The sequence below is a fragment of the Pseudomonas citronellolis genome, from assembly GCF_900112375.1.
In the GTDB taxonomy this organism is placed as follows: Bacteria; Pseudomonadota; Gammaproteobacteria; order Pseudomonadales; family Pseudomonadaceae; genus Pseudomonas; species Pseudomonas citronellolis.
Genome location: NZ_FOLS01000008.1, coordinates 1 through 115,343, shown reverse-complemented (window position 1 = coordinate 115,343; position 115,343 = coordinate 1). Strand labels below are relative to the sequence as shown.

Genomic DNA, 115,343 nt, shown 5'->3' with positions numbered 1-115,343 from the left:
TTCTTTGCTGGACGCGCCGCAGCACGCTGTCGGAAACCCCGATCTGCGGCAGGCTTTTCAGCAGCCGCAGCTGCTCGCCGGAGAGTTCGAAGGCCGCCAGCCGCGCGAAGCGCACGGTATCGACGTTCGCCGCGAAGAACCGGGTGCCCTCGGGCGCGTGCAGGAGGAACTCTTCGCCATCGCGCAGCAGCACCACGCTATGGGCGCCGACTTCATGCCCCTGCGAGACCGGGGCCCGTCCGTTGCCGAGCGACATCGCAATGCAGAAGCGTCCCCTGGGCGCCCGGCCGTGCTGCACCACCCGCTTGTCCAGGACCTCCTGGAATATCTGGAAGCGCTCGGCCGAGATCTGCCGCAACTCGCTGGAAAGGCAGCCACGGCCCAGCTGGTCGTAGGTCTGGCACCATCCGGGAATCGAGCCGGCATGCAACTGGGGGTCGGTGAAGGAACGAACTTCGGCGAGCATGATCAGCGCTCCTCTGAGCCATGGTTCTGATTGTCAGCCCACAAGGCGGTTACGTCATCCCTGACGGACATCGTCCCTCAAGCGTTGGCCGGCGACACCGCGTCGAATCCCAGGACCAGCTCCGCGCCCAGCATGTGCAGCCGGTACTCGCCCAGGCGGATGTCCAGGGGCGGCAGCAGGGCACCGGAAAGGACCACCTGGCCAGCGCGCAGTGGCTGGCCATCGGCGAGCAGGCGGCGTAACAGCCAGCACAGATTGACCAGCGGCGCATCGGCCCGCCCGGCGGTGCTGCCGGCACCACAGGGCACTCCATCGTGTTCCAGGCGATACTCCACGTCGGCGTGGCGCCCGGGATCGAAGGCCTGGCCCTGGCCCAGGCAGTACATCGCCGCGGCGGCATTGTCGGCCAGGAAGGCGCCGGCCTCGAAACTCCAGTCCCGCCACCGGCTATCGGCGATCTCGAATGCCGGGGCGACCTCGCCGATGGCGGCGATCAACTGCTCGTCGCTGTAGCTTCCGGGTGGAATGTCCCGCCCCAGCAGGAAGGCCACCTCGACCTCCAGTTTCGGCTGGACCAACTGCACCAATGCAACCCGGCTGTCCGGCGCCACCTGCATGCCACTGGTCAGCGCGCCATAGACCGGCTCGCTCAATCCAAAGCGGGCCTGCGCCAGTGCGCCGGCGAAAGCGACCTTCCAGCCGCTCAGCGTCTCACCCTCTTCCAGGCGCTCGCGCAATACCTGGCGCTGCAGGTCATAGCCCTGCTCCACCGTCAACGCCTCCGGCTCGGACAGCGGGGGCAAGGCCATGGCGATCAACCTGGCCCGCCGCAGCGCGGTCGGAAGTTGGCCGATGGCGCTCATGACAGCTGCCCGGCCAGCTTAGCCAGCACGCCCTCCAGGCGCTCTGGCGTGGTGATGGCGGCCACGAAGCGGTCCGGGCGCACCACCACGATGCTGTCGCGCGCCTTGCCGAACCAGTCCGCCAGGCGGTTGTCGACGTCCTCTACGCTGATGGCGCCAGGGGCGCTCAGCGGCTGGCCACGGCTGCCGCTACGCGAACGGTTGACTTGGACGAAGCGCGTTTCCAGGCGGTCCCAGAACGCTCGCATCTCGGCGCTCAGCCCTTCCGCCGGATTGACGCGGAAGCCGATCACCGAATACCAGGGCCCGAGAACCTCATCCAGGCGCAGGCGCTCTCCCGCGGCGTTCTCGACACAGGGCTGGATGAACAGCTGGCCGACCAGGTCGCCTTCCTGCACGTCCGGCCGTTCGTGGTGCACCAGCCCCTTGCCGATGGTCGCCTTGGGCTTGAACTTGAACTCGACCAGGTGCGAGCGCAGGTTGTCGACGGTGCCGACCGCCTGGAACAGCCAGTCGCGCACCCCGGCCATCAGCGGATTGGTCAGGCCGAGCACCGCGCCCATGTTGTCGGCCAGGGCGATCAGGTCGGTGGCATGGCCACGGCGCTCCTGGTCGTAGGTCTCGATGATCGAGGCCTTGGCGCGGCCCTTGAGCACCGCGGCCAGCTTCCAGCAGAGGTTGGCCACGTCGCGCAGGCCCGAGTTCAGCCCCTGCCCGGCCCAGGGCGGGGTAATGTGCGCGGCGTCGCCGATCAGCGCCACCCGCCCGGAGACGAAGCGCTCCGCCACCCGCGAGTTGTGGGTGTAGGCGCGGATGCGCACGATCTCCAGCTGATCGACCGCATCGCCGATGTGGCCACGGATCAGCCGGCGGATGTTGCCCTCCTCGCACATCTTCGCCTCATCCTCGCCCTCCAGCAGCATGAACTCCCAGCGGCGCTGGCGGTACGGCAGGTAGATGCACACGAAAGGCCGCTGCGGGTCGGCATGCAATGCGGTGTAGGGCGCATCCAGCGTGTCGTTGGCGGCATCGACCACCACCCACTTGCGCGGGTGGGTCAGGCCGACCAGCTCGATGCCGAGCTGCTTGCGCACGCAGGAGCGGCCACCGTCGGCGCCGATCACGTACTGGGCACGCAGCTCGTAGGGCTCGCCGGCGGCATCCTTGACCTTGAGCGTGACGCCTTCGGCGTCCTGGCTCAGTTCGAGCATCTCGTGGCCCTGGCGCAGGTCCACGCTTTCACGCTTGCCCAGTTCCTCGCGCAGGGTGCCTTCGAGCAGCTGTTGCATGAAGATGTTGCGCATCGGCCAGCCATACTCGGCGGCACTCGGCTTGACCTCGGCGAAGCAGACGCCACGGGCGTTGTAGTAGCGCAGCGGCACATTGCCGATCATGTCGCGGTGCGCCAGCTGCGCCACGCCCACGGTCTGCAGGACGCGCAGCGCCTCGTCGTCCATGCCCACCGCCCTCGGGTAAGGCAGGATGCCTTCCGAGAGTTCCAGTACCACGCAGTCGATGCCGTAAAGGCCCATGTAATGGGCAGCAGCGATGCCGTTCGGCCCGCCGCCGACAATCACTACCTGAGTGTTCTCCCGTTTCATGCTCTGTTCTCACCGATGTCTTATTGTTGTCGTTCAGTCAGACCTGCCAGGTAGCCAGTCACGACGGCGTTGAACCTTTCGCTCTGGTCATCGTGCACGTAATGGCTGGCGTCGGCGATCTCTACCGTACGGATATGGGGATTGGCCTCGCTCATCGCGGCCACGGTCGCCGGGGGCAGAAAGTCCGAACGTCCTCCGCGGATGAACAGGCTCGGACAATCCAGCGCCCTGACCGCCGGCCAGAGGTCGATGGGAGCGATGCTCAGGCGCGCCTGGGCAATGCCCCGCTGGTCATGCCGCCAGGTGACCCCGTCCGAGGTCTCCCGCATGCTATGGGCCAGGCGGGAGGCCAGCCCCTGCTCCGACAGCCCCGGGCGGGACCTGCGCCAGAACGCCCTTGCCTCGTCCCAGTCGGCGAACAGCAAGGGCGTCTCGCGCATCTCCCGGCGAATCCGCTCGGCGCCCTCCCCCGCGCTCGACGAGCCGGGGCCGATGTCCTCGATGACCAGCGCCAGCAAGCGTCCCGGGTGCTGCCGCGCATACTCCAGCGCGTTCGCCCCGCCCAGCGAATGGCCGACCAGGACGAAGCGCTGCAGCCCGAGATGGGCGACCAGGTCTTCCAGGTCCTGGACGTAGGACTCGGTACGGTAGCTCGAAGGCTCGGCCCAATCGCTCAGGCCACGGCCCCGCTGGTCGAGCGCGTGGCAATGGAACCCCTCGCCCAGGGCGCCGGCCAGCGCCTCCCAGGTCTGCGCATAGGCGCGCAGGCCATGGAGCAGCACCACCGGAACGCCCTCCTGGCGACCCCAGCTCAGGTAGTGCAGCCGCAAGCCGGAGCGATTGGTAAAGAACTGGCTTTGCTCGGACATGGCTATTCTCCCGCAGCTGGTCATCAGGTCAGGCCGTTGTCGCCCTGGATGTCCTCTGCGCGCAGTCCGCCCAGGCGGGCGCGCAGCCGGCCACGGGTGGCGAAGGCCCAGATGATGATGACTTCGTCGGCGGCCGGGCCGTCGCCGAAGGAGACCGACACGGTGTCGTAGTGGGAGCGCACGTAGAGCGCGTCCTTGTGCGCCAGCGGCACGTCGATGGTCGCCCCGGGCCCGCTGCGCTTGCCGGTGGACGGCACCCAGGACTTGCCGCCGCCGAGCGCCAGGCGCACCGGGTCGGCAGCCGGGTTGGTCAGGAACGCGTTGCCATGCTCGTATTCGCCGTTGCTGCCCACCAGGCAGGCCTTGCCGTAGCTGACGATGGCGCGATCACCGGCCAGCTCGCGGATACGGCGGCCGAACTCGTGGCCCAGCTCCGGCGAACTCTCGACCAGCTCGGCCAGGCTCTCGCTGAAGCGCCCGGCATAGGGGTTGTGGATGGCGGCGGCGACGACGTACTTGACCAGCGGCTCACCGTCGGCCAACTGGCCACTTTCGTTGGCCAGGGTTTCCTCGACGAAGCTGTACCATTTGCGGATGTGGTAGCTGGAAAAATTGCTCGGTTTCATTGGCGAACGCTCTCAGAGTGGGTCGAGATTGATGTTGCGGCTGGGCGCACCGGCCGCCTTGAAGCGAGCCTTCGCCCGTTCGTCGTCGTGGTCGGTTTCGAGGAAGAACTCCAGGCGGTTGCCGTCGGGGTCGTTGAAATACACGCCGTTGCCGATTTCGTGATCGGTGATCTTCACCACCTCGACGCCTTTGTTCAGCAGCATGCCGTAGAGCTGGCGCAGAGTGTCCATGTCGCCGGCGATCTCCAGCCCGTAATGCTGCAGGCCCAGGCCGCCCTGGTGGGCGCCGGGCGCGGCCTTGATCAGGGCGATGTCGTGGTGCTTGCTGCCGAACGCCATCATGATCCAGCTCTCGCCACGGGCCGACTCATGCATGCCGAGCACGTCGGCGTACCAGCGCGCCGAGACGTCCGGGTCGCTGACGAACAGCGACAGATGGGTACGAACGACTTCGAATTTCATCGCGTGCACCTCACTTCTTGTCGATGACGGACTGGTGTCCCGACTTGATCTGCGCCACGGCGGGCGTCCAGAGCACGTCGGCAATCTCGCTGAATTCGCGCCACTGCTTCTGCCAGCTGTCGCCGCCGTTCTGCGAGGTGAACAGATGACCGTACTTGGTGCCGGCCACGATCTGCCGCGGATTGGCCGGGTTGAAGGCGATCGCCCAGACACAGGAGTTCGGCTGCTGTGGCAATGGCAGGACTTCCCAGCTCTCGGCGGCATCGCGGGAGACCAGGATCTTGCTGGTGGTGCCCGGCGTGCCGTCGGAGATGCTCAGGTAAAGGGTGTCCTCGGTGCCGAGCGGGGCGTTCAGCACACGGGCGTAGTAGAGGTCGAATGCCTCCTTGGCGATGATCCCGGTCCAGTTGGCGCCTTCGTCGAAGCTGCGGTAGATGGCGTTGACGCAGACCACCACGACCACCTTCTTGCCATGGTTGGGCAACACCACGATGTTGTGGATGTCGGAGTTGTAGTCCCACAGCAGCCGGTCGTCGATGCGCGTGAAGCTGTCGCCACCGTCGCGGCTGTGGAACAGGCCGCCCTCCTCCAGGCCGAACCAGACCTGGTCGCGGTCGGTCGGGTCGTAAGCGAAGGCCAGCAGCCGCGGACGGCTGACCCCGGCGCAGAACTCGGGGATCTCCACCGGAACGCGATACCAGCTCGCACCGCCGTCCAGCGTGCGCCAGAGCACGGCCCGCGAGGGTGCGCCGGTGCCGACGAAGATACGCTGCGGATCCCGGGGATCGACTGCGACCTTCCATACCGTCTGCCCATTGAAAGGCGAGTCCACCAGTTCCCAGGTGCCGCCGACATCGCGGCTGACGATCAGGCCGATGTCCGCGCCGGCATAGATGACTTCGGGCGCCGCCGGGCTGACGCTCAGCGAACGGGTGATCGCATCGAACTCCAGCGGCTGGCCGAGCCCGAGGCGATGCCAGCTGCGGCCATCGTCGGCACTGCGGATGACCGCTTGGCCGACGGTCGCGACCAGAAAGGTTCCTTCACTCATTGCTGCAACCTCCTCAGATGAAGATGCCGCGGGTCAGCCCGCCGTCGATGCCGATGGATTCGCCGGTGACCGCGCCCGCCTTCGGCGAAGCGAGGAAACCGATCAGCCAGCCCATCTCGATCGGCTGCAGGGTGCGGCGGATCGGCGTGGCGTCGATGTAGCCCTGCTCGACCTGCGCGGGCGTCTTGCCTTGTTTCAGGCCCTCGCGCTCGTACAGCTCCTGGATGTGCGGGGTGTCGACCACGCCGGGGTGGATCAGGTTGACGGTGATGCCGAACGGGCCCAGTTGGTCGGAGAGCGTCTTGGTCATGTGGGCGATGGCCAGGTTGCGCATGCCGGACAGCACCTTGCTGCCCCGCCCGGTCAGGCCGCCGATGTTGATGATGCGACCGAAGCCGCCCTCCTTCATGTGCGGGGTCACCGCCTTGGCGCAGCGGAAGTAGCCGATGACCTTGGTGTTCAGGTCGGACAGCAGCTCGTCGTCGCCGGCGTGCTCGATGTCGTTGCGCACCACCCCGGAAGGCGCGGCGGCGCCGTTGACGAGGATGTCGATGCGGCCGAAATGACGCACGGTTTCGCTGACCATGTCGGCCACCGCCGACATGTCGTTGGTGTCGCAGTACAACGGCAGCACCTCGTTGCCGGTCTGCGCGCTGATTTCCTCGGCGGCCGGCTTGAGGTACTCCATGCGCCGGGCGCAGATCACCACCTTGCAGCCTTCCTGGGAAAGGAAACGCGCCACTTCCTTGCCGATTCCCATCCCGCCACCGGTGACGATGGCCACACGGCCCTGCAGTTCCAGATCCATGTTCGCTCCTCTTGTCGTTGGTTCGTCAGGCGAGATCGACGAAGACGCTTTTCGTCTCGGTGTAGGCGTCGATCACGTTCTTGCTCATTTCCCGGCCCCAGCCGGATTGCTTGTAGCCACCGAAAGGCGAGGCCGGGTCGACCACGTTCCAGCAGTTGATCCATACCGAGCCGGCCTTGAGCGCGGCGGCAACCCGGTGCGCCGAGCGCAGGTCGCGGGTCCACAGGCCGGCGGCCAGGCCGTAGGGGGTGTCGTTGGCGCGCTGGACCAGCTCGTCGATGTCCGACCAGCTCATCACCGTCAGCACCGGGCCGAAGATTTCCTCGCGGGCGACGCAGGCCCGCTCGGCCCGGTCCAGGAACACCGTCGGCTCGATGAAATGGCCTTTCTCCAGGTGCGCCGGACGCTGGCCGCCGCAGATCAGCTCGGCGCCCTCCTCGCGGCCGCGCTGCAGGTAGCCGTTGACCGTCCCCAACTGCCGTTCCGAGACCAGCGGCCCCATGCTGCTGCGCGGGTCCAGGCCGGGGCCGAGCACATGGGCGCGGGCATGCCGGCGCAGCTCGGCCAGCACCTGGTCGAGCACACTCTCATGCACATACAGGCGGGAACCGGCGGTGCAGACCTGGCCCTGGTTGTAGAAGATGCCGTCGGCGGCGCCCTTCGCCGCGCGGGCGATGTCGGCGTCCGGCAGGATGATGTTCGGCGATTTGCCGCCCAGCTCCAGGGAGACCTTCTTCATGTTGCCGGTGGCGGCCTGGGCGATCAGCCGGCCGACCTGGGTCGAGCCGGTGAAGGCGATCTTGTCCACGTCGGCATGCTGCGCCAGCGGGGCGCCGGTGCGCACACCGAAGCCGGTGAGCAGGTTGACCACGCCCGGCGGGAAACCCGCCGCCTCGATCAGTTGCACCAGGCGCACGGCCACCAGCGGCGTCTGCTCGGCGGGCTTGAGCACCGCGGTGCAGCCGGTGGCCAGGGCCGGGCCGAGCTTCCACACACACATGGTCAGGGGGAAGTTCCAGGGCACGATCAGCGCGCAGACGCCCACCGGCTCGCGCAGCGTGTAGTTGAGCATCGGCGTGCCGCTGGCCGGCGACACCGGCAGCGTGCTGCCCTCGATCTTGGTCGGCCAGCCGGCGAAATAGCGCACGATATTGGCCGCGCTGGCCGCCTCGCCGCGGGCATTGGCGATCGGCTTGCCGTTCTCCAGGGTGATCAGCTGCGCCAGCTCCTCGGCATGCGCGTCGATCAGCTCCGCCAGACGGAACAGCAACAGCCCCCGGCGCGCCGGAGACTCGCGCCGCCAGGGCCCCTCGAAGGCCGCGCGGGCGGCAGCCACCGCGGCGTCCACGTCCCGCTCGTCGCCCTCGGCGACTTCGCACAACGGCGCCTCGCTGGCCGGGTTCTCCACGGCGAAGCAGCGACCGGCCGTGGCGGCCTGCCAACTGCCGCCGATATACAGGCCCTGGGGCTTGGCCAGGAACTCGCGTACCGCGGGTAAAAGTTCGATCTCGCTCATCACGCGCTCCTCAAAGCTCCATCTCGATCAGGCAGGGCCCTGCCGAGGCGGCGGCCTCGGCCAGCGCGCGCTGCAGCTCGGCATTGCTGCGCACGCTGCTGGCCGGTACGCCGTAGCCCTTGGCCAGGGCCTTCCAGTCCACCCGCGGGCGGTCCAGCTCGGTGAGCGCCAGGGCCTGGGGGCCGAGTTCGCTCAGGCCGAAGCGGCGCAACTCGTTCTGCAGGATCGCGTAGCGGTGGTTGGCGGCGATCAGGATCACCACCGGCAACTGCTCCCGGGCGATGCTCCACAAAGTCTGGATGGTGTACTGGGCACTGCCGTCGGACTGCAGGCAGAACACCCGGTTGCCGCGCTCGGCCAACGCCGCGCCGAAGCCCACGGGGATGCCCTGGCCGATGGCGCCGCCGGTGTTGGTCAACACCCGATGGCGCGCCGCGTTGGCCGAAGCGGTGAAGAACGGGTAGCCACAGGTGCCGCCCTCCACCGAGACGATGCAATCCTCCGGCAAGGCCGCGGCAAGCACCCGGCCGACCGACTGCGGTGTCAACCGCTCCTGCGCGGCGGGCAACTCGACGCCCACCGGCGCAGGCACGAAGGCCGGCGCATCGAGCATCCCGGCCAGGGCGGCCAGCGCGCTGCTGACGTCGTCGCCGACCTCGGCCAGGCAGAGCAAGCGGTCGCGTTCGGCCAGCCGGGAGGGAATGCCCTCATAGCCGAAATAGCTGATCGGCTCGGGTATCCCGGCGCAGACCACGACGTCGTACTGGTTGAGGATTTCGATGGCCACCTCGGGGAAGTACGGCAGCCGGTCCAGGTCCGGCAGGCCACCGCCGCGGTAGCTCAGGCGCGGGAAGGTCTCGGCGAACAGGCGCACGCCGGGCAGGCCGGCAAGGCGCCCCGCCGCTTGCAGCCCGGCGACGGACAGCCCTTCATCGCCGACGATGAACACCAGGCGCTTGCCAGCGCGCACCTGGCGCGCAACGGCCTCGACCTTGTCGCTGGCGAAGCGTCGAACCGGCGGCGTCGGCTTGGGGAAAGCGTCGTCGAACACGATGTCGCGCGCCTGCAGGTCCATGGGCAGCACCAGGCTGGCGACCTGGCCGCGCGGCTGCCAGGCGGCCTGCACGGCACAGAGGAAATCCTCGCCGATGCTGGCGGCACGGCGCGAAGTACGCACCCAGCCGGACACGGTCCGCGCCAGGGCCTCGATATCGCTGGCCAGCGGCGGGTCGTAGTTGACGTGCCAGGACGCGTGGTCACCGATGACATTGACGATCGGAGTGTTCGCACGGCGGGCGTTGTGCAGGTTGGCGATGCCGTTGGCAAAGCCGGGACCGAGATGGGTCAGGGTCATCGCCGGCTTGCCTGCAATGCGCCCGTAGCCATCGGCGGCGCCGGTGCATACGCCTTCGAACAGCGAAAGCACCGGTTTCAGCGCAGGCTCCGCGGCCATGGCGGCGACCAGCGGAATCTCCGTGGTTCCAGGATTGGCGAAGCAGTATTCGATCCCGCTGGCCGCGGCGGCCCTGACCAGCAATTCGGCACCATTCATGTTTCTAGCTCTCGACTGGGTTGGTTGCGAGTGATGAGATTTATTGCACAGCAAAAATCAACCAACAATATTTTTTGAGCAAAACTCTCAAAATAAGAGACAAATGAGATTTTTGAGCGCTAATATCAACCAGGAGAACGCAGCCTTTCCCAAGCCACCGATTCCGCAGCGGCAGGGAAAGGAGGCATTCAGGCACGGGCAGTGCTCTTGAAAGCCCATGGCTGCTGCCCAATAGTGCTGCCAGCGAACCCGGCGCCGTCGTCCGCCCGCCATGGACGACGGCCCAGCAGCCCCGGAAGCCCGGGTACCGAGAAAGGAGCGCCATGAGTAGCTTGAGCAAGATGCTGAACGTGCTGGACCTGTTCAGCCCGCAGAACCTGCAACTGGATACGGACACCATCGGCGAGCGCATGGGTTTGTCCCGCGCCACCGTCTACCGCTACGTGAAGGACCTATGCGAGGCGGGCCTGCTCACCCGCGTGAACGCCGGCAGCTATGGCCTGGGCCCGCGGATCATCGAGCTGGACTGGATGATGCGGCAGTACGACCCCATCCTGGTGGCCGGCCGCGAACTGATGCACGGGCTATCGGCGCAGACCGGCCTGGCGGTGTTCGCCAGCGTCTTCTACGACGGGCACATCATCAATACCTACATCACCGAGCCCGACGAGAACTACCGCTTCGCCTTCGGCCGCGGCCACCCGCTGCCGCTGTTCCGCGGCGCGCAGTCCAAGGTGCTGGTAGCCTTCCAGCGCGGGCGCAAGCTGCAGCGGCTGTTCGAGGAGAAAATCTCCAGGGACCCGGGCAATACCTACAGCTGGTCAGAATTCGCCCGCGCCGCCAAGCGCATCCGCAAGGACGGCTACTGCATCACCCACGACGAGCTGAACCGCGGCCTGACAGGCATCGCCGCGCCCATCCTCGGCGCCGACGGCAAGGAGGTGCTGGGCAGCATCTCGGCGGTGGGGACCACCGAAAACTTCAGGCTGCTGCGCCAGGAGACGGTGACCGACATGGTCATCGACACCGCCCGCCGCATCGCCCGCAACATGCTCGAGGCCGACGGCCAAGGTGGCTGAGTGCGGAGTTGCACTTACTTGACCGAGCATTTGCATCGGGCCTGGCCATCACACTGCGTGGCCATGATTGGCAGAGAACGACCCAAGGCAGCCTCGTATGGCAGGCAGCTATCGGCCCAGGCCGTGTAAAAACGCAGCAGGTGATGGATAGCTGGCTTTGGGATTGTTTTAGCGGCGCCCAGAGGCCCTATGGGCTTCTGGCGTGTCGACCCGAGTCATTCAACTGATTTGCCTCCGCGATGCTGTACGATGAGTTCATTGAGCCGCGAAGAGGGTTTCAGGCCCTCATCGCTGCCATCAGCGCACTGCTGCCCAGCAGGCTCAGCATCCGTTTGAAGTTGTAGGCGAGCACATGCAGGCTCATTTCCGTGCTTACCCGGTCGAGCGTTCGGGTGAGGAAATGGGTGGCGCCCATCCAGGCCTTCAGCGTGCCAAATGGATGCTCCACCGTCTGCCGACGGATGCGCATCATCTCCGGTGCCTGATCCAAGCGGGACTGCATATCCTCGAGCACCGCCTCATGTTCCCAGCGACTCACCCGGCGCTCTGAGCTTTGGAGTGCAGCACTCTTTCAATGCGCAGCCTTGGCAATGCGAACTCCAGTAACGGTGCAGCTTCAGACCTTTCTCGACGCTGGAGTAGCGTCAGATCAGGCTTTGCCCTGCCGGGCAGCGGTACTCGTTCTTGGCTGCGTCATAGATGAAATCACCTTTGCCAAAGCGGCCCGCTGCTGTCGCCCCCGAAGTCAGTGTCTTGGGTACGAAAACAGTGATTCCAACCTCCTGGCACGCCAGGATTTCTTCACCTTTGAAATACCCTCTGTCGGCGACCGCTGAGAGTACCTCGACACCCATGGCTGCTCGCGCTTGCTTGGCCATCGAGCTCAATTGGTCTCGATCGACGCCGTCGTTTGTGACCTCGTGGGTCACGATCAGGTGGTGCTTCGCGTCGACCGCTGCCTGCACGTTGTAGCCAACCATTCCGCTGCCACGGGTCTTCATTGAGCGGACATCGGGATCAGTCAGGGAGAGCTGTTTATCCGGTGCTTCGTTGAGCTGAACCTCGATTTCCTTGAGCTCCTGCATCTTGGCTTTCAAGGTCTCGATCTTGTCGCGGAGGCGTTCGGCTTTAACCTGGGCAACGGCAAGCTCCTGACGATCTGCAGTGTCCAGCGCAGTGAGGTAGCGGCTGAGGCTGGACTCGATCTCTTCCATCCGACGTTTCAGCTTGGCACTGGTGAAGTTGCGGTCACGATTGTTGACCGCCTTGAATCGGTGTACGCCAGCTACACCAGCATCTTCCAGCCGCAGAGCTATCGCGACCGCAACGGTTCGCCACTCGATCCGCGCGAAGGCGACAACTATGAGATCGGCCTGAAGAGCGAACTCTTCGATGGCCGCCTGAACACCGCTATCGCCCTGTACATGATCAAGCAGGACAACCTGGCCGAATCCGATCCGGGGCAGACCGTCCCCGGCACCGACGGCGAGACGGCCTATCGCGCCGTCTCCGGCGCCAAGACCAAGGGCTTCGACCTGGAAGCCAGCGGTGAGCTGCTGCCGGGCTGGAATCTGACCGCCAGCTATAGCCACAGCGTCACCAAGGACTCCGATGGCGAGCGTCTGAATACCGTGGCGCCGGCTGAGATGTTCAAGCTGTGGACCACCTATCGTCTGCCCGGCGAGTGGGAAACGCTCACCGTGGGCGGCGGCGCCAATTGGCAGAGCGGCATTCACTTCACCGCCACACCCTGGCAGCTGGGGCAGACGGTGAAGGCCAAGCAGGAGCAGTACACCGTGGTCGATCTGATGGCACGCTACCGCTTCACCGAGCAGGTTTCAGCGACGCTCAACGTCAACAACCTGTTCGACAAGAAGTACCTCAGCGCGCTGGATACCACCTTCTACGGTGGCTACTACGGCGACCCGCGCAACGTGATGCTGACCACCCAGTATCGCTTCTGAGGCAGTGCCGCTCCCCGCAGACGGGCGCTTGCCCGATCTGCGGGGAACAGGCTGAGCCGGGCTGGCAGGTCTCCCCGGCATCGATGGTGCGCGCAAGGCCCGCCAGCGTGGCCAGGTCTTCCAGCGGCAACTGCTCAGAAGTGGTAGTTCAGCGTCGTCATGAGGTTGCGCGGCGCGCCATAGACACTCCAGCTATCGGCGTAGCTGTAGTAGGTGCGGTCGAACAGGTTGTTGACGTTGACTGCGACGTCCAACTGGTTGGTGACCGCGAAGCGAGCCATCACATTGACCAGGGCATAGCTACCTTGCTCGAAGGTATGCAGGTCCTGGCCAATCTTGCTCTGCCAATTCACCCCGCCACCGAGGGTCAGGCGATTCCAGGCGCCAGGCAGGCGGTAGCTGGTGAAGGTCTTCAGGCTGTGCCGCGGGATGTTGGTGACGATGCGCTCATCATCCTGATCACGGCTGACGCTGTAGGCATACCCTGCGGAGGCGTTCCAGCCATCGGCCAGCTCACCGTTCATTTCCAGTTCCAGGCCTTCGGTGGTGGTGCCCTTTTCCGGGTAATAGGTATCGAACTGACCTGCGTATACCGCGAGGTTGTCCTGCTCGATGCGGAACAGCGCGAGGCTGGCGTTCAGGCGTCCATCCAGTGGCGCAGCCTTGATGCCCACTTCGTAGCCTGTACCTTCCTGCGGGTCCAGCGGTTTGCCGTCCAGCCCCTTGATGCCATAGGCCTGCGGGTTAAAGATTTTCGTGTAGCTGGCGTACGCCGACCAGGTGTCGTTCAGGTCATACACCAGCCCGGCATAGGGCAGGAATACGCCATGGCGATTCTCTTCGTTACTGGTGGGCGTGCCCTCGTAAGGAGTGTTGTCGCTGCTGCGTTTCCAGTCGGTGACGCGGCCGCCCAGCAGCAACTTGAGGTCATCGCGCAGGTTCCAGCGGCTGGTGGCGTAGGCGGCGTATTGGTTTTCCTCGATCAGGTTCTTGCCGATCGGGCTGGTGTCCGGTCGCGGTGCCGCGCCGGACCACTGGTGGATGTTGCCGATGCTGCCGTCGTAGCCGGTCCATGGGCCATACCAGCCGCCACGGTCCGGTGTGCTTTCGCGGTAACGCGACAGGGTGATGCCGGCGATCAGCTCGTGCTCGCGGCCGAGCAGGCTGAAGGGGCCGGTGAGGTAGGCGTCCAGGTTGTTTTCCCGCGGTGTTCCGGACCAGCGGTTGGGGTACAGGTAGGCGCCGGCGCCGGTCGCTTGATCGATTTCCCCATTCATGTAGTTGATCAGTTCGTCGAACTCGTACTCGGTGTGGCCAAGTTCCGCCTTGGCGCTCCAGCCATTGTCGAACTGGTGTTCGAGCGAGACGAAGACATTGCTCTTGTTCACGTCGAAGTACGACCAGTCTGGCGAGCTGCTGGCAGAGCGGGAGAAGTCGGTCTTCTGGCCATTGGAGTAGAACGTCTGCAGACCGGTACGCAGAGGCGAGTCGGCCTGGTTCTTCTGCACGCTGAAGCCCGCCGTGAGCAGCGTGGCATCGTCCAGGTCGAACTCGGTGATGGCATAGACGAGCTGGTTGTCCTGCTTGTAGCGATCGACCCAGGAGTTCTGCGTCTTGTAGTCCAGGACCAGGCGCCCGCGCACGTTGCCGGTTTCGGTAAGCGGCCCGGAAACATCCATGCCCAGCCCGTAGCGGTCCCAGCTTCCGGCTTCGGCACTCAGGTTGGTCTGAGCTTCGGCCGTCGGACGCTTGCGAATCATGTTGATAGTGGCCGATGGCGTGCCCAGGCCACTGATCAGGCCGGTGGCGCCGCGCACAATCTCGATGCGGTCATACATCGCCGTGCTTTGCGAAAAATTGCCCAGCCGTGAGGAGCTGGGGACGCCGTCGACTTCGAAGTTGTTGATCTGGAAACCGCGCGACCAGTAAGTGTCGTTCTCGGCGCCGACGCCAACGCGGGATACGGAGATGCCCGTAGTCGCCTCCATGACTTCGGTGAGGTCATTCAGGTTCTGATCCTTGATGCGCTGGTCGGTCATCACCGTGATCGACTGCGGCGTATCGCGCAGCGCCAGGTTGAGGCGTGTGGAGCTACTCGACGAGGCGGTCGTGTATTCGCCGCTGCCTTCGGTGACGGAGCCCGGTGCCTTGCCGGAGATGGTGACCGAGCCCATTTCCAGCGCACCTTCGGCAGCGGGGGCGGAGAAGATGACCCAATGGCCACTGGCGTTTCTTTCGGCGGCCAGACCGCTGCCGCCCAGCAGGTAGTCCAGGCCGTCCTGAATGCCGAATTCGCCTTGCAGGGCAGGTGCTTGCTTGCCCTGCGTCAGGGCGGGGTCGAAGGGCAGGGTGATGCCGGCGACCTGTGCGAATCCGTTGAGGGAGTCTTCCAGCGAGCCGGCGGGCAGGTCGTAGCGGCGCAGATCGGCTTGCTCGGCTTGCACGCCGAAGCTGGGCAACGACGTGGCGGCGGCGCTACCCAGCAGGATGGCGCGCAGGGTGAGTGCGAAGGTGGTGCGACGCGGCACTCGTGGCGGCGAGAAACGAGAGGGCATGGATAACGAGCTCCTTGGCAATGGCAGTATGTTTTCCTGTTTGCCGAAGGACTCGGATAAAGCCGTAATCAGTATTGAGAATTTTTTGCCTCTCTCTCAGCGAGCGGTCACTCGTGTCCACAGCGGGGTAAAGCGCTGAATGCGCAAAAGCATTGAATCGCCGAGAGCATCCAGGGCTTGGTCGATGTGGTCGAGCTGAAACACGCCAGAGACTTCCAGCCCGGCAATCGCTGGATCGCAGCTGAGCCAGCCGTGCCGGTAGCGCGCCAGTTCTGCGAGCAGCTCGGCCAGACGCATGCGTTTGGCGACGAGCTGGCCTTGAATCCAAGCGCTGCTGTTCATGGCAGGGCTCACGACGTTGTGGCTGCCATCGGCGCTGATCAGGTATTCCTCACCCGCCAGCACCCGAATGGGTTGCGATCCGGCGCGATGGATGGCGACGATGCCTCCCTCGACCCGCAGGCGTGTCCCCCGGGCCTCCTCGCGTACTCCGAAGGCAGTGCCGATGGCCTGTAGCTGTGCGTGCCTGCTGTCGACCCAGAGGCTGCGATATCCCTCCGGCGCAGCGATATCCTTGCCGGTGTCGATGAAAATCTCGCCGCGCAGCAACTGGACCGTTCGGCGCTGCTTGGAGAAACGCACATTCACCGCGCTGGAGGTATTGAGCTGCAGGCGAGTGCCATCGCTCAGCAGGAACTGCCGGCGTTCGCCTACGCCGGTGCTGTAATCCGAGGCCCAGTCTGCCGGCGAGTGCTCGCGCAGCCCCCAACCGCCCAGGCCGGTGATCGCCACGCCAAAGCCGAGCATCTTGAGAGCCTGGCGGCGGCCATGGCGTTTGCCCTGCAGGCGCTGCAGGGTGTCTTGCGCGACGCTGCCGGGAGCCTCGGCCAGTCGCCGGAACGCGGATTCGCTGGTCTGTAGCGCCTGCCAGGCGGTTTCATGCAGCGGATGGGCGTGTCGCCACTGTAGGCATGCCGCTTGCGTGTATTCATCGGCGTAGCCCGACTGCAGACGAACCAGCCAGCCAATAGCTTGGTCGAGTACCGCATCGGGCAGATCGTCGGGGGAATTGGCGTTCATCGTTGGGCGAGGAAACAGTGGCGGATGGCGGTCGCCATGTACTTCTCGACTGAGCTGAGGCTGACGCCCAGGCGGATAGCGATCTCTTTGTAACCGAGGCCTTCCAGGCGAGACAGCAGGAAGGCCGTGCGCACCTTGGGCGCCAACCCATCGAGCAGGGCGTCAATATGCGCCAGGGTTTCCAGGAGGATCAGTTGATGCTCCGGGGAGGGCACTTGCGCTTCGGGCAAGTGAGCGATGGCCTCCAGGTACGCCTGCTCGACCCGTTGCCGGCGCAACCGGTCGATCAGCAGGCCCCGGGCGACGACACTCAGCCAGGCGCGGGGCTGTCGGATGTCCTGCAAGGGTGCCGGCTTGCCGAGGATGTGGAGGAAGGTGTCTTGCGCCAGGTCCGCCGCGCCCTCGCTGTGGCGCAGCCGCTTGCGCAGCCAACCCAGCAGCCAGGCATGGTGATCGAGATACAGGACTTGGATATCGACGTGGCGGGTGGCGGAGGCGGGCGGAAATGGCAACGCGAATCCTTGCGTGATAACGACTTGCAGGTGAGAAGTTATCTCATCTTAAAAGAGTTGGTCGGACTACCGCAAGAAAAGTGGCGTTTCGCCAGAATGCTCAGGCGCACCGAGCCGCTTGCCCCTTCAAGCGAAGTCTTCTGGCCAACTGTTGTCGACGGCTTGCACCAAGAGCGGGTGCCAACGAGGGGCTGGTGGATCAGTCGACAACGCGCCCATTGCGCAGCTGGACTAGCTGGTCGGCGTGGTGGAAGAACCGATCATCATGGGACACCACGATAAGGGTCTTTCCCTGGCGCTTCAGGTCCGGCAGTAGTTCCTCGTAGAACACCCGGCGGAAGGTCGGATCCTGGTCCGCCGCCCATTCGTCGAAGAGCATCAGCGGCCGCTGTTCGAGGAAGGCATGTACCAGCGCCAGCCGTTTGCGCTGGCCCGCCGACAGGTCGAGTGTGCTGAACGCGCCGTCGACGATGTCGACCTTGCCCTCCAGCTCCAGCAGCCTGAGGTAATGCCGGGCTCGTTCGAGGAGCGGCGCAGTCTCCGCCAGTAGATCGTCGAACAGGTGGTAGTCGCTGAACACCGCCGAGCACTGCTGCCGATAGTCATCCAGCTGCTCACCGGTGACGGCGTGGCCATTGAGCATCAGCTGCCCGCTGCTGGGTGGATAGAGGCCCAGCAGCAGCTTGACCAGGGTGGTCTTGCCGCTGCCATTCTCGCCGACGATGAACAGCGTCTGGCCCGCCTCCAGGTGCAAGTCCAGCGGGCCGAGGTGGAAGGTCGGCTGGCCAGCGGAGTCGAGGTGCGTATAGCTGACATCGCGCAGTTGTGGTTGGCGATGGCATCAACGACTCACTGGCGCTCAAGGCGGGCGTGGTCGGTGTGGCCATGGGGCAGGGGGCGCCGACATCGCTTTGGCGGCGGCGGATATCGTGTTGATCAATGGCGATCTGCGGCGCCTGGGGACTTGTATTCGCCTGAGTCGCCTGTGTCGGCGCACGCTGCAGATCAACGTCATCATCGGCCTGGGCTGGACACTGGCGATTGTGCTGGCTGCCGCCTTCGGCCTGCTGGGTGCGGCGGGCGCCATGGTGGCGGCACTGCTGCATAACCTCAGCACTTTACTCGTGCTGGCCAATGCCGGGCGGCTGTTGCGTTATGACGAAACGCTTTCCAACCCCAATGAATCGGCCGCGCGAGTTTGATGCAATGTCCAGTGGAGCCCGCTCACTGTGGCCTCCAACTTGCGGCACTCGCGTGTTGCGAGTCTGGCATTACTCACTGGCATCGACCCTCGCCCCTGGTGGTATGACCTCTGTGTACGTCTCCTTCTGGCCGTTCTCTGCCCATCATGGTTACAAGCGCGCTGGTCAACCCGATGCAATCGATAGTCAGAACGCATGAATATAACCGGTCAGGTCGAATGCAAACGGATGTGCAATTCCACACCTGAGGCCCCCCGCCAAAGGTTTCCCCTAGCCGCCTGGGGGAAATTCCCGCCCGGCATGGGAATCGCTCCGATTCATCCCCCATGCCACCTCCCCTAGGCTTCCGGCAACGGAAATCCTCCCGCTAACCTCCTCACCCAATAAATCACAAAAATCTCATAATTTGATTATTTTACTTACTTATATTGAAACAACCGAAGATTCCATGACAAAAATCTCCCACGGCCGTTGACCGGAGGCACCCGCTGCCCTCCGCGACGCCCGGTTACCCGACAAGAACAACGAGCTCGATGTGCTTGGCCATCTGCCTTCACCCCTATCAGGAGCCAGTAACCGTGTCCCCTCTCACCCAGCCCCGGAAAACCCGCTACACCTACGAGTGGTACGTCGTATCGGTGTGCATGGTCGCCTATATCTTCTCTTTCGTGGACCGTCAGATCCTCTCGCTGATGATCGAACCGATCAAAGCCGACCTGCAGATCAGCGACACCCAGTTCAGCCTGCTCAGCGGCATGGCGTTTTCCCTGTTCTACGCCTTCATGGGCATCCCCATCGCCTGCCTGGCCGACCGTTCCTCGCGCGTGCGCATCATCGCCGCCGGCATCGCCTTCTGGAGCCTGGCCACCGCGGCTTGTGGCCTGTCGAAAAACTTCCTGCAGATGTTCCTTGCCCGCATGGGGGTCGGCGTCGGCGAGGCCGCGCTGACGCCCGCGACCTATTCGATGCTCAGCGACATGTTCCCCCGGGAGAAGCTCGGCCGCGCCCTCGGCCTGTATTCCATGGGCGCCTTCCTGGGCGGTGGCCTGGCGTTCCTGGTCGGCGGCTACGTGATCGACCTGCTGCGCGGCGTGCCGAGTATCGAACTCGGGCCGTTGGGCACGGTGCGCTCCTGGCAGCTGACCTTCTTCATCGTCGGCCTGCCCGGGCTGCTGGTCGCCCTGCTGATAGCCCTCAGCGTCCGCGACCCCAGGCGGCCGGCCCAGCCGCTGGCCCAGGGCAAGGCCGCGCTCGGCGACGGCCTGCGCTTCATCGGGCTGCACCGGCGCACCTTCGCCTGCCACTTCATCGGCTTCTCCTTCTTCGCCATGTGCCAGTACGCCCTGCTCAGCTGGACCCCGGCGATGTACATGCGCAAGTTCGGTCTCTCGCCCGTCGAGGCCGGCTACATCCTGGGCACCATACTGCTGGTGCTGAACACCGCGGGCGTGTTCTGCGCGGGCTGGCTGATCGATGTGCTGCAGAAGCGCGGCCACCATGACGGCGCCCTGCTCAGCGCCATGCTCGGCGCCGCCTGCATGCTGCCGCCGGCGCTGGCCGCCGTGCTGGTGGACGACCTGCGCTGGTCCATCGCCCTGCTGGCCCCGGCCATGTTCTTCTGCGCCTTCCCCATCTCGACCTCCGCCGCCGCCATGCAGGTACTCACCCCCAGCCATCTGCGCGCGCAGGTTTCCGCGCTGTTCCTGCTGGTGTCCAACCTGGTCGGGCTTGGCGTGGGCACCACCCTGGTGGCCCTGCTCACCGACCAGTTCTTCAAGGACCCGAAGGCCGTGGGCTCTTCCGTAGCCATCATCGTCACCTTCGCCGCCGTGCTCTGCGTGGGCCTGCTCGGCCGCGGCCGCCGGCACTTCCGCAACAGCCTCCTGCGCCAGTCCGGCGCCGCTGAGCAGGCGCAGGAAAGCCACGGGCAGGCGCTGCCGGCGAACCCCGCCCTGCGCTGACGCCCCCGCACGACCATCACCCATCGATCCGCCGTCCCGCCCGGGGCGGTGGCCGGCGACCTGCGCCCTGCAGCGGCCAGCGCGCCCTCCCCACTTGCCAATGGGCCCGGCCTCGCCGGGCCCGAGGAGAACCGCACATGCAGTTTCGTCATGCCCTTCGCCCCTGCCTCACCCTGTGTGCCGCCAGCGTCCTGGCCCCACTCTGCGCACGGGCCGATTTGCTGGTCGACGGCAACCTGGAAACCACCCTGCGCAACTTTTACATGCTCCGCGACTATCGTCAGGACGACGCGCCGCAGTCCCAGGCCGGCAGTTGGTCGCAGGCGGTCCTGGCCCGCCTGCGCTCCGGCTATACCGAAGGCACCGTCGGCATCGGCCTGGACCTGACCGGTCTTTACGCGCTCAAGCTGGACGGCGGCAGCGGCACCAGCAACGACGGCAGCCTGCCCTACGATCCACGCACGGGCGAGCCTGCCGATGACTTCGGCCGTGCCGGCGCAACGCTGAAGCTGCGCTACTCCCAAAGCACCTTGAAGGTCGGGCTACTGGAGCCGAGGCTGCCGGTGATCTTCCAGGATGACGTCCGCGTGCTGCCCCAGACCTTCCAGGGCGTGCTGCTGGAATCCCAGGAGCTGCAGGGGTTCAAGTTCACCGCCGGGCAACTGTGGAATACCAGTAGCCGGGCCTCCAGCAACCGCGAGTCGTTCTACCTGGCCGGGCACCCGGCGAGCGAAGACAGCAACAAGCTGAACTTCGCCGGGGTGGACGCCAAATGGGGCCCGCGGCTCGCCGCCAGCTACTACTTCGCCAACCTCGAAGACATCTACGACCAGCACTACCTGGGCGGCACCCTCAACCAGCCGCTGGGCCAGGACACGAGCCTGATCGGCACCCTCAGCTATTTCCACAACGGCGAGTCCGGCCGCGCGCTTTCCGGGCGCATAGACAACAGCGCCTACGGCCTGCGCCTGGGCATCCGCCACGCGGGCCACACCCTCTCGGCGAGCTACCAGCGCATGCTCGGCGAAGACATGTTCCCCATGCTGCTGGGCTCCACGCCGCAGCCCTACCTGGTCAACTGGGTCACCAACGGCGGTTTCTTCTGGGCCGGCGAACGCTCCTGGCAACTGCGCTACGACTATGACTTCGCCAGCCTCGGCATGCCGGGCCTGACGCTGATGACCCGCTATACCCGGGGCAGCGACATCCAGCGTGTCGCCGCAGCCGACGGCCATGAATACGAGCGTGACAGCGACATCGGCTACAGCATCCAGAACGGTCCCCTGAAAAACCTCTCCTTCCTGCTGCGCACCTCTACCGTCCGCAGCAGCTACGCCAGCGACTACGACGAAGTCCGCTTCATCACCAGCTACCCGCTGAGTTTCTGAACACCCCGAAAAAAGCGGCCGCCCAGCGAACCGGCGGCCGTTTCACCAAAGGCGGCCCCACGGGCCGGGTTCGCGATGCTAGAACGGCACCGCCACGATCAGCTGGCTATAGACGTTGGTGCCGTTGCCGCCGACCTGGTTGCCGCCGTTGCTCTCGTCCTTGTCCGGACGATAGAGCCCGACCAGCGGCGTGACGATCAGGTGCGGGTTGACTGCCCATTCGACGTACAGGTCCAACTCCCGGGCATCGAGGTTCAGCGCATCGCGCTTGTGCAAGGTGTCGAAGTCGAAGTACAGCACCCCAACGCTCAGGTTCTCCAGCGGCGTGGCCTTCAGGCCCAGGTGCTGGATGGCCGTGTTGCTGTTGAACGGGCCCGCGTAGTTGGAGGCCACTTCCCCCTGGAACCAGGTGCCGTAGCCGGTGCTGAAGCCGTTGAACATCGGGTCCCAGCCCTCGGAATAGCGGCTGTAACGGTAAGTCAGCTTGGGTGACCAGGCGACGTCGGCGAAGGTATAGCCCGCCTCGGCGTACCAGGCCTGCTCGTTGCCGGCGTCCTTGTCCTGCCAGGCGTATTCGAAGGCGAAACTGGCGTTCTCCACGCCGGCGTCGCCCTCGCCGCGCAGGCTGTAGATGTTCATCCCCTCGCGCTGCTTCTGGAAATCGCTGGCCCACTGGTCCACGACATCGATGCCGTGGACCCAGGTCAGGCCCAGGGTGCCCGGCTTGGCGGTGTAGTCCAGGGTGCCCGCGGCCAGTTCGGTCTCGGCCTGGGCGCGGTTGTCGGACTTGAGCCACTGGAGGCTGCCATGCAGGCCATCCTGGCCGCCGATGCGGACCACCGCGGTCCGGTCGAAGGCATGGCGCGCGGCGATGTAGTAGGCGCCGCCCCGGTTCAGCTTGCCGTCGGCCGGCCCGCGCCCCAGGTTGGGACCATCGTCGTTGATGATGAAGCCGCTGCCGAGCTTGACCACTTGCCGGCCGAAGGAAACGTCCAGCCCGTCCTGGCCGAGCGCCGGGAACATCCCGGCGGAGCGCCAGCCCAGGTAGGCGTCCTCGATCTTGGTGGTGCGTTCGGAACCGTCGGTATTGCCTGCGGCATCGCCATCGCCCCAGGTGCCGGAACTGACCAGGCTGAAGGCGCCATAGGCGGTACCGGCGCTCCCCAGCCCCTGGTACGCGCTCAGGCCGTACTTGATGAAGCCTTCCCGCCAGGTGCTGCCGCCGCTCGTACCGTCGTAGTTCTTGCGGCTGTTCAGCCAGCCGTAGACCGCCAGGACGTCGGCATTCAGGTGGGTATCGTCGTCGGCGTACAGCTCCAGGGCGTTGGCCTGGCTGGTGAGACTCAGGGCGAGCGCAAGCCCTCCACCGAGGGTTCGGTAGATGTTTCGATGATGCATGATGCTCCTTCTTCGCCTTGGGAAGGCTGTTGTTGTTTTTCGGTTGGAGCGCGCGCCGGCCCTGCGCAGGCCGGCGCACGAGACTCAGCGACAGGTCTGGAGGGCGGTTTCCAGGGCCGCGGCGATCATTCCCGCCTCGTCGGAGGAGAGCGTCAGCGGCGGCGAAAGGATGATCTTGTTACCCACCGGGCGGACCAGCACCCCTTCCGCCCGGGCGGCGTCGGCGATGCGGGCCGCGTGCCCCGCGGCCGGGTCGAGCGGTTGCCGGGTGCGCTTGTCCGCTACCAGGTCGAGGGCGATCATCAGGCCCTTGCCGCGCACCTCGCCGACCACGTCGAAACGCTCGCTCAGCGGCTGCAGCTTGCCGATCAGCTCAGCCCCCACCTTCGCCGCGTTCCCCGGCAGGTCCTCGGCTTCGACTATGTCCAGCACCGCCAGGGCGGCGGCGCAGGCGGTCGGATGCCCGCTGTAGGTGTAGCCATGCATGATCACGTTGGCGAAGCCGGGGGCGTTCTCGATCGCCTCGGCGATACGCTCGTTGAACACCGTGGCGCCCAGCGGGATGTAGCCGGCGGAAATGCCCTTGGCCAGGCACAGGATGTCCGGCGCCACGCCCCAGCCACGGCTGCCGAGCAGGCAACCGGTGCGGCCGAAGCCGGTGACCACCTCGTCGGCGATCAGCAGGATGCCGTAGCGGTCGCAGACTTCCCGCAGGCGCTTCCAGTAGTTGTCCGGCGGCACTATCACCCCGCCCGCGCCCTGCACCGGCTCGGCGATGAACGCGGCGATGGTGTCCGGGCCCAGGAAGGCGACCTGCTCCTCGAGCTGGCGGATGCAGTGCTCCGTCAGTTGCTCGGGGTCGCGGCAATCCCAGGGGTTGCGGTACAGCCAGGGGGTGTCGAGCAGTTGGCAGCCGGCCAACAGCTGGCCATGGTTGTAGTGGTAGACGCCATTGCCGCCCACGGAAGTGCCGCCGACATGCACGCCGTGGTAGCCGTTGCGCAACGAGAGAAAACGCACGCGGCCGGGTTGGCCGGAGGCGATCCAGTATTGCCGGGCCATCTTCAGGGCCGTTTCCACCGCATCGGAGCCGCCGGAGTTGAACAGCACGCGGGCCATGCGCTCGCGGGCGAACAGCGTGGTAAGACGCTCGGCCAGGTCGAACACCCGGGGATGGGCGATGCCGTCGAAGGTCTGGTAGTAGGCCAGCTCGTCGAGCTGTGCGGCGATGGCGGCCTTCACTTGCGCACGGTTGTGCCCGACGTTGACGTTCCACAGGCCGCCCACGCCATCCAGCAGGCGGTTGCCGTCGATGTCGGTGATGTAGTTGCCGTCGCCGCGGGCGATGACCAGCGTCTTGGCCCGGTTCGCCGGCGCGGACGAGCTCATGGGGTGCCAGAACTTCTTCTCTGCGGTCTTGTATTTTTCGTACATGGCTTCGATTCTCACGGGTTTTTGCGTACGTACAGGAGCTGCTGGGCGGTGTACTCCAGCAGGCCCTCCAGGCCGAACTCGACGCCGAAGCCGGACAGCTTGCAGCCGCCGAAGGGCGTATTCGGTTGAATCTGCGCGTGGCAGTTGACCCAGGCCACGCCGCTTTCCAGGCGCGAGGCGAGCGCCTGCGCCTGTGCCGCGTCCCCCCATACCGAGCCGCCGAGCCCCACGTCGCTGGCATTGGCGCGGCGCAGGACATCCTCGACATCGGTGTAGGCGATCAGCGGCAGCACCGGGCCGAACTGCTCCTCGTCGACCAGGCGCTGGCCATCGGTGACGTCGGCGACTATGGTCGGGGCGAAGAAGAAGCCGGGGCGCTCCAGGCGCTCGCCGCCACACAGCACGCGCGCGCCCTGGGCCCGGGCATCCTCGACCAGCCCGGCGACCAGCTCGAGCTGCTCGAGGTTCTGCACCGGCCCGAAGGTCACGCCGGGTTCGAGCCCGTCGCCGACCACCTGGCGCCCGGCAATCGCCACCAGCGCCTCGGCGAACGCCTGGTACTGGGACTCGTGCACGTAGAGCCGCTTCAGCGCCGCGCAGGTCTGGCCCATGTTGAGGAACGCGGCCTGGAAGATGTCCGCGGCGATCGGCTCGACCGGCGTGCCCGGCAGCACGATGGCGGCATCGTTGCCCCCCAGCTCGAGGGTCAGGCGCTTGAGATTGCCGGCGGCCTCGCGCATGACGCTCTGGCCGGTGGCGGTGGAGCCGGTGAAGACGATCTTGTCGATGCCCGGATGGCGGGCAATCGCACTGCCGAAACCGCGCTCGCCGGTGACGATGTTGATGACGCCCCTGGGCACGTGGCGAGCGATGATCCCGACCAGGCGCAGGGTGCTCAAGGGCGTCAGGCTGGAAGGCTTGCTGACGACGCTGTTGCCCGCCCGCAGGGCCGGCATGATGTGCCACACGGCGATCATGAACGGCCAGTTCCAGGGGGTGATCGAGGCCACCACGCCCAGGGGCTTGCGGTGCAGCTCGACGCGCTGCGCCGGCGTCTCCTCCACCAGCTCCACGGGAATCTCCTGCTCGGCGCTGTAGCGCGTCCAGGCGACGCCGCCCATGACCTCGGAGATGGCCAGCTCCAGCGGCTTGCCCTGCTCCAGGACGATGAGCCTGGCCAGTTCCCCGGCCTCCCGTTCGATGTCGTCGGCAATCCGTCGCAGGCATTCGCGCCGCTCTTCATGGGTGCTCTGCCGCCACTGCCCGAAGGCGCGGCGGGCGGCTTGCACCGCCTGGTCCAGCTGGCCGAGGGAGCCGGCCGGGCATTGGGCGAATGGCGCGCCCGTGGCAGGGTTGGTCACGTCGAAGTGACCGTTCTCGCCCGTTACCCAGGCACCGTCGATGAGCATGCGATAGTCGTACATATGAACCTTCCCTTCGCCCACCGGCGGATCGCTCCGCCCGGTGGCTACTGGTCTTTCGTGGTGGGAGATATCGACGCGGGTCGCGCCTAGAGCTTGTGGCTGCCCAGCGCCTGGAAACGCTCGGGCGAAATCCTGCGCAGGCGCGCCGCCAGCAGCACACCGGCGATCAGCGCCACCGGGATGACGGCGCACAGCGCATAGGACAGGGCCTTGCTGGAACCGGTGAGCACATCGAAATGGATCACCGCGATGGCCAGCACGAACAGCAGCGCCAGGCAGGAGAAAGCCGGCAGGATGCGGCCGCGCAGCAGCCCCAGCGGAATCTCCGGATGGCGCCAGAAGTAGGCGAACACCGCTGCCGAGGTCAGCGCCATGAGCAGGATCAGGCACAGCGTCGCCAGGCTGGAGAACCAGGCGAAGAGCTGCAGGATCGGGTCCGCATCCATGGCGGCGAAGATCAGCACCACCACCGCGGCGATCAGGCTCTGCAGGGCCGAGCCCATGTGCGGGCTCTGGTGGATGCGGTGGGTGGTGCCGAGCATGCGGTGCAGCAGGCCATCGCGGCCGATGGCGTAGAAATAGCGCGCAGCCGAGTTGTGGAACGCCAGCAGCCCGGCGTAGATGCTGACCATGAACAGCACGCGGATCACCTTGGTCAGCTCGGGGCCGACGAAGTGGTCGGACATGCCGTAGATGAAGGTGGTCGGGTCCCCCAGCGCCTGCAGGGTCGCCACGATCTTGTCGGCGCCCACGCCGACCACCATCGACCAGATCGACAGCGTGTAGAAACAACCGATCAGCAATACCGAGGCATAGGTGGCCACCGGAATGCTGCGCTGCGGATCCCGCGCCTCTTCGCCATAGATGGTCGTGGCCTCGAAGCCGATGAAGGCCGCGAAACAGAACAGCAGGCCGATGGAAGGCGTGCCGCTGAAGACATGCTCGGACTTGAAGGAATCCAGGTTCACGCCGGCATCGCCGCCCGACTTCAGAATGGCGAAGTCCAGGGTGAGGATGGCCAGGTATTCCGCGACCACGATGATCGAAAGCACCCGCGCGGAGAGATCGATCTGGCGATAGCCGAGGACCGCGATGCTGGTCATCGCCAGCAGCGAGTAGCACCACCACGGCAGTTCCACGCCGAAGACGCTGGCCATGGTGCCGGCCACCACCCCGCCGAACATGCCGTACAGGCCGACCTGCAGGATGTTGTAGGCGAACATCGCCAGGACGCCCGCGGCGCCACCGGCGAGGCCACCCAGCCCGCGCGAGGAAAACGCATAGAAGCCGCCGGCATTGGTCACATGTCGCGCCATGGAGGTGTAGCCCACCGAGAACGCCAGCAACACCAGCAGCGTCAGCACCAGCAACGCCGGCGTTCCGGCGCCGTTGCCAAGCATGATGCCGATGGGGAAGCCGCCGGCGATGACACTCAGCGGGCTGGCGGCGGAAACCACGAAGAAGATGATGAAACCGACGCCTAGGGCGCCGCGCCTCAGCTCTGTCGAGCTGCTGATCTGGGACATGGGTACGCTCATTTTCTTGACCTTGTTATATGAGGCAGTCGTTAGGAAAACACGGAGAGACTGCAGCGCTCTCACCAACCAACGAACTTCTTGTTCTAGGCCTGCCGACGACCGACGGGTCACTCAGGGCTCACTGGCAAGACTGATGCTAGGCCGACCCTGCACGGGGTGTTATCCCAAATCGGCAGCATCGAATGCCACGCCCCAATGTGGATCACGCCGATAGCTCCTCAGTCCCGGCCTGCCGATTCGGGATAACCCGGTAACAGCCTGCGCCCCTACCATCTCCCCGCGCCGATCTCCCGGACGGGAGCCTCTGTCGCACACCAACAAGAACAACGAATCGACCAATGCGATAAGCGATGATCCAGGCGGACATGGCAGCCCCTCCTCCGCTCCCCGCATCATCGCCCCGCCCAGGAGACCAAGCCATGCCGGTTTTGCGCCTCAGCGCCCAGTGGCGGATCAGCGTGCTCAGCGGATGCTGTTTGCTTGCCGTGGTTGCCAGCCTGCTCGGCGCCACGCTGTACCAGGCCCAGCGCAATGCCAGCCTGCTCGAACGGGAAAGCACCCGCCTGCTCGAAGAGTCCGCACACGCGCATCTGCAGGCGAGCGCCACGCTCCAGGGCCTGCGCGTGGAGCGTTTTCTCGATGAGACCAGGCTCTACGCCGAAGGCTTCGCCAAGCAGCTGCTGCAACTACGGGAACAGGCGCTCGTCGGCCAGCTCCCCAGCGAGGCCCTGCGCCGCCAGATCGTCTCCAGGACCCATGAGGCGCTGCGGGAAAAGCCGCAGCTGCTGGGCATGTACGTGGTCCTGCAAGCCAATGCCCTGGACGACCAGGACTCGCGCTTCGTCGATCAACCCGCTGCGGCAGGCAACGAAACCGGCCGCTTCGCCCTCTACTGGTCGCAGAGCAAACCCGGCCAGCTCGTGCAGGCGGTGCTGAACGAAACCAACATCACCGCCAACCATGCCCCTCCCGGCAGCGAGGCGGAAAACGCCTGGTTCACCTGCCCGTTGCAGAGCGGGCAGGCCTGCGTGGTCGAGCCCTATGCGGTCGAAGTGGAAGGCCGCAAGACGCTGATGAGCAGCATCGCCCTGCCGCTGGTCCAGGACGGCAAGACGCTCGGGGTGGTAGGCATCGACATCAGCCTGTCGACGCTGCAGAAGATGAGCGAAACCCTCAGCGCAAGCCTTTACCAGGGCCAGGGCGAGGTCAGCATCCTCTCCGCGGGCGGCCTTCTGGTCGGGCACAGCAGCGACCCGGAGGGGCTGGGCAAGGCCCTCGCCGCGGATGCCGACAGCACCGAAGCGATCGATATACGACAGCCGCTGCAAGTCCCCGCGGCCCGCCCCTGGACCCTGCAGATACGCGTGCCCCAGGCAGTGCTGCAGGCCCCCGCGCTGCAACTACAGGCACAGCTGAACCGGCAGAACCTGCAGGCGACGTGGATGAGCCTGGGACTGGGCGTCCTCGCCAGCGGCGCGGGCCTGTTGCTGATCTGGTTCGCGGCCCGTGGCGTCACCCGCCCCCTGCTGCAGGTGGCCGACATGCTGGATGCCATCGTCGACGGCGATGGCGACCTCACCCAGCGCCTGCCGAACAGCCGCAGCGATGAAATCGGAAGGCTCGCCAGCGGCTTCAACCGCTTCCTCGACAAACTGCAGCCCATCATCGGCGAGATCCAGAAAGCCGCCTTGCACACCCGCGAAACGGCCGACCGCTCCGCGCTGATAGCCGCACAAGTCAACGACGGCATGCAACGCCAGCATCAGGAAGTGGAGCAAGCGGCCACGGCACTCCACCAGATGAGCGTCAGTTCCCAGGACGTGGCGCACAGTTCGTCCCGCACGGCCCAGGCCGCGACGGCGGCCGAGGAAGCCAGCAGAAAAGGGCTGGTGGTGTTCGGCAAGTCGGCCGACAGCATCGCGGCGCTGGACCGGGGGCTGGAAAGGACCCTGGCGGACGTGCGGGCGCTCGCCCACAGCAGCAGCCAGATCGGGCAGGTCCTCGACGTGATCTGCAGCATCGCCGAGCAGACCAACCTGCTGGCGCTCAACGCCGCCATCGAAGCCGCGCGCGCCGGCGAGCAGGGCCGCGGCTTCGCGGTGGTCGCCGACGAAGTGCGGCAGCTGGCCAGCCACACGCAGAATTCCGTGGGCGAAATCCGCGAGGTCGTGGAAACCCTGCAGCAGCTCAGCGAGCAGGTCACCGGCAGCATGCGGCTCAGCCGGGAGCAGGCGAACCAGAGCGTCGCGCTGGTCGATGAAAGCCACACGGCCCTGCGCACCATTGGCGACGCCGTCGAGGTGATCGACTCGATGTCCCAGCAGATCGCCAGCGCAGCGGTGCAGCAGAGCTCGGCAAGCGAGGAGATCAGCCGTCGCGTGAGCGGCATCAGGGATATCAGCGAAACGCTCATCGCCCAGGTCGAAGAGTCGTCACGCATCGGCCGCTCGCTGCATGACATGGCGAACCAGCAACAGCGCCTGGTGGAGCACTTCAAGACCTAGCTCCCGCTTCGCCGTCTGGACGTGCGCTGCCTGGCCCAGGACGGGGAGCGGAAGACCTGTCCGAGGGTCGATGTGGCGAGTTGAAGTGGCGCACGCCGGTTCATCCTGGCAATCACAAACAACGACTTGTCTGCCAGCGGCAATTCTTCCACGGCAAAAACCGCTTGAATCCGGATCCGGGAACTGGCTGCGGACCAGCCAGGCACCGAGCGACGGAACCTGTCCCCACATCAACGGATGTCATCGCCATGAAGCACCTGGTTTGCCTGCTTGCCCTGCTCGTCTGCACCGCCGCACATGCCGAACAGGTTCTGCGCGTCTACAACTGGAAAGACTATTTCGACCCTGCCGTGCTGGAGGACTTCCACGAGCAGACCGGTATCCGCGTGGACTACCACGCCTTCACCACTACCGACGAGTTGCTGCAGACCATGGCCGGCGGCGACGCCTATGACGTCGTCGTGCCGTCGCACTTCATGCTCAAGCAATTGCTGGCGCAGCACCGGCTGGCGGAAATCGACAGCCAACGGCTCGCGCATTACCAGGAGCTCGACCCCTGGGTGGTCTCCACGCTGGCCGGAATCCCCGGGGCCAACCAGCATACGGTCCCCTACCTGTGGGGCTCCATCGGCTTGCTGGTCAATACGCAGGCCGCGCAGGCCACCTACGGCGCGCCGCTGCCCAACAGCTGGAGCCTGCTGTTCGATGAGCAACAGGCGAGCCGGCTGGCCCGTTGCGGCATCGGCCTGCTGGATGCCGCCGAGGAAACCGCCTCGCTCCTGCTCAACTACCGCGGCCGGAGCCTGTCGAGCAGCAGTGGCCGTCAAATAGAACGCAGCCTGCAGAGCCTGCAGCCGATCGCCAGGCAGTTGCACTCACTGAACAACTGGAGCTACATCGACGATATCGCCGCCGGCAAGCTCTGCCTGACCATGAGCTGGAGCGGGCACGCCATCCGCGCCATGGAAAAGAACCCACAACTGGCCTACCTGATTCCAGACGAAGGCGCCGCGATCTACATCGACACCCTGGCCATACCGGCCAATGCCCCGAACCCGGCGCTGGCCTACCGCTTCATCGACTTCCTGATCGCGCCGCAGAACGCCATCCGCAACGCCCGGGCGACTCGCTTCTACGCCCCTCTTCCCAGCACCTCCCCAGCCATGCAGGCACTGCTGAAGAACGCTCCCGGCCAGGTTCTGAACACCGAACAACGACGCCGCAGCTACCTGCTGGAAACCCTGGCAACGGATCAACGGCAATCGCTGGATGCGGCCTGGCAGCAGATCAAGGCCAGGCGGAACTGACATAAACGCTGCGTGTATTCACACCGCCGTAATGGCCTGGGCACTGCGATAGCGGCCGGGGCTCATGCCGGTCCACTGGCGGAAGGCGCGGTGGAACGCACTGGGCTCCTGGAACCCACAGCGGATCGCTATCTCCGTGATGCTCAGGCTGACATCGTTGAGGTAGTCGAACGCCAGCGCCTTGCGTACCTCATGCTTGAGCACCTGATAGGAAAACCCTTCGCGCTCCAGCTGCCGGCGGAATGCCGATTCGCTCAATGCGAAGCGCATGGCCATCTGTGCCTGCGAAGGCCAGTGCAGCTCGGTGCTGTCCTTGAGATGACGGTAGACCTTTGCGGACAGTCCGGAACGGTTGCGAAAGCGCACCACCACGCCCTCCGGGGCCTGGCGCAGGAACTGCTTGAGCCCGGCGAAGTTGCGCACCACCGGCAGGGCAAGCTGGGCGGCGGCGAACTCCACTTCGGTGCGCGCACAATCGAACTGGATCCAGGGGCCCCAGAGCAAGGGATCGGCGCCATGGGGCGGCCGCGGGTGGCCGAACCGGGTCCGCTCCAGGGTGATGCGCCGCCCCACCAGCCAGCAGGCCACGCCGATGACCATGCTCAGGTAGATTTCCTCGGCGACGCCACGCAGGGTTGCATCTTCGATGCGCACCTGCAGCACGATGGCGGCGCGGTTGCCGCGCAGCTCCAGGTGGGCCCGGATATCCCGCAGGAACAGGTTGAACCCCGCCAGGCATTGGCGCAGCGCCCGCCCCAGGTCGGGTTCGAGCAGCACGCTGCGGCAGATGATGGCGAAGGCCCCGCGTGGCATGCCGCCCGAATCGAAGGCGAAGAATTCATCCCCCAGCTCCTCGGTGAGCGATAGCCACAATCTCGTGACCGCATCGGCCGATATCCGCTGCTGCGGGTTATCCAGCGAGCCCGGATCGATACCGGCCGCGGCCAGCAATTCGCGCACTCGCTGCGGGCGGTCGGCCAATCGGTGCAACGCAGCCTTCACGAAGTACGCCGCCACCGAGTCGCTCTTGCGCAGCCCGCCGGCCCCGGCCTCATCTTTGCTCATCATCGGCTATATCCAAATTCGTCAATGTGCGTTGCGCAATTCCGGCATAGGAGCCCGGCCGCCCTCCCCCCTAGACTTGCGGCCAGCAAGCCAGGAGCCCTTCCCATGCACGTACCCGAGGTCTTCGCCATCAGCGTGGCTCGCGGCCCCTTGCGGCGCGCGGCGGGTACCGCACAGGGTGTTCAGCCGCGCATTCCTAGCATATCCAGGGCTGCCCGCATAAGCCGCAGGGCGGCTTCTCGCACAGCACGGATGGCTGTCCGCCGGCTCTGGCGCAACGCTGCGCGAGCCTCGAACGCTTGCCGATCGTCCCTCACGAACTCCATTTCCGAGAACCGGCCATGAACCACTACCGAGCCCCCCTGCGCGATATCCAGTTCCTGCTCAACGACGTCTTCGACGCCAACGCCCAATGGGCCGCACTCCCCGGGCTGGGCAACAGCCTGGACACCGACACCGCCAGCGCCATCCTGGAGGAGGCCGGCAAGCTGGCCAGCGAAACCCTCGCGCCGCTCAACCGCAGCGGCGACGAGGAAGGCGCCCAGTGGCGCGACGGGGTGGTGAGCACGCCGGCAGGCTTCAAGGCCGCCTACGCCACCTATGCCGAGGGCGGCTGGGTCGGCCTCTCCGGCAACCCGGACTTCGGCGGCATGGGCATGCCGAAGATGCTCGCCGTGCACGTCGAGGAAATGCTCTACGCGGCCAACACCAGCTTCGCCCTGTATTCGGTGCTCAGCAGCGGCGCCTGCCTGGCCATCGACAGCCATGCCAGCACGCAGTTGAAGCGTCTGTACCTGCCACCGATGTACGAAGGCCGCTGGGCCGGCTCCATGTGCCTGACCGAAGCCCACGCCGGCACCGACCTCGGGCTGCTCCGTACCCGCGCCGAGCCCAATGCCGACGGCAGCTACGCCATCAGCGGCAGCAAGATATTCATCACCGGCGGCGAGCAGGACCTGACCGAGAACATCATCCACCTGGTGCTGGCCAAGCTGCCCGACGCGCCGGCAGGGCCAAAGGGCATCTCGCTGTTCCTGGTGCCCAAGGTGCTGGTCGGCGAAGACGGCTCGCTCGGCGCGCGCAATGCCGTCAGTTGCGGCTCCATCGAGCACAAGATGGGCATCAAGGCCTCGGCTACCTGCGTGATGAACTTCGATGGCGCCACCGGCTGGATGGTCGGCGAGCCGAACAAGGGACTGGCGGCGATGTTCACCATGATGAACTACGAGCGCCTGTCCATCGGCATCCAGGGCATCGGCTGCGCCGAGGCGTCCTACCAGGCCGCCGTGGCCTACGCCCGCGACCGCCTGCAGAGCCGCGCCCCCACTGGCCCGGTGGCCAGGGACAAGGCCGCCGACCCGATCATCCACCACCCCGACGTGCGCCGCATGTTGCTGACCATCAAGGCGCACACCGAAGGCGCGCGCGCCCTGGCCACCTACCTCGGCGCCCAGCTGGACACCGCCAAGCATGGCGCCGACGCCGGGGTGCGCACCTCGGCGCAGGCCCGGGTCGCGTTGCTGACGCCGGTCGCCAAGGCCTTCTTCACCGATACCGGGCTGGAAAGCTGCGTGCTCGGCCAGCAAGTCTTCGGTGGCCACGGCTACATCCGTGAGTGGGGCCAGGAGCAACTGGTGCGCGACGTGCGCATCGCGCAGATCTACGAGGGCACCAATGGCATCCAGGCCCTGGACCTGCTCGGGCGCAAGGTGCTCGCCGATGACGGCCAGGCGCTCGGCTCCTTCCTCGCCGAAATCCACGACTACGCCGCCGGGGTAGCCGTGGTCCACCGCGACAGGCTGTTGGACGCCGTGCGGCTCCTGGAGGAGACCAGCGACTGGCTGCGCGACCGGGCCGCCGGGGACCCGCGCCAGGTGGGCGCCGCCTCGGTGGAATACCTCCACCTGTTCGGCTATGTCACCTATGCCTACCTGTGGTCGAGGATGGCCAGCGCGGCGCAGGCCAGGCTGGCCGACGAGCCGGACTTCCATTCGGCGAAACTGGCCACCGCCCACTTCTTCTTCGAGCGCCTGCTGCCGCGCATCGAGGGCCTGAGCGTGTGCCTGAGCGGCGGCGCCGAGAGCCTCTACGAACTGGCCGCGGAGCAGTTCTAGCCAAGGCCTCCCCCCATCGGCCACCCGCCCATGGGGGGATGTGCCTGGCGCGCTTTTGCGTACCTTGGCCTGGCACCGCGGTGCATTCGCTGCCAATCCAAGGAATTTCCCATGACAAGAAAAACAGTAACGGTATTCTCGGCCACCGGCGTGGCGGGCACTGCCTGTGTCGAAGAACTGCTCGCCCAGGACCTGTTCAACGTCCGCGTCCTGCTGCGCCAGGGCGACACCCCGGAAAAGTCCTCGCTGGGCCTTTCGCAGCCCAGCGCCGAGAAGCAAAGGAAATGGTCGGACTGGCAGGCCCGCGGCGTCGAGCTGCGCGCGGCGGACACCGGCAGCGTGGAGTCGCTGATCCCCGCCCTGCTCGGCACCGACTACCTGGTGTCCTGCGTCCCGCTGTCCGCCACCGAGTCCCAGTACCCGCTGATCCATGCCGCGCGCGAGGCTGGCGTGGAGCGCTTCGTGCCGTCCGAATTCGGCTTCATCTACGAGTGGGAGTCGCGCCAGACCAAGCTCACCGTGCACAGCCGGATCGCCCGGCAGAAGGTGTTCATCCAGCGCATGATCGAGCTGGCGGGCCTGGACTACACCATCATCCCGGCCGGCCTGTGGCCCGAGTACTACATGCTGGAACCGGTGGGCATCATGGGCGACGGCACGCAGAAGTTCTCCTGGTCCAGCGGCAGGGACCTCGGGCGGATCATTCCCCACGTGCTGGCCCACCCGGCCTCGCGCAACGCAATCTGCCCGGTGGCGGCCACCGCCTACTGCAGCTGGAACGAACTGCTGGAGGGGCGCGAGCGCGTGCTGGGGCGCAAGGTCCAGCGTCGCTACATGGACAGCGCACAGTGGCAGGCCGCCTACGACGAGGCGCCCGACGGCCCGCTGAAGACCATCCTCGGCATCGGCGTCGCGGCCACCGGGCAGCCCGAGGGCATGCCGCTGTGGGCCAACTGGAACGGCCTGTACCTGCCGCAGTTCAAGGGCACGCCCCTGGATGAACTGTTCACCGGCTACATCGAACCGTTCACCGCGGCCCTGAAAGAGACGGTCGGCTGAGCCGCCGGGCACTCACCCTCAAGGCCCCTTCCCCCTCTCGTCAGGAACATCCCCATGCTCACCCATGCTCGCTGGCTCATGGGTACCGCCGCCCTGTTCAACTGGTCGGTGGTATTCGGCTTCCTCTTTCTCAACGGCCTGCTGACCCGGCTGCTCAATCTCGCCCCGTCCACGGGCACCAACCTGGCCATGCGCGACCTCGCCCTGGTGCTCATCGCCACCTTCGGCGCCGCCTATCTCTACGCGGCATTCGACCCGCTGCGGGGCCGCCCCTACATCGCGCTCGGCATCCTGGGCAAGGCGCTGGTGGCGCTGGCCATGTTCGCCCACTGGGCGCTGGGGAACATCGGCTGGCAACTGCCGGCCCTGGTGATGGGCGACGTGATCTACAGCCTGCTGTTCATCCACTTCCTGCGCCGTCACTGAACCTCGCCCAAGGGCGGGCCCTAGGCCCGTCCCAACGCTTGCGTTAAAGTGCCAGGCGCGCCCACCGCGCCTGGCACAACAAAAATAAGCAGGCCCAAGCCGTGTTGATTACCAAACTTCTGCCACCGCGCTACCACCACGCCCCGCTGTTGCGCCAACGCCTGCTGGAGCGCCTGAACAATGTCGCCTACCAGCCGCTGATCCCGCTGCGCGCCCCCGGCGGCTTCGGCAAGACCACGCTGCTGACGCAATGGCGCAAGACCCTGATCGAGCAGGGCCACAAGGTCGGCTGGATCAACCTGGACGAAACCGACAACGAGGAAAACCAGTTCCTCGGCTACTGGGTCGCCGCCCTCAAGCAGGCCGACTGCCCGGTGCCGCAGCAACTGGTGGACACCTACGAGCGCGGCCGCCCGGAAACCCTGGACAACTTCCTCACCGTGCTGGTCAACGTGCTGGCCGAGTTCGAGGCCGAGCTGTACCTGATCCTCGACGACTACCACTGCATCGACAATCCTCGCCTGCACGAACTGCTCGGGCGGATGGTGAAATACGCCCCGGCCAACTTCCACCTGGTCATCAGCTCGCGCACCGAGCTGCCGGCCTGCCTGGAGGACGTGCGGCAGAAAAGCCGCGGCAACGAGCTCAACGTGCGCAGCCTGCGCTTCTCCGAGAGCGAGACCCAGGCCTTTCTCAGCGAACGGATGAAGGAGCCGGTCAGCGCCGATTCCTGCCGCGCCCTGTTCGAAGCCACCGAGGGCTGGATCGCCGGCATCCAGATGCTGGTGCTGTCCAACGAGCGCAAGGACCCGGACTTCGCCGACTGGGCCAAGGGGCTCTACCCCCTGGCCGAGACCATCCTGGAAAACACCCTGAGCGACCTGCCACGCGAGACCCAGGACCTGCTGCTGCAGCTCTCCGTGCTGGATCGCTTCAACGTCGAATTGTGCGAGGAAGTGCTCGGCGTGCGTAACGCGCAGCACATCCTCGAAGGGCTGGCGGCCGACGGCCTGCTGCTGGTGCCGCTGGACCACGACGAGAAGTGGTACCGCTTCCATGCGCTGTTCGGCGAACACCTGCGCCAGCGCCTGGCCCGGCGCGTGGTGAGCAGCCTCGGCGACCTGTACCAGCGCGCCAGGCACTGGCTGGACAGTGACGGCCCGCAGCAGCGCTCCAACCTCTCCGCCTTCCTGCGCGAGTGCCGCAGCGAACTCAACGCCATCGACCTGCCCTCCTTCCACTACCGCGCCAGCCTGTGGTTCGAGCGGCACGGGCACCTGGTCGAGGCGGTGCACCACGCCCTCGCCTCGGAGGGCGAAGAACGCGCCTACGACCTGATCGACCGTTGCGTGATGACCGTCCTCGCCACCGGCGACTTCAACACCATCCTGGCCTGGACCGACAAGGTGCCGGCGGCGGAGCTGGCCCGCCGCTGGCACCTGCGCGTCGCCCGCTTCTGGGCCCTGGTGCTGGGCGGCCTGCACCTGCAGAACGCGCGCCAGGAACTGCGCGAGCTGCAACAGGCGGTCGGCATCGAGGGCGGCATCAGCGCTTTCGAGTACCAGGTCTGCCTGCGCACCTTCGACGCCCTCAGCGGCAACAGCCTGTCCGCCCTGGAACTGCTCAACCACTGGCCGCCCAGCGGCGACGTCTACCACAACGGGGTGGCCTGCAACGCCCTGATCTACGCCCTGGCCAGTGCCTCGCGCTACGACGACCTGCCCAATATCCTGGCCCACCACCCGGAGCCGCCGCCCAGCGCCACCCGCGGGCTCACCTATGCCTACCGGCAGTCCTTCATCGGCTGGATCCAGTTCCTCAAGGGCAACCTCGCCCGCGCCACCGCCAGCCTGAACGAAGCGCTGTTCCGCCTGGACGAACGCTTCGGCCGGCGCTCGGCGCCCTCCTGCGTGGTATCCGGCTACCTTGCCGAGACGCTGTACGAGAGCAACAACCTCGACGCCCTGAAGAGCCTGCTCAGCGGCCGCATCGAGGTGATGAACGAGCGGGTGTTCTTCGAAAGCTACCTGCGTGCGTTGCTGGCGGGGGCGCGCCTGCTCTATCTGCAAGGCAACGGCGACGACGCCTACGAACTGCTGGAGCGCCTCCACCTGTTCGGCCGCAGCACCGGTCTGCAGCGGCCGATCGCCGCGGCCCTGGCCGAGCGCATCCGCCTGCTGCTGCTCGACGGCGACCTCCAGACCGGCAAGCGCCTGCAGGCCGAGCTGGACGCCCTGGCGGGCCGATACGGCGCAGCCCTGACGCCCGCGGCGATGGGCAGCACCTTCGATATCCCGGTCCTCACCATCCTCTCGCGGGCGCGCATCGCCCTGGCCGAGGGCCAGGCCCCGGCGGCGCTGGACGAACTGGAGCGGCTGCAGGGCCTGACACCCGACGTGCGCCTGGACTACCATGTCAAGGTACAGCTGTTGCGCTGCCTGGCGCTGTACCAGCTGGAAGACCCCGCCTGGGCCGACGCGCTGCTGGCGCTGCTGGAAGTCAGCGCCCGCTGCCAGATGCTGCGCAGCCTGTGCGACGAGCTGCCGGAATCGAAGCGGATGCTGGAGGAAATGAGCGGAAGGCTGCCCTCCTCCGCCCTGGAGGAACACCTGGCGCAGGTCCTCGGCGGCTTCCGGCAGGCCAGGCCGGAGCAGCCGGCCCGCCAGCAGTCCGAGTACAACCTCAGCGGCCGCGAGCAGGACATCCTCGACCTGCTGGTGCAGGGCATGCCGAACAAGCGCATCGCCCTGGCGCTGAACATCTCGGCGGAAACGGTGAAGTGGTACCTGAAGAAGCTGTTCGCCAAGCTCAACGTCAGCGACCGCGTGCACGCCATCGACAAGGCGCGCCGCGAGAAGCTGGTCAGCGACAAGAGCCTGGGCTGAGCGCCCCGCAGGCAAAGAGGAAAAGCCCCGGGCGCAGCGCGCCCGGGGAGCATCGCCCGGCCCGCTATTGCGCGAGGTACCCCCCGTCCACGACCAGGTCCGCGCCGGTCATGTAGCTGGAGTCGTCGCTGGCCAGGAACAGCATGGCCTTGGCGATTTCCTCGGCGCGGGCCATGCGCCCCATGGGGATGCGCTGCCGCAGGTACGCCAGCATGTCCTGCGCCTGCTCGTCCGGCGCCGCCGCCAGCGCGCCTTGCACCATGGGCGTCTCGACATATCCCGGGCAGAGCGCGTTGATGCGGATGGCGTAGCCCCGGCGCGCGCAATGCGCCGCCACCGAGCGGGTGAACAGGCGCACGCCGCCCTTGCTGGCGTTGTAGGCCGGCACCAGCGGTTCGCCGATCAGGCCTTCGATGGACGCCACGTTGATGATCGAGCCCCCACGGGCCCGCATCCGCCCGATGGCCAGCTGCGTGCCAAGGAACACACTGTCCAGGTTGCAGGCGAGGGTGTGCCGCCACTGCTCCAGAGTCATCCGCTCGACGTCGCAGAAAGCCCCCACGCCGGCGTTGTTGACCAGTACGTCGAGGCCGCCGAACAGTCGCTCGCAGAAGTCGAACGTCTTGCGCCATTGCGCCTCGTCGGTGACATCCTGCTGCAGGAAGCCGACCGACAGCCCTTGCCCGCCCAGGGCGTTGGCCGCCGCGAGGCCGGCCGCCTGGTCGAGATCGGTCAGCAGCACGCGGGCGCCTTCCCGGGCGAACAGTTCGGCCGTCGCCAGCCCGATGCCCCTGGCCGCGCCGGTGACCAGGCAGACCTTGTCTTGCAAACGTCCCATCGCATTCACTCCCTGGTCATCGCGCGCCCGGCCCGCCATCGCGGGCGGGTTCGGCGCCGTTGATCCACCCGGCGACGCCGGATGCCGGGTACGGCACGGCAGCGGTCGCCAGGGCCGCCTCGTCGTGCAGGCCGAAGGTCTTCAGCAGTTCGTTCATTCCGCATCCCCTGTAAAAAAAGCGGCGCAGGCCAAAGGCCCCGCGCCGCAAAGCGTCGATTCGACTGGCGGATCAGTTGCGCACTATCACCTTGAGCAGGCCGTCACGCTCCAGCGCGGCCAGCAGATAGCGCGCCCCGAACGCCGCCGCCGGGCTGACGAAGCCGGCGGCGCTGACTTCGCCGGCGAGGATGCGCTCGATCCCGGCCACCGCCACCGAGCCGGCCTGCTCGTAGCCGCAGTTGCCCTGCAGGATCACCGTGGACTGGCTGGCCGGGCCGCTGCCGTGGCAGGAGATCACCGCGCGGCAGTGCTCCGGGTTCTCGCGCGGCGGCTCGACCGGCGTCCACTCGTGGCCCCAGCCGTTGGTGACCTGCTCCTGCTCTTCCGGCGACTTGAACCTGTGCACTTCGTTGAACTCGCGGGCCAGCTTCAGCACGCTGCTCATCACCGCGGGGTTGCCGAAGTTCACCAGCATGCTGCAGTTGCGCACGCGCGGGTCGTCGAGGTACCACACCGGCTCGCCGCCGCCGCTCCAGGGCAGGCAGTCGAGCACCTGGTGGAAGGTCGGCGCAACGGTCTGGTAGGCGGTGGCCGGCTCCCAGGCCACCAGTTCCTTTTGCGCCAGGTAGTACTGCGGCTGGCAGCACATGCGCAGGAACGACAGCGTGGAGCTGACCGAAGGGGTGGTGCCGCGGGTCACGTAGACCAGGTCCAGGGTGTCGACGCCGGGGGTTTCCAGGCAGACCTCGGCGGCCAGGTGGCCGGCGGCCCACATGAAGGCAAGCGCCGGGATCAGCAGGACGCCGCGATCGGCGTAGGCGGCGGCGTATTTCTCGCGCAGGAACAGCATCCAGTCCTGTTCGCCGGTGCTGTCCAGGTAATGGCAGCCGGCGGCCAGCGCCGCGCGCACCATCGGCTCGGCCAGTTGCATGAACGGGCCGACGGTGTTGTAGACCACGCTCTTGCCGGCGAGGAACGCGGTCAGCGGCGCTTCCTCGTTGGCCACTTCGACGACCTCGTAGCGGGCGTTCTTCAGTTCCGGCTGGGTAGCGAACTGTTCGTGGATCTTCCCCGCGCTGCGCCCGGCGGCGATGAAGGGAATGCCCCGCGCGGCCAGGTGGCGGGAAACCAGTTTGCCGGTGTAGCCACTGGCGCCATATACCACGACCTTGATGTCAGACATTTGTTGTTCTCCGGTTCATGCGGTTTGTTGTTGTGATCTGCAGGCGCTCAGCTCGCCTTCGAGGCGTTCGCGCAGTACCCGTTCGAGGGGTTTTTCCGAGGCGGTCTTGGGGATTTCATCGAGCACCTGCACGTGGCTGGGCAGCAGGTTGCGCGGCAGGTGGCGGGCGCAGTGCGCCAGCAGCTCGCGGCAGTCCAGGCGCTGGCCGGGCAGCGGCACCACGGCCGCGACCACCTCCTTCTCCCCGGGCGCGCAGGCCGGCGTGGGCAGGCCGTAGACGAACACGTCGGCGACCTGCTCGGCCTCGGCGATCACCTTCTCGATCTGCGCCGGGTCGATGAACTCGCCGTTGCGGCGGATACCGCTGCCGTCGCGGTAGTCGAAGTAGACCCAGCCCTGCTCGTCCCTGTGCCCGATGTCGCCGGAGTGGAACCAGCCCCCCTGGGTCTTGGCCGCGGACGCCTGCGGGTTGTTCAGGTAGGCCACCGGCGGATGGTCGTCGCCGCCGGCGGCGCGGAAGCAGATCTCGCCGCGCTGGCCCGCCGGCACTTCGTTGCCCTCCTCGTCGAGGATCGCGCAACGCAGGTGCGAAGGCGGCTTGCCGATGGAGCCGACGGGGCCGGCGCCTGGCGGGTTGAGGGCCAGGCCGCCTTCGGCGGTGCCGTAGAACTCGAAGATTTCGACGTTGAAACGCCGGGCGAAGTCCTGCCAGATGCTGGCCGGCATGCCGGCGCTGAACACGTAGCGCACCGGATTGTCGCCATCGTCCGGGCGCGGCGGCTCGGAGTACACGGCGGTGGTCATGCCGCCCAGCAGGTTGAACACGGTGCATTGGTAGCGACGCAGGATTTCCCACAGCCGCGACTTGGTGAACTGCCGGCTGATGACCACCCGCAGGCCCATGAACAGCGCATTGCCCAGGGTGATGCACTGGGCGTTGGCGTGGGTCAGGCTCAAGCCCGTGTAGGGCCGGTCGCCCGGCTGCAGGCCCACCTCGGCGCCGAGGCCGGCGATGGCGGCGAAGCGCGCGTAGGGCGCGACTATGGCCTTGGGGTTGCCGGTGGTGCCGGAGGTGAACAGCAGTTGCATGGGCTGCTGCAGGTCGGTGGCGCGCACGGCGATATCCGGCACGCGGTCGTCCAGGACATCGTCCAGGGCGCGGATGCGGATCCGCCGGTGGGTCGGCGGCTCGCCCGCGCCGGCGCCGGTGTCCAGCACCCAGAGCCATTCCAGCTTCGGCAGGCGCCCGGCCAGTTCGAGCACCGCCGCCAGGGCATGGTCGGCGACGATGGCGCCACGGCAGGCGGAGAAGCCCAGCAGGTATTGCAGCTTGTCGCCGCAGGCGCGGGCATCGATGGGCACGAACACCGTGTTGGCGATGGACGAGCCGACCATGGCCTCGACGAATTCCGGATGGTTGAACATGATCAGGGCGAAGGCGTCGCCCTGGGCCATGCCTTCGTCGTCCAGGCCGGAGGCGATGCGCTGGCCGTTCTCCCACAGCTGGCGATAGCTGCGGGTGCAGTCGCGCAGTTGCTGGTCGGCATCGACGTGGACGAAGGTCAGCACGTCCAGGTCCGGGGTCTGCTCGGCCTTGCGCCGGATGACGTTGGCCAGGATCAGTGAATCGTTGTGCATGGGGTGCCTCCTAGCGGGTCAGTACGGTCATGCTCATCACGGCGGCATCGGCGCCGATGAAGCCACCGCCGTTCTCCGCCAGGCCGACGCTGGCGCCCTGTACCTGGCGTGCGCCGCAGTTGCCGCGCAGTTGCTCGACCAGCTCGAACACCTGGCCCAGGCCGGTGGCGCCGATGGGGTGGCCCTTGCGGTTCAGCCCGCCGGACACGCTCACCGGGATGCGCCCGCCCAGTTCGGTGGCGCCGGACTCCAGCAGCACCACGCCCTCGCCCCGGCCACACAGGCCGAGGCTCTCGTAGTACATGAGCTCGGAGGCCGACGAGGCGTCGTGCAGCTCCACCAGGCTGAGGTCGCGGGGACCGACGCCGGCGGCCTGGTAGACCAGTTCGGATGCCCAGCGCGCCACTTCCGGGGTGTGCTCGTCGGCGTAGTCGTAGCCGCTGACGATCATCGACGCGGCGACGCGGATCGGCTGGCGCGCACCCAGGCGCTTCAGCGCACGCTCGGAGACGATCACCGCTGCCGCCGCGCCGTCGCCGATCGGCGAGCACATCGGCAGGGTCAGCGGGTCGGCGATCTTGCGCGCGGCGAGGATCTGCTCGACGCTCAGCACGTCCTGGAATTGCGCGCGCGGGTTGAGCGCGCCGTGGCGCGAGTTCTTCGCCGTGACCATTGCCAGGTGGCGGGGCTCGCCGCCGGCCATGGCCAGGTAGTCGCGCGCCCAGGTGGCGTAGATGTCCATGAACAGCGAGCGGTCCTTGCCGGCCTGGCTCAGGTCGACCTGGGCCCCGGAACGGCGCAGGCCAGCCTGCAGGAAGCCCAGCACCGCATCCTGCTCGTCCACGTCGACGCAGCCGTCGAACACCGAGAAGGTGCGCGCCTTGTCCTCGTGGTAGAGCTTCTCGTAGCCAGCGGCGATGACTACGTCGTGCAGGCCGTGGGTGACCATGGTGCAGGCCTGCTGGAAAGCGGTGGAAGCGGTGGCGCAGGCGTTCTCCACGTTGACCACCGGGATGCGCCCGACGCCCAGGCCGCGCAGCACCGCCTGCCCGGCTATGCACACCTGGCCGGTGATCACCGGGGCGGCGCCGGTGCCCATCCAGGCCGCTTCGAGCTGGCGCGCCTCGATGCCGGCGTCGTCCAGCGCCTGCCTGATCGCCTCGCGCGCCAGGCTGTTGAGGCTGCGCCCCAGGTGCTTGCCGAAGCGGGTCATGCCGACGCCGATGACGTAGGCGTTCTGCCGGGCGTTGCGGATCAGTTGCTGGTCCAGTTCGCTGGCGCTCATCACAGCCACTCCGGGTTGATCAGGTTGTAGCCGCCCTTGATCGCCAGGATCTGGTTGCAGCCGTCCTCGATCATCGAGGCGCGGGCGTCGCGGAAGATCTTCTCCACCGGATACTCGCGGGTCAGGCCATTGCCGCCGAACATCTGGATGGCGTCACTGGCCACCTCGAAGGCGTGCTCGGTGGCACTGACCTTGGCCAGCATCGCCGCCTGCAGCGCCGGCACCGGCGCCAGGGCGTTGAAGCGGGCCACGCGGCGGGTCAGTGCCTGGGCCGCCTCGACCTTGCGCAGCATGTGGAACAGCCGGCGCGCCACGTCCTGGTGACGGATGATCGGCAGGCCGCCCTGCTTGCGTTCGTGGGCGTAGGCCAGGGCATGGTCATAGGCCGAGCGCGCCACGCCGGTGAAGGTGGCGGCCATCAGCAGGTTGGCATCGGTATGGATGGCGTAGACGGCGCGCTTGTAGTCCTCCGGCCCGGCCAGCACGTGGTCGAGGCTGACCTTGACGTTGTCGAAGTACAGCTCGCCCTGGGGCAACGGACGCTGGCCGAGCTTCTCCAGCGGCTTGCCGAGGGACACACCCGGCAGGTCGGTCGGCACCACCACGCAGTAACCGCGCTGGGTATCCGGGCCGTTGGGCGTGTCGGCGGCGCAATAGAGCACGCAGAGGTTGCCTGGTGAGCAGCCGTTGGAGACCCAGGCGGATTTCTGCCCGTTGATCACCAGTTGCCCGTCGCTGACCCGCGCCACGCAGTTGGGCCGGCCATAGCTGCCCTGGGGGTGGAAGATCTGCCGGCTGGCGTCCAGCGAGTCGCTGCCATGGTCCGGTTCGGTGATGCCCCAGCAGCCGATCAACTGCTCGGAATATTCATCGAGCACGAACCGGTTGCCCAGCTTGGCCGCCATGTACAGCGGCAGCATGCGCACCCCGGCGGAAATCGCCAGGCCGGCGTCGCCCCAGCCGAGTTCCTCGAACAGCAGCGGGAACATCACCGCACGCTGCTCGTCGCTCAGGCTGGCCAGCAGTTCCTGGCTGATGCCGAGCTTGTCGTACTCGGCGAAGAATTCGTACAGGCGCGAGCCCTTGGCCGCCACCTGCTCGGCGCTCAGGCGGTCCAGCTCCTGGCCGATGGGGCGCATGACCTTGCCGGCGAACTGGCGCAGGCTCTGGCGGAACGCTTCGGATTCCTCGTCCAGCGGCGGCTCGCAGGCCCAGGGACCGAACTGTACCTTGGGCTCGGCAGGCCATTGCTGCGGGGGCAGGTTGGAAGGGTTCATGAGATTGACTCCTGTTGTGCTGAGGCCGCCGGCCAGCCGGCGGCAGTGAAATCACTTGCCGGTCGTGGCCAGGGCCAGGCATGGAGCCGGCGCCGGATGACGGAATGGACGGGGCAGTCGTGTCAGCGACGGGCCGAGGGCGCCGAACAGGCGGTCGAGCCATTGCATGGAAAAGGACGGGTGGTCGGCGCCATGGCCGGCGGACCGGGGGGCGCCGAAGGCATCCGCTGGACGAACAGCGGGTGCGGCTCGTAGGCGTGGCATGGGTGCTACCTGCTAATTGTTCTTGTATGTGGGAACGATCATGCCCACTCACCCGAACGCCTACGTCCCCCCGGCAGTGGTGGCCGATGGGGGGAGTTCCCCCCTATCGGCGGCCTTACAGGGCGCCGCTGTTCATCATCGCCTTGGCCTGCTGGGTCGCCTCGGTGGTACGGATCGCCAGGGTGCGCACCTCGTCCGCGACTACCGCGAAGCCACGCCCCAGATCACCGGCACGGGCTGCCTCGATGGCGGCATTGAGGGCCAGCAGGTTGGTCTGGGTGGCAATCCCCTGGATGGTGCCGACGATCATCCCGAGCTTCTGCAGGTTGTCCTGCAGCACTTCATGCTGCCGCGCCTGCAGGCGGCGCAGCTCGTTCTCCTCGTGCTCGCCCTGGGCATCGACCAGCGAGCCCATCACCCGCAGGGGCACGCCATGCTCGTCGCGATGCGCCATGCCGCGGGCGCGGAACCAGCTGTAGTCGCCGCTCTTGAGCCGCAGCCGGTACATGAGCTCCAACGGGCCGGAGGCCTCGCGGCGGGTCATGTACTCGGCGAAGGCCTGCAGGGCCTGCCGGCTGTCTTCCGGATGCAGGCGCGAAGCCCAGCTGTCCAGTTCCGCGGGAAAGGCTTCGGCCTCGTCGAAGCCGAGCAGCCGGATGTACTGCGGCGACCACCAGAGCCTATTGTGCGGGTTCACCGGGTCGCCCTCGACCACTTCCATCTCCCACAGCGCCTCGCGGATGGTTTCGCCCATCAGCCGGAAACGCTGCTCGCAGGTCTCCAGCGCCTCGGCCTGGCGCCGTTCATCCTGGATGTCGCGCAGCGTGCACACCAGGCGGGTGCTCTTGCCCTCTTCCCCCCGCAGGCTGGCGCAGTGGGTCCGGAACCAGCGGTAGCCACCCTCCGCCCCCCGTAGACGGCACTCCAGCGGGTGGTGCGCGATTTCCGTCTTCAGGCTGTCGAGAACGGCCCGCTGCAGGCCTGCCCTGTCCTCGGGATGCGCGCTGGCGAAGAAGTCGCCCAGCCGGGCCGACGGACCGAGCCCGAGCAGCGCCTGCAGGTTTGCCGACGACGCCAGCCCAGCCTCCATCGGCAGCGACTCCCCCGCCGCAACCAGCACTTCCCAGCAACCCTCGGCGCAGGCCGCCAGGAGTTCGCAGCGGCTCCGCTCATGGGAGAGGCTGGCTGCCAGGCGCGCATTCGCCTCATAGGCAGCTCGCCGCTCGGCCACCGCCTGCTCGACCTGCGAATCGAGTTCGGCCAGGCGCTGTTGGAGGCGTTGCACGGCGCTTTCCGCCTGCAAGGCCAACTGACGGTCGGAACCCGTGACCGTGGCGTCGTTCCCCATCAGGGCAACAAGCCGGCGCAGCAGGTTGCGAACCAGAACTGCAGAAGAAAACAGATACATGATCAGCTCCCAGGTGAAGGGTGATTACGGCCTCCCTCGATCGATGCGGCAGGCCGCCAGGAATGTCGGGTAACTAAAAAAACAGGTGGCACCGGGGCGGTGCCACCCGGGTATCGAGCGGGACACGACAGGGAGAGCAGTGCCGCGACGGCCACTGCCATGAGGGATCGGCGTCAGTGCGCAGCATGCCGTGCCGGCACGCGCTACCGGAAGGGCTTCAGCAGCGATGAACTCATGCCAGCGCCATCGCGTCGTCCGTTACAGCCACTCCGGATCGAGCAGGCTGTAGCCACCCTTGATCGCCAGGACCTGGTTGCAGCCGTCCTCGATCATCGAGGCGCGGGCGTCGCGGAAGATCTTCTCCACCGGGTACTCGCGGGTCAGGCCGTTGCCGCCGAACATCTGGATGGCGTCACTGGCCACCTCGAAGGCGTGCTCGGTGGCAGTGACCTTGGCCAGCATCGCCGCCTGCAGCGCCGGCACCGGCGCCAGGGCGTTGAAGCGGGCCACGCGGCGGGTCAGCGCCTGGGCCGCCTCGACCTTGCGCAGCATGTGGAACAGCCGGCGCGCCACGTCCTGGTGACGGATGATCGGCAGGCCGCCCTGCTTGCGTTCGTGGGCGTAGGCCAGGGCATGGTCATAGGCCGAGCGCGCCACGCCGGTGAAGGTGGCGGCCATCAGCAGGTTGGCGTCGGTGTGGATGGCGTAGACGGCGCGCTTGTAGTCGTCCGGCCCGGCCAGCACGTGGTCGAGGCTGACCTTGACGTTGTCGAAGTACAGCTCGCCCTGGGGCAGCGGACGCTGGCCGAGCTTCTCCAGAGGCTTGCCGAGGGACACACCCGGCAGGTCGGTCGGCACTACCACGCAGTAACCGCGCTGGGTATCCGGGCCGTTGGGCGTGTCGGCGGCGCAATAGAGCACGCAGAGGTCGGCGATACAGCCGTTGGAGACCCAGGCGGATTTCTGCCCGTTGATCACCAGTTGCCCGTTGCTGACCCGCGCCACGCAGTTGGGCCGGCCATAGCTGCCCTGGGGGTGGAAGACCTGCCGGCTGGCATCCAGCGAGTCGCTGCCATGATCCGGCTCGGTGATGCCCCAGCAGCCGATCAGTTGCTCGGAATATTCATCGAGCACGAACCGGTTGCCCAGCTTGGCCGCCATGTACAGCGGCAACATGCGCGCAGCCGCCGCGATAGCCAGGCCGGCATCGCCCCAGCCGAGTTCCTCGTACAGGCGCGGGCTCTTGGCCGCCACCTGCTCGGCGCCCAGGCGGTCCAGTTCCTGGCCGATGGGGCGCATGGTCTTGCTGGCGAACTGGCGCAGGCTCTGGCGGAACGCTTCGGACTCCTCGTCCAGCGGCGGCTCGCAGGCCCAGGGGCTGAGCTGTACCTTGGGTTCGGCAGGCCACTGTTGGGGGGGAAGGTTACAGAGGGTCATCGCCTTGGCTCCTATTGTTGTCATGGAGTCGCCGGCCCGGGGGCCGGCGACCCTGCCGTCACTTGCCGGCCGCTTCCAGTTTGCCCAGGGAGAAATCGGACTCCTTGGCGCCCTTGCGGTTGACCACGTAGGTCGAGACGAAGTTGGTCGCGTGCTGGCGCTTGAAGTCGATCTGCTCGCCCTGCACGGGAAGGATCGCCTTGTAGCTGTCCTCGCCGGTGATGGACTGCTGCTGCATGTGGTGGAAGCGCCAGAACTCGCCGTTCTTGTCGTAGATCTCGGACATCAGCGGGCGATTGGCCTGGACGTCGACGTAGAGAATCTTCTTGCCGTACGGGTGGGCATCCGGCGGCGTGCCCTCCAGCACCCAGACCTCGCGGGGCTGCCAGCCCAGCTTGGGGTTCGGGTTCCAGTAGGGCGCGGTGGAGACGTCCAGCCAGGGGAACTGCGCCGCGGGGCCCTGCCCTTCGCTGCCCACGGTATTGGGCGTATCGGTCACGGCGAGGATCCAGCGCTTGCCGACCAGCTTGATGCTCTTGTACCAATTCGGCGGCGAGTCCCAGACGTCGATGTCATCGCCCAGGATGTCCAGCCCCCCTACCGGGTCCATCCAGGCATTGCCGGAGATCCGCCGTACGCGCCGCACCGATTTCACATAGGCCCAGACATCGTCGATCTTGAAGCCATCGGCATAGCGCTTGGTGTAGGTACCGATCCCCTTGATGTCCTGCGGCGCCTCGGCGAACAGCAGGGTGTTCTGCAGCATGAAGTCGTCGCCGATGCTCGCCGGCCCGTTGAGCCGGCCACGGGTATAGAAGCGGTCCAGGCGGTAGCGCTGCACGCGTTCGACGCCGGTCTTCGCATCGATCAGGATGTAGTGGAAGTTCTTCAGTTCCTGGGAGTCGCCCATGGGGCGGCCGTAGATGAAGTTCCAGACGATCTTGTCCCCGGCGTCCGGGTCCTTCTCATCGATCTGCGGGAAAGGCACGCCCTTTTCCCAACCCTTCACCGTGCGGGTGGCCTTGTCGAAAGTCACCTTGCCGGCGTTGTCGGCGCTGGCCTTGAGGTAGGCCGGGTCCAGCGCCACGGGTTTGGAAGCCGCCAGGGTGAGCCCCAGGTTGTAGTTCCTGATCTGCCACTGGACCTTCTCGGTCAGCAGTTCCTTCAGCGGCTTGCCTTCGAAGGTATCGCCCAGCACCTTGTCGAGATTGCTCTTGTCGATGCGGGTGCCAGCCGCCAGTTCCGTGGCCGCGGCCGAGGTGGCCAGGCCGAAGGCCAATGCGAAGGCGGCATACTTGAAAAGTACGTTCATCGTTTTTCACCAGAACTAGAATTGACGGGTCAGACGCAGCACCAGCTGGTCGTGGGTGTCGAAGTAGCCGAACAGCCGGGTGGCGCCGTTGTCTTCCTGGGCGGAGTCGTTGCTGTTGCCCGCGGCGAAGAACAGGTCGGCTTCGGCGCGCAGCCGCCACTTGTCGCCCATGGCGAACTCCACCGCCGGTATCAGGAAGCCACCGTCCCCCGACAGGTCGACGCCGCCGGCCAGCGACGGGTTGATGGTGTCGTTGCGGTAGTTGGCCTGCAGCACGGTGGTGAAGATCGTGGTGTCACGCTTCTTCTTGGCGGTGTAGGCGGCCAGCGCAACCAGGTCGTCGTCCTCGGAAAAACCGAGCACCCGGGTGTTGAACAGCTGGGCCGAAAGGAAGGACGGCCGGCTGGTGCCCAGGAAGCGGGACAGGTCCACCGTCTTGTCCATGCGCAGCATGGTGGTGAAGGTGTCCTTGCGCATGAGGCCGCTGAAGCCCGGTGGCAGGCCCGGCGCCAGCGGCTCGCTGCCGTAGTTGAACGCGGCGTCCTGGGTATAGACCAGCTCGGTGGAAAACACGGCATCCGCTGCCGGCACGTAGGTGCTGGCGGTTGCCCCCCAGACGGTGATCTCGGGGTAGATCAGGTCCCCCAGCACGCCCTTGGGCGTGTCGTGGTAGGGGTTGAAGCGCGAGTTGACGACCGGGTCGCCCTGATAGGACTTGAGCCAGGCCAGCGAGTAGTTGACGTCGCCGATGATCCCCGCCCAGCGCAGCCCGCCGGTCACCTTCCGGTTGTCGCCTGCCGAATGCTCGTAGTCGGTGTCGAGCAGCGAGTAGAAATCGGTCCCCCGGTACGGCTGCGGCGCCCAGCGCCCGCCATAGAAGTCCACGCTGTTGCCTATGGCGTTATGCGCATCCAGCCCCGGGCGCAGCAGCACCTGCAGGGAGCCGTCGGCTTCGGGCACCTGGATCGTGGTGTTGACCATGATCAGCGGCTTGCGCAGCTCCTCGTTCTCCGGCTCGAGGAAGGAGCGCCAGCGATAGTCGAAGCCCTGCACGACGTCCATGGCGCGGAAGAAGTCGGTCTCCCCCCAGACCACCTGCTGCTTGCCGACACGGACCTTCACCCGGTCCTTCTCGTAGTCGAAATAGAATTCGCGCAGCTCGGCCCGGTCGTACTGGTCCATGAGGTCGCTGCCGCGGCCGCGGAAGCCGGTGTTGACCATGGAGCGGTTGAGGTCCTGCAGGTCCCGCTGGTAGTCGGTCATCACCTCCTTGTCGACACGGGTGATGGCCTTCCAGCTCAAGGGCCCGGTGACCGCATCGGCATCCAGCAACAGCGACGTCCGCAGCATGGACAGCTTGCCCTTGTCGTCGCCGTGGGTTTCCGGCGCGTCCTTGAGGTTGAAGGAAGTCCAGCCCCTGATGTAGCCCCCCAGGCTGAAGCCGAAATCGTCATTTCCGTAGTCCATCGCCTGCGCCCCGCAGGGCAACATGCTCAAAGGCAGCAGGGCCAGGGCCCAGGACGGTCTCGCAATCGGTCTTCTGGATTGCATTCGATACACCTCTCATTGTTGTTATTGACGGCAGGTAGCAACGAACGTCAGTCGCTCAGCCGCTGGTCTGGATACCCGGGGCGCACCGCTCCTCCTCAAGCGGCGCGGCGAAGATGAACCTGGGCTTGAACACCAGCGCGAGGGCGGGCATGACGAACAGCGATGTGAAGGCGGAAACCATGAGCCAGAGGCCGATCAGCAGCCCCATCTCGGCCTGGAAGCGCAACGAGGAAAGCGTCCACAGCAGAACCCCCGCCGCGAGCGTGAAGGCTGTCAGCAGCACGCCTCTACCGGCCGAGCCGATGGACTGCAGCACGGCCTCCAGCGGCGTCGCATCGGGGCGCTTCTCCAGGAACTCCTTGATCGAGTCGACGATGTAGAAGGCGTAATCGACGCCCAGCCCGATGCCCAGCGCGACCACCGGCAGCGTGCTGATGCTCATGCCGATGCCCTGCCAGGACATGAAGGCGAAGGTGACGACGTTGGAGACCAGCACCGGGATGATGAAGAAGATGCCGCTGACGGAAGAGCGGTAGACCACCAGGCAGCAGACCACGACCACCAGGAAGGCCAGGGCGATGGCCTCGATCTGGTCCCTGAGCAGCACCTCGTTGACCGCGGCGATCACCCCCAGGCTGCCGCCGGCCAGCTTGACGTCGGCCTGCTTCAGCGGATTCCCGGCGATGAATGCCTGGGCATAGTGGATGGCATTGCGCAGGGTTTCGCCCTTGTGGTCACGGAAGAACAGCGTGATGGCGCCATTGCGGAACTGGCGGTCCGCGTACTGCGCCATGTCCTCCGGCGCGGCACCCTGCAGGTAGAAGTTGATCAGCTCGCCGTTCTCGGTCTGCGAAGCGCCCAGCTCGCGGTAACGCGGGTTGCCCTCGTAGAGATTGCGGCGGATGTCCACCACCAGGTCGGCCAGCGAGACGCTTCCGCCTATTTCGGGCTGGCGCTCCATGTAGCGGGAGAAGCGCTGCGCCCAGTCCAGCACCTCGGGCGCCTTCAGGGCGTCCGGCCCATGTCCCTCGATGACCACGAACATCTGCTCGGAGCCCGGGTAGAGGCGATTGACCAGGGCGCTGTCGCGATTGAACGGCGCGTCCTGCCAGAGGATCGGCGAGCCGTCGCTGGCATCGCCGACCTGGATGCGCGAGGCCTCGAACAGCAGCCCGCAGAGCAGCAGCAGGCACACCGGCGCCACCCAGTAGCGGGCCCTGGTCGAAACCAGCAGCGAGGCAGCCCGCAGCACGGCGCGCAGGATGAAATCGAGGTTCAGCGGGTGCACGAAGCCTTGCGGGCGCCGGATCCAGGACAACAGGATCGGCGTCATCACCACCGCCGACACGGCGATGCTCATGACCCACACGGCGCCGATGATCGCCACCTTGTGCAGCAGGGGGATCGGCGTCAGCATCACGCAGAGGATGGCGCCGGCATCGGCGTAGAGCCCGAGCATGCTGGGGCGGAACAGCTCGGCCATGGCCTGCTCGGCGGCGCGCCGCGGGGTCACCTGGCCATCGACGGCGAGGTCGTCGAAACGGGTGATCAGCTGCACCGAATGGGAGAAGGCCCGGGCCGTGATGATGAAGGCCACCACGACCACCAGCGGGTCCCAGTTGTAGCCCAGCAAAGCGCTGATGCCCAGGGCCCAGGTACCCGAGATGGTCCCCGCGATCAGCGGCAGCAGCGTCCCCCGCCAGGTACGGCTGAAGACGAACAGCAGCACCAGCATCGCCCCGAGCGAGAGGAGCGACAGGCCGAGGGTTTCCGGGAGGTAATGGGCGACCCAGCCATAGAGGATCGGCTCCCCCACCAGGTGCAGGCTGACCTGGTCCTTGATCGGCGAGGCATCGAGGATCGCCTGGATCTGCGGGAAGATCGCCTTGTAGTTCACCAGGTGGTCATAGAAGTCCACCTGGATCAGCGTCGAGCCGAAGTCGCGATCGACGAACAGGCCGTAGACCATCGAATTGTTGAGGATCGCCTGGCGCAGGGTGCGCAGCTCGGCCTCGCTGCGCGGGACCTGCTCGCCCATCAGCGGCTGCGTCTCGATGCCCTCGCTGGAGGCCTCCACCCGCTTCAGCTTGCGCGAGGCGATGGAGACGATCTGCTGGGGATTGACGCCCTCGACCTTGCGCAGCGCCAGGGTGATGCGCTGGACCTCGGCGAGGATGTCGCCGCGCAGGATGTCCCCCTGGCGGGCCTCAACCAGGATGGTCACGCGGTTGCCCGCGGCGAAGCTGTCCTTGTAGGCCTGGTGCACCCGCACGTAGGGATGGTCATGGGGCACCATGTCGGCGAAACGCGTCTGGATGTCCAGGCGCGTCAGGCACAGGGCGAAGAACAGGGTGATCAGCGCGACTATCAGGCTCACCGGCCGGCGATGTGCGATCGACCACTCCGCCAGGCGAGATGCAAAGTTCTTCAGCTGGCTCATGGCTGCTCCCCCGACGGCACCGCGGCCAGGCGCCCGGCATCGACCATGGCGAGCTGCCGACCGACCAGCAGGTTGCCGCCGGCGACCGGCAGCACGCGGGTGAAATAGCCCTTGCCCAGGCCCGCCGGCGCGGCGTCCTGCCAGAGCGCGGCGGGATTGCGGCTCTGGAAGAACAACCCATGCTCGCCCACCACGCTCCAGAGTCCGTCCGTCACCGCCACGTCATGCAGATGCTCATGGGTGAAAGGTTCGATGGCGTTCCAGCTATCACCGCCATCGGGGCTGACGTAGACATGCCCGGTGTTGCCCACGGCCACTCCGGTGCGGCCGTTGAAGGCCACGGAGCGAAGGCTCTCGCTGCCGAGTTCGACGGTGCTCCAGGTCATCCCGCCATCGCGGCTGCGCAGCAGGCGGCCAAACTCGGCGGCGATCCAGAGGTCGCCTTCCGCGCCAGGCCGGATGGCGTTGAAGGCCACGTCCTGCTCCTGCCCAAGGCGCTCCCAGGAAGAACCCTCCGGGCTGGAGCGAAACAGCGCGCCCATCTCCCCCACCACCCAGAAACGGCCGGCGATGAACTGCACGTCGAGCAGCTTGTTCCCCACCTCCGCCACCGGCAGGCTCACCTTGCGCCAGTCGCCCCCCGGGGCTTTCACCCAGAGCTCCCCGCCATTGCCCGCGGCCACCACCACCCCATCGGGCGAAACCGCCACCGCCTGCAGGTTGGTCCGCGCGGGGAAGGCTTCGCGGCTCCAGCGGTTGGCTCCCGCCTGCCCATGCAGCACGGCCCCGGCCTGGCCGACCACCCAGAGCGAAGCGGAATCCCCCGCGGCGCCGAAGAACATGTCGCGCCGCTCGACGACCGGCTGGGACAACGCAGCGCCAGTGACATGGGGTTTGACGAACACGGCCGCATAACCGATGCCGGCGATCAGCAGCCACGGGGACAGGCGGGCCAGCCAGGGCAGCAACCCCGTCTGGGCGGAGCCTTGCGCCGAGACATGGGCTGCCGACCTGGGGACGCTCCTGGGACATGGAGCGGCATGATGGATACCTGCGCGGGCGGGCGTAGAGGCAACGGCCGATGCACAGGCATCGGGAGCGGTCTGTGGGCTTCGCATTGGAGCACCTGTCGTTGTTCTTGTGTGAACCGAGCATGGCGCTCCGACGAAACCTGAACGTCCCCCCAGCGCAGGTAGTCGGCGGGGGGGCCGACCCGCAAACCGGCGGGGCATGGCATTCAAGACGCTCTGGAGGTCCCGCCACGACAGGTCTCGAGAAGACCGGCGCAACGGCAAAAAGGGGCTTCACCCGTTAGCCCGACGGCAGGATGAAGACTCAGGAAGGAGGTGCAGGGAAGGTTTTTACGGCGGAACGAAAAAAGGGCCTTTCGGCCCTTTTTTCAGTGACTTGCAAATGCCAGTGGACATCTGCAGGTCGATATTTGGAGCGGGAAACGAGACTCGAACTCGCGACCCCGACCTTGGCAAGGTCGTGCTCTACCAACTGAGCTATTCCCGCGTCGTGTTGACGGGCGCCATTCTATCTTTTTCTGGAGCCTCGTCAACCCTTTGATTCAAAAAAAGTTATTTCTCTTTCGGGGTGGTGCTCAGGTGCGGCCAGGCGGCCAGCAGGTAGTGCAGCATGGACCACAGCGTCAGGGCCGCGGCGACGATCAGCAGCCCGTAGCCCAGCAGCACCCAGAAGGTGAACAGCGGGGCGTTGGCCAGCAGGATCACCAGCGCGGCCATCTGCGCGGCGGTCTTCCACTTGCCCAGGTTGGATACGGCGACGTGGGCGCGGGCGCCCAGTTCGGCCATCCATTCGCGCAGCGCCGAGACCACGATCTCGCGGCCGATGATGATCACCGCCGGCAGCGTCAGCCAGAGATTGGCGTGCTCTTCCACCAGCAGCACCAGCGCCACCGCCACCATCAGCTTGTCCGCCACCGGGTCGAGGAAGGCGCCGAAGGGCGTACTCTGCCCCAGCTTGCGCGCCAGATACCCATCCAGCCAGTCGGTCGCCGCGGCCAGGGCGAATACCGCGCTGGAGGCCAGGTGGCTGCCCGGGAACGGCATGTAGAACAGCAGGATGAAGATCGGGATGAGCAGGACGCGGAGCAGAGTGAGCAGATTCGGAATATTCATCGGGACCACTGGCCGGTGAGTTGAGCCCGGCATTCTACTCGCTGTGCAGGGCAGCATAAATCTGCTCGGCCAGCTTTTTGCTGATGCCCGGGGCTTTGGCGATCTCATCGATACTGGCGCGGCCCAGTTCCTGCAACCCACCGAAATGCTTGAGCAGCTCGCGGCGGCGCTTGGGCCCGACCCCCGGCACCTCTTCCAGGCTCGAGGTGCGCCGGGCCTTGCCGCGGCGGGCGCGGTGGCCGGTGATGGCGAAGCGGTGCGATTCGTCGCGGATCTGCTGGATCAGGTGCAGCGCCGGGGAATTCGCCGGCAGGGTGAATTCGTGCTCGGCATCGTTGAGGTAGAGGGTCTCCAGGCCCGGCTTGCGCGTCACGCCCTTGGCCACGCCGAGCAGAATCAGCCCGCTCACCGCCAGCTCCTGGAGCACTTCCCGGGCCATGGCCAACTGGCCCTTGCCGCCGTCCACCAGGAGGATGTCGGGCATCTTGCCCTCCCCCTCCTTCAGGCGGCTGAAGCGCCGCGTCAGGGCCTGGTGCATGGCGGCGTAGTCGTCGCCGCCGGTGATGCCCTCGATGTTGAAGCGCCGGTAGTCGGACTTCAGCGGGCCCTCGGGGCCGAACACCACGCAGGAGGCCACCGTGGCCTCGCCGCTGGAATGGCTGATGTCGAAGCACTCCAGGCGCTGCGGCGGCTCGTCCAGGTCCAGCGCCTCGGCCAGGGCCTCGAAGCGCGCGGCCACGTGCTGGCGGTTGGCCAGGCGCGCGGCCAGGGCCTGCTCGGCGTTGGTGATCGCCAGTTGCTGCCAGCGCGCGCGGGTGCCGCGCACCCGGTGGCTGATCTCCAGTTCGCGGCCACGGGCGCTGGCGATGGCCTCGATCAGCACCGGGAAGTCCTCGTGCACAGCGTTGACGATCAGCTCCGCCGGCAGCTCGCGCTCGTGGTGGCTCAGGTAGTACTGGCCGAGGAAGGCCAGCAGCACCTCGTCGACCTCCTCTTCTATGCCCACCTGGGGGAAGAAGTTCTTGCTGCCCAGCACGCGCCCGCCGCGCACGCTGATCAGGTGCACGCAGGCGCCGCCGGGGTTGACCATAGCGGCGATGACGTCGACGTCGCCGTTGCCGCCCTCCATGCTCTGCTGGTCCTGCACGCGGCGCAGGATGGCAACCTGGTCGCGCAGCTCGGCGGCGCGCTCGAACTCCAGGCGCATGGCCGCCTGCTCCATGTCGGCGCTCAGCTCCTCGGCCAGCTGGTTGCTGCGGCCTTCGAGGAACATCACCGAATGGCGCACGTCCTGGGCGTATTCCTCGGGGCCGACCAGGCCGACACAGGGCCCCTTGCAGCGCTTGATCTGGTACTGCAGGCAGGGCCGGGTGCGGTTGCGGAAGTAGCTGTCCTCGCATTGCCGCACCAGGAAGGCCTTCTGCAGCAGGGCCAGGCTCTCGCGGATGGCGCCGGCGCTCGGGTAGGGCCCGAAGTAGCGGCCCTTGGCCTTCTTGGCGCCGCGGTGCAGGGCCAGGCGCGGGTATTCGTCCTCGCTCGACAGGTAGACGTAGGGGTAGGACTTGTCGTCGCGCAGGAGGATGTTGTACGGCGGCCGCCATTCCTTGATCAGCGTCTGCTCCAGCAGCAGCGCCTCGGTCTCGTTGGCGGTGATGGTGGTCTCGACCTGGGCGATGCGCGCCACCAGGGCGGCGGTCTTGGGCGCCAGGCCGGTCTTGCGGAAGTAGCTGGCCAGGCGCTTCTTGAGGTTCTTCGCCTTGCCGACGTAGAGCAGCTTGGCGTCCGCATCGAACATGCGGTAGACGCCGGGACGGCCGCTGCAGGTGGCGAGGTAGGCTGCCGAATCGAACACCGCGCTCATCTAGTTGCTGGCATCCACCATGCCGTGGCGCACCGCCAGCAACGCCAGCTCGACGTCGCTGGTGATGGAGAGCTTCTCGTAGATGCGGTAGCGGTAGGTGTTCACCGTCTTGGGCGACAGGCAGAGCTTGTCGGAGATGCTCTGCACCTTGTGGCAGTTGGCGATCATCAGGGCGATCTGGATTTCGCGCTCGGACAGCGAGTCGAACGGCGAACCGCCCTTCTCCGGCTCGAAGGACTTCAGCGCCAGGCTCTGGGCGATCTGCGGGCTGATGTAGCGCTGCCCGGCGAAGACCTGGCGGATGGCCTGGACCATTTCCTCCAGCGCCGCGCCCTTGGTCAGGTAACCGGAGGCGCCGGCCTGCATGAGGCGGGTGGGGAACGGGTCTTCCTCGCAGACGGTCACGGCCAGCACGCGCACGTCCGGCTGGCTGCGCATCAGCTTGCGGGTGGCTTCCAGGCCGCCGATGCCGGGCATCTTCACGTCCATCAGGACGACGTCGGGCTTGAGTTCCCGGGCCAGCCGCAGGGCGTCCTCGCCGGATTCGGCCTGGCCCACCACCTGCAGGCCCTCGATGTCGGCCAGCATGCGGGTAATTCCGGTGCGCACCAGATCGTGGTCATCGACCACCAGCACCTTGATCACACAGCACCTCATGCATAACTAGAGTGGAATCCGGCGCTGTGCGCGCCATCGAATCCGCGAACCTTAACAGAAAGCGATGCCCTGACCTAGCTTGGAACACAGCTGTCAAATTGCAAGCGCCAACGAACCAGCAAGCACCCCCGAAGCGCCCGCGCCAAGCTCACCAGGCGCCGAGCGAAGCGTCAAGGATGGGCATCACGACCATTCTTTCGGCTGAGACCGGTTGTCGCGGGGCGAAGCGGAGCTGACAGTGCCAACCCAGGCATCGACGCACGCCGCCGCGGCCACGGCACATCCCCCGGCGCCGCCCTGACGAACGTCCGCCCGCGTTACAAAAGTGCCCGCCGTGCATCAACATGACGCACGACGAGCGCCGGACGTTACCGTTCGATGCCCATCCAGCACCCCGCTACCCTCCTCCATCCCAACCAAATCGCCAGCGAATCAACGGCTTGTGTCTCGATCAGCGATCCTGGCACGGCATCTGCTTAATTGCATTCATGGATAATTGGATACAGAAATCCAAAAGGAGCGTCCCATGCGCCTGGTACCCAACTACGACCGCCAACCCGTGACCGCCGAGGAAGAGGCCTACAGCTACCTGCTGGACGCCATCTGCAAGGGCCAGTACCGCACCGGCGACCGCCTGATCGCCGAAGACATCGCCAACGACATCGGCATGAGCCGCATGCCGGTGCGCGAAGCCTTCCGCCGCCTGGCCGCCGAGGGCCTGGTGACGCTGCGGCCGAACCGCGGGGCCATCGTCAGCGGGCTGAACATCGAGGAGATGCGCGAAGTCTTCGAGATGCGCAGCGCCCTGGAAGGCCTGGCCATCCGCCTCGCCGTGCCGAAGCTGGGCGAACGCCAGCTGGCGCGCCTGGAACGCCTGCTCGACGAGATGGACGACTACCGCGACGACAGCGCCGAGTGGGTCAGCCGCCACCGCGTCTTCCACGAATACCTCTGCAGCCTCGCCGAGCGCCCGCGCCTGCTGCGCCAGATCAACGCCCTGTACTCGATGATCGAGCCGCACATGCGCCTGTGGCTGCAGCACGTCGACAAGCCCATGAGCGCCCGCGAGGAGCACGCGGTGATCCTCGACGCGCTGCGCAGCGGCGACGCCCGCGAAGCCGAGCGGGTGCTCTGCGAGCACATCGAGGGCACGGTGCCCTCGCTGCTGAAGTTCCTCGAAGCAAAGGGCGCCTGAGACCCACGCTTCGCCTGTCCCGTTGAACTGCCCCGGCAACCTCGCCCACTGGAGCTGAACATGTTCGTACGCAGGATCCCGCAGTGCCTTCTCGCCCTCTGCCTGGCCGCCCCGCTGGCGCACGCCGACGCGGTGAAAATCCCCGACCGCCTGAAAACCGCCGACAAGGTGGTCTTCTGCGGCGGCATGGACTCCCCGCCCATGGGCTTCTACGACGCCTCGCAGAAGCTCACCGGGGTCACCGTCGACCTCGGCGAGGCCATCGCCAAGCGCCTGGGCGACAAGAAGATCGAATGGCGGGTGACGCCCTTCTCCGGGCTGATCCCGGCGCTGCTGGCCCGGCAGTGCGACATGCTGGTGGACCAGCTGTTCGACAAGCCCGAGCGGCGCGAAGTGATCGACATGGTCAACTACATGTATTCCAGCCAGGCCGTGGTGGTGGCCAAGGGCAACCCCAAGGGCATCCACACCCTCGACGACCTGTCCGGGAAGAAGGTCGCGGTGCTCAACGGCTCGACCATCCGCACCCTGCTCGACGCCCACAACGAGAAGCTGAAGCAGGCCGGCAAGGCGCCGATGAAAGTCATCGTCTACAACACCGACACCGACGCCTTCCAGGCCCTGCGCATCCAGCAGGCCGACGCCTACGGCACCACCGTGGAAACCGCCGGCTACTACCAGGGCATGGCCCCGGACCTGTTCGAGATCGGCGTGCCGGCCTTCGCCCGCATCCTCACCGGCCTGGGCATCCGCAAGGAAGACAAGCAGCTCAGCGCGGCGGTGCAGCAGATCATCCAGGACATGCAGGCCGACGGCAGCTACCAGGCGCTGCTCGCCAAGTGGCACATCGAAGGCGACAAGCTCGACTGAGCCGAGGTGACCGACCATGAACTTCAGTTGGGACGTGTTCTGGCAATACCTGCTCAAGCCGAGCGACATCTACCTGTACGGTCTCTGGCTGACCTGCGTGATCGCCGTCAGCGCCATGCTCCTGGGCTGCGTGCTCGGGCTGCTGGCGGCGCTGATGCGGCTGTCGTCCAACCCGCTGCTGCAATACCCGGTGCGCTTCTACGTGTGGCTGATGCGCGGCACCCCGCTGCTGGTGCAGATCGTCTTCCTCTACACGGCGCTGGCCGCCGGCGGGGTGTTCCGATTCGAGGACCTGGACCTGGGGCTGTTCGTCCTGCCCGGCAACATCCAGGCGGCGATCATCGCCCTGGGCCTCAACGAGGGCGCCTACATGGCCGAGATCATCCGCGCCGGCATCGGCGCGGTGGACAAGGGCCAGTACGAGGCCGGCAAGTCCCTGGGCATGACCTTCGCCAAGCTGATGCGGCGCATCGTCCTGCCCCAGGCCTTCCGCGTCATCGTCCCGCCGCTGGGCAACGAATTCAACGTGATGCTGAAGAACACCACCCTGGTCAGCGTGATCGGCGTGCAGGAACTGCTGCTGAGCACCCAGATGGTCACCTCGGCGACCTTCCGCGTGTTCGAGCTGTACCTGGTGGTGGCCATCTACTTCCTGCTGCTGACCACCCTCTGGGGCTTCTTCCAGCGCTGGCTGGAAAAACGCTTCGGCAAGTCCGAGGGCAACGCCCCGGCGGCGCCGAGCCGGATGTTCGGCCAGCAGGCCATGAAACTGCTGAGGGGGCGCTGAGATGATCCCGACCGCGAAAGACGTGGTGATCCAGGCCCGCGACGTGCACAAGGCCTTCGGCGAGCTGGAGATCCTCAAGGGCGTGTCCCTGGACGTGCACCGCGGCGAGGTGGTGGTGCTGATCGGCGCCTCCGGCTCGGGCAAGACCACCTTCATCCGCTGCATCAACCACCTGGAAGACATCCAGGGCGGCAGCATCCGCGTCAACGGCGCGCTGATGGGCTACCGCGAACGCGCCGACGGCAAGCTGGTGCGCGACTCGGAAAGCAACATCGCCCGCCGCCGCCGCGACATCGGCATGGTGTTCCAGCGCTTCAACCTGTTCCCGCACATGACGGTGCTGGAGAACATCATCGAGGCGCCGGTGCAGGTGCTCGGCGTGCCCCGCGGCGAAGCCCTCGAACAGGCGCGCCGCCTGCTCGCCCGGGTGCGCCTGGCGGACAAGGCCGAGCACTACCCGGCGCAGCTCTCCGGCGGCCAGCAGCAGCGCGTGGCCATCGCCCGCGCCCTGGCGATGAAGCCCCAGGCGATGCTCTTCGACGAACCCACCAGCGCGCTGGACCCGGAAACCGTGGGCGAGGTGCTGCAGGTGATGAAGGAGCTGGCCGAGGAAGGCATGACCATGGTGGTGGTGACCCACGAGATGGGCTTCGCCCGCGAAGTGGCCGACCGCGTGGTGGTGCTGCACCAGGGCGAGCTCATCGAAGAAGGCCCGCCGGCCCAGGTGTTCGGCAACCCCCATCACCCGCGCACGCGGGAATTCCTCAGCCGCGTACTCTGAACAGACAAGGACAAGCCATGCGCCACCGCGTTCTGCTCGCCAGCCTCAGCCTGCTCGCCTGCGCCATCGCCCAGGCCGACGACAAGCTCGTGCGTTTCTACAACTGGTCCGACTACATGGGCCCGGATACCCTCAAGGACTTCCAGAAGGACAGCGGCATCAAGGTCCAGTACGACGTCTTCGACACCAACGAGATGCTCGAGGCCAAGCTGCTCTCCGGGCACTCCGGCTACGACCTGGTGGTGCCCTCCAGCCAGTTCCTCACCAAGCAGATCAAGGCCGGCGTCTACCAGCCGCTGGACCGCAGCAAGTTGCCCAACTGGAACCACCTCGACCCGCGCCTGATGCAGCGCCTGGAAGCCGCCGACCCGGGCAACAAATACGCCGTGCCCTACATGTGGGGCACCGTCGGCATCGGCTACAACGCCGACAAGGTCAAGGCCGCGCTCGGCGCCGACGCCCCGGTGGACTCCTGGGACCTGGTGTTCAAGCCGCAGAACCTGGCCAAGCTGCACGACTGCGGCGTGGCCTTCCTCGACGCGCCGGTGAAGATCATCCCCCAGGCCCTGCACTACCTCGGCCTGGACCCCAACAGCCACAACCCCGACGACTACAGGAAGGCCTCGGCGCTGCTGCAGAAGCTCGCCCCCTCGGTGACCTACTTCCACTCCTCGCGCTACCCGACCGACCTCGCCAACGGCGACATCTGCGTGGCCATCGGCTACTCCGGCGACGTGATGCAGGCGCAGAGCCGCGCCAAGGAGGCCGGCAAGCACATCGATATCCGCTACGTGATCCCCAGGGAAGGCGCCAACCTCTGGTTCGACATGCTGGCCATCCCGCGCGACGCGCAGAACCCGGCCGGCGCCCTGGCCCTGGTGAACTACCTGCTGCAACCGCAGGTGATCGCCCCGGTGAGCGACTACGTCGGCTACGCCAACCCGAACAAGGACGCCACCGCCCTGCTCGACCCCAAGGTACGCGACAACCCCGGCATCTACCCCAGCGACGCGGTGATCGACAAGCTGTTCGTCTCCGCCGACCTGCCGCCGAACATCCAGCGCGTGATCACCCGCGAGTGGACCCGCATCAAGACCGGCCAATGACCTTCGAAGAGCCCTGCCATGCTTAACTTCTCCGCCCACGAATACCCCTACGCCTCCCAGCGCCAGAGCGTCTTCGCCCGCAACGGCATGGTCGCCGCCTCGCAACCGCTGGCCGCCGAGGCCGGCATCGCCATGCTGCGCGCCGGAGGCAACGCCATCGACGCGGCCATCGCCACCGCGGCGGCGCTGACGGTGGTCGAGCCCACCGGCTGCGCCATCGGCGGCGACGCCTTCGCCCTGGTCTGGGTCAAGGACCAGTTGCACGGCCTGGACGCCAGCGGCCACGCCCCCGCCTCGCTGTCCATCGACGCGGTGAAGGCCGCCGGCCACGGGAAGATGCCGGTGCACGGCTGGCTGCCGGTCACGGTGCCGGGCATCCCCTCGGCCTGGGCCGAGCTGTCCGCGCGCTTCGGCAAGCTGCCCTTCGCCGATTTGCTGCAACCGGCCATCGCCCTGGCCCGCGACGGCTTTCCGGTATCGCCGGTGGTGGCCCACCAGTGGGAAATCGCCCGCCGCGAATACCAGGCCAGCCGCGCCGCTGAACCGGTGCTGGAAGCCTGGTTCGACACCTTCACCCTCGACGGCGAAGCGCCGCGCGCCGGCCAGCTGTTCCGCAACCCGGCCCAGGCGCGGACCCTGGCCGAACTGGCCGAGACCAAGTGCGAGAGCTTCTACCGCGGTGCCATCGCCCAGCGCCTGGCCGCGCATTCCGCGGCCAGCGGCGGCCACCTGGGCGCGGTGGACCTGGCCGGCTACCGGCCGAAATGGGTCGAGCCGATCAAGGCCAACTACCGCGGCTATGACGTCTGGGAAATCCCGCCCAGCGGCCAGGGCCTGATCGCCCTGATGACGCTGAACATCCTCCAGGGCTTCGACTTCGACCAGCGCGACAGCCAACTGACCTGGCACCGCCAGCTGGAAGCGATGAAGAAGGCCTACGCCGACGGCCTGCACTACATCACCGACCCCGAGCACATGCGCGTGGCCGCCAGCGCCCTGCTGAGCGAAGACTACGCCGCGCGCCGCCGCGCCGAGATCGGCGAGCGCGCCCAGGCGCCACAACACGGCGACCCGCACGCCAGCGGCACCGTGTACATCGCCACCGCCGACGGCGAAGGCAACATGGTCTCCTTCATCCAGAGCGCCTACCACGGCTTCGGCTCCGGCGTGGTGCTGCCCGACAGCGGCATCGCCCTGCAGAACCGCGGCTCGGAATTCAGCCTCGACCCCGGCCACGCCAACGCCCTGGCCCCGGGCAAGCAGACCTTCCACACCATCATCCCCGGCTTCCTCAGCAAGGACGGCGTGGCGGTCGGCCCCTTCGGCGTGATGGGCGGCTACATGCAGCCCCAGGGCCACGTGCAGGTGGTGATGAACCTGGTGGACTTCGGCCTCAACCCGCAAGCCGCGCTGGACGCCCCACGCTGGCAGTGGCTGGGCGGGATGAAGGTGGGCATAGAACAGAGCGCCCCGCGCGACCTCGCCTTCGCCCTGGCCCGCCGCGGCCACGAGGTGGAAGTGGCTTGCGACCTGACCGACTACGGCCGCGGCCAGATCATCGTCCGCGACCCGCAGACCGGCGTGCTCTGCGGCGGCACCGAACCGCGGGCGGATTCGCATATCGCGGTGTGCTGATCGCGGACGGAGTCCGCTCCTACGCGCCATGCCATTCCCATGTAGGAGCGGATTTATCCGCGATTTCGCCGGCAAGGCCGGCGCTCGGTCATTCCCGTAGGATGGGTTGAGCGAAGCGATACCCATCACCGCCACCACATGGGTTTCGCAAGCTCAACCCATCCTACGAAAGGCACCTCGGCGCAAGCCGGAACACCGCGCCCCAAAACCGCCCATCCCCCCGCCGACCGATCAGAAATTTCCATTGCCCGAATCAGCGGTTTCAAATGGAACGCTGCCTTCCCCCCTGCGTATCCTGCGCGCCGCGCCGGCTGGCGCCGTTCTTGCTTATTTTTTGTGACAAATTCATGACAAGCGTTGTCTGCTATTACAGATGTATGTGGCAAGCAGTATCAGGGGGTGCCCATGGGTAGTGCGATCAAGGAACGGGCGACAGTGATCTGCCGTCAGGACGACAAGATCCTTTTCGTGCGCAAGGCCCGGCGCAAATGGAACCTGCCCGGTGGCCGCATCGAGGCCAACGAGGCCCCGCGCCAGGCGGCCCAGCGCGAGCTGGCCGAAGAAACCGGTCTGCAGGTGGAGGCCATGGCCTACCTCGCTCCGCTGGAGCTGTACCAGACCCTCCACTACGTGTTCGAAACGGCCCTGCCCGAGCCGCAGAACCCCCAGCCGCAGAACGAAATTGCCGACTGCCGCTGGTTCTCCCTGGACGAACTGGCCAAGCGCAACGTCAACAAGGCCATCAAGCGCCTGCTCAAGGACTACCGCAACCCGCAGGCGCAGCAGTCCTCCAGCGCCTGACGCCGCCAGGCCGGCTCGCGAAAATACGGCACATCCGGCCCCTGTTGGGCGCAACTGCCTACAGGCCGCGCCGAAGCGCCCTTCATAGGATGGGTGGAGCGAAGCGATACCCATCGCCCCTCCCCATCGCCGGCCCTGCCGGCGGGATCGCGGATGAATCCGCTCCTACCGTACGGCCAGGCCCGGCTCGCTCCTACGAAAGGCGGTGTTCACCTGTAACGTAGGAGCGGACTCCGTCCGCGATTGGCCCCGGCCGCGCGAGCCATCCGGCATCGGTGTTCCGCCCAACGATTGGGCGCAATCGTAGGAGCAACTGTCTTGCCGATTGCACCGAGGCGCTTTTCGTAGGATGGGTTGAGCCTTGGCGAAACCCATGCGGCCACGGCGATGGGTATCGCTTCGCTCAACACCATCCTACGAAAGACGCCGGTGGTTTCGGCTATCGCGGATGAGATCCGCTCCTGCGCAGCCCCACCCACCGCATTCCCATGTAGGAGCGCGCCCTGCGCGCGAAACGCGGGCAGGCCCGCTGCCTCAGGGCGCGCCGAACAGCAGCGTCCAGTACACCCCCTGGTCGCTGCGCGCCTCGCTGGCGTAGGCGCCGCCGACCTGGGTGAACAGCGGGTTCATCAGGTTGGCGCAATGCCCGGGGCTGGCCAGCCAGCTGGCCATGGCCTGGCTCGTCGAGCCCTGGCCGGCGGCGATGTTCTCGCCGATCTGGCGGCCGCGGTAGCCGGCGGCGCGGGCGCGGTCGGCCGGGGTGTCGCCGTCGGGGTCGCGGTGGGCGAAGTAGTTGCCGCGCGCCATGGCCCGGCTGTGCGCCTGCGCCGCCGCGCCCAGCGCCGGGCTCCAGCTCAGCGGCCGGGCCGCGGCGAAGCGCCGGTCGCCGCACAGCCGCGCCCGCGAACGCGCCGCGTTGACCTGGGCCAGCAGCGCCCGTCCCGCTGCGCGCGGGTCCTCCAGGCTGCTGCCGCCCATCGAGCGCGCCAGCACCAGGCGCCATTCGCCGCGGGCGCGGCTCACGCCGGCATCGGCGAACTGCGGGTCCAGCAGCGCCGAGCAATAGCGCTCGCGCAGCATGTCGAAGGCCTCCCCGGCATCGGCCGCACCCACCAGACGAATACTGCGCACCACCTGCGCCTGGTAGCCGGCAGCCCGCACGCCTTCGCGCAGGCCGCCGCCGAAGCCCACCGGCAGCGCCAGGCTGGCCTGCGACGTCAGCGGCGCCAGCCGCCTCGGCATACTTCCGCCACACCCCGAGGGATGCGCGCGGTAGGCGTTGATGGCCGCCAGCAGGCGGCTTTCCTCGCCGGCCCGGGCGAGGCCGGCCAGCAGGGGCGAAAGGCAGAGCAGGAACGACAGGCACGACGACAGACGACGAGCGATGGGGCGCATGAACGGCAGTGGACTCGGCTGATGGACGACACGGCCAGCCTCAGACTACCGCCACCGGCCAAGGTTCAGCGCCGCCGGGCGCCGCTCAGCCGCCGCCCTGGGCTCGGGCCGTGCGGTAGCGCCCGGGGCTCATGCCGGTCCACTGGCGGAAGGCGCGGTGGAACGCGCTGGGCTCCTGGAAGCCGCAGCGCGCGGCGATCTCGGCGATGCTCAGGCTGGCGTCGTCCAAGCACTCGAAGGCCAGCGCCCGGCGCACCTCGTGCTTGATCATCTGGTAGGAAAAGCCCTCGCGCTCCAGCTGGCGGCGGAAGGCCGATTCGCTCAACGCCAGCTGCGCGGCCATCTGCGCCTGGGACGGCCAGTCGAGGTCGCCACCAGCCTTCAGGCGGCGGTAGACCTTGGCCGACAGCCCGGAGCGGTTGCGGAAGCACACCACCACGCCCTCCGGGGCCTGGCGCAGGAACTGCTTGAGGCTGGCGAAGTTGCGGATCACCGGCAGCGCCAGTTGCTGGGCGTTGAACTCCAGCTCGGTGTGGTCGGCGTCGAAGCGGATCCACGGCCCCCACAGCAGCGGCTCGGCGCCGTGGGGCGGCTGCGGGTGGCCGAAGCGGGCGCGGTCGGGGTTGATGCGCCGCCCCACCAGCCAGCAGGCCACGCCGATGACCATGCTCAGGTAGATTTCCTCGGCGACGCAGCGCAGGGTGGCGTCGTCGATGCGCGTGTGCAGCACGATGGCCGCGCGGTTGCCGCGCAGCTCCAGGTGCGCGCGGATATCGCGGAGGAACAGGTTGAAGCCGGCCAGGCACTGGCGCAGGGCGCGGCCCAGGTCCGGCTCGTGCAGCACGCTGCGGCAGACCATGGCGAAGGCGCCGCGCGGCAGGCCGGCGGAATCGAAGGCGAAGAACTCGTCGCCCAGCTCCTCGGTGAGCAGCAGCCACAGGCGCGTCACCGCCTCCGCCGGCACCCGGTGCAGCGGCTCGTCCAGCCAGTGCGGCTCGATGCCGGCCTGCGCCAGCAGTTCGGCGGCGCGCTGCGGGCGGTCGGCCAGGCGGTGCAGCGCGGCCTTCACGAAATAGGCCGCCACCGAGTCGCGCCGGCGCGGGGTGGCCGTCTGTTCCTCGGGGCCCAGGGCGGGTTTCATCATCCGATATGTCCAAATTCGTCAGCCGGGACTGCGCAATTCTGGCATAGGACGCCGCCGCATCGCCTTCTAGACTGCTCGCCATTCTGCCAGGAGCCCTTCCCATGCACAGACCAGAAGTCTTCGTCGTCAGCGCGGTGCGCACCGCCATCGGTACCTTCGGCGGCACCCTCAAGGATACCCCGCCCGCCCAGCTCGCCACCCTGGTCACCCAGGCCGCGCTGGCCCGCGCCAACTGCGACGCGCAGCGCGTCGAGCACGTGGTGTTCGGCCACGTCATCCCCACCACGCCCAAGGACGCCTACATCAGCCGCGTGGCGGCGCTGCAGGCGGGCATTCCCAAGGAAGCCCCGGCCTTCACCGTCAACCGCCTGTGCGGCTCGGGCCTGCAGGCCATCGTCAGCGCCGCCCAGGGCCTGATGCTGGGCGACTCGCGCGTTGCCATCGCCGGCGGCGCCGAGTGCATGAGCCAGTCCGGCTACCTGGTGCCCAGCGCCCGCTGGGGCGCGCGCATGGGCGACGTGAAGATGCTCGACTACATGCTCGGCGCCCTGCAGGACCCGCTGCACGGCATCCACATGGGCATCACCGCCGAAAACATCGCCAGGCAGCACGGCATCACCCGCCAGGACCAGGACGCCCTGGCCCTGCAGAGCCAGCAGCGCGCCGCCCACGCCATCGCCGAAGGGCGCTTCGCCGGGCAGATCGTGCCGGTGGAAATCCGCAGCCGCAAAGGCAGCAGCCTGTTCGAGGTGGACGAGCACGTGCGCGCCGAGGCCAACCTGGAGCAACTGGCGAAGATGAAACCGGCCTTCCTCGAAGACGGCAGCGTCACCGCCGGCAACGCCTCGGGCCTGAACGACGGCGCCAGCGCCCTGCTGCTGGCCAGCGCCGAGGCGGTGAAGAGCGAAAACCTGCAGCCCATTGCGCGGGTGGTGGCCTATGCCCACGCCGGCGTCGAGCCCACCCTGATGGGCCTCGGCCCGATCCCGGCCACCCGCCTGGCCCTGCAGCGCGCCGGCCTGAGCGTGGCCGACCTGGACGTGATCGAGTCCAACGAGGCCTTCGCCGCCCAGGCCTGCGCGGTCAGCCGCGAGCTGGGCTTCGACCCGGAGAAGGTCAACCCCAACGGCTCGGGCATCTCCCTGGGCCACCCCATCGGCGCCTCCGGCGCGATCATCGCCACCAAGGCCATCCACGAGCTGCAGCGCATCCAGGGCCGCTACGCGCTGGCCACCATGTGCATCGGCGGCGGCCAGGGCATCGCCGTGATCTTCGAACGCGTCTGATCGGGCCGGCCGGCCCCGGAGGCGCCCAACCCACGAAACGGGCGTGCCGCGGCCGGCCGCCCTTTCGGCGCGCCTTCCCGGCGACAACCCGATACGACGTACAGGTGCCCAGATGACCGCCTCTCCCGGCTCGCGTTTCGCGCGCAACCGCCCCAAGGCCCTGGAGCTCTTCGCCCGGCGCGGCTTCGCCCAGGTCAGCCTGCGCGAACTGGCGCGCCACCTGGAGCTGACCGCGGGCTCGCTCTACAGCCATTGCGCGAGCAAGGAAGAACTGCTGCTGGAGTTCATCGAGGAACACTACCTGGCGCTGCTTTCGCTGTTCGACCAGCGCCGGCTGCGCGGCTGCCCCAAGGCCGCCCTGCAACGGGTGGTCGAGGGCCTGGTAGCGTTGTACGAAAGCAATCCCCTGCACTTCCAGTTGGCCACCCGCGACGCCGGCTGCCTCAGCGACGAGCAGCGCCAGTGCGTCGAACGGCTGCGCCGGCAGCTCGGCCAGAAGCTCGATGCGCAGCTGGGCGCCGCCGGCTACGCCAGCCCCGGCCAGGCCTGCCAGCCCACCCTGGAGCTGTTCGAGCACCTGCCCCTGTGGCTGGCCCGCTACCCGCTGGACCAGCAACAGCGCTGCGCCACTCTGCTGCGCTCGCTGACAGCCGCGCTGGCGCCTGGCGCCTGAAGCGGCGGGGCCGGCACGGCGCCGGCCCCGCGGCGGCTCAGAAGCGCACGGCCACCCCGGCGGTGACGTTGAACGGATCGCCCGGGTAGAAGTTGGCCGAGTCCCGGCCCTTGGCGTCGTAGGCGGTGTTGGCCGCGGTGGCGTAGTGCTCGTTGGTCAGGTTGCGCAGGTCGAGGAACACCTCCCAGCGCCGGCCCGGCGCCTGGTAGCCCAGCTTGGCGCCCCACAGCGTGTACGAAGGCGCGCCCAGGCTGTTGGCGTAGTCCACGTAGTAGCTGGAGGCCGCCCGCGCGTTGAGCTCGGCGTAGTAGCCGTCGTGCCGCTGGTAGTTCAGCTGCGCCTGGTACGCCTGGCGCGGCAGGCTGGGCAGTTCGTTGTCGCCGAAGGTGCTGTCGCCGCGGTAGTGGAAGTCGTTCAGCGTCCAGGCCTGGCGCAGGTCCAGGCGGTCGCCGTTGGCGCCTTCCCAGAGCTGGATGCCCAGCCCCGCCTCGATGCCCTGGTGGATGGTCGGGCTGGCGTTGGAATTGGCCACCAGCGCATCCGCCGTGGCTGTGGCCTGGCGCACCACCACCGAGAGCAGCTCGTCCTTCACCCAGGAGCGGTACAGCGTCAGGCTGCCGTCCACCACCCCGACGCTGCCGCGGATGCCCACCTCCAGGGTGTCGGCCTTCTGCGGGGTGAGCGGACGGATGTAGGGCACGCTGGTGCTGCCCAGTTGCCAGGTCACCGGCGGGTCGATGGAGCGGCTGGCGTTGCCGAACAGCTGGATGTCCGGCGTCAGTTGGTAGCGCAGGCCGATGCGCGGCGCGGCGTACCACTTGTTGTAGCTGACCGCGCTGGGGAACTCGCTGGTGTTGGCGCTGGTGCTGTACTCGATGCTCACGTCGCGGTCGATGTTGATCGCCGAGAGCCCGCTCACCAGCCACAGGCGCGGGTCCAGCTGCAGCTCGTTGCCGAAGGCGAACACGGTATCCCGCGAGCCGGTGTAGTCGGTGTGCTGCAGCAACTGGCCGGTGGCGCGGCTGTGGGACTTCACGTCGGCGAACTGCGAGCGGGTGCTGCTGAAGGTCAGGGTGGTGTCGCTGGGCAGGCCGAACAGGCGGTCCTGGCTGCGCAGGTAGCGCAGCGTCAGGTTGGTGTCGGTGGAGCGCCAGTCCTGCGGCGTGGCCGAGTAACGCCAGCCGTTGAGCAGCGGGTAGTCGTTGACGCTCAGGCCCACCTGCAGCCGCGAGTCGTCGTCGAAGCGGTAGGTGGTGGTGCTGCCGACCCAGGTGGAGCCGTCCTTCTTGCGCCCGGTGGGCACCTTGTTGGAATTGGAGTCGTGCTTGATCTGCTCGCGGGTCAGGGTGTTGCCCTGGGTCAGCGTCTCCTCGCGGTAGCGCAGGATCAGCCGGGTATCCAGGCGCTCGTTGAAGCGGTGGCCGAGGTTGGCCACCAGCTCCTGGCCCTTGTTCGGGGTGTCGTGCTGGTAGCCGTCGCGCTCGTTGTGGAAGATCGACACGTAATAGTCGCTGTCGTCCACCACCCCGCCGGTGCTCAGCTGCTGCTTGCGGTAGCCGAAGCTGCCGGCCTCCAGGCGCAGGTAGTTGCCCGGCGCGGTGTAGCCGCTGTGGGTGACGAAGTTGATGGCGCCACCCAGGCTGGTGGCCGCGTAGTCGAAGGCGTTGGCACCGTAGAGCACCTCGGTGTGATCGATGCCGTTCATGCTCAGGTAGTCTTCCTGGGTGCCGCCCGGGCCGGTGATGGGCAGGCCGTCGAACAGGTATCTGATGCCCAGCGCGTAGCCCTGGTAGAAGGTGTTCAGGCCCGAGCCGCGGATGGAAATCTTGTTCGCCCCGCTGCCGCTGGTGGCCTGGGCGAATATCCCCGGCTGCAGCGCGAACACGTCCTCGGCGTTGGTCGCGCGGCCCTTCTCCACTTCCTTGTTGTCCACCACCACGGCCGCGCCGGGAACCTTCTTCAAACGCTCCTCGGCCTTCTGCGCCTCGCTGCGGGCGGCGCCCTCCACCACCACGGTGGCCAGGCGGGTATCGCCACCCTCCGGCTGGGCCGCCCACAGCGGGCCGCCGGCCAGGCACAGGCCGGCGCCGAGGCTCAGCAGCCGGCCCCCCAGGCCGGCGCGGGTTGTACGGGTTATAGGTTTTTTCAAATGCACGGCAAGGCTCCTTAGGTCCTCCAATGAGTGGGCGAGCCTCTATGCGCATAGTCGTGCTCGACAGCGCTTTCGCAGAATCCATGCCAAGCATTAATTCCTTATGAATCAATCAGTTGAGAAAAAGCACGCTGTACTCGAAGGAACATCTGTTGCCGCGCTGTTGATCGCTTCACAACCCGCCGCCAACCGCCCGCTGCTCAGCCAGCAACAGCGAATCGACAAACTGCCCGCGCAGCAGCGTGGAATCGAGGCGCAAGCCCACTGAAACGGGCCTTCCAGGCCGGGCATGGCTTGTGCAACGCAGCCTGGGCGGCCGCTCCCGGAGCGCACGCCGCCCCGTCTTCCACCTGCAGAAGGCTGCCCACGCTTGAAGCCCAGACGAACACCCACACAGCCCCTGGCCCTCGCCCTGCCCTTGCTGCTCGCCGCCGCGCTCGGCGGCTGCCGCGACGCGCAGGACCACCAGGCCCACAGCGACACCCCGGTCAGCGGCGGCACCCTGACCTACGCCACCGACCGCGAACCCATCTGCCTCGACCCCCACGTCGCCGGCGACATGCCCCAGGTGTTCCTCGGCCGGCAGTTCCTCGACTCGCTGGTGTCCATGGACGCACAAGGCCGCATCGGCCCCTGGCTGGCGAAAAGCTGGGAAGTCTCCGCCGACGGCCTGAGCTATACCTTCCACCTGCGCGACGACGTGCGCTTCAGCGACGGCACGCCGTTCGACGCCAACGCGGTGAAGGCCAACCTCGACCACATGGTCGACCCGCGCACCCAGTCCAGCACCGCCGGCGGCTACGTGCGCCAGTACCGCGGCACCGACGTGCCCGACGCGCACACCGCGGTGGTACACCTGGCCACGCCCTACGCGGCCTTCCTCGAAGTGCTGGCCCAGGGCTTCCTCGGCATCCAGTCGCCCGCCGCGCTGCGCCGCCCGCGCGACGAGAACTGCGAGAGCCCGGTGGGCAGCGGCCCGTTCAAGGTGGTGCGCTGGGACCGCCAGAGCCAGGTGGTGCTGGAACGCAACCCCGACTACCACTGGGCGCCGCCCACCGCGGCGCACCAGGGGCCGGCCTACCTGGAGCGCATCGTCTGGAAGTTCATCCAGGAGCCCTCGGTGCGCTTCGCCTCGCTGCAGGCCGGCGAGGTGGACGTGATCGAGAGCGTGCCGCCGGAATCCCACGCCGCCGCGCGGGCCAACCCGGAGGTGTCGCTGCTGGTCGCGCAGCGCCCCGGCAACCCCACCAACGGCACCCTCAACATGACCCGCGCGCCCTTCGACGACATCCGCGTGCGCGAGGCCTTCATCCGCTCGGCCGACATAGACGCGGCGCTGAAGAGCGTGTACTTCGGCGAGTTCCCCCGCGCCGGCGGCCCGCTCAGCCCGGCCACGCCCTTCTACAGCGCGGACTTCGAGCACGCCCAGGACTACGACCCGCTGCGCGCCGAGCAACTGCTCGACGCCGCCGGCTGGACCGGGCGCGACGCCGAGGGCTACCGCAGCCGCGGCGGCAAGCGCCTGCAGGTCCACGTGATCATGGGCAACCGCACGCCGCCCTCGGAGTTCAGCCTGTGGGAGCAGGTGCAGGCCACCGCCCGCCGCGCCGGCTTCGAGGTGATCATCGAGCAGATGAGCGACGTGCTCGCCCAGCAGCGCCAGGCCGACTGGGACTACGACATCCGCATCGGCTACTGGAACACCAACACCCCGGACGTGCTGCGGATCATCTTCGGCTCGGCCTTCCTGCGCCCGGCCGGGGTGCGCGGCTACCACCAGAACACCGCCGGCTTCGACGACCCGCGCTTCGACGCCCTAGTGGAACAGGCCCTGGCCACCCAGGACGGCGAGCGCCGCCGCGAGCTGTACCACCAGGCCCAGGCCCTCGCCTCCGGCCAGTACCTGCAGCTGACCACCTACCCGCAGAGCACCCGCCTGGGCATCTACAAGCGCGCCCACGGCGTGCGCCTGGAGCCGTCGCTGGCGGTCACCTCCCTCTACGACGCCTGGGTGAACCCATGAGCCAGACCCTTACCGCTCCCGACCCGCGCCGCGAGCGCCTGCTGCGCCTGGCCCGCCACGCCGCCTGGCGCCTGCTCGGCGGCCTGCTGGTGCTGTGGGCCGCCGCCAGCCTGACCTTCTTCGCCCTGCGCCTGATGCCCGGCGACCCGGTGCTGGCCATCCTCGGCGGCCCCAGCGGCAACCCCACCCCGGAAACCATCGCCGAGGCCACCCGCGAATACGGCCTGGACCGGCCGCTGGCGGTGCAGTACGCCATCCACCTGGGCCACCTGCTGCGCGGCGACCTCGGGGTGTCCTACTCGCAGCACCTGCCGGTGACGCGCATCCTCGCCGAGCAGACCGGCCCCACCCTGCAGCTGACCTTCGCCGCCCTGGCCCTGGCCTGGCTCATGGTGCTGGGCTGGACGCTGCTCAGCGCCGGCCGCCGCCACTGGTTCGGCGGCCTGGCCTCGCTGCTGGAGACCCTCGCCGCGGCGCTGCCGCAGTTCTGGCTGGCGATCCTGCTGCTGGCCGCCTTCGCCTTCGGCCTGCAACTGTTCCCGCCGGCCGGCAGCGACGGCCTGCGCAGCCTGGCGCTGCCGGCCCTGGCGCTGGCGGTGCCGCTGGCCGGGTTCATCGGCCAGGTCACCCGCGAGGCCCTGGAGATCACCCTGGAGCAGCCCTTCATCCTCTCCGCGCGCACCCGCGGCCTCAGCGACCGCGCCGTGCGCTACCGCCACGCCCTGCGCCACTCGGTGCTGCCGGCCATCTCGCTGTCGGGCTGGGCGCTGGGCGCGCTGCTCAGCGGCTCGGTGGTGGTGGAAGTGATCTTTTCCCGCAAGGGCCTGGGCCGCCAGCTGTTCCAGGCCGTGCAGAGCCAGGACCTGCCGCTGGTGCTGGGCATCACCCTGGTGGTCGCCGCCGGCTACGTGCTGGCCAACATCCTGGTCGACCTGCTCTACGAACTGGTCGACCCCCGCCTGCAAAGGAGCGCGGCATGAGCGAACTCGCCCCCACACTCGAACTGCCCCTGGCGCCGCGCCGGCAGGCCCGCGCGCTGCCCTGGCCGGCGCTGCTGGCGACGGCCTTCCTCGCCGCATTGGTGGCCGCCGCACTGTTCCCACAGCTATTCGCCCACGGCGACCCGCTGGCCATCCAGCCGCGCGAGGCGTTCAGCGCGCCGGGCTGGGCCCACTGGTTCGGCACCGACCAGTCCGGCCGCGACATCTACGCGCGGGTCATCCACGGCGCGCGCCAGTCGCTGACCATCGGCCTGGCCGCCACCGCCCTGGCGATGAGCATCGCCATCGGCCTGGGGCTCGCCGCGGGCCTGGCCGGCGGCGCCATGGACCGCGGCATCGGCTGGCTGCTGGAAGTGCTGTTCGCCTTCCCCAGCCTGATCCTCGCGCTGCTCTTCGTCGCCATCTTCGGCAGCGGCATCGGCCCGCTGATCATCGCCACCGGCATCGGCAGCGCGCCGGGCTACGCGCGCATGGTCCGCGGCCAAGTGCTGGCGGTGCGCCACGCCGGCTACATCGAGGCCGCCCGCGCCCTAGGCCACGGCCCATGGCGCACCATCGCCCGGCAGATACTGCCCAACGCCATGCGCCCGCTGATCGTCACCCTGACCATGGGCGTCGGCCACGCCATCGTCTGGGCCTCGGCGCTGAGCTTCCTCGGCCTGGGCGCGCGGCCGCCGGCGCCGGAATGGGGGACCATGCTCTCCATGGGCCGCGACTTCATCGTCAACGCCTGGTGGCTGACCTTCTTCCCAGGCCTGTTCATCGTCCTCACCACCCTGTCGACCACGGTCGCCGGGCGCTACCTGCAACAACGCCTGGAGGGCCGCCGCTGATGCCGCGCCAACCGCTGATAGTCGAAGACCTCACCGTGCATTTCGGCGAGCACCGCGTGCTCGACCGCCTGTCCTTCACCCTGCCGCCGGGCCGCGCCCTGGCCCTGGTGGGCGAATCCGGCTCGGGCAAGAGCGTGCTGGCGCGCAGCCTGGTGGGCCTGGCCGGCGCCGGCGCGCGGGTGCAGGCGCGGCGCCTGGAATACGCCGGGCGCGACCTGCTGGCCCTGGACGAGCGGCGCTGGCGCGAACTGCGCGGCCGCGAGATCGGCTTCGTGCTGCAGGACGCCCTGGTATCCCTGGACCCGCTGCGCCCGGTGGGCCAGGAAATCCTCGAAGTGCTGAGCACCCACCGCTGGGGCGACCGCCACAGCCGCCGGCAGCGGGTGCTGGAATTGCTGGAGAAGGTCGGCGTGCCGGAGCCGGCCTTGCGCGCCCGGCAGCGCTCCGAGCAGCTCTCCGGCGGCCTGCGCCAGCGCGCATTGATCGCCAGCGCCCTGGCCCTGGACCCGGGCCTGGTGATCGCCGACGAGCCGACCACCGCGCTGGACGCCACCGTGCAGGCGCAGATTCTCGGCGTGCTGCAGCAGGTGAAGGAGCGCGGCGACTCGCTGCTGCTGATCAGCCACGACCTGGCGGTGGTCGCCCAGCTCGCCGACGAGGTGCTGGTGCTGCGTCACGGCGAAGTGGTGGAACAGGGGCCGATCGAACAGATTCTCCACGCGCCGCGCCACCCCTACACCCGCAGCCTGCTGGAGGCGATCCCCGCCAACCGCCCGCGCGGCACGCGGCTGACGCCCGGCGCGGCGCCCGCGGCGCGCCGCGCGGAAGTCGCACAGCCGCAGGTGCTGCTGGAAGCTCGCGGCCTCGGCAAACGCTACCGCGGCCCCGACCAGCAATGGCGCCAGGTGCTCGACGACGTCAGCTTCCGCCTGCACGCCGGGCGCACCCTGGGCATCGTCGGCGAATCCGGCTCGGGCAAGAGCACCGCCGCGCGCATCGCCCTCGGCCTGCTGGAGCCGGACGCCGGCAGCGTGGCATTCGCCGGCCAGCCCTGGAATGCCGCCGCTGCGCAGCGCATCGCCGAGCGCGAACGGCGCCCGCGGCGGCGCGACATCAGCGTGATCTACCAGGACCCGCTGAGTTCCTTCGACCCGCGCTGGAGCGTCGGCCAGGTGCTCGACGACGCCCTCCAGGCCGGCGGCCTGGAAGCTGCGCGGCGCCCGGCGCGCATCACCGAGCTGCTGCGCCAGGTGCGCCTGCCGGCGGAACTGGCGCAACGCCGCCCGCTGCAGCTTTCCGGCGGGCAGCGGCAGCGCGTGGCCATCGCCCGCGCCCTGGCCAGCCAGCCGAAGGTGATCATCTGCGACGAGCCGGTGTCGGCGCTGGACGTCTCGGTGCAGGCCCAGGTGCTCGACCTGCTGGCCGACCTGCAGGACGAACTGGGCCTGGCCTACCTGTTCATCTCCCACGACCTGGGGGTGATCCGCCACCTCAGCGACGAAGTGCTGGTGATGCTGCAAGGCAAGGTGGTCGAGGCCGGCCCCACCGAGGCGGTGCTGCGGAACCCGCAGCATCCCTACACCCAACGCCTGCTGGCCTCGGTGCCGCAACTGCCGGCGGAGGGCCGCCCGAAGGTAGCGCAGCTGGCGCCGGCCAGCGTCGACCTGGCGCCGCCGTTCGAGGAGCGCTGGTTGTGGGGGTTGGCGGTTTGAGGGGATTTGCGGGGCGGACGCTGCTGTTGTAGGAGCGAGCTTGCTCGCGAACGGTGTCAGCCGGTGAGGCTGGTGTGGGAAGTTGACTCCGTACCCTCTCCCCAGCCCTCTCCCTGAAGGGAGAGGGGGCTTGTCCGTGCCGAGAATGGATTTGGCGTCAGTCGGCAACTTCGTGCTAGCCGGCTAACGCCGAAACACCAACACACACCGAACAGTCCCCTCTCCCTTCAGGGAGAGGGTTAGGGAGAGGGCGCTCTTCATGACAGGCACCACCTTCGACCGGCAGCCCCCCTGTTCGCGAGCAAGCTCGCTCCTACAAAAACCACCACAACTTCCCCCGCCCCCGCAATACAACTTCCCGCCACCCAACACCCCGTTATTTGCATATAACCCAAACACTGCGCACAAACCAACAGAACATCAGCACCTGTTGATCCAACGCAAGCAGACAAAAACCCATAAAAACCACCAATATCTTGATTTAAAAGGACTTAACCACTTGGCACGAGTCCTGCTCAAGTACAGATGGAGCATGACTATACGAATAGAAAGCCAATTACTTTATCTATTCCATGAGGATTCGAAGTTGGTGGTTAATTATTCTGGGGGTGAGTGGGGGAAACTTGCCGTGGCTATTCGCCGGGCAACATTCTGGTCGGCAAGTTTCGGTTCGGCGGTATTGCTGGTGGGGACCCAGGCAATGGCCGAAACCGCAGGCAGCGATGCCAGCGACAGCAATAAGGAAAACAGCGGTACCCGCCTGCAAACGGTAGTGGTGCAGGCGCAGAAGGAAACCCCGGTGGAAGCGGCGCGCAAGCAGCTCGCCGAAGTGCCCGGCGGCACAAGCGTAGTGTCCAGTGAGGAAGTATCCCGGGGGCGCAACACCACCCTGGGCGACGTGCTCGCCTACCAGCCCGGCGTATTCGTGCAGTCGGTCGGCGGCAACGACGCCCTGAAGATTTCCATTCGCGGCTCCGGGATCGTCAACACGCCCGGCTACTTCCGCGAAGGCATCAAGTTCATGTACGACGGCCTGCCCATCACCGGCGCCGGCGGTACGCCCTATGAGTTTCTCAACGCCATAGGCGTGGACCACACGGAAATCCTCCGTGGCGGCAACGCCTTCGACTATGGCGCCGTGGCCCTGGGTGGCGCGGTGAACTTCGTCACCCATACCGGCTACACCGCGCCCGGCGAGCGCATCCGCTACGAGACCGGCAGCTGGGGCTTGCAGAAGACCGTGCTGAGCACCGGCGGCGTGCAGGGCGCGCTCGACTACTACGTCAACGTGGACAACTACCGCAGCCGGGGCTACCGCAGCGACTACAGCCTGTCCAAGAGCTCCGGCGCGGTGATCAACGTCGGCTACCGCTTCAGCCCGCAGCTGGAATCCCGCTTCCTGGTGCGCTACCGCGACGAATTCCACCAGGACCCCGGCGCCCTCACGCTGCCGCAGCTCAAGCACGACTCGTCCCAGCCCAGCCCGACCAACCTGGCCAGCCGCGCCAGCGGCCGCCGTCCCGGGTCCGTGTGGCTGGGCAACAAGACCAACTACACCTTCGACGACGGCTCGAACGTCGAGGTGGGCCTGGGCTACTACGACTACCCCCACGCCAACAACAAGGACAACACCGTCGGCAACCCCGGCTTCTGGGACTGGCATGACCTGAACCTGACCCTGCGCTACGCGCGCACCGACTTCCTGGCCGCCCACGAGAGCCGCTCCAACGTCTCGCTGACCTCCACCGAACACATCCTCGGCCGGGTCAAAACCCTCAAGGGCAACAACCGCAGCCAGGTGGTGAACAAGAAGTCCTTCAAGGGCTCGGCGGACCGTACCGTTTCCCTGGGCAACGACCTGGAGCTGCTGGACCGCCTGTGGCTGACCACCGGCCTGTCCGCGGTCAACGTGCGGCGCAACGTGGAAATCCACTACAGCAACCAGACCAACGCGCCGGGGGAAACCGACTACAACAACTGGAGCCTGGCGCCGCGCATCGGCCTGCGCTACGAGCTGACTCCCGACCTGCAACTGTTCGGCAACTTCACCCGCTCGGTGGACGCGCCGCTGGACTGGCGCTACGCCAACAGCAAGGACCAGATCACCCCGCTGGTGGAGCAGAAGGCCAACACCCTGGAAGTCGGCATCAAGGGTCATTACGACCGCTTCGACGGCAGCCTGTCGCTGTACCGCTCCTGGGTGCGCGACGAACTGCTCACCGTGGTGGACGAGGCGGAAACCGCCAAGCAGGGCAGCATCGTCACCGCCACCTACAACAGCAGCACGCCGACCACCCACCAGGGCGTCGAGCTGGGGCTGGACACCCTGCTCTGGGGCAACCCCCAGGGCGAGAAAGTGGTGCTGCGCCAGGCCTACACCTACAACGACTTCCGCTACCGCGACGACCCGCGCCTGGGCGACAACCACCTGCCCGGCATCCCCGAGCACGTCTACCAGGCCAAGCTGGAATACCAGCACCCCTCCGGCTTCTACGGCGGCGTCAACGTGCAGTCGGTGGCGCGCACGGCGGTGGATTACACCAACACCCTGTATGCCCCCTCCTACACCATCTTCGGCGCGACCACCGGTTTCGAAGCACCGAGCAAGAAATGGCAGGTGTACCTGGACCTGAAGAACCTGGCGGACAAGGACTACGTGACCACCGTGTCCCCCGTCTACAACGCCGTAGGCAACAAGAACACCGCGAGCTTCTACCCCGGCGACGGCTTCGGCGTCTTCGCCGGCGTGGAGTTCAGGCTCTAGCCCCGAGGGGCGCGGATGCCAGGCCCCGCGCCCCGTTCCCTTGCCTACCCAGGAAGCCTTCCATGCAACCAATCCGAAGCGCCCAGCACTCCCGCCCCGGCATACGCCGGCTGGGCCTGGCGCTGTGCGCCCTGCTGGCCCTCGCCGGCTGCTCGGGGCCCGACGACACGGCCGCCGGCAAGGCCGACGCCGCCGTGGCGCCGGCGCAGTCCGCCGCCCTCGACACCGGCACCCTCAAGGACGGCCAGCTCAGCTACCCCGCGGAGGACTTCCATGAGCAGGCCCCCGGCAAGCCCGGAGGCACCCTGCGCGCCAGCGCCGCGCTGGACACCTATTCCTTCGACATCCACACCCTCTCCCACGGCAACGTGCAGTGGCTGGGGCGCATCCTCTACGACTGCCTGGTGTACCAGGACGAACAGGGCAAGGTCTCGCCCTGGCTGGCCAAATCCTGGGAGATTTCCGCGGACGGCCTGACCTACACCTTCCACCTGCGCGACGACGTCAGCTTCAGCGACGGCACGAAGTTCAACGCCGAAGCGGTGCGGGTGAACCTCGAACACATGCGCGACCCGGCCACCAAGTCGCCGCTGGCCGCGGCCTACATCGCGCCCTACCAGTCAGGCAAGGTGCTCGACGAGTACACCTTCCAGGCCACCCTGCGCGAGCCCTACTCGCCCTTCCTCGACGTGCTGGCGCAGTCCTGGCTGGGCATGATCTCGCCGAAGCAGATTCTCGAAGACCCGAAATCCATCGCCGCGCACCCGGTGGGCTCCGGCCCCTTCGTGCTGGAAAGCTACACCCGCGACCAGGGCGCCAGCTTCGTGCGCCGCGCCGGCTACCACTGGGCGCCGCCGGTGCTGCGCCATCAGGGCCCGGCCTACCTGGAACGCCTGGAGCTGAGCTTCGTGCCCGAGGCGCTGATCCGCTACAGCTCGCTGGTCTCCGGCCAGTACGACTTCACCCTGGACGCGCCGACGCAGAACGCCCAGGCCATCCGCAAGGACCCGCAACTGGTGCTGCGCAGCCGCATCCGCAAGGGCAACCCGGTGCGCAGCCTGACCTTCAACGTCGAGCGCTTCCCCTTCGACGACGTGCGCGTGCGCAAGGCCCTGGCCCGCGCCATCGACCGCGAGGGCCTGGCCTGGATCAGCGGCTTCGGCGAGTTCCAGGTCAAGGCCGACTTCCTCGCCGCCAACACCCGCTTCTACGACCCGGCCTGGCGCAACGCGCTGAGCTACGACGTGGCCGCGGCCAACGCCCTGCTCGACGAGGCCGGCTGGACCGCGCGCGACGCCGAGGGCTACCGCAGCCGCGACGGCCGGCGCCTGGCCGCCACCCTGCTGATGATCGACAGCCCGGCGCTGCCGGCCAACGTGGCGGTGGCCATGCAGGCCGACGCCAAGAAGATCGGCATCGACCTGGGCCTGCGCGTGCTGCCCCAGGCCCAGGTCAACGACCTGCGCTACGCCGGCGACTACCAGGCGCTGGTCGGCGGCTACTGGCACACCAACACCCCGGACGGGCTGTACATCCTCTACCACAGCAACTCCATCGCCACGCCGAAGCTGATCGGGCAGAACAGCGCGCGCCTGCGCGACGCCCAGTTGGACGACCTGCTCGCCCGCGCCCGCCGCAGCACCGACGCGGCCGAGCAGCAGCGCCTGTACAGCGCCGCCCAGCAGCGCCTCACCGAAGTGGTGCCGGCGGTGCCGGTGTACGAAAGCCAGTTGACCATCGCCTACCGCCGCGACGTCAAGGGCGTGGTGTTCGACAGCTCGCACAACGTGCCCTTCTTCACCAGCGTCTGGCTGGACCGGGAGGCGCAACCATGAAAGCCCTGCGCCGCGTCCTCTGGCGTTTCCTCGGCGGCCTGGCGGTGCTCTGGGGTGCCGCCAGCCTGACCTTCGTCGCCCTCAACGTCAGCGGCGGCGACCCGGCCCTGGCCATCCTCGGCGGGCCGGACGCCATGCCCACCGCCGAGGCCATCGCCCAGGTGCGCCGCGACTACGGCCTGGACCAGCCGCTGGCGGTGCAGTACGCCCACTACCTGGGGCGCCTGGTCCAGGGCGACCTGGGCGAGTCGTACCGCCTGCACATCCCGGTGGCCCAGGCCATCGCCGGGCAGATCGGCGCCACCGCCCAGCTGGCCCTGTGGGCGGCGCTGGCCGCGGTGCTGCTGGCGGTGGCCGCGGCGGTGCTGACTGCCAACCGCGCGCCCTGGGCCCGCGGCCTGGCCTCCGGCGGCGAGCTGCTACTGTCGTCCATGCCCAGCTTCGTGCTCGGCATCCTCCTGCTGCTGGTGTTCTCCTTCCAGCTGCACTGGCTGCCGCCCACCGGCTCGCGCGGCTGGAAGAGCCTGGTGCTGCCGATCCTCACCCTGGCCCTGCCGGTGGCCGCGGTGCTGGCCCAGGTGCTGCGCCAGGAGCTGGAGGAAATCCTCGAACAGCCCTTCATCGCCATGGCCCGCGCCCGCGGCCTGTCCGAGGCCGGCGTGCGCCTGGGCCACGCCCTGCGCCATGCGCTGACGCCGCTGATCACCCTGTCCGGCTTCGTCTTCGCCGCGCTGCTGGGCGGCGCGGTGATCACCGAGAACCTGTTCGCCCGCCAGGGCATCGGCCGCCTGATGCTCAACGCGGTGAACGACAAGGACGTGCCCGTGGTGCTCGGCATCACCCTGCTGGCGGCGGCGATCTACGTGCTGGTGAACCTGGCCGTGGACCTGCTCAACGCCCTGGTCGACCCGCGGGTGAGCGAGGCATGAGCATGACCGCGAGCATCGCCCTGGCCCAACTGCGCCAACTGTTCGACGCCCACGAGGCGCCGCCCCCTTCCATCGCCCGCCCCGAGGACACCGCGATGATCTTCCCCGACGACCTTCCCGCCGCCGCGAGTGCGCCGGCGCACCCCGACGACAACGCCCTGCTGCAACGCTTCGAAGCGGTGTTCCAGCGCATCGCTGCCGGCGCCATCGAGCGCGAGCAGCAGCGCGAGCTGGCCTACGAACCGGTGGCCTGGCTGCGCGCGGCCGGCTTCGGCGCGCTGCGCATTCCCCTGGCCTACGGCGGCCTGGGCGCCAGCCTGCCGCAGCTGTTCCGCCTGGTCCGCCGCCTCGGCGAGGCCGACTCCAACCTGCCGCAGATCTTCCGCGCGCACTTCGGCTTCGTCGAAGGCCGCCTCAACGACGACGACGAAGCCAGCCGCCAGCACTGGTTCCCGCGCATCGTCGGCGGCGAGCTGTTCGGCGCGGCCATGGCCGAGCGCAGCGAAGTCACCGGCAACAGCGTCACCCTCACCCGCGAGGACGACCACTGGCTGCTCGACGGCGAGAAGTACTACTGCACCGGCACCCTCTACGCCGACTGGATCGCCGTGTCGGCCAGCGACGGCGACGAGCACGTCGCCGTGGCCGTGGCCACCGACGCGCCCGGCGTCACCCGCCTGGACGACTGGGACGGCTTCGGCCAGCGCCTGACCGGCAGCGGCACCACCCGCTTCGACAAGGTCCGCGTCGAGGAACACCAGTTGTTCCGCCGCTTCAAGCTCGGCGAAGGGCGCAGCGACAGCTACATCACCGCCTTCTACCAGCAGGTGCACCTGGCCACCCTGGCCGGCATCGCCCGGGCGGTGCTGCGCGACGCCGTCGCCTTCGTCCAGGGCCGCACCCGCGCCTTCGGCATCCCCGGCCGCTCCGAGCCGCGCCAGGACCCGCTGGTGCAGCGCGTGGTGGGCCGCCTGGGCAGCCTGGCGTTCTCCGCCGAGGCGCTGGTGGAAGCCGTCTCGGCCATCCTCGAACGCACCTGGCAGGCGCACCGCGCAGGCCAAGCCAGCCGCGAGCTGTACGCCGAGGCCGACATCCACGCCTACCAGGCGCAGCAGATCGTCCTGCCCCAGGTGCTGGAGGCCGCCACCCTGCTCTTCGAGGTCGGCGGCGCCTCGGCCACCAGCAGCGGCCGCCGGCTCGACCGGCACTGGCGCAACGCCCGCACCCTGGCCTCGCACAACCCGGCGATCCTGCGCGAGGCCTACCTGGGCGACTACCACCTCAACGGCACCCTTCCCAGCGAGGCCTGGAGCGAGCGTTTCGCCGCCGCCAAGGCCGCGCAACAGCAAGCCCCTAGCACCGAGGAGACCCCGGCATGAGCAACGCACAGCGGCAAATGAGCATCGGCATGAACATCCTCGGCTTCGGCGCCCACGCCGCGGCCTGGCGCACCGGCGAGGCGCCGCCCACCGCCTACCTGGACGTGGGCTACTACCAGAACATCGCGCGCATCTCCGAGCGCGGCACCCTGGACGCCATCTTCCTCGCCGACGGCCCGGCCCTGGCCGGCGACGTCGGCCGCCAGCCGGCCGGGCGCCTGGAGCCCACCGTGCTGCTCACCGCGGTGGCCCTAGCCACCCAGCGCATCGGCGTGATCTCCACCGCGTCCAGCTCCTACAACGAACCCTTCAACCTGGCCCGGCGCATCGCCTCGGTCGACCACATCAGCGGCGGCCGCGCGGCCTGGAACGTGGTGACCAACGCCGGCGACGCCGCCGCGCAGAACTTCGGCCTGGCCGGCGCGCCGCTGCACGTGGACCGCTACGCCCGCGCCGAGGAGTTCGTCGACGTCACCCTCAAGCTGTGGGACAGCTGGGAAGACGGCGCCATCCTCGGCGACGCCGCCTCCGGGCGCTTCGCCGACCCGGCCCGGGTGCACGCCATCGACCACGTCGGCCGCTACTTCTCGGTCAAGGGCCCGCTCAACGTGCCGCGCTCGCCCCAGGGCCGCCCGGTGCTGTTCCAGGCCGGCTCCTCGGAGGGCGGCAAGGCCCTGGGCTCGCGCTTCGCCGACGCCATCTTCACCACCCAGACCACCCTCGCCGACGGCCAGGCCTTCTACCGCGAGATGAAGCAGCGCGCCCGCCAGTGGGGGCGCAACCCCGAGCACCTGAAGATCATGCCCGGCCTGTCCACGGTGATCGGCAGCACCGAGGCCGAGGCCCTGGAGCGCTTCGAGCGGCTGAACGGCTACCTGGGCGAAGGCGGCCTGCTGCGGCAGATCGCCCAGCGCATCGGCGTCGACGCCAGCGAGCTGGACCCGGACGCGCCGCTGCCCTGGCAGCGCATCGGCCCGGTCAACGAATTCGAGAAGGGCTCCCACGGCTTCCTCGAAGCCCAGCTGAACCTGGCCCGCGCCGAGAACCTCAGCGTGCGCCAGCTGTCGCGGCGCATCCTGGTCGGCCACCGGCTGCTGGTGGGCACCCCCGAGCAGGTCGCCGCCAGCCTGGAGGAATGGTTCCTCGCCGGCGCCGCCGACGGCTTCAACATCATGCCCGACAGCTTCCCCTCGGGCGTGGAGAGCTTCGTCGACGAAGTGGTGCCGCGCCTGCGCCAGCGCGGGCTGTTCCGCCACGAATACCAGGGCAGCACCCTGCGCGAACACCTCGGCCTGCCCTACCCGGCCAGCCGCTACGAACAACCCGCGGCCGCTTCGGCCTGAACCTGCGAGAGACCACCGGCATGAACTACCGCCCACTCGGCAACAGCGACCTCAAGGTCAGCGTCATCGGCCTCGGCAGCATGACCTGGGGCCACCAGAACAGCGAGGCCGACGCCCACCGCCAGCTCGACTACGCGCTCTCGCGCGGGGTCAACCTGGTGGACGCCGCCGAGATGTACCCCACCCCGTCCCGGGCCGACACCTGGGGCGACACCGAGCGCTTCATCGGCACCTGGCTTGCGCGCAGCAAACGCCGCCAGGACATCGTCCTGACCAGCAAGATCGTCGGCCCGCCGCGCCAGAGCGGGCACATGCAGCACATCCGCGGCGGCGCCACGCGCTTCGACCTGGCCACCCTGCGCAGCGCCCTGGACGGCAGCCTCGACCGCCTGCAGACCGACTACCTGGACCTCTACCAGCTGCACTGGCCCAGCCGCAGCACGAACTTCTTCGGCACCCGCGACTACCCCTGGGTGGACGACGAGCAGAGCGACGACATCGGCGAAACCCTCGCCGCCCTGGCCGAACTGGTGAAGTCCGGGCGGGTGCGCCACATCGGCCTGTCCAACGAAACGCCCTGGGGCGTGGCCGAGTTCCTCAGGCAGTCCGAGCGCCTGGGCCTGCCGCGCATCCTCAGCGTGCAGAACCCCTACAGCCTGCTCAACCGCCAGTACGAGACGGGCCTGGCGGAGTTCAGCCACCGCGAGCGCATCGGCCTGCTGGCCTACTCGCCGCTGGCCTTCGGCGTGCTCACCGGCAAGTACCTGGACGGCGCCCAGCCGGCCGGCGCGCGCCTGAGCGCCGGTTCCGCCTACGGCCGCTTCGCCCGCTACGCCAGCGCCGAGGCGCAGCAAGCCACCCGCACCTACGTCGAGCTGGCCCGAGAGCTGGGCCTGGCGCCGGCGCAACTGGCCCTGGCCTTCGTCATCGCCAAGCCCTTCGTGGCCAGCGCGCTGAACGGCGCCACCAGCCTGGAGCAACTGGCGCAGAACCTCGACGCCGCCGAGCTGCAGCTGACGCCGGAGGCGCTCGCCGCCATCGACGCCATCCACGCGCGCCTGCCGAACCCGGCGCCCTGACAGGAGAACGCCCATGGCCGGTCCGTCGACCGCACTGCCCCGCCTGCTGCCCGCGCCGTCGCGGCGCCGCCAGCTGCCCGCCTTCCTCGGCGCGGCCCTGGCCCGCCCGGGCCTGACGCTGGCCGGGGTGTTCCTGGCGCTGCTGGTGCTCGCCAGCCTGGCGCCGACCTGGCTGGTGGCCACCGACCCGCTGCTGGCCAGCGCCCGCCACGCCTTCCAGGCGCCCAGCGCGGCGCACTGGCTGGGCACCGACGAGAACGGCCGCGACGTGCTCGCGCGCCTGGTCCACGGCGCCCGGCCGTCGCTGCTGATGGGCCTGGCGGCCACCGCCATCGGCCTGCTCGGCGGCATCGCCGTGGGCCTGGCCGCCGGGCTCGGGCCGCGCTGGCTGGATGCCGCGGCGATGCGCGGCATCGACGTGCTGCTGGCCTTCCCGGAACTGCTGCTGGCCCTGGTCATCATCACCTTCTGGGGCCAGGGGCTGGTCAACGCCATGCTCGCCGTGGGCATCGCCGGCATCCCGCGCTACGCCCGCCTGGTGCGGGCCCAGGCCAAGGTGGTGCGCGGCGCGGCCTACGTCGAGGCGGCGGTCACCCTGGGCCTGTCGCGGCCGGCGGTGATCTGGCGCCACCTGCTGCCCAACGCCATCCGCCCGGTGCTGATCCTGGCCACCCTGGGCATTGGCGCCAACATCGCCGCCGGCGCCTCGCTGAGCTTCCTCGGCTTCGGCGCGCCGCCGCCGGCGCCCGAATGGGGCTCGATGCTCTCGGTCGGCCGCAACTTCCTCTCCAACGCCTGGTGGCTGGTCGCGGCACCGGGCACGGCGGTGACCCTCACCGTGGTCGCCGTGACCGTGCTCGGCCGCGCCCTGCTGCGCTACAGCGAGGGCAAACGCCCATGACCACCCTGATCAACCCGTTCCGCCCGCTGCTGGAAGTGGCCGACCTGGACGTCGCCTTCGGCCGCGCCCAGCCGGTGCTGCAGCAGGTGTCCTTCAGCCTCTACCCCGGCGAATGCCTGGCCCTGGTCGGCGAGTCCGGCTCGGGCAAGAGCGTCACCTCGCGCACCCTGGCCGGGCTCACCGGCGCCGGCGCGCAGATCCGCGCGCGGCGCCTGGCCTTCGACGGCCAGGACCTGCTGAACCTCGGCGGCCGCCAGTGGCGCGAGCTGCGCGGCTCGCGCATCGGCTTCGTGATGCAGGACGCCCTCGGCTCGCTGGACCCGCTGCGCCAGGTGGGCCGCGAGATCGACGAGCCGCTGCGCCTGCATACGCCCCTGGACCGCGAGCGGCGCCAGCAGAAGGTCATCGAGCTGCTGCGCGCGGTGGGCGTGCCCGAGGCCGAGCTGCGCGCCCGCCAGTACCCGCACCAGCTCTCCGGCGGGCTGCGCCAGCGCGCGCTGATCGCCTCGGCCATCGCCTGCGACCCCGACCTGCTGATCGCCGACGAACCCACCACGGCGCTGGACGCCACCGTCCAGGCGCAGGTCCTCGACCTGCTGGAAAGCCTGCGCCAGCGCAACCGCGCCATGCTGGTGGTGAGCCACGACCTGGCGGTGGTGGCGCGCCTGGCGCACCGCGTGGCGGTGATGCAGCACGGCGTGATAGTCGAGGAAGGCCCGGTCGACCAGGTGCTGGAAGACCCGCGCCACCCCTACACCCGCTCGCTGCTGCGCGCCGCCTCCGCGGTGCACCTCAGCCATGCGCCGCAGCCCGCCGCCAGCGAGCCGCCGCCGGCCAGCCTCGGCGCCCAACCGGTGGTGCTGGAGGCGCGGCAGCTGGCCAAGCACTTCCGCGGCCCGAACGGCGCGGCGCAGCAGGCCGTGGCCAACGCCTCCTTCACCCTGCGCGCCGGCGAGACCCTGGGCATCGTCGGCGAATCCGGCTCGGGCAAGACCACCCTCACCCGCATGATCCTCGGCCTGGAGCGCCCCGACAGCGGCGAGGTGTACCTGCGCGGCCAGGCCTGGAGCGCCCTCGACACCCTCTCCCAGCGCCGCGAGAGGCGCCGCATCCAAGTGGTGTTCCAGGACCCGCTGGCCTCCTTCGACCCGCGCTACAGCGTGGCCCGCGTCCTCGACGAGGCCCTGGCCCGGGCCGGCGGCAGCCGAGCCGAACGCCAGCAACGGGCGCGCGAACTGCTGGAACTGGTGCGCCTGCCGGCGGGCATGCTGCAGCGCCGGCCCATCGAGCTGTCCGGCGGCCAGCGCCAGCGCATCGCCATCGCCCGCGCCCTGGCGGCGCAGCCGGAAATCCTGGTGTGCGACGAGCCGGTGTCGGCGCTGGACGTCTCGGTGCAGGCGCAGATCCTCGACCTGCTCGCCGACCTCAAGCAGCGCCTGGGCCTGGCCTGCCTGTTCATCTCCCACGACCTGGGCGTGGTGCGCCACGTCAGCGACCGCGTGCTGGTGATGAAGGACGGCCACATCGTCGAGAGCGGCCCGGTGCGCGAGGTCTTCGCCCGCCCGCAGCACGACTACACCCGCGCCCTGCTGGGCGCCATCCCCCACCTGCCGCAACCCCGGGAGCGCCGCATCCGTGTCGAAGCCATTGCACGTTAACCTGTTCGAGATGAACTGCGTCAGCCACATCGTCCACGGCCTCTGGGCCCACCCGGAAAACCAGCGGCACCGCTTCAACGACATCGACTACTGGACGGAACTGGCGCAACTGCTGGAGCACGGCACCTTCGACGGCGTCTTCCTGGCCGACGTGGTGGGCGTCTACGACCGCTTCCGCGGCGGCCCCGAGACGGCCCTGCGCGAGGCCGTGCAGGTGCCCAGCAACGACCCGCTGCTGGTCATCCCGGCGATGGCCGCGGTGACCCGCAACCTGGGCTTCGGCGCCACCTTCTCCACCACCTACGAGCCGCCCTTCGCCTTCGCCCGGCGCATGAGCACCCTCGACCACCTGACCCGCGGCCGCGTCGGCTGGAACATCGTCACCTCCTACCTGCCCAACGCCGCGCGCAACTTCGGCCTGGACGACGAGGTGCCCCACGACCGCCGCTACGAGATCGCCGACGAATACCTGGACGTGCTCTACAAGCTCTGGGAAGGCTCCTGGGACGACGACGCGGTGATCGCCGACCGACAGCTGCGCATCTACACCGACCCGGACAAGGTGCGCTACATCGACCACGTCGGCGAGCACTTCAGGGTCGCCGGGCCGCACCTCTGCCAACCCTCGCGGCAGCGCACCCCGGTGCTGTTCCAGGCCACCGGCTCGCCGGCCGGCACCGAGTTCGCCGGGCGCCACGCCGAGGTGGTGTTCACCGGCGGCCCGACGCCGGCGGCGGTGCGCCGCAACATCGCCCACATGCGCGAACGCGCCCTCGCCCACGGGCGCGATCCGGCGGGCATCAAGTTCATCGTCCAGGCGGCGGTGATCGTCGGCCGCAACGACCTGGAAGTGCAGGCCAAACTGGAAGACTACCGGCGCCTGCAGAGCCTCGACGGCGCCCTGGCGCACATGCAGTCGGGCGTCGACCTGGCCGCCTTCCCGGCGCACACGCCGCTGGCCGAGCTGCCCGGCGGCGGGCCCTGGGCGGCGCTGCTGGCCAGCGACCCGCAGGCCACCGTGGGCCAGTTGGTGAAGCGCCTGGGCGGCTTCGACGAGGGCCGCTTCTTCGTCGCCGGCACGCCGAAGGTGGTGGCCGACGAGATCGAGAAATGGCTCGACGAGGACGGCATCGACGGCATCAACCTGCGCCAGTTCCTCACCCCGCACACCGCGCGCGACTTCATCGAACTGGTGGTGCCCGAGCTGCGCCGCCGCGGACGCTTCCGCGAGGCCTACAACGACGGCGAGACCCTGCGCGAACGGCTGTTCGGCGCCGGCCACGCGCGCCTGCCCGCCGACCACCATGGCGCCCGCTACCGCGACCCGGCGGCCCTGCGCCAGGCCAGCGCGCCGCTGCGCTTCGCCCAGGCGCCGGCCTGATCCCTTTCCCGAGATGGACCTGAAGATGCCCACATCCGCCGCAACCACCTTGCCCCCCGCCCCCCTCGACCTGGCCGAGCTGCGCCGCCGCGCCGTGCCGCGCCTGGCCGCCATCGCCGAGGGCGCCGCCGAACGCGAGCGCCTGCGCCAGCTGCCCCACGAGCAGGTGCGCACCCTAGCCGCCGACCGCCTGCTGTGCTTCCGCATCCCCGCCGCATACGGCGGCGCCGGCGCCAGCGTGCGCGACACCGTGCAGTTCGTCATCGACCTGGCCGCGGTGGACTCCAACGTCGCCCAGTCGCTGCGCCCCAGCTTCGCCTTCATCGAGGGCCTGCTCGCCCGCGGTGACCAGGCCGAGCAGCAGCGCTGGTTCCCGCGCTTCCTCGCCGGCGAGGTGTTCGGCAACGCCGGCTGGGAGATCGGCGGCGCCAACGGCGCGGTGAGCGCGCGCCTGCGCCGTGACGGCGAGGCCTTCCGCGCCAGCGGCAGCAAGTTCTACAGCACCGGCTCGCTGTACGCCGACTGGGTCAGCGCGGTGGCCCTGGACGAGGACGACAAGCCGGTGTCCTTCGTGGTCCCGCGCGACCGCGAGGGCCTGGAACTGCTGGACGACTTCGACGCCATGGGCCAGCGCCTCACCGCCAGCGGCACCACGCGCCTGAACGACCTGCTGGTGCAGCCGGGGGAAATCCGCCCGCGGGTGGTGGAGGAAGGCCAGCGCTCCATCGTCACGCCCTTCCTGCAACTGTTCCTCGGCGCGGTGGAAGCCGGCATCGCCCGCAACGCCCTGACCGACGCCGTGGCCTTCGCCCGCGACCACGCCCGGCCGATCAAGCACAGCAGCGCGCAACGCTCGGTGGACGACCCCTACGTGGAATTCGCCGTGGGCGAGATCTCCGCCCGCGCCCTGGCCGCCGAGGCGGTGATCCTGCGCGCCGCCGAGCGCCTCGACGAAGCCTGGGCGGCGGGCCTGGAGCACGACGCGGTGAACCTCGCCGCGGTGGAAGTGGCCCAGGCCCAGTACATCGCCGTGGAATCGGCGCTCAAGGCCGCCGAACTGCTGTTCGACGTCGGCGGCGCCTCCACCACCGGCCGCCAGCACAACCTCGACCGCCACTGGCGCAACGCCCGCACCCTGGCCAACCACAACCCGCGCCACTGGAAGGCCGCGGTGGTCGGCGCCTGGCGCCTGAAGGGCAGCGAGCCGCCGACCTCGGGGCTGTTCTGATGGGCGCAGCCATGCGCCCCCTGCTCCCCGCTACCGATGCCCCGGCGCGCGGCGGTCGCCTGGTGCCGATGATCACCGGCGCCGCGCTGTTCATGGAGCTGCTGGACAGCACCGCGGTGCTCACCGCGCTACCTCAGATGGCCGCCGACTTCGGCGAGGCCGCGGTGCGCATGAACCTGGTGGTGTCGCTGTACCTGCTGGCGGTGGCGCTGTTCGTGCCGGTCAGCGGCTGGGTCGCCGACCGCTTCGGCCCGCGCCGGGTGCTGCTGGCGGCCATCGGCCTGTTCATGCTGGCTTCGCTGGCCTGCGCGGCGTCCACCTCGCTGCTGCAGCTGTCCCTGGCGCGCCTGGCCCAGGGCGCCGCCGGGGCGCTGATGGCGCCGGTGGGCCAGGTGCTGCTGTTGCGCTGGTCGACGCCGGACACCCTGCTGCGCAACATGGCCGCGCTGGCCATCCCGGCGCTGGTCGGGCCGCTGCTCGGCCCGCCGCTGGGCGGGCTGCTGGTGGACCTGCTGTCGTGGCACTGGATCTTCCTGGTCAACCTGCCCATCGGCGCGCTGGGCATCGTCCTGATCCTGAGCTTCATCCCCGACTTCCCGGGCGATCCGCAGCGGCGCCTGGACCGCCGCGGCTTCCTGCTCAGCGGCTGCGCCCTGGCGGCGCTGGTGTTCGGCTTCGAGGCCCTGGGCCACCGCCTGCTGCCGCTGCCGCTGGTGGCCACGCTGCTGGCCGCCGGCGCCTGCGCCGCGCTGGCCTACTGGCGCCATGCCCGGCGCCACGCGGCGCCGCTGATCGACCTCGGCCTGCTGCGCATCCCCACCTTCGCCACGGCGATCTGGGGCGGCAACCTGTTCCGCCTGGGCAGCGCCGCGCAGCCGTTCCTGATGGTGCTGATGCTGCAGCTGGGCTTCGGCCTGGGGGCGCTGGACGCCGGGCTGCTGACCCTGGCCGGAGGCGCCGGCGCGCTGAGCGTGAAGTTCCTCTCGGTGCGCATCGTCCAGCGCCTGGGCTTCCGCCGCACCCTGGTCGGCAACGCCCTGCTCTGCGCCCTGTCCATCGTCGGCTGCGCCCTGCTGCGCGCCGACACGCCCCTGTGGCTGCTGCTGGGCCTGCTGTACCTGAGCGGCCTGCTGCGCTCGCTGCAGTTCAGCACCCTGGGCGCGCTGACCTTCTGCGAGGTGCCGCGCGAGCTGGCCAGCCGCGCCAGCAGCCTGTCGGCGATGTCCATGCAGTTGGCCATGAGCCTGGCGGTGGGCCTGGCCGCCAGCCTGCTGGGGCTGGTCATGCACGCCCAGGGCCATGCCCAACCACAGGTCGCCGACCTGTCCCTGGCGATGCTCGCCGGGGCGCTGCTGTGCGCCGCCTCGGCGCTGTCGTTCCGCCGCCTGGGCGAAGCCGCCGGGGCCTCGGTCAGCGGCCACGCCAGGCCCTCGCTCGCCGATAGCGCATGCCCCAAGGAGACCGCCCATGGCTGAGCCCATTCCCGCGCTGATCCGCGCCGTTCGCCCAGGCGACGCCCGGCCCATCGCCGAAGCCCACGTGCAGAGCTGGCAGGCGACCTACCGCGGGCTGCTGCCGGACAGCTACCTGCAGGGCCTGGCCGACAACCTGCAGCGCCGCGTCGACTTCATCGACAACGCCATCCGCAACGGCAGCCGCGACATCCGCGTGGCCGAGCGCGAGGGCGCGGTGGTCGGCTGGAGTTCCTTCGGCCCCAGCCGCGACCCCGACGTCGAGCCCGGCACCGGCGAGCTCTATTCCATCTACCTGGTGCCGGCGGCCTGGTCCGCCGGCATCGGCCGCGCGCTCTGGCTGGCCTCGCGCCAGGCCCTGGAGGCCGCGGGCTTCGCCCGCGTCACCCTGTGGGCGCTGGACGGCAACGCGCGCGCCGAGCGCTTCTACCGCGCCGCCGGCTTCACCCCGCAAAGCAACGCCTCGCGGGTCTTCGAGGAGGACGGCACGGCCTTCCCGGTGACCCGCTACCTGCTGCCCCTGACCCACGCCTGAAGGACCCTACCCGCCATGAGCCACACCCCGGACGACACCGCCGGCGAACGCCAGGCCCACGCCTGGAACATCCGTTACCTGCCGGAGGCGCCGGTACCTTTCGTCATCCACTTCGTCAGCCAGTACCGCTGGGCCTACCTGGCGATCCTGCTGCTGCAGATCACCGCGGTGGTCTGCACCGTGCTGATCCCCTGGAGCCTCGGCCAGGTCACCCGCCTGGTGAACGCCAACGGCACGACCGACGCGCTGTTCTGGCCGGTGGCCGGCTTCGCCGTGCTGGTGGCCCTGGAGGTGGTCTTCACCCGCAGCGCCAACACCATCAACATCCGCGTGCTGCCGCGCCAGCGGGCGCGCGTCACCCACACCGTCTACGCCTACCTGCAGCAGCACTCGCACCGCTTCGTCAGCAACGAGTTCGCCGGCGCCCTGGCGCACAAGGTCTCGGAAGTCGCCATGGGGGTGAACCAGACCATGAACATCCTGCTCTTCGACCTGATCCCGCTGCTGGTCACCCTGAGCCTGGCGAGCCTGGTGCTGGCCAGCGCCTCGGGCCTGCTGGCGGCGTTCATGCTGGGCTGGTCGGTGCTGTTCATCGGCGTCTCCTTCCTGCTCGCCCGGCGCAGCCACCCGCTGGCGCAGCAGTACTCCGCGGCGCGCAGCATCAGCACCGGCAAGGTGGTGGACGCGGTGACCAACCTGAGCAACGTGCGCCTGTTCGCCCGGCACTCCCACGAGCTGGACTACCTGTCCGGCTACCTGGACCGCGAACTGGCGGCGGCCGGCCGCTCGCTGGGCTACATGGAGAAGATCCGCTGGTTCCAGAACAGCTGCGGCATGGCCCTGAAGATCGGCATGCTGCTGCTCACCCTGTGGCTGTGGCGCAGCGGCGCCATCAGCATCGCCGCCTTCGTCATGGCCACCAGCATGGCGCTGCTGATCATCAACGACGTGGCCAGCCTGTCGCGGCGCTTCCTGGAGCTGTTCGAGGCCACCGGCAACATCGCCAACGGCGTGCGCACCCTGATCCGTCCCCACGAGGTGGTGGACAGCCCCGATGCCCGCCGCCTGGAGGTGCACCAGGGCAGCGTCGAGTTCCGCGGCGTGCGCTTCGGCTACCACCCCGGCCAGCCGATCTTCGAGCAGCTCGACCTGCGCATCCCGGCCGGCCAGCGCATCGGCCTGGTGGGCTTCTCCGGCTCCGGCAAGTCCACCCTGCTCAACCTGCTGCTGCGCCTGTACGACGTCGACGGCGGCCAGGTGCTGATCGACGGCCAGGACATCCGCGAGGTGACGCAGCACTCGCTGCACCGGCAGATCGGCCTGATCCCCCAGGAGCCGGGGCTGTTCCACCGCAGCATCCGCGAGAACATCCACTACGGGCGCCTGGAGGCCAGCGCCGAGGAACTGGCCGCGGCCATCCACGGCGCCGGCGCCAGCGCCTTCATCGAACGCATGGAGCACGGCTACGATTCCCTGGTGGGCGAGCGCGGCGTAAAGCTGTCCGGCGGCCAGCGGCAGCGCATCGCCATCGCCCGGGTGCTGCTGAAGAACGCGCCCATTCTGGTGATGGACGAGGCCACTTCCAGCCTGGATTCCATCACCGAGCGCTTCATCCAGGACCAGCTGGACAGCATCATGCAGGGCAAGACCGTGATCGTGGTGGCCCACCGCCTGTCGACGGTGGCGCACCTTGACCGCATCATCGTCTTCGACAAGGGCCGTGTGGTCGAGGACGGCAGCCACCAGGAGCTGCTGAAGAAGCGCGGCCAGTACTACCGCCTGTGGAGCCGGCAGTCCGACGGGCTGTTCCAGGAAGAGGCCGAGGCGGTCTGAATTTCCCAACCGGAGAGCGACATGAACTACCGAACCCTGGGCCGCTCCGGCCTGCAGGTCTCCCCCCTGGCGCTGGGCAGCATGATGTTCGGCGGCCAGACCGACGCCGCCGCCTCGCGGCGCATCATCGACCAGGCGCTGGAACGCGGGATCAACTTCATCGATACCGCGAACGTCTACAACGACGGGCGCTCGGAAGAGATCGTCGGCCAGGCCATCGCCGCGCGCCGCGACGACTGGGTGCTGGCCTCCAAGGTCGGCATGGGCCCGGCGGACGCCTGGCCGAACCGCCGCGGCCTGGGCCGCAAGCACATCGCCGCGGCCCTGGACGCCAGCCTCAAGCGCCTGGGCACCGACTACCTGGACCTCTACTACCTGCACCGCGAGGACCCGCAGACGCCGCTGGAGGAGACGGTCGCGGCCATCGGCGACGCCATCGCCCAAGGCAAGGTGCGCCACTGGGGGCTGTCCAACTACCGCGGCTGGCGCATCGCCGAGGTGGTCCACGTGGCCGAGCGCCTGGGCGTGCCCCGGCCCATCGCCAGCCAGCCGCTGTACAACCTGGTGAACCGCCAGGCCGAGACCGAGCAGTTCACCGCCGCCGAATTCCACGGCCTGGGCGTGGTGCCCTACAGCCCGCTGGCCCGCGGCGTGCTCAGCGGCAAGTACCTGCCGGGGGTGGAGCCGGCCGCCGACAGCCGCGCCGGGCGCCAGGACAAGCGCATCCTGGAGACCGAATGGCGCGCGGAGTCCCTGGAGATCGCGCAGAAGGTGAAGGCCCACGCCGAGGCGCGTGGTGTCGGCGTGGTGCAATTCGCCATCGCCTGGGTGCTGAACAACGCCCTGGTCAGCGCAGCCATCGTCGGCCCGCGCACCGAGGAGCAATGGCAGGACTACCTGAAGGCGCTGGACGTGCGCCTGGACGCCGAGGACGAAGCCTTCGTCGACGCCCTGGTCACCCCCGGCCACGCCTCCACGCCGGGCTACAACGACCCTACCCACTTCGTCCCCGGCCGCCGCCCGCGCGGGGCATGACAGACGCCAGCCGCGCCGAAGCGCTCTTCGTAGGAGCGAGCTTGCTCGCGAACGGGGCTTCCCGGTTGTGCCGGTGCATCGGGCTGACTCCGCCCCTATCCCTAACCCTCTCCCTGAAGGGAGAAGGGACTGTTCGGCGTATTGGGGGTATTCCACAGTTAGCCGGCAAGCACGAAGCATCCGGCATAGGCCATTCCTCCCGTTGGCACGGACTAGCCCCCTCTCCCTTCAGGGAGAGGGCTGGGGAGAGGGTGCTCTTGCTCCTGGCACCGAAGCCCCGGGAAGCCTCGTTCGCGAGCAAGCTCGCTCCTACGAAAAGCCGTGCCCGCCCGTATGAGTAGCTTCGTAGGATGGGTATCGCACGAAGCAATACCCATCCTACGGGGTGCACGTTTACCTGTAGGAGCGGATTTATCCGCGATTGCGCCGGCAGGGCCGGCGCCATGGATCGCGGACGGAGTCCGCTCCTACGGGAGCGTGTGTTTGCCGGAGGGCGCAGGAATGACTGTCCCCCAGCCGCGCCGAAGTGCTCTTCGTAGGAGCGAGCTTGCTCGCGAACGAGGCTTCCCGGTTGTGCCGGTGCATCGGGCTGGCTCTGCCCCTCTCCCTAACCCTCTCCCTGAAGGGAGAGGGGACTGTTCGGCGTATTGGGGGTATTCCACAGTTAGCCGGCAAGCACGAAGTATCCGGCGTAGGCCATTCCTCCCGTTGGCACGGACAAGCCCCCTCTCCCTTCAGGGAGAGGGCTGGGGAGAGGGTGCTCTTGGCTGGCACCGAAGCCCCAGGGAGCCCCGTTCGCGAGCCAGCTCGCTCCTACGAAAAGCTGTGCTCGCCCGTCCTCTTCCGCCCAGTTCAGATCGACAGCCGCACGATACGGCTGGCCAACGGCGCCGGCGTGCGGCGCTTGTTCACCACCAGTTCGCCGGCGGCGATCAGCCGGGCCCTGACGATGTTGCGGCTGAGCCCCAGCAGGTCGGAGGTGTGCACCTGGTTGGCATGGCAGAACTGGTAGGCCTCGCGCACCAGCAGGCTTTCCACCTGCCCATGCACGTCGCCGCCGCGCTCGCGGAACAGGCGCAGGAAGGCGCGTTCCAGCTGCGCTTCCAGCGGCTCGTCGGCGCCGGTCGCGCCCTCCAGGCGTTCCGGGCGCAGCCCCGGCAGGCGCAGGTCGTCGGCCTCGATGCGGCCGCCCTGGCAGACCAGCAGGGTGTGGTGGATGACGTTCTCCAGCTCGCGGATGTTGCCCGGCCAGTCGTACTCCGCCAGCTTGCGCGCCGCCACCTCGCTCAGGTCGACCGCCTCGAAGCCGAGCTTGCGCCCGTAGGTGCCGATGAAATGCCGCACCAGCGGCAGGATGTCGCCGCGCCGCTCGCGCAGCGCGGGCAGCTGCAGGGTGACGACGTTGAGGCGGTAGTACAGGTCCTCGCGGAAATGCCCGGCGTTGATCGCCTTCTCCAGTTGCACGTTGGTGGCCGCCAGCACCCGCACGTCGATCGGGATGCCCCTGCGCGAGCCCAGGCGCACCACTTCGCGCTCCTGCAGCACGCGCAGCAGCTTGACCTGGATGGGCATCGGCAAATCGCCGATCTCGTCGAGGAACAGGGTGCCGCCGTTGGCCGCCTCGAACCAGCCAGCCTTGGCACTGAGAGCGCCGGTGAAGGCGCCCTTCTCGTGGCCGAACAGCTCGGCCTCCACCAGGGATTCGGAGAAGGCCCCGCAGTTCACCGCGACGAAGGGCCGGTCGCGCCGGCCGCTCAAATTGTGGATGTGACGTGCGACCAGCTCCTTTCCCGTGCCGGTCTCACCGATGATCAGGACGCTGGCCTCGCTGGGGGCGACCTGTTGCAGATGGGAGAGAAGCGCCTGCGATTTCGGGTCTTCGAAGACCTGTGCGGTTGCCCGGATCGAGGTGGCCAGTGTCGGGTTGGGTGGGAGGGTCAGCAGTTGCATGGGCTTCCTTACGAGTAGAACGTGGGCGAAGGTCGCTGCCGGTTGAGCGCCCAGGCGCCAAGCTCCTGGACGCGGTAATCGAGGGGGTCGTGCAGGCTCTGGGTGCGCAGGTTGCGCCAGTGCCGGTCCAGCCGCAGCGCCGCGTGGGTGGCGCGGGCGCCGGTGACTTCGAACAGGCGGCTGCAGAGTTCCAGGCCCACGCGGGTGGCGGCGACCTTGGCGGTGCCGATGGCGACGGCCAGCTCCGCGCGCTCCTCGGCGCCCAGGCGCTGCTCCTTGCCCCAGGCCGCGTCGAACTGCGCGGCGGCGCGCTCCACCAGCAGGCGCACGCCCTCCAGGCCGACCCAGAAGTCGCCGTAGTGGCGCAGCACGTACGGGTCCTCGCTGATGCGCTCGGCGCTGGAACGGAACCAGGGCCGCGCCTCCTTGAGGGTGTAGCCGCGGAACTCCTCGAAGGCGCCTTCGGCGATGCCGAGGAACATGTGGGCGAAGATCAGCTGCGCCAGCAGCGGGCGCAGGCAGGCGAAGGGCGTGCTCAGCGGGCCCGGGTCGAGCAGCAGCTCGGAGCGCTCCACGCGCACCCGCTCGAAGGTCACGCTGCCGCTGTCGGTCTGCCGCTGGCCCATGTTGTCCCAGTCGTCGTGCACGCCGATGCCGCTGCGGCCGCTGGGCAGCGCGGCGATCAGCAGCTTGCCGCCGGCGCTTTCGTCCACCGCCGAGGCGATCAGCATCTCCGAGTCGTTGGCGCCGGAACAGAAGCTCTTCTTGCCGGAGAACTCGCACCAGCCGTCGAACCACTTCACCTGGGTGCGGGTGTCCAGCGGGTTCAGGGCATTGCCCCAGAACCAGTTCTTGCGCGCGGTCAGCTCGAACCACGGCTGCCACTGCTCCGGGCGCGAGAACAGGCGCACGGTGGCCAGCATCAGGTGGTGGAAGCCGAACACGTGGGCCACCGAACTGTCGGCCCGGGCGAACTCGCGGACCACCTCCAGGGTCAGCGACCAGTCCGCGCCATGGCCGCCGAAGGCGCCGGGAATGCTCAGGGCCAGCAGGCCGCTGTGACGGATGGCGTCGCGCTCGGCCTTGGGCGTGCCGCCGCGCTCGTCGCGTTCGGCGGCGTTCTCGGCAAAACCGGCGGCCAGCTGGCGGGCGATCTGCAAAGGGTTGAGGATGCGGCTTTGCTGGTTGGCGCTCACACGGGATCCCTCGTCGGTCGGGGCGGCCTTCAGGCGGGCGCCGCCCCGGCAATGAACCTTCGGCCGCGGCCGCCATGGGCCCGGCCGGCGAAATTGAACTGCACGCAAGGCCGAGCAATAACCATTCCAGCGGCCGCCGGGCCGGTTTGCGCGGCCTGAAGCGGGCGGCTTGTTGTTATCTGAGCAACAACTGTTGATTCGCTGTTGCCCCGGCGCTTCCGCCGATCGGCAACCCCTGGCGCCGCGCCGGCGCAGCAGCTAAACCCGCTAATAGGGAAGACGCCGGGCCAGGGCGCAGGTCGGTTTCAGGATGCGCCGGGTCGCTTGGGTGCAAACCCCGGGCGAGCAGGATGGCAAGCTTGCAGGATGCCCCCGGACCGGTGCGTCAAGACACCCGGCCGGCGGCAGGGATGGCGACCGGGTGAACCACGCAGCCGTGACGTGGACGGTACGCCGCAGCCGAAGACACCGGAGGTTTGCCGCCAAGGCAGGCCGGTCCGCGATGCCGAGGTACGCTGTATGCCTGATGAGACGCTTCACCTGCCCCTGATCCACGACGTGCTGGCACGCGAGAAGGACGCCCCCGGCGCCCTGCTGCCGATCCTCCACGCCATCCAGGACGGCTGCGGGTACGTTCCCGACCTCGCCGTCGCGGAAATCGCCCATGCCCTCAACCTCAGCCAGGCCGAGGTGCGCGGGGTGATCAGCTTCTACCACGACTTCCGCACCGCGCCGCCGGCGCGCCACACCCTGCGCCTGTGCCGCGCCGAGTCCTGCCAGAGCATGGGCGCCGAGCGCCTGGCCGCGCAGTTGCGCGAACAGCTGGCGCTGGACGACCACGGCACCAGCGCCGACGGCAGCATCAGCCTGCGACCGGTGTACTGCCTGGGCGCCTGCGCCTGCTCGCCGGCCCTGGAGCTGGACGGCCGGCTGCACGCGCGGCTCACCGCCGAGCGCCTGCGCGAGCTGGTCAACGGCTGCCTGGAGGATGGCGCATGCTGAAGCTCTTCCTCCCCCGCGACTCCGTCGCCCGCGCCGTGGGCGCGGAACAAGTGGCCGCCGCCCTGGCCCGCGAGGCCGAGCGCCGGCAACTGCCGCTGGAACTGCGCCGCACCAGCTCCCGCGGCCTCTACTGGCTGGAACCGCTGCTGGAAGTGGAAGACGCCGACGGCCGCCGCCTGGGCTTCGGCCCGCTCAGCGAGCAGGACGTGCCCGCCCTGCTCGACGCCCTGGCCGCCGACGCCACCCCTCACCCGCTGGCCCTGGGGCCAGTGGAGGACATCCCCTACCTGAAGAGCCAGCAGCGCCTGCTGTTCGCCCGCGCCGGCATCACCCGGCCGTTGTCCCTGGAGGACTACCGCGCCCACGGCGGCTTCGCCGGCCTGCAGCAAGCCATCGCCCTGGACGGCGCCGAGGTGGTCGCCGCGGTGCTCGACTCCGGCCTGCGCGGCCGCGGCGGCGCAGCCTTCCCCGCCGGCATCAAGTGGCGCACCGTGCGCGAGGCCCCGGCCACGCCGAAATACGTGGTGTGCAACGCCGACGAAGGCGACTCCGGCACCTTCGCCGACCGCATGCTGATGGAGGGCGACCCCTTCCTGCTGGTCGAGGGCATGGCCATCGCCGGCCTCGCCGTGGGCGCCAGCCTGGGCTACATCTACGTGCGTTCGGAATACCCGGACGCCATCGACACCCTGGAGCAGGCCCTGGCCATCGCCCGCGAGGCCGGCTACCTGGGCGCCGACGTGCTGGGCAGCGGCCGCGCCTTCGACCTGCAGGTGCGGGTGGGCGCCGGCGCCTACATCTGCGGCGAGGAAACCGCCCTGCTCGACTCACTTGAGGGCAAGCGCGGCGTGGTCCGCGCCAAGCCGCCGCTGCCGGCCCTGCAAGGCCTGTTCGGCCAGCCGACGCTGGTGCACAACGTGCTCACCCTGGCCTCGGTACCGGTGATCCTGGCCCGTGGCGCACAGTTCTACCGCGACTTCGGCATGGGCCGCTCGCTGGGCACCATGCCCTTCCAGCTGGCCGGCAATGTGCGCCACGGTGGCCTGGTGGAACGCGCCTTCGGCCTGAGCCTGCGCGAGCTGGTGGAAGGCTACGGCGGCGGCACCGCCAGCGGCCGCCCGCTGAAGGCGGCGCAGGTGGGCGGCCCGCTGGGCGCCTGGGTGCCGCCGGCGCAGTTCGACACCCCGCTGGACTACGAGGCCTTCGCCGCCATGGGCGCCATGCTCGGCCACGGCGGCGTGGTGGTGGCCGACGACAGCCTGGACATGGCGCGCATGGCCCGCTTCGCCCTGCAGTTCTGCGCCGAGGAATCCTGCGGCAAGTGCACGCCCTGCCGGCTCGGCTCCACCCGCGGCGTGGAGGTGGTGGACCGGCTGATCGCCGCCACCGACCTCGGCGCCCGCGAGGAACAGGCGCGGCTGCTCGTGGACCTCTGCGACACCATGCAATACGGCTCGCTCTGCGCCCTGGGCGGAATGACTTCCTACCCGGTGACCAGCGCCCTCAAGCACTTCCCCGCCGACTTCGGTCTGGCGCACACGGAGGCCGACCAGTGATCAACCTCTTCGATCCCTCCACCGACATCGTCGACCTCGGCACCCCGCCCCGCGACAGCGAGGCGCAGGTCAGCCTGAGCATCGACGGCCGCGAGATCAGCGTGCCCGCCGGCACCTCGGTGATGCGCGCCGCCGCGCTGCTGGGCACCAGCATTCCCAAGCTCTGCGCCACCGACAGCCTGGAAGCCTTCGGCTCCTGCCGCATGTGCCTGGTGGAAATCGACGGCATGCGCGGCTACCCCGCCTCCTGCACCACGCCGGTGGCCGAGGGCATGGTGGTGCGCACGCAGACGCCGAAGCTGGCGACGCTGCGGCGCAACGTCATGGAGCTGTACATCTCCGACCACCCGCTGGACTGCCTGACCTGCCCGGCCAACGGCAACTGCGAGCTGCAGACCGTGGCCGGCCAGGTGGGCCTGCGCGAGGTGCGCTACGGCTATGCCGGGGCCAACCACCTGAGCGAGGCCAAGGACGTCTCCAACCCCTACTTCGACTACGACCCGAGCAAGTGCATCGTCTGCAACCGCTGCGTGCGCGCCTGCGAGGAAATCCAGGGCACCTTCGCCCTGACCATCGACGGCCGCGGCTTCGACTCGCGGGTGGCGGCGGCCGGCGGCGACGACTTCCTCGACTCCGAGTGCGTGTCCTGCGGCGCCTGCGTGCAGGCCTGCCCGACCGCCACGCTGATGGAGAAGAGCGTGGTGCAGCTGGGCCAGCCGGAGCGCAGCGTCGTCACCACCTGCGCCTACTGCGGCGTGGGCTGCTCGTTCCGCGCCGAACTCAAGGGCGAGCAACTGGTGCGCATGGTCCCGGACCGCAACGGCCAGGCCAACCACGGCCACGCCTGCGTCAAGGGCCGCTTCGCCTGGGGCTACGCCACCCACCCCGAGCGCATCACCAAGCCGATGATCCGCCAGCGCATCAGCGACCCCTGGCAGGAAGTCAGCTGGGAAGAGGCGCTGAACCACGCGGCCGGCGAACTGCGCCGCATCCAGCTCAAGTACGGGCGCGACTCCATCGGCGGCATCACCTCCAGCCGCTGCACCAACGAAGAGACCTACCTGGTGCAGAAGCTGGTGCGCGCCGCCTTCGGCAACAACAACGTCGACACCTGCGCCCGCGTCTGCCACTCGCCCACCGGCTACGGCCTGAAGCAGACCCTGGGCGAGTCCGCCGGCACCCAGAGCTTCGACTCGGTGATGCAGGCCGACGTCATCCTGGTGATGGGCGCCAACCCCACCGACGCCCACCCGGTGTTCGGTTCCCAGCTCAAGCGCCGCCTGCGCCAGGGCGCGCGGCTGATCGTCATCGACCCACGGCGCATCGACCTGGTGGATTCGCCCCACGCCCGCGCCGAGCTGCACCTGCAGCTGCGCCCGGGCACCAACGTGGCCATGCTCAACGCCCTGGCCCACGTCATCGTCACCGAGGGCCTGGTGAACCAGCGCTTCGTCGAGCAGCGCTGCGAGGCGGCCGACTTCGCCCACTGGCGCGACTTCGTCAGCCAGCCGCAGAACGCCCCCGAAGTGCTCGGCCCGGTGTGCGGCGTGCCCGCCGAACTGATCCGCGCCGCCGCGCGGCTCTACGCCACCGGCGGCAACGCGGCCATCTACTACGGCCTGGGCGTCACCGAGCACAGCCAGGGCAGCACCGCGGTGATGGGCATCGCCAACCTCGCCATGGCCACCGGCAACGTCGGCCGCGAGGGCGTGGGGGTGAACCCGCTGCGTGGGCAGAACAACGTCCAGGGCTCCTGCGACATGGGCTCCTTCCCCCACGAGCTGCCCGGCTACCGGCACATCTCCAACGCCGACGTGCGCAGCCAGTTCGAGCAGGCCTGGGGCGTGAGCCTGCTGCCCGAGCCGGGCCTGCGCATTCCCAACATGTTCGAGGCGGCCCTGGACGGCAGCTTCAAGGCGCTGTACTGCCAGGGCGAGGACATCGCCCAGAGCGACCCCAACACCCAGCACGTCACCGCTGCCCTGTCGGCCATGGAATGCGTGGTGGTGCAGGACATCTTCCTCAACGAGACGGCCAAGTTCGCCCACGTGTTCCTGCCGGGCAGCTCCTTCCTCGAAAAGGACGGTACCTTCACCAACGCCGAGCGGCGCATCTCGCGGGTGCGCAAGGTGATGGAGCCGCTGGGCGGCAAGGCCGACTGGGAAGCGACCATGGCGCTGTCCAACGCCCTGGGCTACCCGATGCACTACCGGCACCCGTCCGAGATCATGGACGAGATCGCCCGCCTGACGCCCACCTTCGCCCGCGTCAGCTACGCCGAGCTGGACCGCCACGGCAGCCTGCAGTGGCCGTGCAACGACGCCGCGCCCGACGGCACCCCGACCATGCACATCGACCAGTTCGTGCGCGGCAAGGGGCGCTTCATGCTCACCGGCTACGTGCCCACCGACGAGAAGGTCAACAACCGCTACCCGCTGCTGCTGACCACCGGGCGCATCCTCAGCCAGTACAACGTCGGCGCCCAGACGCGGCGCACCGGCAACGTCGCCTGGCACCCCGAGGACCGCCTGGAGATCCACCCCAGCGACGCCGAGAGCCGCGGCATCGCCGACGGCGACTGGGTCGGCGTGGGCAGCCGCGCCGGGCAGACGGTGCTGCGCGCCAAGGTCAGCGAGCGGGTGGCGCCGGGGGTGGTCTACACCACCTTCCACTTCCCCGAGTCCGGCGCCAACGTGATCACCACCGACAACTCCGACTGGGCCACCAACTGCCCGGAATACAAGGTCACCGCGGTGGAAGTGGTGCGCGTCTTCCAGCCCTCGGAATGGCAGAAGCGCTACCAGGCGTTCAGCGACGAACAGCGCCGCCTGCTGAAGGAACGCCGCCACGCCGAGAAAGCCGAGGTGCGCCGATGAGCATCGACAACCTGGTCAAGATGGCCAACCAGATCGGCCAGTACTTCGCCAGCGAAGCCGACCGCGAACTGGCCGTGCGTGGCGTGCGCCAGCACCTGCAGAGCTTCTGGACGCCGTCCATGCGCCGCGACCTGGCGGCCTGGCTGGCGCAGCACCCGGAGGCCGACCTGCACCCGCTGGTGCAGGAGGCGCTGAAGGAGCCGGCGGAGAGCGCCTAGCGGGCACGCCGGGGGCGGCCAGGCTATGATGCCGTCCCCGACCGCTGGCGCGCCGGGTCTTCTTCCACCCCCGGGACGCGTGAACATGAGCGAAACCTTCCACGGCAGCTGCCTCTGCGGCCATATCCGCTACCAGCTGTCGACGCCGCCCAAGGCGGTCTCGCACTGCCATTGCAGCCAGTGCCGCAAGGGCCATGGCGCCGCCTTCGCCACCTACGGCAGCGTGCCGCGCAGCGCCCTGAGCCTGCAGGGCGCCGAGCTGCTGAAGACCTTCCACTCCTCGCCCTCGGTCAGCCGCCAGTTCTGCGGCCAGTGCGGCGCCACGCTGTTCTGGTCGGACAGCCAGGGCGACTACCCGGACTGGATCGCGGTGGCCCTGGGCACCCTGGACAGCGACTTCCACTGCGCCAGCCAGAAGCACATCTACACCGCGTCCAGGGCGAGCTGGTACGAGATCGACGGGCACTGGCCGCAGGAGCCCTGAGCGACGCTAACCCTCCAGGCGGCGGGCGCCCACCAACAGCAGCATCGGCCGCTCCAGCTCCTCGGCCAGCGCCGGCCATGCCGCCAGTTGCTCCGCGTCGGGGGCGAACTCGTGCATTTCGCGAATGGCGAAGCCGTTGCCGATCAGCGTGTTGAGGGTGGTGGCCAGGGTGCGGTGGTACTTCAGCACGCCCTTGGCGAACCAGTCGGTGCGGCGCTCGCCCTCCAGCGCGTAGCGGTTCACCGGCCAGGTCTTGCGGCCATCCTGGTCCGCCAGCCAGCCGGGGTGCGCGGCGGCCATGTAGATCGGGTGCTCGATGCTGAATACCAGCGAGCCGCCCGGCACCAGGGCACGCTGGAGCATGCGCACCAGGCGCGGGAAATCGCGCAGGTAGTGGAAGGTCAGCGAGCTGTAGGCCAGCTCGAAGGCGGCCGCCGGCAGCTCCAGGGTCTCCAGGTCGGCCCGGCGGTATTCGATGGCCGCGTCCGGCGTATCGGCGCGGGCCCGTTCGATCATCTTCTCCGACAGGTCGATGCCCAGCACCGTGGCCGCGCCCTGCTCGCGCATCCAGCGCGCGGCCCAGCCGAAGCCGCAACCCAGGTCCAGCACCCGAGCCCCGGCCAGCGCCGGCAGCATGGCGCGCAGCCGCGGCCACTCCGGCGCGCCGTCCAGGCCGTGCACCTGGCGCGGCAGTTGGGTGTAGCCGGCGAAGAAGTCGGGGTTGTCGTAGATGTTCTGCGCCATGGCGTGCTCCTGGATACATTGCGTCCTGGGCGGACATGCAAGCAGAGCGGCGCGCTTGGCACAAGCCTGCGACCTGCGCCGCGCGGGGCGGCGCAGGCGGGTTTCAGCGCAGGGTGTAGCCGTTGTCGACGACCAGGTCCTGGCCGTGGATGCCGCGGGCCTGGTCCGAGAGCATGAAGAGGATCGCATCGGCGACCGCCTCCGCCTCCAGGAAGCGGCCGTCCAGCAGGCGCCCGTTGACGCTGGCGGCGACCTTGCCCAGGGCCTCGTCGTCCAGCCCCAGGGTGCCCCAGATCGGCGTCGCCGTGGGCCCGGGCGATACGACGTTGACGCGGATGCCCTCGCCCGCCAGCTCCACCGCCAGGGTGCGCGCCTGGGCCTTGAGCGCGGACTTCGAGGCGATGTAGGCGGCCAGCCCCGGAAAGCTCACCTGAGACAGGAAGGTGCCGATGAACACCACCGAAGACGGCCGCGCCATCTGCCCGCGCAGGGCGGCCAGGGTGTTCAGCGCGCCGGCGCCGTTGACCGCCCATTGCCGCTGGAACGCCGCCTGGTCCAGGCCGTCGGCCAGTTGCGCGATGCCGGCATTGGGCAGCAGGTAGTCCACCGGCCCCAGTTCCCGGGCCAGGTCCGCCAGGCACTGGAGGTCCTCGGCGCGGGTGACGTCGCCGCTCAACCAGCACAAGTGGCCGCCGGCCTCGTCGAGTTCGGCCGGCGGCACCTCGCGCCGGGCCATGGCCACTACCCGGGTGCCCTCGCGCAGCAGCCGCCGGGCCACGGCCAGGCCGATGCCGGAACCGGCGCCGGTGATCACCGCAAGGGGGGACCTGGAATCATTGCTTGGCATGTACATGCTCCTGATGGTCGTCAGTGGGATACGCCTGGCGCGGGGATTCACACACCGGCGCCAGGAACCATCACCAACTTCCGTGCCAGGGTGAAACCCTCAGCTTTTCAAGGTGTTGAAAGCCACTGAAGTCATCATGACTCTCCGCACAGCGAGTTCTTTCGACTGCACGCAAGGTACTTCGGACTTGATGGCGACCCCGAGCGCCTACGCCTCTCCATTTCCGCCGGGCATTCTGCAACGTAGCGGCAGAGGGCTATCCTTCAGGTAATTCGGAAGGATTCTGCGACGTCGCCTGAGGGCGAATCCGCCGACCGAACGCTCCGGGGCGCGCACCGCCCCTCGGCAAGGGAGCCGCCGACTTCGCCACCCATTCCAGTTCCGGGAGCCGGTATGCCTTGCCAGCCCTTCGCCAGATTCGCCGTGTCCGTCGTCCGCGCCTGGCGCCGCTGCAGGCTGGGCGGCGGCCTGTTGCTGCTGGCATTGGCGGCCAGCGCCGGCGCCAGCGAACACGCGCCGCTGCGGGTGATGACCGACTACTGGCCGCCCTTTCGCATCGAAGGCGCCGACGGCCGCATCACCGGCCTGGACATGGACCTGCTGGCCGAGCTGGAAAAGCGCACCGGCCTGCGCTTCGAAGTGCACCGCGCGCCCTGGGCCCGCGGCCTGGCCGCCCTGCAGAGCGGCGCGGCGGACCTGATGACGGGCCTGGCGCGCACCCCGGAGCGCGAGCAGTACATCGACTACCTGCCGCAGCCCTACTACGCCTGCGCCCCGCGCCTGTACGCCTCGCCGCAGGAGGCGCCGCGCATCGCCCGCTACGACGACCTGCTCGGCCCCACCATCGGCTACGTGCTGGAATCCGCCTACTTCGAACCCTTCGACTCCGACAAGCGCCTGAAGAAATTCGGCGTGAACAACGAGACGCAACTGCTGCAGATGCTCTCCCTCGGCCGCCTGCAACTGGTGATAGGCACCGACTGCCAGGTGGACTACGAACTGCGCGACCCGCAACTGGCTAGGCAGATCGTGCGCACCCGCTTCCAGCCGGACAGCCGCACCGAGCTCTACCTCGGCTTCTCCCACCAGCGCCCGCTGACGGCCGAGCGCCAGCTGATCGAAGGCGCGCTGCGGCAGATGCTCGACGAGGGCTGGGTGCAACGGGCGGCCGCGCGCTATCAGCGCACGGATGGGCAGTAGCGCGTCGGACGGGCGAACGGGCGGAGCGCTGCGCAAAACGCTTACAATGACGGGTTATTCATCTCATTTTTTGTCGTGGTAAACCCGCATGGAAATAAAGGTTAATTTCTTAGATAACCTTCGGCTCGAAGCCAAGTTCGACGATTTCACCGTGGTGGCCGACCAGCCCATCCGCTACAAGGGCGATGGCTCCGCACCGGGTCCGTTCGACTACTTCCTGGCTTCGTCGGCGCTGTGCGCGGCCTACTTCGTCAAGCTGTACTGCCAGACGCGCAACATACCCACCGACAACATCCGCCTGTCGCAGAACAACATCGTCGACCCGGAGAACCGCTACAAGCAGGTCTTCAAGATCCAGGTGGAGCTGCCGGCGGACATCTCGGAAAAGGACCGCCAGGGCATCCTGCGTTCCATCGAGCGCTGCACGGTGAAGAAGGTGGTGCAGACCGGGCCCGAGTTCGTCATCGAGGAAGTGGAAAACCTCGACGCCGACGCCCAGGCGCTGCTGATGCCCAGCGCCGATGCGGACTCGCGCACCTACATCCCAGGCAAGGACCTGCCGCTGGAGCAGACCATCGCCAACATGTCGGCGATCCTCGCCGGCCTGGGTATGAAGATCGAGATCGCCTCCTGGCGCAACATCGTGCCCAACGTCTGGTCGCTGCACATCCGCGACGCGCAGTCGCCGATGTGCTTCACCAACGGCAAGGGCGCGACCAAGGAAAGCGCGCTGGCCTCGGCCCTGGGCGAGTTCATCGAGCGGCTGAACTGCAACTTCTTCTACAACGACCAGTTCTGGGGCGAGGACATCGCCAACGCGCCCTTCGTCCATTACCCCGACGAGCGCTGGTTCAAGCCCAGCCGCCAGGACGAGCTGCCGGCGGAAATCCTCGACGCCCACTGCCTGGCCATCTACAACCCCGACGGCGAGCTGCGCGGCTCGCACCTGTACGACACCAACTCGGGCAACGTGGCGCGCGGCATCTGCTCGCTGCCGTTCGTGCGCCAGTCCGACGGCAAGGTGGTGTACTTCCCCTCCAACCTGATCGAGAACCTCTACCTGAGCAACGGCATGAGCGCCGGCAACACGCTGGCCGAAGCCCAGGTGCAGTGCCTGTCGGAAGTCTTCGAGCGCGCGGTGAAGCGCGAAATCCTCGAAAACGAACTGGCCCTGCCGGACGTGCCGCAGGAAGTTCTGGCCAAGTACCCCGGCATCCTCGCCGGCATCCGCGGCCTGGAGGAACAGGGCTTCCCGGTGCTGGTCAAGGATGCATCGCTGGGCGGCCGCTTCCCGGTGATGTGCGTGACCCTGATGAACCCGCGCACCGGCGGCGTGTTCGCCTCGTTCGGCGCCCACCCCAGCCTGGAGGTGGCGCTGGAGCGCAGCCTGACCGAACTGCTCCAGGGCCGCAGCTTCGAAGGCCTGAACGACCTGCCGCCGCCCACCTTCGAAAGCCAGGCGCTGACCGAGCCGAACAACTTCGTCGAGCACTTCATCGACTCCAGCGGCGTGGTGTCGTGGCGCTTCTTCAGCGCCAAAGCCGACTTCGGATTCGTCGAGTGGGACTTCTCCGGCCGGGGCAAGGAGTCCAACGCCGAGGAAGCCGCCACCCTGTTCGGCATCCTCGAAGACCTGGGCAAGGAAGTGTACATGGCGGTGTACGAGCACCTGGGCGCAACGGCCTGCCGCATCCTGGTGCCCGGTTACTCGGAGATCTACCCGGTGGAGGACCTGGTCTGGGACAACACCAACAAGGCGCTGGCCTTCCGCGAGGACATCCTCGACCTGCACCGCCTGGACGACGCGCGGCTGGAGGCACTGCTCGAACGCCTGGAGAACTGCGAGGTGGACGACTACACCGACATCACCACCCTGATCGGCGTGGAGTTCGACGACAACACGGTCTGGGGCCAGCTGACCATTCTCGAACTGAAGCTGCTGATCCACCTCGCCCTGCAGCGCTTCGAAGAGGCCAAGGAGCTGGTGGAGGCCTTCCTCCAGTACAACGACAACACCGTCGAGCGCGGCCTGTTCTACCAGGCCCTGAACGTGGTGCTGGAGGTGGTGCTGGACGACGAGCTGGAGATCGCCGACTACGAGGCCAACTTCCGCCGCATGTTCGGCAACGAGCGGATGGACGCGGCGCTGGGCTCAGTAGACGGCAGCGTGCGCTTCCACGGCCTGACGCCGACCAGCATGAAGCTGGAAGGGCTGGACAGGCACCTGCGGCTGATCGACAGCTACAAGAAACTGCACGCGGCGCGGGCCAGGCTGCAGCCTGTGCAGGACGGCGCCACCGACGCGGGAGGCGGCCTCAAGCCGCGGCGCGTGGCGATTCGCAAGCGCTGATGATGGGTATCGCTGCGCCGAGGGCTCTTCGCAGGATGGGTTGGTGTGTTTTCCTGTGACTGTAGGCATGGGGCTTAAGAGCGCCCTCTCCCTAACCCTCTCCCTGAAGGGAGAGGGAACCGTTCGGTGTGCTTGGGTAGTTTGCAGTTAGCCGGCAAGCACCGTGGCTGCAAGCTGAAACCGCCCTCCTCTCGGCACGGACTAGCCCCCTCTCCCGCTTGCGGGAGAGGGGGCTCTTCGTAGGAGCGAGCTTGCTCGCGAACACACTCCGCTGCGGGGCTCATTCGCGAGCAAGCTCGCTCCTACGAGAAGCCGTTCCACCGGGCACCCCGGCGGCCCGGCCAACGGCGCATAACCGCGAACGGTTATGCGCCCTACGAACTCACCGGCTGACGCTGCATCCCCCCGCCCACGCCAAACAGCCCCCTCTCCCTCCGGGAGAGGGCTGGGGTGAGGGGCTCTTCGTAGGAGCGAGCTTGCTCGCGAACACACTCCGCTGCGGGGCTCATTCGCGAGCAAGCTCGCTCCTACGAGAAGCCGTGCCACCGGACACCTCGGCGGCACGGCCAACGGCGCATAACCGCGAACGGTTATGCGCCCTACGAACTCACCGGCTGACGCTGAACTATCCGCCCACGCCGAACGGCCCCCTCTCCCTCCGGGAGAGGGCTGGGGTGAGGGTACGGAGTCAACCCGACACACCGTAGCCACCCGCAAGCTCCGTTCGCGAGCAAGCTCGCTCCTACACAAACACCAGACCCAGCCGGTCAATACCTCCGATGGCGAAAACCCTCCGGCGCCGAACATTGACCGAGGTCAATCCTTTCCCGGGCGACGCCGTTAGATTCCACAACATCTTGTTGTCTTGAAAATTCAAAACACATCATGTTGTGGAATCCAGCCCAATGACCCAGACACGGAACGCCCCTTTCCCCACCCGCCTGCGCAAGCGCAATGGCGCCACCGCCCCCTTCGACCCGAGCAAGATCGAACGCGCCATCGCCGCCGCCGGCGAGGCCAGCGGCGAGTTCACCGCCGCCCATGCCCAGGCGCTGACGTGCCGCGTGCTGGTGCGCCTGCCGGAGGGCGAGCTGGACGTGGAACAGGTGCAGGACGTGGTCGAGCGCATCCTCATGGAAGCCGCGCACTACCCCACCGCGCGGGCCTACATCGTCTACCGCGAGCGCCACGGCCGCCTGCGCCGCGAGCGCAAGACGCTGGTGGACGTCGCCGCCTCGATGAACGAATACCTCTCGCGGGAAGACTGGCGGGTGCGCGCCAACGCCAACCAGGGCTATTCCCTGGGCGGGCTGATCCTCAACGTCTCCGGCAAGGTCACCGCCAACTACTGGCTGGACGAGGTCTACGACGAAGCCATCGCCGCCGCCCACCGCGAAGCCGACCTGCACATCCACGACCTCGACATGCTCGCCGGCTACTGCGCCGGCTGGTCGCTGCGCACCCTGCTCAACGAAGGCCTCAACGGCGTGCCGGGGCGGGTCGAGGCCGGGCCGCCGAAGCACCTGTCCAGCGCCCTCGGGCAGATGGTGAACTTCCTCGGCACCCTGCAGAACGAGTGGGCCGGCGCCCAGGCCTTCAGCTCCTTCGACACCTACCTCGCGCCCTACGTGCGCAAGGACGGCCTCGGCTATGACGAAGTGCGCCAGGCCATCCAGGAATTCATCTACAACCTCAACGTGCCGTCGCGCTGGGGCACCCAGACGCCCTTCACCAACCTGACCTTCGACTGGGTCTGCCCGGAGGACCTGCGCGAGCAGATCCCCTACGTCGGCGGTGAGGAAATGCCCTTCGCCTACGGCGAGCTGCAGGCGGAGATGGACCTGATCAACCGCGCCTACATCGAGGTGATGCAGGCCGGCGACGCCCACGGCCGGGTGTTCACCTTCCCCATCCCCACCTACAACATCACCCACGACTTCCCCTGGCACAGCGACAACGCCACGCGCCTGTTCGAGATGACCGCGCGCTACGGCCTGCCGTACTTCCAGAACTTCCTCAACTCGGACATGCAGCCCAACCAGGTGCGCTCCATGTGCTGCCGCCTGCAGCTGGACGTGCGCGAACTGCTCAAGCGCGGCAACGGGCTGTTCGGCTCGGCGGAGCAGACCGGCTCGCTCGGCGTGGTGACGCTCAACTGCGCGCGCCTGGGCTACCGCCACCGCGGCGACCTCGCCGGGCTCCACCGCCAGCTGGACTACCTGCTGGGGCTGGCCTTCGACAGCCTGGAGGTGAAGCGCAAGGTCATCCAGCAGCACATGGACGCCGGGCTCTACCCCTACACCAAGCGCTACCTGGGCACCCTGCGCAACCACTTCTCCACCATCGGCGTGAACGGCCTGCACGAGATGGTCCGCAACTTCACCGGCGACCGCGAAGGCCTGCACAACGAGGCCGGCCGGCAGATGGCGCTGGAACTGCTGGACCACGTGCGGGCGCGCCTGGTGGGCTTCCAGGAAGACAGCGGCCACCTCTACAACCTGGAGGCGACGCCCGCCGAGGGCACCACCTACCGCTTCGCCCGCGAGGACCGCAAGCGCCACCCGGACATCCTCCAGGCCGGCACGCCGGAAGCGCCCTACTACACCAACTCCTCGCAGCTGCCGGTGGGCCTCACCGACGACCCCTTCGAGGCGCTGGAGCTGCAGGACGCCCTGCAATGCAAGTACACCGGCGGCACCGTGCTGCACCTGTACATGGCCGAGCGCATCTCCAGCGCCGAGGCCTGCAAGACCCTGGTGCGCAACGCCCTCGGGCGCTTCCGCCTGCCCTACCTCACCGTCACGCCGACCTTCTCCATCTGCCCGGTGCACGGCTACCTCGCCGGCGAACACGAGTTCTGCCCGAAGTGCGACGAAGCCCTGCTGCAACAACGCGCCGCCAGTTGCTGCGGCAGCTGCGGCGGCTGAGCCGGCGACACCCCGCTTCACCAACCGCAAGAAAGGAGCTCTACCGATGAAAGCCAACCAACTGCCCGAAAGCCAACGCCAACGCCAACGCCAACGCTGCGAAGTCTGGACCCGCGTGATGGGCTACCACCGCCCGGTGTCGGCCTTCAACGCCGGCAAGCAGTCCGAGCACCGCGAGCGCTGCCACTTCCGCGAGACGCGATGAGCGCTGAGCTCAGGGTCGGGGGCCTGGTGCCCCTGACCACCCTCGACTACCCCGGCCTGCTGGCCTGCGTGCTGTTCTGCCAGGGCTGCGCCTGGCGCTGCCGCTACTGCCACAACCCGCAGTTGATCCCGGCGCGCGGCGAGGTGGAAATCCGCTGGGCGGACGTCCTGGCCTTCCTCCAGCGGCGCCAGGGCCTGCTGCAGGCCGTGGTGTTCAGCGGCGGCGAAGCGACCCTCCAGGCCGCGCTGCCCGGGGCCATGGCCAAGGTGCGCGAGATGGGCTTGCGCGCCGGCCTGCACAGCGCCGGCATCCAGCCGCGCGCCTTCGCCCGGGCGCTGCCGCACACCGACTGGGTGGGGTTCGACGTGAAGGCCCTGGCCGAGGACAGCGACGCCATCACCGGCGTGCCCCGCAGCGGCCAGGCCAACTGGCGCAGCCTGGAACTGCTGCTGGAAAGCGGCGTGGCCTACGAATGCCGGACCACGGTGCACTGGCAACTGTTCGACCTGGAGCGGCTGCGGCGCCTGGCCACGCGCCTGCGTGGGGTGGGCGTGGAAAACTTCGTGGTGCAGCTGGCCCGCAGCGGACGCCAGCTCGACCCGCAACTCATTGCAACGCCGGCCCCGCAAGGCGCGGCGGCATTGTGGGGCGAGCTGGAAGCGCTGTTCCCGCGATTCGAATTGCGGGATGCCTAGCGAGTTCCTGCTCGCGGAGGGTGTTCGCCGGTTGCCGAAAATCGCGGACGGAGTCCGCTCCTACGCTATCCCACCCACGCCATTCCCCTGTAGGAGCGCGCCCTGCGCGCGATTCGCGGGCAGGGCCCGCTCCTACAAGGAGACTCGGCGCAAGAGGCCGAACG

87 protein-coding genes, 1 tRNA gene and 6 pseudogenes (1 of these 94 running past the window's edge) are annotated in these 115,343 nt (G+C 68.2%); 50 read left to right on the top strand and 44 right to left on the bottom strand.

Annotation, left to right across the window (positions count from 1 at the left end):
• The 10 genes from BM060_RS09785 to BM060_RS09740 all read right to left on the bottom strand — a co-directional run.
• Positions 1 to 466, bottom strand: the start of a protein-coding gene (locus BM060_RS09785) for a helix-turn-helix domain-containing protein (protein ID WP_074979563.1). The gene continues 482 nt to the left of window position 1, outside the view; the window shows 466 of its 948 coding nt (coding positions 1-466); its start codon is at positions 464 to 466; its stop codon lies off the left edge, out of view.
• A gap of 77 nt (positions 467 to 543) precedes the next feature.
• Positions 544 to 1,329: a 2-keto-4-pentenoate hydratase gene (locus tag BM060_RS09780; RefSeq protein ID WP_074979561.1), complete on the bottom strand. Its 786-nt coding sequence runs from the start codon at positions 1,327 to 1,329 to the stop codon at positions 544 to 546.
• Positions 1,326 to 2,930, bottom strand: coding sequence for a bifunctional 3-(3-hydroxy-phenyl)propionate/3-hydroxycinnamic acid hydroxylase (locus tag BM060_RS09775; protein WP_074979558.1), 1,605 nt, complete (start codon positions 2,928 to 2,930; stop codon positions 1,326 to 1,328). The genes BM060_RS09780 and BM060_RS09775 overlap by 4 nt, the downstream gene beginning before the upstream one ends.
• Before the next feature lie 20 nt (positions 2,931 to 2,950).
• Positions 2,951 to 3,799 carry an alpha/beta fold hydrolase gene (locus tag BM060_RS09770; RefSeq protein ID WP_074979555.1) on the bottom strand — a complete coding sequence of 283 codons (849 nt, stop codon included), beginning with the start codon at positions 3,797 to 3,799 and terminating at the stop codon, positions 2,951 to 2,953.
• Between the two features lie 23 nt (positions 3,800 to 3,822).
• Positions 3,823 to 4,425 (bottom strand): amino acid synthesis family protein, encoded by a 603-nt coding sequence (locus BM060_RS09765; RefSeq protein ID WP_074979552.1) that lies wholly within the window; start codon positions 4,423 to 4,425, stop codon positions 3,823 to 3,825.
• A 12-nt stretch (positions 4,426 to 4,437) separates the two neighbouring features.
• Positions 4,438 to 4,887, bottom strand: coding sequence for a VOC family protein (locus tag BM060_RS09760; protein ID WP_074979550.1), 450 nt, complete (start codon positions 4,885 to 4,887; stop codon positions 4,438 to 4,440).
• A 10-nt stretch (positions 4,888 to 4,897) separates the two neighbouring features.
• On the bottom strand, positions 4,898 to 5,938 hold the full coding sequence (locus BM060_RS09755) for a WD40/YVTN/BNR-like repeat-containing protein (protein ID WP_074979548.1): 1,041 nt from the start codon (positions 5,936 to 5,938) through the stop codon (positions 4,898 to 4,900).
• 13 nt (positions 5,939 to 5,951) lie between these two features.
• A complete protein-coding gene (locus tag BM060_RS09750; protein WP_074979546.1) occupies positions 5,952 to 6,746 on the bottom strand; it encodes an SDR family NAD(P)-dependent oxidoreductase in 795 nt (264 codons plus the stop codon).
• Positions 6,747 to 6,771: 25 nt separating this feature from the next.
• Positions 6,772 to 8,262 carry an aldehyde dehydrogenase family protein gene (locus BM060_RS09745; RefSeq protein WP_074979544.1) on the bottom strand — a complete coding sequence of 497 codons (1,491 nt, stop codon included), beginning with the start codon at positions 8,260 to 8,262 and terminating at the stop codon, positions 6,772 to 6,774.
• A 10-nt stretch (positions 8,263 to 8,272) separates the two neighbouring features.
• The gene (locus BM060_RS09740) at positions 8,273 to 9,814 is read right to left on the bottom strand and encodes an acetolactate synthase large subunit (protein ID WP_074979542.1); all 1,542 of its coding nucleotides are present in this window, start codon (positions 9,812 to 9,814) and stop codon (positions 8,273 to 8,275) included.
• A 323-nt stretch (positions 9,815 to 10,137) separates the two neighbouring features.
• Here BM060_RS09740 and BM060_RS09735 point away from each other — a divergent pair, with 323 nt between their 5' ends.
• Positions 10,138 to 10,893: an IclR family transcriptional regulator gene (locus BM060_RS09735; protein WP_074979540.1), complete on the top strand. Its 756-nt coding sequence runs from the start codon at positions 10,138 to 10,140 to the stop codon at positions 10,891 to 10,893.
• A gap of 277 nt (positions 10,894 to 11,170) precedes the next feature.
• Here the strand turns inward: BM060_RS09735 and BM060_RS32125 are convergent.
• A pseudogene (locus tag BM060_RS32125) lies at positions 11,171 to 12,167 on the bottom strand (IS1182 family transposase); the annotation flags it as partial.
• On the opposite strand from BM060_RS32125, the gene BM060_RS09720 reads away from it, so the two are divergent.
• Entirely contained in the window at positions 12,168 to 12,857 is a 690-nt protein-coding gene (locus BM060_RS09720) for a TonB-dependent siderophore receptor (protein WP_307660728.1), read from the top strand.
• A 134-nt stretch (positions 12,858 to 12,991) separates the two neighbouring features.
• Here the strand turns inward: BM060_RS09720 and BM060_RS09715 are convergent, their stop codons facing one another.
• The 4 genes and pseudogenes from BM060_RS09715 to BM060_RS09700 all read right to left on the bottom strand — a co-directional run.
• On the bottom strand, positions 12,992 to 15,412 hold the full coding sequence (locus BM060_RS09715; protein WP_079385588.1) for a TonB-dependent siderophore receptor: 2,421 nt from the start codon (positions 15,410 to 15,412) through the stop codon (positions 12,992 to 12,994).
• 96 nt (positions 15,413 to 15,508) lie between these two features.
• The gene (locus BM060_RS09710) at positions 15,509 to 16,492 is read right to left on the bottom strand and encodes a FecR domain-containing protein (protein WP_074979534.1); all 984 of its coding nucleotides are present in this window, start codon (positions 16,490 to 16,492) and stop codon (positions 15,509 to 15,511) included.
• The gene (locus tag BM060_RS09705) at positions 16,489 to 17,004 is read right to left on the bottom strand and encodes a sigma-70 family RNA polymerase sigma factor (RefSeq protein ID WP_074979532.1); all 516 of its coding nucleotides are present in this window, start codon (positions 17,002 to 17,004) and stop codon (positions 16,489 to 16,491) included. The genes BM060_RS09710 and BM060_RS09705 overlap by 4 nt, the downstream gene beginning before the upstream one ends.
• A 199-nt stretch (positions 17,005 to 17,203) precedes the next feature.
• Positions 17,204 to 17,830 (bottom strand): annotated as a pseudogene (locus BM060_RS09700) (cyclic peptide export ABC transporter); the annotation flags it as partial.
• Here BM060_RS09700 and BM060_RS09695 point away from each other — a divergent pair.
• From BM060_RS09695 to BM060_RS09685, 3 genes and pseudogenes are all read left to right on the top strand, one after another.
• A pseudogene (locus tag BM060_RS09695) lies at positions 17,821 to 18,206 on the top strand (cation-transporting P-type ATPase); the annotation flags it as partial. The pseudogenes BM060_RS09700 and BM060_RS09695 sit on opposite strands and share 10 nt — an antisense overlap.
• Before the next feature lie 533 nt (positions 18,207 to 18,739).
• Complete coding sequence (locus tag BM060_RS09690) at positions 18,740 to 20,167, top strand: spinster family MFS transporter (RefSeq protein ID WP_083426753.1); 1,428 nt, start codon at positions 18,740 to 18,742, stop codon at positions 20,165 to 20,167.
• A 137-nt stretch (positions 20,168 to 20,304) separates the two neighbouring features.
• Positions 20,305 to 21,555 (top strand): OprD family porin, encoded by a 1,251-nt coding sequence (locus tag BM060_RS09685; RefSeq protein WP_074979525.1) that lies wholly within the window; start codon positions 20,305 to 20,307, stop codon positions 21,553 to 21,555.
• Between the two features lie 78 nt (positions 21,556 to 21,633).
• Here BM060_RS09685 and BM060_RS09680 read toward each other — a convergent pair whose 3' ends face one another.
• From BM060_RS09680 to BM060_RS09665, 4 genes are all read right to left on the bottom strand, one after another.
• Positions 21,634 to 22,953, bottom strand: a complete 1,320-nt coding sequence (locus BM060_RS09680) for an alginate export family protein (RefSeq protein ID WP_074979523.1) — start codon at positions 22,951 to 22,953, stop codon at positions 21,634 to 21,636.
• Positions 22,954 to 23,037: 84 nt separating this feature from the next.
• A complete protein-coding gene (locus BM060_RS09675) occupies positions 23,038 to 24,387 on the bottom strand; it encodes an aminotransferase class III-fold pyridoxal phosphate-dependent enzyme (RefSeq protein ID WP_074979520.1) in 1,350 nt (449 codons plus the stop codon).
• Positions 24,388 to 24,398: 11 nt separating this feature from the next.
• Positions 24,399 to 25,811: an aldehyde dehydrogenase family protein gene (locus BM060_RS09670; protein ID WP_074979517.1), complete on the bottom strand. Its 1,413-nt coding sequence runs from the start codon at positions 25,809 to 25,811 to the stop codon at positions 24,399 to 24,401.
• An 86-nt stretch (positions 25,812 to 25,897) separates the two neighbouring features.
• On the bottom strand, positions 25,898 to 27,337 hold the full coding sequence (locus BM060_RS09665) for an APC family permease (protein ID WP_370686646.1): 1,440 nt from the start codon (positions 27,335 to 27,337) through the stop codon (positions 25,898 to 25,900).
• A 362-nt stretch (positions 27,338 to 27,699) separates the two neighbouring features.
• Here BM060_RS09665 and BM060_RS33690 point away from each other — a divergent pair.
• From BM060_RS33690 to BM060_RS09655, 3 genes and pseudogenes are all read left to right on the top strand, one after another.
• Positions 27,700 to 28,995, top strand: a pseudogene (locus tag BM060_RS33690) (methyl-accepting chemotaxis protein); the annotation flags it as partial.
• Between the two features lie 102 nt (positions 28,996 to 29,097).
• The gene (locus BM060_RS33685; protein WP_371857815.1) at positions 29,098 to 29,853 is read left to right on the top strand and encodes a methyl-accepting chemotaxis protein; all 756 of its coding nucleotides are present in this window, start codon (positions 29,098 to 29,100) and stop codon (positions 29,851 to 29,853) included.
• A gap of 248 nt (positions 29,854 to 30,101) precedes the next feature.
• Complete coding sequence (locus BM060_RS09655; protein ID WP_074979509.1) at positions 30,102 to 31,160, top strand: extracellular solute-binding protein; 1,059 nt, start codon at positions 30,102 to 30,104, stop codon at positions 31,158 to 31,160.
• A gap of 18 nt (positions 31,161 to 31,178) precedes the next feature.
• On the opposite strand, the gene BM060_RS09650 is transcribed toward BM060_RS09655, so the two are convergent.
• Positions 31,179 to 32,195: an AraC family transcriptional regulator gene (locus BM060_RS09650; RefSeq protein WP_074979697.1), complete on the bottom strand. Its 1,017-nt coding sequence runs from the start codon at positions 32,193 to 32,195 to the stop codon at positions 31,179 to 31,181.
• Between the two features lie 371 nt (positions 32,196 to 32,566).
• Here BM060_RS09650 and BM060_RS09645 point away from each other — a divergent pair, with 371 nt between their 5' ends.
• The 4 genes from BM060_RS09645 (at position 32,567) to BM060_RS09630 (ending at position 38,709) form a co-directional block, all read left to right on the top strand.
• Complete coding sequence (locus BM060_RS09645) at positions 32,567 to 34,339, top strand: acyl-CoA dehydrogenase C-terminal domain-containing protein (protein WP_074979507.1); 1,773 nt, start codon at positions 32,567 to 32,569, stop codon at positions 34,337 to 34,339.
• Positions 34,340 to 34,450: 111 nt separating this feature from the next.
• Positions 34,451 to 35,398, top strand: a complete 948-nt coding sequence (locus BM060_RS09640; RefSeq protein WP_074979505.1) for an NmrA family NAD(P)-binding protein — start codon at positions 34,451 to 34,453, stop codon at positions 35,396 to 35,398.
• Positions 35,399 to 35,452: 54 nt separating this feature from the next.
• Positions 35,453 to 35,824, top strand: coding sequence for a hypothetical protein (locus BM060_RS09635; protein ID WP_074979503.1), 372 nt, complete (start codon positions 35,453 to 35,455; stop codon positions 35,822 to 35,824).
• 101 nt (positions 35,825 to 35,925) lie between these two features.
• A complete protein-coding gene (locus BM060_RS09630) occupies positions 35,926 to 38,709 on the top strand; it encodes a winged helix-turn-helix domain-containing protein (protein WP_135499797.1) in 2,784 nt (927 codons plus the stop codon).
• Between the two features lie 64 nt (positions 38,710 to 38,773).
• Here BM060_RS09630 and BM060_RS09625 read toward each other — a convergent pair whose 3' ends face one another.
• The 17 genes and pseudogenes from BM060_RS09625 to gacA form a co-directional block, all read right to left on the bottom strand.
• Positions 38,774 to 39,547, bottom strand: a complete 774-nt coding sequence (locus tag BM060_RS09625) for a glucose 1-dehydrogenase (protein WP_074979499.1) — start codon at positions 39,545 to 39,547, stop codon at positions 38,774 to 38,776.
• Positions 39,548 to 39,563: 16 nt separating this feature from the next.
• Complete coding sequence (locus BM060_RS32920; RefSeq protein ID WP_159458819.1) at positions 39,564 to 39,704, bottom strand: hypothetical protein; 141 nt, start codon at positions 39,702 to 39,704, stop codon at positions 39,564 to 39,566.
• 72 nt (positions 39,705 to 39,776) lie between these two features.
• Entirely contained in the window at positions 39,777 to 40,889 is a 1,113-nt protein-coding gene (locus BM060_RS09620; protein ID WP_074979497.1) for a saccharopine dehydrogenase family protein, read from the bottom strand.
• Positions 40,890 to 40,904: 15 nt separating this feature from the next.
• On the bottom strand, positions 40,905 to 42,527 hold the full coding sequence (locus BM060_RS09615) for an AMP-binding protein (protein ID WP_074979495.1): 1,623 nt from the start codon (positions 42,525 to 42,527) through the stop codon (positions 40,905 to 40,907).
• Positions 42,528 to 42,537: 10 nt separating this feature from the next.
• Complete coding sequence (locus BM060_RS09610; protein WP_074979492.1) at positions 42,538 to 43,812, bottom strand: thiolase family protein; 1,275 nt, start codon at positions 43,810 to 43,812, stop codon at positions 42,538 to 42,540.
• The gene (locus BM060_RS09605) at positions 43,812 to 45,089 is read right to left on the bottom strand and encodes an acyl-CoA dehydrogenase family protein (protein WP_083426752.1); all 1,278 of its coding nucleotides are present in this window, start codon (positions 45,087 to 45,089) and stop codon (positions 43,812 to 43,814) included. Before BM060_RS09605 ends, BM060_RS09610 begins: the two co-directional genes overlap by 1 nt.
• A 406-nt stretch (positions 45,090 to 45,495) precedes the next feature.
• Positions 45,496 to 45,729, bottom strand: a pseudogene (locus tag BM060_RS33265) (methyl-accepting chemotaxis protein); the annotation flags it as partial.
• A 45-nt stretch (positions 45,730 to 45,774) separates the two neighbouring features.
• A pseudogene (locus tag BM060_RS33260) lies at positions 45,775 to 46,443 on the bottom strand (PAS domain-containing protein); the annotation flags it as partial.
• Between the two features lie 576 nt (positions 46,444 to 47,019).
• Positions 47,020 to 48,198, bottom strand: a complete 1,179-nt coding sequence (locus BM060_RS09595) for an acyl-CoA dehydrogenase family protein (RefSeq protein WP_074979488.1) — start codon at positions 48,196 to 48,198, stop codon at positions 47,020 to 47,022.
• Positions 48,199 to 48,256: 58 nt separating this feature from the next.
• Positions 48,257 to 49,510 carry a DUF1329 domain-containing protein gene (locus BM060_RS09590; protein WP_074979486.1) on the bottom strand — a complete coding sequence of 418 codons (1,254 nt, stop codon included), beginning with the start codon at positions 49,508 to 49,510 and terminating at the stop codon, positions 48,257 to 48,259.
• 15 nt (positions 49,511 to 49,525) lie between these two features.
• Positions 49,526 to 51,061 carry a DUF1302 family protein gene (locus tag BM060_RS09585; protein WP_074979484.1) on the bottom strand — a complete coding sequence of 512 codons (1,536 nt, stop codon included), beginning with the start codon at positions 51,059 to 51,061 and terminating at the stop codon, positions 49,526 to 49,528.
• Positions 51,062 to 51,116: 55 nt separating this feature from the next.
• A complete protein-coding gene (locus tag BM060_RS09580) occupies positions 51,117 to 53,501 on the bottom strand; it encodes an efflux RND transporter permease subunit (protein WP_074979482.1) in 2,385 nt (794 codons plus the stop codon).
• A complete protein-coding gene (locus BM060_RS09575) occupies positions 53,498 to 54,469 on the bottom strand; it encodes a WD40/YVTN/BNR-like repeat-containing protein (protein WP_074979479.1) in 972 nt (323 codons plus the stop codon). The genes BM060_RS09580 and BM060_RS09575 overlap by 4 nt, the downstream gene beginning before the upstream one ends.
• Before the next feature lie 474 nt (positions 54,470 to 54,943).
• Positions 54,944 to 55,019 (bottom strand) — tRNA-Gly (locus BM060_RS09570).
• Positions 55,020 to 55,084: 65 nt separating this feature from the next.
• The gene (pgsA, locus tag BM060_RS09565) at positions 55,085 to 55,645 is read right to left on the bottom strand and encodes a CDP-diacylglycerol--glycerol-3-phosphate 3-phosphatidyltransferase (RefSeq protein WP_074979477.1); all 561 of its coding nucleotides are present in this window, start codon (positions 55,643 to 55,645) and stop codon (positions 55,085 to 55,087) included.
• A 34-nt stretch (positions 55,646 to 55,679) separates the two neighbouring features.
• Positions 55,680 to 57,506, bottom strand: a complete 1,827-nt coding sequence (gene uvrC, locus BM060_RS09560; protein WP_074979475.1) for an excinuclease ABC subunit UvrC — start codon at positions 57,504 to 57,506, stop codon at positions 55,680 to 55,682.
• Positions 57,507 to 58,151 carry a response regulator transcription factor GacA gene (gene gacA, locus BM060_RS09555; RefSeq protein WP_009619673.1) on the bottom strand — a complete coding sequence of 215 codons (645 nt, stop codon included), beginning with the start codon at positions 58,149 to 58,151 and terminating at the stop codon, positions 57,507 to 57,509.
• A 538-nt stretch (positions 58,152 to 58,689) separates the two neighbouring features.
• On the opposite strand from gacA, the gene BM060_RS09550 reads away from it, so the two are divergent.
• The 7 genes from BM060_RS09550 (at position 58,690) to BM060_RS09520 (ending at position 65,338) form a co-directional block, all read left to right on the top strand.
• Positions 58,690 to 59,358, top strand: a complete 669-nt coding sequence (locus BM060_RS09550; RefSeq protein ID WP_074979473.1) for a GntR family transcriptional regulator — start codon at positions 58,690 to 58,692, stop codon at positions 59,356 to 59,358.
• A 60-nt stretch (positions 59,359 to 59,418) separates the two neighbouring features.
• A complete protein-coding gene (locus BM060_RS09545; RefSeq protein WP_074979471.1) occupies positions 59,419 to 60,228 on the top strand; it encodes an ABC transporter substrate-binding protein in 810 nt (269 codons plus the stop codon).
• 16 nt (positions 60,229 to 60,244) lie between these two features.
• A complete protein-coding gene (locus BM060_RS09540; RefSeq protein WP_058489249.1) occupies positions 60,245 to 61,015 on the top strand; it encodes an amino acid ABC transporter permease in 771 nt (256 codons plus the stop codon).
• 1 nt (position 61,016) lies between these two features.
• Positions 61,017 to 61,796 (top strand): amino acid ABC transporter ATP-binding protein, encoded by a 780-nt coding sequence (locus BM060_RS09535; protein WP_043318903.1) that lies wholly within the window; start codon positions 61,017 to 61,019, stop codon positions 61,794 to 61,796.
• A 17-nt stretch (positions 61,797 to 61,813) separates the two neighbouring features.
• Positions 61,814 to 62,902, top strand: coding sequence for a polyamine ABC transporter substrate-binding protein (locus tag BM060_RS09530; RefSeq protein WP_074979469.1), 1,089 nt, complete (start codon positions 61,814 to 61,816; stop codon positions 62,900 to 62,902).
• A gap of 18 nt (positions 62,903 to 62,920) precedes the next feature.
• Entirely contained in the window at positions 62,921 to 64,537 is a 1,617-nt protein-coding gene (locus BM060_RS09525) for a gamma-glutamyltransferase family protein (protein WP_074979467.1), read from the top strand.
• Positions 64,538 to 64,942: 405 nt separating this feature from the next.
• On the top strand, positions 64,943 to 65,338 hold the full coding sequence (locus BM060_RS09520; protein WP_052267932.1) for an NUDIX hydrolase: 396 nt from the start codon (positions 64,943 to 64,945) through the stop codon (positions 65,336 to 65,338).
• A gap of 534 nt (positions 65,339 to 65,872) precedes the next feature.
• Here BM060_RS09520 and BM060_RS09515 read toward each other — a convergent pair.
• Together BM060_RS09515 and BM060_RS09510 are read right to left on the bottom strand one after the other, a co-directional pair.
• On the bottom strand, positions 65,873 to 66,733 hold the full coding sequence (locus tag BM060_RS09515) for a CAP domain-containing protein (protein WP_074979465.1): 861 nt from the start codon (positions 66,731 to 66,733) through the stop codon (positions 65,873 to 65,875).
• An 85-nt stretch (positions 66,734 to 66,818) separates the two neighbouring features.
• Positions 66,819 to 67,877, bottom strand: coding sequence for an AraC family transcriptional regulator (locus tag BM060_RS09510; RefSeq protein WP_074979463.1), 1,059 nt, complete (start codon positions 67,875 to 67,877; stop codon positions 66,819 to 66,821).
• Between the two features lie 101 nt (positions 67,878 to 67,978).
• Between BM060_RS09510 and BM060_RS09505 the strand changes: the two genes are divergently transcribed.
• Both BM060_RS09505 and BM060_RS09500 read left to right on the top strand, forming a co-directional pair.
• The gene (locus tag BM060_RS09505) at positions 67,979 to 69,163 is read left to right on the top strand and encodes an acetyl-CoA C-acyltransferase family protein (RefSeq protein ID WP_074979461.1); all 1,185 of its coding nucleotides are present in this window, start codon (positions 67,979 to 67,981) and stop codon (positions 69,161 to 69,163) included.
• 112 nt (positions 69,164 to 69,275) lie between these two features.
• Positions 69,276 to 69,836: a TetR/AcrR family transcriptional regulator gene (locus BM060_RS09500; protein ID WP_043266531.1), complete on the top strand. Its 561-nt coding sequence runs from the start codon at positions 69,276 to 69,278 to the stop codon at positions 69,834 to 69,836.
• A gap of 37 nt (positions 69,837 to 69,873) precedes the next feature.
• Here the strand turns inward: BM060_RS09500 and BM060_RS09495 are convergent, their stop codons facing one another.
• The gene (locus BM060_RS09495; protein WP_074979460.1) at positions 69,874 to 71,991 is read right to left on the bottom strand and encodes a TonB-dependent receptor family protein; all 2,118 of its coding nucleotides are present in this window, start codon (positions 71,989 to 71,991) and stop codon (positions 69,874 to 69,876) included.
• A 100-nt stretch (positions 71,992 to 72,091) separates the two neighbouring features.
• Between BM060_RS09495 and BM060_RS32915 the strand changes: the two genes are divergently transcribed.
• The 19 genes from BM060_RS32915 (at position 72,092) to BM060_RS09405 (ending at position 96,929) form a co-directional block, all read left to right on the top strand.
• Entirely contained in the window at positions 72,092 to 72,256 is a 165-nt protein-coding gene (locus BM060_RS32915; protein WP_159458818.1) for a hypothetical protein, read from the top strand.
• A gap of 102 nt (positions 72,257 to 72,358) precedes the next feature.
• Entirely contained in the window at positions 72,359 to 74,011 is a 1,653-nt protein-coding gene (locus BM060_RS09490) for an ABC transporter substrate-binding protein (RefSeq protein WP_210147031.1), read from the top strand.
• Positions 74,008 to 74,991 carry an ABC transporter permease gene (locus BM060_RS09485; protein ID WP_074979454.1) on the top strand — a complete coding sequence of 328 codons (984 nt, stop codon included), beginning with the start codon at positions 74,008 to 74,010 and terminating at the stop codon, positions 74,989 to 74,991. The genes BM060_RS09490 and BM060_RS09485 overlap by 4 nt, the downstream gene beginning before the upstream one ends.
• On the top strand, positions 74,988 to 75,845 hold the full coding sequence (locus BM060_RS09480; protein WP_074979452.1) for an ABC transporter permease: 858 nt from the start codon (positions 74,988 to 74,990) through the stop codon (positions 75,843 to 75,845). Before BM060_RS09485 ends, BM060_RS09480 begins: the two co-directional genes overlap by 4 nt.
• Complete coding sequence (locus tag BM060_RS09475) at positions 75,845 to 77,557, top strand: dipeptide ABC transporter ATP-binding protein (protein ID WP_074979450.1); 1,713 nt, start codon at positions 75,845 to 75,847, stop codon at positions 77,555 to 77,557. The genes BM060_RS09480 and BM060_RS09475 overlap by 1 nt, the downstream gene beginning before the upstream one ends.
• Positions 77,558 to 78,257: 700 nt before the next feature.
• Positions 78,258 to 80,321, top strand: a complete 2,064-nt coding sequence (locus BM060_RS09470) for a TonB-dependent receptor family protein (RefSeq protein ID WP_245322935.1) — start codon at positions 78,258 to 78,260, stop codon at positions 80,319 to 80,321.
• A 62-nt stretch (positions 80,322 to 80,383) separates the two neighbouring features.
• Positions 80,384 to 82,156 (top strand): ABC transporter substrate-binding protein, encoded by a 1,773-nt coding sequence (locus BM060_RS09465; protein ID WP_074979448.1) that lies wholly within the window; start codon positions 80,384 to 80,386, stop codon positions 82,154 to 82,156.
• A complete protein-coding gene (locus tag BM060_RS09460; RefSeq protein WP_083426748.1) occupies positions 82,153 to 83,085 on the top strand; it encodes an ABC transporter permease in 933 nt (310 codons plus the stop codon). The genes BM060_RS09465 and BM060_RS09460 overlap by 4 nt, the downstream gene beginning before the upstream one ends.
• A gap of 2 nt (positions 83,086 to 83,087) precedes the next feature.
• A complete protein-coding gene (locus tag BM060_RS09455; protein WP_074979446.1) occupies positions 83,088 to 84,464 on the top strand; it encodes an acyl-CoA dehydrogenase family protein in 1,377 nt (458 codons plus the stop codon).
• Positions 84,461 to 85,807, top strand: coding sequence for an LLM class flavin-dependent oxidoreductase (locus tag BM060_RS09450; RefSeq protein ID WP_074979444.1), 1,347 nt, complete (start codon positions 84,461 to 84,463; stop codon positions 85,805 to 85,807). Before BM060_RS09455 ends, BM060_RS09450 begins: the two co-directional genes overlap by 4 nt.
• Before the next feature lie 20 nt (positions 85,808 to 85,827).
• Positions 85,828 to 86,886, top strand: coding sequence for an NADP(H)-dependent aldo-keto reductase (locus BM060_RS09445; RefSeq protein WP_074979442.1), 1,059 nt, complete (start codon positions 85,828 to 85,830; stop codon positions 86,884 to 86,886).
• Positions 86,887 to 86,899: 13 nt separating this feature from the next.
• The gene (locus BM060_RS09440) at positions 86,900 to 87,787 is read left to right on the top strand and encodes an ABC transporter permease (RefSeq protein WP_043318923.1); all 888 of its coding nucleotides are present in this window, start codon (positions 86,900 to 86,902) and stop codon (positions 87,785 to 87,787) included.
• Positions 87,784 to 89,445 carry a dipeptide ABC transporter ATP-binding protein gene (locus tag BM060_RS09435; RefSeq protein WP_074979440.1) on the top strand — a complete coding sequence of 554 codons (1,662 nt, stop codon included), beginning with the start codon at positions 87,784 to 87,786 and terminating at the stop codon, positions 89,443 to 89,445. The genes BM060_RS09440 and BM060_RS09435 overlap by 4 nt, the downstream gene beginning before the upstream one ends.
• Positions 89,423 to 90,826: an LLM class flavin-dependent oxidoreductase gene (locus BM060_RS09430; RefSeq protein ID WP_174672441.1), complete on the top strand. Its 1,404-nt coding sequence runs from the start codon at positions 89,423 to 89,425 to the stop codon at positions 90,824 to 90,826. The genes BM060_RS09435 and BM060_RS09430 overlap by 23 nt, the downstream gene beginning before the upstream one ends.
• Before the next feature lie 25 nt (positions 90,827 to 90,851).
• Positions 90,852 to 92,054: an acyl-CoA dehydrogenase family protein gene (locus tag BM060_RS09425; protein WP_074979690.1), complete on the top strand. Its 1,203-nt coding sequence runs from the start codon at positions 90,852 to 90,854 to the stop codon at positions 92,052 to 92,054.
• Between the two features lie 11 nt (positions 92,055 to 92,065).
• Positions 92,066 to 93,529 carry an MFS transporter gene (locus tag BM060_RS09420; protein ID WP_074979688.1) on the top strand — a complete coding sequence of 488 codons (1,464 nt, stop codon included), beginning with the start codon at positions 92,066 to 92,068 and terminating at the stop codon, positions 93,527 to 93,529.
• Positions 93,522 to 94,061 (top strand): GNAT family N-acetyltransferase, encoded by a 540-nt coding sequence (locus BM060_RS09415; RefSeq protein WP_083426747.1) that lies wholly within the window; start codon positions 93,522 to 93,524, stop codon positions 94,059 to 94,061. Before BM060_RS09420 ends, BM060_RS09415 begins: the two co-directional genes overlap by 8 nt.
• A gap of 15 nt (positions 94,062 to 94,076) precedes the next feature.
• A complete protein-coding gene (locus tag BM060_RS09410) occupies positions 94,077 to 95,894 on the top strand; it encodes an ABC transporter ATP-binding protein (RefSeq protein WP_074979435.1) in 1,818 nt (605 codons plus the stop codon).
• Between the two features lie 21 nt (positions 95,895 to 95,915).
• Positions 95,916 to 96,929 carry an aldo/keto reductase gene (locus tag BM060_RS09405; protein WP_074979433.1) on the top strand — a complete coding sequence of 338 codons (1,014 nt, stop codon included), beginning with the start codon at positions 95,916 to 95,918 and terminating at the stop codon, positions 96,927 to 96,929.
• An 852-nt stretch (positions 96,930 to 97,781) separates the two neighbouring features.
• Here the strand turns inward: BM060_RS09405 and BM060_RS09400 are convergent.
• Complete coding sequence (locus BM060_RS09400; protein ID WP_074979431.1) at positions 97,782 to 98,879, bottom strand: sigma-54 interaction domain-containing protein; 1,098 nt, start codon at positions 98,877 to 98,879, stop codon at positions 97,782 to 97,784.
• Positions 98,880 to 98,887: 8 nt separating this feature from the next.
• Positions 98,888 to 100,075 (bottom strand): acyl-CoA dehydrogenase family protein, encoded by a 1,188-nt coding sequence (locus tag BM060_RS09395; protein ID WP_074979429.1) that lies wholly within the window; start codon positions 100,073 to 100,075, stop codon positions 98,888 to 98,890.
• Positions 100,076 to 100,594: 519 nt separating this feature from the next.
• Here BM060_RS09395 and BM060_RS09390 point away from each other — a divergent pair.
• The 5 genes from BM060_RS09390 to BM060_RS09370 all read left to right on the top strand — a co-directional run bounded on the left by BM060_RS09390 (position 100,595) and on the right by BM060_RS09370 (position 106,211).
• Positions 100,595 to 101,077, top strand: coding sequence for a formate dehydrogenase subunit gamma (locus BM060_RS09390; protein WP_074979427.1), 483 nt, complete (start codon positions 100,595 to 100,597; stop codon positions 101,075 to 101,077).
• Positions 101,071 to 102,633 (top strand): NADH-ubiquinone oxidoreductase-F iron-sulfur binding region domain-containing protein, encoded by a 1,563-nt coding sequence (locus BM060_RS09385; protein ID WP_074979425.1) that lies wholly within the window; start codon positions 101,071 to 101,073, stop codon positions 102,631 to 102,633. Before BM060_RS09390 ends, BM060_RS09385 begins: the two co-directional genes overlap by 7 nt.
• Entirely contained in the window at positions 102,630 to 105,509 is a 2,880-nt protein-coding gene (fdhF, locus tag BM060_RS09380; protein ID WP_074979423.1) for a formate dehydrogenase subunit alpha, read from the top strand. Before BM060_RS09385 ends, fdhF begins: the two co-directional genes overlap by 4 nt.
• Positions 105,506 to 105,727, top strand: coding sequence for a formate dehydrogenase subunit delta (locus BM060_RS09375; RefSeq protein ID WP_074979421.1), 222 nt, complete (start codon positions 105,506 to 105,508; stop codon positions 105,725 to 105,727). The genes fdhF and BM060_RS09375 overlap by 4 nt, the downstream gene beginning before the upstream one ends.
• An 85-nt stretch (positions 105,728 to 105,812) precedes the next feature.
• Positions 105,813 to 106,211, top strand: coding sequence for a GFA family protein (locus BM060_RS09370; RefSeq protein ID WP_043266559.1), 399 nt, complete (start codon positions 105,813 to 105,815; stop codon positions 106,209 to 106,211).
• A 6-nt stretch (positions 106,212 to 106,217) separates the two neighbouring features.
• Here the strand turns inward: BM060_RS09370 and BM060_RS09365 are convergent, their stop codons facing one another.
• Positions 106,218 to 106,955, bottom strand: a complete 738-nt coding sequence (locus BM060_RS09365; protein WP_074979419.1) for a class I SAM-dependent methyltransferase — start codon at positions 106,953 to 106,955, stop codon at positions 106,218 to 106,220.
• Positions 106,956 to 107,058: 103 nt separating this feature from the next.
• Positions 107,059 to 107,802 (bottom strand): SDR family NAD(P)-dependent oxidoreductase, encoded by a 744-nt coding sequence (locus BM060_RS09360; protein ID WP_061561373.1) that lies wholly within the window; start codon positions 107,800 to 107,802, stop codon positions 107,059 to 107,061.
• 393 nt (positions 107,803 to 108,195) lie between these two features.
• Here BM060_RS09360 and BM060_RS09355 point away from each other — a divergent pair, with 393 nt between their 5' ends.
• The 5 genes from BM060_RS09355 to BM060_RS09335 all read left to right on the top strand — a co-directional run bounded on the left by BM060_RS09355 (position 108,196) and on the right by BM060_RS09335 (position 115,179).
• Positions 108,196 to 109,002 (top strand): substrate-binding periplasmic protein, encoded by an 807-nt coding sequence (locus tag BM060_RS09355; protein WP_135499795.1) that lies wholly within the window; start codon positions 108,196 to 108,198, stop codon positions 109,000 to 109,002.
• 88 nt (positions 109,003 to 109,090) lie between these two features.
• Positions 109,091 to 111,352, top strand: coding sequence for an OsmC domain/YcaO domain-containing protein (locus tag BM060_RS09350; RefSeq protein ID WP_074979417.1), 2,262 nt, complete (start codon positions 109,091 to 109,093; stop codon positions 111,350 to 111,352).
• 905 nt (positions 111,353 to 112,257) lie between these two features.
• Entirely contained in the window at positions 112,258 to 114,279 is a 2,022-nt protein-coding gene (locus BM060_RS09345) for a ribonucleoside triphosphate reductase (protein ID WP_074979415.1), read from the top strand.
• 46 nt (positions 114,280 to 114,325) lie between these two features.
• Positions 114,326 to 114,484 (top strand): anaerobic ribonucleoside-triphosphate reductase, encoded by a 159-nt coding sequence (gene nrdD, locus BM060_RS09340; protein ID WP_074979413.1) that lies wholly within the window; start codon positions 114,326 to 114,328, stop codon positions 114,482 to 114,484.
• Positions 114,481 to 115,179, top strand: a complete 699-nt coding sequence (locus tag BM060_RS09335; protein ID WP_074979411.1) for an anaerobic ribonucleoside-triphosphate reductase activating protein — start codon at positions 114,481 to 114,483, stop codon at positions 115,177 to 115,179. Before nrdD ends, BM060_RS09335 begins: the two co-directional genes overlap by 4 nt.
• The last annotated feature ends 164 nt before the right edge of the window (positions 115,180 to 115,343 follow it).

Coding starts and splice junctions, on each gene's coding strand:
- BM060_RS09390 (WP_074979427.1), top strand. CDS start 100,595: ATGCCTGATGAGACGCTTCACCTGCCCCTGATCCACGACGTGCTGGCA.
- BM060_RS09410 (WP_074979435.1), top strand. CDS start 94,077: ATGAGCCACACCCCGGACGACACCGCCGGCGAACGCCAGGCCCACGCC.
- BM060_RS09525 (WP_074979467.1), top strand. CDS start 62,921: ATGCTTAACTTCTCCGCCCACGAATACCCCTACGCCTCCCAGCGCCAG.
- BM060_RS09640 (WP_074979505.1), top strand. CDS start 34,451: ATGACAAGAAAAACAGTAACGGTATTCTCGGCCACCGGCGTGGCGGGC.
- BM060_RS09435 (WP_074979440.1), top strand. CDS start 87,784: ATGACCACCCTGATCAACCCGTTCCGCCCGCTGCTGGAAGTGGCCGAC.
- nrdD (WP_074979413.1), top strand. CDS start 114,326: ATGAAAGCCAACCAACTGCCCGAAAGCCAACGCCAACGCCAACGCCAA.
- BM060_RS09550 (WP_074979473.1), top strand. CDS start 58,690: ATGCGCCTGGTACCCAACTACGACCGCCAACCCGTGACCGCCGAGGAA.
- BM060_RS09530 (WP_074979469.1), top strand. CDS start 61,814: ATGCGCCACCGCGTTCTGCTCGCCAGCCTCAGCCTGCTCGCCTGCGCC.
- BM060_RS09615 (WP_074979495.1), bottom strand. CDS start 42,527: ATGCACAACGATTCACTGATCCTGGCCAACGTCATCCGGCGCAAGGCC.
- BM060_RS09745 (WP_074979544.1), bottom strand. CDS start 8,262: ATGAGCGAGATCGAACTTTTACCCGCGGTACGCGAGTTCCTGGCCAAG.
- BM060_RS09440 (WP_043318923.1), top strand. CDS start 86,900: ATGGCCGGTCCGTCGACCGCACTGCCCCGCCTGCTGCCCGCGCCGTCG.
- pgsA (WP_074979477.1), bottom strand. CDS start 55,645: ATGAATATTCCGAATCTGCTCACTCTGCTCCGCGTCCTGCTCATCCCG.
- BM060_RS32920 (WP_159458819.1), bottom strand. CDS start 39,704: ATGAACGAACTGCTGAAGACCTTCGGCCTGCACGACGAGGCGGCCCTG.
- BM060_RS09535 (WP_043318903.1), top strand. CDS start 61,017: ATGATCCCGACCGCGAAAGACGTGGTGATCCAGGCCCGCGACGTGCAC.
- BM060_RS09625 (WP_074979499.1), bottom strand. CDS start 39,547: ATGGGACGTTTGCAAGACAAGGTCTGCCTGGTCACCGGCGCGGCCAGG.
- BM060_RS09765 (WP_074979552.1), bottom strand. CDS start 4,425: ATGAAACCGAGCAATTTTTCCAGCTACCACATCCGCAAATGGTACAGC.
- BM060_RS09750 (WP_074979546.1), bottom strand. CDS start 6,746: ATGGATCTGGAACTGCAGGGCCGTGTGGCCATCGTCACCGGTGGCGGG.
- BM060_RS09510 (WP_074979463.1), bottom strand. CDS start 67,877: ATGATGAAACCCGCCCTGGGCCCCGAGGAACAGACGGCCACCCCGCGC.
- BM060_RS09480 (WP_074979452.1), top strand. CDS start 74,988: ATGAGCGAACTCGCCCCCACACTCGAACTGCCCCTGGCGCCGCGCCGG.
- BM060_RS09595 (WP_074979488.1), bottom strand. CDS start 48,198: ATGACCCTCTGTAACCTTCCCCCCCAACAGTGGCCTGCCGAACCCAAG.
- BM060_RS09400 (WP_074979431.1), bottom strand. CDS start 98,879: ATGCAACTGCTGACCCTCCCACCCAACCCGACACTGGCCACCTCGATC.
- BM060_RS09485 (WP_074979454.1), top strand. CDS start 74,008: ATGAGCCAGACCCTTACCGCTCCCGACCCGCGCCGCGAGCGCCTGCTG.
- BM060_RS09475 (WP_074979450.1), top strand. CDS start 75,845: ATGCCGCGCCAACCGCTGATAGTCGAAGACCTCACCGTGCATTTCGGC.
- BM060_RS09420 (WP_074979688.1), top strand. CDS start 92,066: ATGCGCCCCCTGCTCCCCGCTACCGATGCCCCGGCGCGCGGCGGTCGC.
- BM060_RS09465 (WP_074979448.1), top strand. CDS start 80,384: ATGCAACCAATCCGAAGCGCCCAGCACTCCCGCCCCGGCATACGCCGG.
- BM060_RS33685 (WP_371857815.1), top strand. CDS start 29,098: ATGCAACGCCAGCATCAGGAAGTGGAGCAAGCGGCCACGGCACTCCAC.
- BM060_RS09360 (WP_061561373.1), bottom strand. CDS start 107,802: ATGCCAAGCAATGATTCCAGGTCCCCCCTTGCGGTGATCACCGGCGCC.
- BM060_RS09445 (WP_074979442.1), top strand. CDS start 85,828: ATGAACTACCGCCCACTCGGCAACAGCGACCTCAAGGTCAGCGTCATC.
- BM060_RS09345 (WP_074979415.1), top strand. CDS start 112,258: ATGACCCAGACACGGAACGCCCCTTTCCCCACCCGCCTGCGCAAGCGC.
- BM060_RS09425 (WP_074979690.1), top strand. CDS start 90,852: ATGCCCACATCCGCCGCAACCACCTTGCCCCCCGCCCCCCTCGACCTG.
- BM060_RS09540 (WP_058489249.1), top strand. CDS start 60,245: ATGAACTTCAGTTGGGACGTGTTCTGGCAATACCTGCTCAAGCCGAGC.
- BM060_RS09415 (WP_083426747.1), top strand. CDS start 93,522: ATGGCTGAGCCCATTCCCGCGCTGATCCGCGCCGTTCGCCCAGGCGAC.
- BM060_RS09645 (WP_074979507.1), top strand. CDS start 32,567: ATGAACCACTACCGAGCCCCCCTGCGCGATATCCAGTTCCTGCTCAAC.
- BM060_RS09365 (WP_074979419.1), bottom strand. CDS start 106,955: ATGGCGCAGAACATCTACGACAACCCCGACTTCTTCGCCGGCTACACC.
- BM060_RS09665 (WP_370686646.1), bottom strand. CDS start 27,337: ATGTCCCAGATCAGCAGCTCGACAGAGCTGAGGCGCGGCGCCCTAGGC.
- BM060_RS09775 (WP_074979558.1), bottom strand. CDS start 2,930: ATGAAACGGGAGAACACTCAGGTAGTGATTGTCGGCGGCGGGCCGAAC.
- BM060_RS09590 (WP_074979486.1), bottom strand. CDS start 49,510: ATGAACGTACTTTTCAAGTATGCCGCCTTCGCATTGGCCTTCGGCCTG.
- BM060_RS09670 (WP_074979517.1), bottom strand. CDS start 25,811: ATGTACGACTATCGCATGCTCATCGACGGTGCCTGGGTAACGGGCGAG.
- BM060_RS09755 (WP_074979548.1), bottom strand. CDS start 5,938: ATGAGTGAAGGAACCTTTCTGGTCGCGACCGTCGGCCAAGCGGTCATC.
- BM060_RS09780 (WP_074979561.1), bottom strand. CDS start 1,329: ATGAGCGCCATCGGCCAACTTCCGACCGCGCTGCGGCGGGCCAGGTTG.
- BM060_RS09735 (WP_074979540.1), top strand. CDS start 10,138: ATGAGTAGCTTGAGCAAGATGCTGAACGTGCTGGACCTGTTCAGCCCG.
- BM060_RS09620 (WP_074979497.1), bottom strand. CDS start 40,889: ATGTCTGACATCAAGGTCGTGGTATATGGCGCCAGTGGCTACACCGGC.
- BM060_RS09375 (WP_074979421.1), top strand. CDS start 105,506: ATGAGCATCGACAACCTGGTCAAGATGGCCAACCAGATCGGCCAGTAC.
- BM060_RS09605 (WP_083426752.1), bottom strand. CDS start 45,089: ATGAACCCTTCCAACCTGCCCCCGCAGCAATGGCCTGCCGAGCCCAAG.
- BM060_RS09545 (WP_074979471.1), top strand. CDS start 59,419: ATGTTCGTACGCAGGATCCCGCAGTGCCTTCTCGCCCTCTGCCTGGCC.
- uvrC (WP_074979475.1), bottom strand. CDS start 57,506: ATGAGCGCGGTGTTCGATTCGGCAGCCTACCTCGCCACCTGCAGCGGC.
- BM060_RS09685 (WP_074979525.1), top strand. CDS start 20,305: ATGCAGTTTCGTCATGCCCTTCGCCCCTGCCTCACCCTGTGTGCCGCC.
- BM060_RS09355 (WP_135499795.1), top strand. CDS start 108,196: ATGCCTTGCCAGCCCTTCGCCAGATTCGCCGTGTCCGTCGTCCGCGCC.
- BM060_RS09385 (WP_074979425.1), top strand. CDS start 101,071: ATGCTGAAGCTCTTCCTCCCCCGCGACTCCGTCGCCCGCGCCGTGGGC.
- BM060_RS09505 (WP_074979461.1), top strand. CDS start 67,979: ATGCACAGACCAGAAGTCTTCGTCGTCAGCGCGGTGCGCACCGCCATC.
- BM060_RS09760 (WP_074979550.1), bottom strand. CDS start 4,887: ATGAAATTCGAAGTCGTTCGTACCCATCTGTCGCTGTTCGTCAGCGAC.
- BM060_RS09715 (WP_079385588.1), bottom strand. CDS start 15,412: ATGCCCTCTCGTTTCTCGCCGCCACGAGTGCCGCGTCGCACCACCTTC.
- BM060_RS09770 (WP_074979555.1), bottom strand. CDS start 3,799: ATGTCCGAGCAAAGCCAGTTCTTTACCAATCGCTCCGGCTTGCGGCTG.
- BM060_RS09335 (WP_074979411.1), top strand. CDS start 114,481: ATGAGCGCTGAGCTCAGGGTCGGGGGCCTGGTGCCCCTGACCACCCTC.
- BM060_RS09515 (WP_074979465.1), bottom strand. CDS start 66,733: ATGCGCCCCATCGCTCGTCGTCTGTCGTCGTGCCTGTCGTTCCTGCTC.
- BM060_RS09370 (WP_043266559.1), top strand. CDS start 105,813: ATGAGCGAAACCTTCCACGGCAGCTGCCTCTGCGGCCATATCCGCTAC.
- BM060_RS09350 (WP_074979417.1), top strand. CDS start 109,091: ATGGAAATAAAGGTTAATTTCTTAGATAACCTTCGGCTCGAAGCCAAG.
- BM060_RS09740 (WP_074979542.1), bottom strand. CDS start 9,814: ATGAATGGTGCCGAATTGCTGGTCAGGGCCGCCGCGGCCAGCGGGATC.
- BM060_RS09580 (WP_074979482.1), bottom strand. CDS start 53,501: ATGAGCCAGCTGAAGAACTTTGCATCTCGCCTGGCGGAGTGGTCGATC.
- BM060_RS09500 (WP_043266531.1), top strand. CDS start 69,276: ATGACCGCCTCTCCCGGCTCGCGTTTCGCGCGCAACCGCCCCAAGGCC.
- BM060_RS09635 (WP_074979503.1), top strand. CDS start 35,453: ATGCTCACCCATGCTCGCTGGCTCATGGGTACCGCCGCCCTGTTCAAC.
- BM060_RS09610 (WP_074979492.1), bottom strand. CDS start 43,812: ATGAGCGCCAGCGAACTGGACCAGCAACTGATCCGCAACGCCCGGCAG.
- BM060_RS09405 (WP_074979433.1), top strand. CDS start 95,916: ATGAACTACCGAACCCTGGGCCGCTCCGGCCTGCAGGTCTCCCCCCTG.
- BM060_RS09655 (WP_074979509.1), top strand. CDS start 30,102: ATGAAGCACCTGGTTTGCCTGCTTGCCCTGCTCGTCTGCACCGCCGCA.
- BM060_RS09520 (WP_052267932.1), top strand. CDS start 64,943: ATGGGTAGTGCGATCAAGGAACGGGCGACAGTGATCTGCCGTCAGGAC.
- BM060_RS09680 (WP_074979523.1), bottom strand. CDS start 22,953: ATGCATCATCGAAACATCTACCGAACCCTCGGTGGAGGGCTTGCGCTC.
- BM060_RS09585 (WP_074979484.1), bottom strand. CDS start 51,061: ATGCAATCCAGAAGACCGATTGCGAGACCGTCCTGGGCCCTGGCCCTG.
- BM060_RS09710 (WP_074979534.1), bottom strand. CDS start 16,492: ATGAACGCCAATTCCCCCGACGATCTGCCCGATGCGGTACTCGACCAA.
- BM060_RS32915 (WP_159458818.1), top strand. CDS start 72,092: ATGAATCAATCAGTTGAGAAAAAGCACGCTGTACTCGAAGGAACATCT.
- BM060_RS09450 (WP_074979444.1), top strand. CDS start 84,461: ATGAGCAACGCACAGCGGCAAATGAGCATCGGCATGAACATCCTCGGC.
- BM060_RS09460 (WP_083426748.1), top strand. CDS start 82,153: ATGAAAGCCCTGCGCCGCGTCCTCTGGCGTTTCCTCGGCGGCCTGGCG.
- BM060_RS09690 (WP_083426753.1), top strand. CDS start 18,740: ATGTGCTTGGCCATCTGCCTTCACCCCTATCAGGAGCCAGTAACCGTG.
- BM060_RS09455 (WP_074979446.1), top strand. CDS start 83,088: ATGACCGCGAGCATCGCCCTGGCCCAACTGCGCCAACTGTTCGACGCC.
- BM060_RS09470 (WP_245322935.1), top strand. CDS start 78,258: ATGGCCGAAACCGCAGGCAGCGATGCCAGCGACAGCAATAAGGAAAAC.
- BM060_RS09675 (WP_074979520.1), bottom strand. CDS start 24,387: ATGTACGAAAAATACAAGACCGCAGAGAAGAAGTTCTGGCACCCCATG.